The 106,724-nt window shown below is 60.7% G+C and carries 106 protein-coding genes and 1 pseudogene; 29 read left to right on the top strand and 78 right to left on the bottom strand.

From position 1 onward, the window contains the following. Positions 1–387 (bottom strand): annotated as a pseudogene (locus tag RIN49_RS19935) (collagen-like protein); the annotation flags it as partial. Positions 388–781: 394 nt separating this feature from the next. Between RIN49_RS19935 and RIN49_RS19930 the strand changes: the two are divergent. After that, a complete protein-coding gene (locus RIN49_RS19930; protein ID WP_309121898.1) occupies positions 782–1,783 on the top strand; it encodes a YheC/YheD family endospore coat-associated protein in 1,002 nt (333 codons plus the stop codon). 233 nt (positions 1,784–2,016) lie between these two features. Continuing rightward, positions 2,017–2,382 carry a helix-turn-helix domain-containing protein gene (locus RIN49_RS19925; protein WP_309121897.1) on the top strand — a complete coding sequence of 122 codons (366 nt, stop codon included), beginning with the start codon at positions 2,017–2,019 and terminating at the stop codon, positions 2,380–2,382. 138 nt (positions 2,383–2,520) lie between these two features. Here RIN49_RS19925 and sdaAA read toward each other — a convergent pair whose 3' ends face one another. The 11 genes from sdaAA to RIN49_RS19870 all read right to left on the bottom strand — a co-directional run bounded on the left by sdaAA (position 2,521) and on the right by RIN49_RS19870 (position 14,096). After that, positions 2,521–3,405 carry an L-serine ammonia-lyase, iron-sulfur-dependent, subunit alpha gene (gene sdaAA, locus RIN49_RS19920; protein ID WP_309121896.1) on the bottom strand — a complete coding sequence of 295 codons (885 nt, stop codon included), beginning with the start codon at positions 3,403–3,405 and terminating at the stop codon, positions 2,521–2,523. Beyond that, positions 3,402–4,085: an L-serine ammonia-lyase, iron-sulfur-dependent subunit beta gene (gene sdaAB / locus RIN49_RS19915; RefSeq protein WP_309121895.1), complete on the bottom strand. Its 684-nt coding sequence runs from the start codon at positions 4,083–4,085 to the stop codon at positions 3,402–3,404. The genes sdaAA and sdaAB overlap by 4 nt, the downstream gene beginning before the upstream one ends. Positions 4,086–4,176: 91 nt before the next feature. Beyond that, a complete protein-coding gene (locus tag RIN49_RS19910) occupies positions 4,177–5,238 on the bottom strand; it encodes a dihydrodipicolinate synthase family protein (protein ID WP_309121894.1) in 1,062 nt (353 codons plus the stop codon). Then, positions 5,238–6,254, bottom strand: a complete 1,017-nt coding sequence (locus tag RIN49_RS19905; protein WP_309121893.1) for an NAD-dependent epimerase/dehydratase family protein — start codon at positions 6,252–6,254, stop codon at positions 5,238–5,240. The genes RIN49_RS19910 and RIN49_RS19905 overlap by 1 nt, the downstream gene beginning before the upstream one ends. Before the next feature lie 404 nt (positions 6,255–6,658). Further along, positions 6,659–7,504 carry a Gfo/Idh/MocA family oxidoreductase gene (locus tag RIN49_RS19900; RefSeq protein WP_309121892.1) on the bottom strand — a complete coding sequence of 282 codons (846 nt, stop codon included), beginning with the start codon at positions 7,502–7,504 and terminating at the stop codon, positions 6,659–6,661. After that, on the bottom strand, positions 7,501–9,078 hold the full coding sequence (locus tag RIN49_RS19895; protein WP_309121891.1) for an FAD-dependent oxidoreductase: 1,578 nt from the start codon (positions 9,076–9,078) through the stop codon (positions 7,501–7,503). The genes RIN49_RS19900 and RIN49_RS19895 overlap by 4 nt, the downstream gene beginning before the upstream one ends. Before the next feature lie 27 nt (positions 9,079–9,105). Next, positions 9,106–9,966: a MurR/RpiR family transcriptional regulator gene (locus RIN49_RS19890; RefSeq protein ID WP_309121890.1), complete on the bottom strand. Its 861-nt coding sequence runs from the start codon at positions 9,964–9,966 to the stop codon at positions 9,106–9,108. Between the two features lie 190 nt (positions 9,967–10,156). Next, the gene (locus RIN49_RS19885) at positions 10,157–10,867 is read right to left on the bottom strand and encodes an N-acetylmannosamine-6-phosphate 2-epimerase (RefSeq protein ID WP_309121889.1); all 711 of its coding nucleotides are present in this window, start codon (positions 10,865–10,867) and stop codon (positions 10,157–10,159) included. 47 nt (positions 10,868–10,914) lie between these two features. Beyond that, positions 10,915–11,790, bottom strand: coding sequence for a carbohydrate ABC transporter permease (locus RIN49_RS19880; RefSeq protein ID WP_309121888.1), 876 nt, complete (start codon positions 11,788–11,790; stop codon positions 10,915–10,917). Further along, complete coding sequence (locus RIN49_RS19875) at positions 11,783–12,667, bottom strand: carbohydrate ABC transporter permease (RefSeq protein WP_309121887.1); 885 nt, start codon at positions 12,665–12,667, stop codon at positions 11,783–11,785. Before RIN49_RS19875 ends, RIN49_RS19880 begins: the two co-directional genes overlap by 8 nt. Positions 12,668–12,731: 64 nt before the next feature. Continuing rightward, positions 12,732–14,096, bottom strand: coding sequence for an ABC transporter substrate-binding protein (locus tag RIN49_RS19870; protein ID WP_309121886.1), 1,365 nt, complete (start codon positions 14,094–14,096; stop codon positions 12,732–12,734). Positions 14,097–14,357: 261 nt separating this feature from the next. Here RIN49_RS19870 and RIN49_RS19865 point away from each other — a divergent pair, with 261 nt between their 5' ends. Continuing rightward, complete coding sequence (locus RIN49_RS19865) at positions 14,358–15,917, top strand: DUF4127 family protein (RefSeq protein ID WP_309121885.1); 1,560 nt, start codon at positions 14,358–14,360, stop codon at positions 15,915–15,917. A 74-nt stretch (positions 15,918–15,991) separates the two neighbouring features. Here RIN49_RS19865 and RIN49_RS19860 read toward each other — a convergent pair whose 3' ends face one another. Then, a complete protein-coding gene (locus tag RIN49_RS19860; protein WP_309121884.1) occupies positions 15,992–16,537 on the bottom strand; it encodes a hypothetical protein in 546 nt (181 codons plus the stop codon). 110 nt (positions 16,538–16,647) lie between these two features. Here RIN49_RS19860 and RIN49_RS19855 point away from each other — a divergent pair, with 110 nt between their 5' ends. Further along, positions 16,648–17,235 (top strand): TetR/AcrR family transcriptional regulator, encoded by a 588-nt coding sequence (locus RIN49_RS19855; protein WP_309121883.1) that lies wholly within the window; start codon positions 16,648–16,650, stop codon positions 17,233–17,235. A gap of 41 nt (positions 17,236–17,276) precedes the next feature. Here RIN49_RS19855 and RIN49_RS19850 read toward each other — a convergent pair whose 3' ends face one another. The 3 genes from RIN49_RS19850 to RIN49_RS19840 form a co-directional block, all read right to left on the bottom strand. Further along, positions 17,277–18,629 carry a helix-turn-helix domain-containing protein gene (locus RIN49_RS19850; RefSeq protein WP_309121882.1) on the bottom strand — a complete coding sequence of 451 codons (1,353 nt, stop codon included), beginning with the start codon at positions 18,627–18,629 and terminating at the stop codon, positions 17,277–17,279. Between the two features lie 146 nt (positions 18,630–18,775). Beyond that, positions 18,776–20,071, bottom strand: coding sequence for an ABC transporter permease (locus RIN49_RS19845; protein WP_309121881.1), 1,296 nt, complete (start codon positions 20,069–20,071; stop codon positions 18,776–18,778). Beyond that, the gene (locus RIN49_RS19840; RefSeq protein ID WP_309121880.1) at positions 20,058–20,771 is read right to left on the bottom strand and encodes an ABC transporter ATP-binding protein; all 714 of its coding nucleotides are present in this window, start codon (positions 20,769–20,771) and stop codon (positions 20,058–20,060) included. The genes RIN49_RS19845 and RIN49_RS19840 overlap by 14 nt, the downstream gene beginning before the upstream one ends. Before the next feature lie 446 nt (positions 20,772–21,217). Here RIN49_RS19840 and RIN49_RS19835 point away from each other — a divergent pair, with 446 nt between their 5' ends. Next, on the top strand, positions 21,218–21,382 hold the full coding sequence (locus RIN49_RS19835) for a hypothetical protein (RefSeq protein ID WP_309121905.1): 165 nt from the start codon (positions 21,218–21,220) through the stop codon (positions 21,380–21,382). 192 nt (positions 21,383–21,574) lie between these two features. Here the strand turns inward: RIN49_RS19835 and RIN49_RS19830 are convergent, their stop codons facing one another. From RIN49_RS19830 to RIN49_RS19770, 13 genes are all read right to left on the bottom strand, one after another. Beyond that, the gene (locus tag RIN49_RS19830) at positions 21,575–22,645 is read right to left on the bottom strand and encodes a Gfo/Idh/MocA family protein (protein ID WP_309121879.1); all 1,071 of its coding nucleotides are present in this window, start codon (positions 22,643–22,645) and stop codon (positions 21,575–21,577) included. A gap of 137 nt (positions 22,646–22,782) precedes the next feature. Continuing rightward, positions 22,783–24,207, bottom strand: a complete 1,425-nt coding sequence (locus RIN49_RS19825) for a response regulator transcription factor (RefSeq protein WP_309121878.1) — start codon at positions 24,205–24,207, stop codon at positions 22,783–22,785. A 17-nt stretch (positions 24,208–24,224) separates the two neighbouring features. After that, positions 24,225–25,508 carry an extracellular solute-binding protein gene (locus RIN49_RS19820; RefSeq protein WP_309121877.1) on the bottom strand — a complete coding sequence of 428 codons (1,284 nt, stop codon included), beginning with the start codon at positions 25,506–25,508 and terminating at the stop codon, positions 24,225–24,227. Then, complete coding sequence (locus tag RIN49_RS19815) at positions 25,501–27,294, bottom strand: sensor histidine kinase (RefSeq protein ID WP_309121876.1); 1,794 nt, start codon at positions 27,292–27,294, stop codon at positions 25,501–25,503. Before RIN49_RS19815 ends, RIN49_RS19820 begins: the two co-directional genes overlap by 8 nt. 64 nt (positions 27,295–27,358) lie before the next feature. Beyond that, positions 27,359–29,191 carry a glycoside hydrolase family 66 protein gene (locus tag RIN49_RS19810; RefSeq protein ID WP_309121875.1) on the bottom strand — a complete coding sequence of 611 codons (1,833 nt, stop codon included), beginning with the start codon at positions 29,189–29,191 and terminating at the stop codon, positions 27,359–27,361. Between the two features lies 1 nt (position 29,192). Continuing rightward, positions 29,193–30,026 carry a carbohydrate ABC transporter permease gene (locus RIN49_RS19805; protein ID WP_309121874.1) on the bottom strand — a complete coding sequence of 278 codons (834 nt, stop codon included), beginning with the start codon at positions 30,024–30,026 and terminating at the stop codon, positions 29,193–29,195. Between the two features lie 20 nt (positions 30,027–30,046). Continuing rightward, on the bottom strand, positions 30,047–30,982 hold the full coding sequence (locus RIN49_RS19800) for a carbohydrate ABC transporter permease (protein WP_309121873.1): 936 nt from the start codon (positions 30,980–30,982) through the stop codon (positions 30,047–30,049). 87 nt (positions 30,983–31,069) lie between these two features. After that, entirely contained in the window at positions 31,070–32,422 is a 1,353-nt protein-coding gene (locus tag RIN49_RS19795; RefSeq protein ID WP_309121872.1) for an extracellular solute-binding protein, read from the bottom strand. Positions 32,423–32,865: 443 nt separating this feature from the next. Continuing rightward, complete coding sequence (locus RIN49_RS19790) at positions 32,866–33,579, bottom strand: 2-phosphosulfolactate phosphatase (RefSeq protein ID WP_309121871.1); 714 nt, start codon at positions 33,577–33,579, stop codon at positions 32,866–32,868. A gap of 445 nt (positions 33,580–34,024) precedes the next feature. Next, on the bottom strand, positions 34,025–35,215 hold the full coding sequence (locus RIN49_RS19785; RefSeq protein ID WP_309121870.1) for an anhydro-N-acetylmuramic acid kinase: 1,191 nt from the start codon (positions 35,213–35,215) through the stop codon (positions 34,025–34,027). Further along, entirely contained in the window at positions 35,212–36,855 is a 1,644-nt protein-coding gene (gene nagZ / locus RIN49_RS19780) for a beta-N-acetylhexosaminidase (RefSeq protein WP_309121869.1), read from the bottom strand. The genes RIN49_RS19785 and nagZ overlap by 4 nt, the downstream gene beginning before the upstream one ends. Before the next feature lie 4 nt (positions 36,856–36,859). After that, the gene (locus RIN49_RS19775) at positions 36,860–38,023 is read right to left on the bottom strand and encodes an exo-beta-N-acetylmuramidase NamZ family protein (RefSeq protein WP_309121868.1); all 1,164 of its coding nucleotides are present in this window, start codon (positions 38,021–38,023) and stop codon (positions 36,860–36,862) included. A 101-nt stretch (positions 38,024–38,124) separates the two neighbouring features. Further along, complete coding sequence (locus RIN49_RS19770) at positions 38,125–38,973, bottom strand: MurR/RpiR family transcriptional regulator (protein ID WP_309121867.1); 849 nt, start codon at positions 38,971–38,973, stop codon at positions 38,125–38,127. 208 nt (positions 38,974–39,181) lie between these two features. On the opposite strand from RIN49_RS19770, the gene RIN49_RS19765 reads away from it, so the two are divergent. Together RIN49_RS19765 and murQ are read left to right on the top strand one after the other, a co-directional pair. Next, the gene (locus RIN49_RS19765) at positions 39,182–40,153 is read left to right on the top strand and encodes a BadF/BadG/BcrA/BcrD ATPase family protein (RefSeq protein ID WP_309121866.1); all 972 of its coding nucleotides are present in this window, start codon (positions 39,182–39,184) and stop codon (positions 40,151–40,153) included. Then, entirely contained in the window at positions 40,150–41,112 is a 963-nt protein-coding gene (murQ, locus tag RIN49_RS19760) for an N-acetylmuramic acid 6-phosphate etherase (RefSeq protein ID WP_309121865.1), read from the top strand. Before RIN49_RS19765 ends, murQ begins: the two co-directional genes overlap by 4 nt. Positions 41,113–41,196: 84 nt before the next feature. On the opposite strand, the gene RIN49_RS19755 is transcribed toward murQ, so the two are convergent. The 5 genes from RIN49_RS19755 to RIN49_RS19735 all read right to left on the bottom strand — a co-directional run bounded on the left by RIN49_RS19755 (position 41,197) and on the right by RIN49_RS19735 (position 45,211). Continuing rightward, positions 41,197–41,736: a pentapeptide repeat-containing protein gene (locus RIN49_RS19755; protein ID WP_309121864.1), complete on the bottom strand. Its 540-nt coding sequence runs from the start codon at positions 41,734–41,736 to the stop codon at positions 41,197–41,199. A gap of 130 nt (positions 41,737–41,866) precedes the next feature. Then, the gene (locus RIN49_RS19750; RefSeq protein ID WP_309121863.1) at positions 41,867–42,559 is read right to left on the bottom strand and encodes a C40 family peptidase; all 693 of its coding nucleotides are present in this window, start codon (positions 42,557–42,559) and stop codon (positions 41,867–41,869) included. 107 nt (positions 42,560–42,666) lie between these two features. Beyond that, positions 42,667–44,133: a PAS domain S-box protein gene (locus RIN49_RS19745; RefSeq protein WP_309121904.1), complete on the bottom strand. Its 1,467-nt coding sequence runs from the start codon at positions 44,131–44,133 to the stop codon at positions 42,667–42,669. Positions 44,134–44,245: 112 nt separating this feature from the next. Then, complete coding sequence (locus RIN49_RS19740; protein ID WP_309121862.1) at positions 44,246–44,473, bottom strand: hypothetical protein; 228 nt, start codon at positions 44,471–44,473, stop codon at positions 44,246–44,248. A gap of 117 nt (positions 44,474–44,590) precedes the next feature. Then, positions 44,591–45,211, bottom strand: a complete 621-nt coding sequence (locus RIN49_RS19735) for a polysaccharide deacetylase family protein (RefSeq protein WP_309121861.1) — start codon at positions 45,209–45,211, stop codon at positions 44,591–44,593. Between the two features lie 311 nt (positions 45,212–45,522). On the opposite strand from RIN49_RS19735, the gene gltB reads away from it, so the two are divergent. Both gltB and RIN49_RS19725 read left to right on the top strand, forming a co-directional pair. Next, positions 45,523–50,163, top strand: a complete 4,641-nt coding sequence (gene gltB, locus RIN49_RS19730; RefSeq protein WP_309121860.1) for a glutamate synthase large subunit — start codon at positions 45,523–45,525, stop codon at positions 50,161–50,163. A gap of 24 nt (positions 50,164–50,187) precedes the next feature. Further along, the gene (locus RIN49_RS19725) at positions 50,188–51,672 is read left to right on the top strand and encodes a glutamate synthase subunit beta (protein ID WP_309121859.1); all 1,485 of its coding nucleotides are present in this window, start codon (positions 50,188–50,190) and stop codon (positions 51,670–51,672) included. Positions 51,673–51,742: 70 nt separating this feature from the next. Here RIN49_RS19725 and RIN49_RS19720 read toward each other — a convergent pair whose 3' ends face one another. Further along, positions 51,743–52,810, bottom strand: coding sequence for a Gfo/Idh/MocA family protein (locus tag RIN49_RS19720; RefSeq protein ID WP_309121858.1), 1,068 nt, complete (start codon positions 52,808–52,810; stop codon positions 51,743–51,745). 193 nt (positions 52,811–53,003) lie between these two features. On the opposite strand from RIN49_RS19720, the gene RIN49_RS19715 reads away from it, so the two are divergent. After that, complete coding sequence (locus RIN49_RS19715) at positions 53,004–53,840, top strand: helix-turn-helix domain-containing protein (protein ID WP_309121857.1); 837 nt, start codon at positions 53,004–53,006, stop codon at positions 53,838–53,840. Here the strand turns inward: RIN49_RS19715 and RIN49_RS19710 are convergent. Next, the gene (locus RIN49_RS19710) at positions 53,837–55,516 is read right to left on the bottom strand and encodes an ABC1 kinase family protein (protein WP_309121856.1); all 1,680 of its coding nucleotides are present in this window, start codon (positions 55,514–55,516) and stop codon (positions 53,837–53,839) included. The two genes, RIN49_RS19715 and RIN49_RS19710, sit on opposite strands and share 4 nt — an antisense overlap. A gap of 42 nt (positions 55,517–55,558) precedes the next feature. Continuing rightward, positions 55,559–55,912 (bottom strand): phasin family protein, encoded by a 354-nt coding sequence (locus tag RIN49_RS19705; RefSeq protein WP_309121855.1) that lies wholly within the window; start codon positions 55,910–55,912, stop codon positions 55,559–55,561. A 301-nt stretch (positions 55,913–56,213) separates the two neighbouring features. On the opposite strand from RIN49_RS19705, the gene RIN49_RS19700 reads away from it, so the two are divergent. Both RIN49_RS19700 and RIN49_RS19695 read left to right on the top strand, forming a co-directional pair. After that, a complete protein-coding gene (locus RIN49_RS19700) occupies positions 56,214–56,744 on the top strand; it encodes a C40 family peptidase (protein WP_309121854.1) in 531 nt (176 codons plus the stop codon). 264 nt (positions 56,745–57,008) lie between these two features. Beyond that, positions 57,009–58,205 (top strand): MFS transporter, encoded by a 1,197-nt coding sequence (locus RIN49_RS19695; protein WP_309121853.1) that lies wholly within the window; start codon positions 57,009–57,011, stop codon positions 58,203–58,205. 50 nt (positions 58,206–58,255) lie between these two features. Here RIN49_RS19695 and RIN49_RS19690 read toward each other — a convergent pair whose 3' ends face one another. Genes RIN49_RS19690 through RIN49_RS19680 form a run of 3 tightly spaced genes read right to left on the bottom strand, consistent with a single transcriptional unit; the run spans position 58,256 to position 59,185 of the window. Continuing rightward, on the bottom strand, positions 58,256–58,642 hold the full coding sequence (locus RIN49_RS19690) for a VOC family protein (protein WP_309121852.1): 387 nt from the start codon (positions 58,640–58,642) through the stop codon (positions 58,256–58,258). A 41-nt stretch (positions 58,643–58,683) separates the two neighbouring features. After that, positions 58,684–58,824: a hypothetical protein gene (locus RIN49_RS19685; protein WP_309121851.1), complete on the bottom strand. Its 141-nt coding sequence runs from the start codon at positions 58,822–58,824 to the stop codon at positions 58,684–58,686. A 31-nt stretch (positions 58,825–58,855) separates the two neighbouring features. Next, positions 58,856–59,185, bottom strand: coding sequence for an ArsR/SmtB family transcription factor (locus RIN49_RS19680; protein ID WP_309121903.1), 330 nt, complete (start codon positions 59,183–59,185; stop codon positions 58,856–58,858). A 55-nt stretch (positions 59,186–59,240) separates the two neighbouring features. Here RIN49_RS19680 and RIN49_RS19675 point away from each other — a divergent pair, with 55 nt between their 5' ends. After that, on the top strand, positions 59,241–59,549 hold the full coding sequence (locus tag RIN49_RS19675; RefSeq protein WP_309121850.1) for a spore coat protein: 309 nt from the start codon (positions 59,241–59,243) through the stop codon (positions 59,547–59,549). Positions 59,550–59,582: 33 nt separating this feature from the next. Further along, complete coding sequence (locus RIN49_RS19670) at positions 59,583–60,299, top strand: spermidine synthase (RefSeq protein ID WP_309121849.1); 717 nt, start codon at positions 59,583–59,585, stop codon at positions 60,297–60,299. Between the two features lie 13 nt (positions 60,300–60,312). On the opposite strand, the gene RIN49_RS19665 is transcribed toward RIN49_RS19670, so the two are convergent. The 6 genes from RIN49_RS19665 to RIN49_RS19640 all read right to left on the bottom strand — a co-directional run bounded on the left by RIN49_RS19665 (position 60,313) and on the right by RIN49_RS19640 (position 65,971). After that, a complete protein-coding gene (locus RIN49_RS19665; protein ID WP_309121848.1) occupies positions 60,313–61,791 on the bottom strand; it encodes a GyrI-like domain-containing protein in 1,479 nt (492 codons plus the stop codon). After that, complete coding sequence (locus RIN49_RS19660) at positions 61,788–63,092, bottom strand: GyrI-like domain-containing protein (protein WP_309121847.1); 1,305 nt, start codon at positions 63,090–63,092, stop codon at positions 61,788–61,790. Before RIN49_RS19660 ends, RIN49_RS19665 begins: the two co-directional genes overlap by 4 nt. After that, on the bottom strand, positions 63,076–63,873 hold the full coding sequence (locus RIN49_RS19655) for a VOC family protein (RefSeq protein WP_309121846.1): 798 nt from the start codon (positions 63,871–63,873) through the stop codon (positions 63,076–63,078). The genes RIN49_RS19660 and RIN49_RS19655 overlap by 17 nt, the downstream gene beginning before the upstream one ends. Then, positions 63,866–64,261 carry a VOC family protein gene (locus RIN49_RS19650; protein ID WP_309121845.1) on the bottom strand — a complete coding sequence of 132 codons (396 nt, stop codon included), beginning with the start codon at positions 64,259–64,261 and terminating at the stop codon, positions 63,866–63,868. Before RIN49_RS19650 ends, RIN49_RS19655 begins: the two co-directional genes overlap by 8 nt. An 83-nt stretch (positions 64,262–64,344) precedes the next feature. Beyond that, a complete protein-coding gene (locus RIN49_RS19645; RefSeq protein ID WP_309121844.1) occupies positions 64,345–65,079 on the bottom strand; it encodes an RNA polymerase sigma factor in 735 nt (244 codons plus the stop codon). 169 nt (positions 65,080–65,248) lie between these two features. After that, on the bottom strand, positions 65,249–65,971 hold the full coding sequence (locus tag RIN49_RS19640) for an SDR family NAD(P)-dependent oxidoreductase (RefSeq protein WP_309121843.1): 723 nt from the start codon (positions 65,969–65,971) through the stop codon (positions 65,249–65,251). Between the two features lie 194 nt (positions 65,972–66,165). On the opposite strand from RIN49_RS19640, the gene RIN49_RS19635 reads away from it, so the two are divergent. The 4 genes from RIN49_RS19635 (at position 66,166) to RIN49_RS19620 (ending at position 67,738) form a co-directional block, all read left to right on the top strand. After that, positions 66,166–66,507, top strand: a complete 342-nt coding sequence (locus RIN49_RS19635; protein ID WP_309121842.1) for a DUF1801 domain-containing protein — start codon at positions 66,166–66,168, stop codon at positions 66,505–66,507. Between the two features lie 103 nt (positions 66,508–66,610). Next, positions 66,611–66,973, top strand: coding sequence for a TfoX/Sxy family protein (locus RIN49_RS19630; RefSeq protein WP_309121841.1), 363 nt, complete (start codon positions 66,611–66,613; stop codon positions 66,971–66,973). A 1-nt stretch (position 66,974) separates the two neighbouring features. Continuing rightward, entirely contained in the window at positions 66,975–67,421 is a 447-nt protein-coding gene (locus RIN49_RS19625; RefSeq protein ID WP_309121840.1) for an SRPBCC family protein, read from the top strand. Positions 67,422–67,594: 173 nt separating this feature from the next. Further along, positions 67,595–67,738, top strand: coding sequence for a hypothetical protein (locus tag RIN49_RS19620; RefSeq protein ID WP_309121839.1), 144 nt, complete (start codon positions 67,595–67,597; stop codon positions 67,736–67,738). Between the two features lie 173 nt (positions 67,739–67,911). Here RIN49_RS19620 and RIN49_RS28860 read toward each other — a convergent pair whose 3' ends face one another. From RIN49_RS28860 to RIN49_RS19600, 5 genes are all read right to left on the bottom strand, one after another. Then, positions 67,912–67,995 carry a putative holin-like toxin gene (locus tag RIN49_RS28860; RefSeq protein ID WP_369127190.1) on the bottom strand — a complete coding sequence of 28 codons (84 nt, stop codon included), beginning with the start codon at positions 67,993–67,995 and terminating at the stop codon, positions 67,912–67,914. Positions 67,996–68,213: 218 nt separating this feature from the next. Continuing rightward, positions 68,214–68,633 carry a VOC family protein gene (locus RIN49_RS19615; RefSeq protein WP_309121838.1) on the bottom strand — a complete coding sequence of 140 codons (420 nt, stop codon included), beginning with the start codon at positions 68,631–68,633 and terminating at the stop codon, positions 68,214–68,216. Next, positions 68,630–68,857, bottom strand: coding sequence for a hypothetical protein (locus RIN49_RS19610; protein WP_309121837.1), 228 nt, complete (start codon positions 68,855–68,857; stop codon positions 68,630–68,632). Before RIN49_RS19610 ends, RIN49_RS19615 begins: the two co-directional genes overlap by 4 nt. Before the next feature lie 136 nt (positions 68,858–68,993). Beyond that, complete coding sequence (locus RIN49_RS19605) at positions 68,994–69,863, bottom strand: YitT family protein (RefSeq protein WP_309121836.1); 870 nt, start codon at positions 69,861–69,863, stop codon at positions 68,994–68,996. A gap of 179 nt (positions 69,864–70,042) precedes the next feature. Continuing rightward, positions 70,043–71,665, bottom strand: a complete 1,623-nt coding sequence (locus RIN49_RS19600; protein ID WP_309121835.1) for an MDR family MFS transporter — start codon at positions 71,663–71,665, stop codon at positions 70,043–70,045. Positions 71,666–71,859: 194 nt separating this feature from the next. Here RIN49_RS19600 and RIN49_RS19595 point away from each other — a divergent pair, with 194 nt between their 5' ends. Continuing rightward, positions 71,860–72,315 carry a MarR family winged helix-turn-helix transcriptional regulator gene (locus RIN49_RS19595; protein ID WP_309121834.1) on the top strand — a complete coding sequence of 152 codons (456 nt, stop codon included), beginning with the start codon at positions 71,860–71,862 and terminating at the stop codon, positions 72,313–72,315. Positions 72,316–72,386: 71 nt separating this feature from the next. Here RIN49_RS19595 and RIN49_RS19590 read toward each other — a convergent pair whose 3' ends face one another. From RIN49_RS19590 to RIN49_RS19570, 5 genes are all read right to left on the bottom strand, one after another. Further along, positions 72,387–72,929, bottom strand: coding sequence for an NADPH-dependent FMN reductase (locus RIN49_RS19590; protein ID WP_309121833.1), 543 nt, complete (start codon positions 72,927–72,929; stop codon positions 72,387–72,389). A gap of 173 nt (positions 72,930–73,102) precedes the next feature. Then, complete coding sequence (locus tag RIN49_RS19585; protein ID WP_309121832.1) at positions 73,103–73,927, bottom strand: YitT family protein; 825 nt, start codon at positions 73,925–73,927, stop codon at positions 73,103–73,105. Positions 73,928–73,953: 26 nt separating this feature from the next. Then, a complete protein-coding gene (locus RIN49_RS19580) occupies positions 73,954–74,442 on the bottom strand; it encodes a cation:proton antiporter regulatory subunit (protein ID WP_309121831.1) in 489 nt (162 codons plus the stop codon). 25 nt (positions 74,443–74,467) lie between these two features. Next, positions 74,468–75,685 (bottom strand): cation:proton antiporter, encoded by a 1,218-nt coding sequence (locus tag RIN49_RS19575; RefSeq protein ID WP_309121830.1) that lies wholly within the window; start codon positions 75,683–75,685, stop codon positions 74,468–74,470. Between the two features lie 36 nt (positions 75,686–75,721). Then, positions 75,722–75,973, bottom strand: a complete 252-nt coding sequence (locus RIN49_RS19570) for a hypothetical protein (protein WP_309121829.1) — start codon at positions 75,971–75,973, stop codon at positions 75,722–75,724. Between the two features lie 322 nt (positions 75,974–76,295). On the opposite strand from RIN49_RS19570, the gene RIN49_RS19565 reads away from it, so the two are divergent. Both RIN49_RS19565 and RIN49_RS19560 read left to right on the top strand, forming a co-directional pair. Beyond that, the gene (locus tag RIN49_RS19565) at positions 76,296–76,421 is read left to right on the top strand and encodes a hypothetical protein (RefSeq protein WP_309121828.1); all 126 of its coding nucleotides are present in this window, start codon (positions 76,296–76,298) and stop codon (positions 76,419–76,421) included. A 16-nt stretch (positions 76,422–76,437) separates the two neighbouring features. Further along, a complete protein-coding gene (locus RIN49_RS19560) occupies positions 76,438–76,725 on the top strand; it encodes a hypothetical protein (RefSeq protein WP_309121827.1) in 288 nt (95 codons plus the stop codon). Between the two features lie 114 nt (positions 76,726–76,839). Here the strand turns inward: RIN49_RS19560 and RIN49_RS19555 are convergent, their stop codons facing one another. Further along, the gene (locus RIN49_RS19555) at positions 76,840–78,966 is read right to left on the bottom strand and encodes a heavy metal translocating P-type ATPase (RefSeq protein WP_309121826.1); all 2,127 of its coding nucleotides are present in this window, start codon (positions 78,964–78,966) and stop codon (positions 76,840–76,842) included. Next, a complete protein-coding gene (locus RIN49_RS19550; RefSeq protein WP_309121825.1) occupies positions 78,956–79,336 on the bottom strand; it encodes an ArsR/SmtB family transcription factor in 381 nt (126 codons plus the stop codon). The genes RIN49_RS19555 and RIN49_RS19550 overlap by 11 nt, the downstream gene beginning before the upstream one ends. A gap of 186 nt (positions 79,337–79,522) precedes the next feature. On the opposite strand from RIN49_RS19550, the gene RIN49_RS19545 reads away from it, so the two are divergent. Continuing rightward, complete coding sequence (locus tag RIN49_RS19545) at positions 79,523–80,449, top strand: cation diffusion facilitator family transporter (RefSeq protein ID WP_375295267.1); 927 nt, start codon at positions 79,523–79,525, stop codon at positions 80,447–80,449. Further along, entirely contained in the window at positions 80,446–80,937 is a 492-nt protein-coding gene (locus RIN49_RS19540) for a PCYCGC motif-containing (lipo)protein (protein WP_309121824.1), read from the top strand. The genes RIN49_RS19545 and RIN49_RS19540 overlap by 4 nt, the downstream gene beginning before the upstream one ends. 19 nt (positions 80,938–80,956) lie before the next feature. On the opposite strand, the gene RIN49_RS19535 is transcribed toward RIN49_RS19540, so the two are convergent. The 10 genes from RIN49_RS19535 to RIN49_RS19490 all read right to left on the bottom strand — a co-directional run bounded on the left by RIN49_RS19535 (position 80,957) and on the right by RIN49_RS19490 (position 91,727). Beyond that, entirely contained in the window at positions 80,957–81,886 is a 930-nt protein-coding gene (locus RIN49_RS19535) for a helix-turn-helix transcriptional regulator (protein ID WP_309121823.1), read from the bottom strand. A gap of 69 nt (positions 81,887–81,955) precedes the next feature. Beyond that, complete coding sequence (locus tag RIN49_RS19530; RefSeq protein ID WP_309121822.1) at positions 81,956–83,071, bottom strand: winged helix DNA-binding domain-containing protein; 1,116 nt, start codon at positions 83,069–83,071, stop codon at positions 81,956–81,958. Positions 83,072–83,098: 27 nt separating this feature from the next. After that, a complete protein-coding gene (locus tag RIN49_RS19525) occupies positions 83,099–84,265 on the bottom strand; it encodes an epoxide hydrolase family protein (protein ID WP_309121821.1) in 1,167 nt (388 codons plus the stop codon). A 101-nt stretch (positions 84,266–84,366) separates the two neighbouring features. Further along, positions 84,367–85,638: a nucleotide sugar dehydrogenase gene (locus RIN49_RS19520; protein ID WP_309121820.1), complete on the bottom strand. Its 1,272-nt coding sequence runs from the start codon at positions 85,636–85,638 to the stop codon at positions 84,367–84,369. Between the two features lie 26 nt (positions 85,639–85,664). Then, positions 85,665–86,576 (bottom strand): Gfo/Idh/MocA family oxidoreductase, encoded by a 912-nt coding sequence (locus tag RIN49_RS19515; protein WP_309121819.1) that lies wholly within the window; start codon positions 86,574–86,576, stop codon positions 85,665–85,667. Positions 86,577–86,608: 32 nt separating this feature from the next. Continuing rightward, entirely contained in the window at positions 86,609–87,613 is a 1,005-nt protein-coding gene (locus tag RIN49_RS19510; protein WP_309121818.1) for a glycosyltransferase family 4 protein, read from the bottom strand. Between the two features lie 21 nt (positions 87,614–87,634). Further along, entirely contained in the window at positions 87,635–88,729 is a 1,095-nt protein-coding gene (locus RIN49_RS19505; protein ID WP_309121817.1) for a glycosyltransferase family 4 protein, read from the bottom strand. 45 nt (positions 88,730–88,774) lie between these two features. Next, positions 88,775–89,779 (bottom strand): glycosyltransferase family 4 protein, encoded by a 1,005-nt coding sequence (locus RIN49_RS19500; RefSeq protein ID WP_309121816.1) that lies wholly within the window; start codon positions 89,777–89,779, stop codon positions 88,775–88,777. A gap of 15 nt (positions 89,780–89,794) precedes the next feature. Further along, positions 89,795–90,763 carry an NAD-dependent epimerase/dehydratase family protein gene (locus RIN49_RS19495; RefSeq protein WP_309121815.1) on the bottom strand — a complete coding sequence of 323 codons (969 nt, stop codon included), beginning with the start codon at positions 90,761–90,763 and terminating at the stop codon, positions 89,795–89,797. A 13-nt stretch (positions 90,764–90,776) separates the two neighbouring features. Then, positions 90,777–91,727: an NAD(P)-binding domain-containing protein gene (locus RIN49_RS19490; RefSeq protein WP_309121814.1), complete on the bottom strand. Its 951-nt coding sequence runs from the start codon at positions 91,725–91,727 to the stop codon at positions 90,777–90,779. A 222-nt stretch (positions 91,728–91,949) separates the two neighbouring features. On the opposite strand from RIN49_RS19490, the gene RIN49_RS19485 reads away from it, so the two are divergent. The 3 genes from RIN49_RS19485 to RIN49_RS19475 are packed head-to-tail and all read left to right on the top strand — an operon-like array spanning position 91,950 to position 94,974. Further along, complete coding sequence (locus RIN49_RS19485) at positions 91,950–92,900, top strand: NAD-dependent epimerase/dehydratase family protein (RefSeq protein WP_309121813.1); 951 nt, start codon at positions 91,950–91,952, stop codon at positions 92,898–92,900. Further along, positions 92,897–93,910: a glycosyltransferase family 4 protein gene (locus RIN49_RS19480; RefSeq protein WP_309121812.1), complete on the top strand. Its 1,014-nt coding sequence runs from the start codon at positions 92,897–92,899 to the stop codon at positions 93,908–93,910. The genes RIN49_RS19485 and RIN49_RS19480 overlap by 4 nt, the downstream gene beginning before the upstream one ends. 47 nt (positions 93,911–93,957) lie before the next feature. Next, positions 93,958–94,974, top strand: coding sequence for a glycosyltransferase family protein (locus RIN49_RS19475; protein ID WP_309121811.1), 1,017 nt, complete (start codon positions 93,958–93,960; stop codon positions 94,972–94,974). Positions 94,975–95,010: 36 nt separating this feature from the next. On the opposite strand, the gene RIN49_RS19470 is transcribed toward RIN49_RS19475, so the two are convergent. Together RIN49_RS19470 and RIN49_RS19465 are read right to left on the bottom strand one after the other, a co-directional pair. After that, the gene (locus tag RIN49_RS19470) at positions 95,011–96,111 is read right to left on the bottom strand and encodes a DegT/DnrJ/EryC1/StrS family aminotransferase (protein WP_309121901.1); all 1,101 of its coding nucleotides are present in this window, start codon (positions 96,109–96,111) and stop codon (positions 95,011–95,013) included. A gap of 2 nt (positions 96,112–96,113) precedes the next feature. Beyond that, positions 96,114–96,839: an N-acetyltransferase gene (locus tag RIN49_RS19465; protein ID WP_309121810.1), complete on the bottom strand. Its 726-nt coding sequence runs from the start codon at positions 96,837–96,839 to the stop codon at positions 96,114–96,116. Positions 96,840–97,131: 292 nt separating this feature from the next. Here RIN49_RS19465 and RIN49_RS19460 point away from each other — a divergent pair, with 292 nt between their 5' ends. Beyond that, a complete protein-coding gene (locus tag RIN49_RS19460) occupies positions 97,132–97,416 on the top strand; it encodes a hypothetical protein (protein ID WP_309121809.1) in 285 nt (94 codons plus the stop codon). A gap of 99 nt (positions 97,417–97,515) precedes the next feature. Here the strand turns inward: RIN49_RS19460 and RIN49_RS19455 are convergent, their stop codons facing one another. After that, positions 97,516–97,836, bottom strand: coding sequence for a hypothetical protein (locus tag RIN49_RS19455; protein ID WP_375295266.1), 321 nt, complete (start codon positions 97,834–97,836; stop codon positions 97,516–97,518). A 239-nt stretch (positions 97,837–98,075) separates the two neighbouring features. Here RIN49_RS19455 and RIN49_RS19450 point away from each other — a divergent pair, with 239 nt between their 5' ends. Next, positions 98,076–98,828 carry a YheC/YheD family protein gene (locus tag RIN49_RS19450; protein ID WP_309121808.1) on the top strand — a complete coding sequence of 251 codons (753 nt, stop codon included), beginning with the start codon at positions 98,076–98,078 and terminating at the stop codon, positions 98,826–98,828. 42 nt (positions 98,829–98,870) lie between these two features. On the opposite strand, the gene RIN49_RS19445 is transcribed toward RIN49_RS19450, so the two are convergent. From RIN49_RS19445 to RIN49_RS19430, 4 genes are all read right to left on the bottom strand, one after another. Then, positions 98,871–100,076: an MFS transporter gene (locus RIN49_RS19445; protein ID WP_309121807.1), complete on the bottom strand. Its 1,206-nt coding sequence runs from the start codon at positions 100,074–100,076 to the stop codon at positions 98,871–98,873. 221 nt (positions 100,077–100,297) lie between these two features. Beyond that, positions 100,298–101,917 (bottom strand): hypothetical protein, encoded by a 1,620-nt coding sequence (locus RIN49_RS19440; protein ID WP_309121806.1) that lies wholly within the window; start codon positions 101,915–101,917, stop codon positions 100,298–100,300. Positions 101,918–102,055: 138 nt separating this feature from the next. Then, positions 102,056–102,406, bottom strand: coding sequence for a hypothetical protein (locus RIN49_RS19435; RefSeq protein WP_309121805.1), 351 nt, complete (start codon positions 102,404–102,406; stop codon positions 102,056–102,058). Between the two features lie 190 nt (positions 102,407–102,596). Beyond that, a complete protein-coding gene (locus RIN49_RS19430; protein ID WP_309121804.1) occupies positions 102,597–103,634 on the bottom strand; it encodes a helix-turn-helix domain-containing protein in 1,038 nt (345 codons plus the stop codon). Between the two features lie 73 nt (positions 103,635–103,707). On the opposite strand from RIN49_RS19430, the gene RIN49_RS19425 reads away from it, so the two are divergent. Next, positions 103,708–104,820: a Gfo/Idh/MocA family protein gene (locus tag RIN49_RS19425; RefSeq protein ID WP_309121803.1), complete on the top strand. Its 1,113-nt coding sequence runs from the start codon at positions 103,708–103,710 to the stop codon at positions 104,818–104,820. A gap of 43 nt (positions 104,821–104,863) precedes the next feature. Here RIN49_RS19425 and RIN49_RS19420 read toward each other — a convergent pair whose 3' ends face one another. The 3 genes from RIN49_RS19420 to RIN49_RS19410 all read right to left on the bottom strand — a co-directional run. Beyond that, positions 104,864–105,475: a flavin reductase family protein gene (locus RIN49_RS19420; RefSeq protein WP_309121802.1), complete on the bottom strand. Its 612-nt coding sequence runs from the start codon at positions 105,473–105,475 to the stop codon at positions 104,864–104,866. Continuing rightward, on the bottom strand, positions 105,472–106,080 hold the full coding sequence (locus RIN49_RS19415) for an alpha/beta hydrolase (RefSeq protein WP_309121801.1): 609 nt from the start codon (positions 106,078–106,080) through the stop codon (positions 105,472–105,474). Before RIN49_RS19415 ends, RIN49_RS19420 begins: the two co-directional genes overlap by 4 nt. Then, positions 106,077–106,724 (bottom strand): VOC family protein (locus tag RIN49_RS19410; protein WP_309121800.1); only part of this gene is annotated, 648 nt, incomplete at its 5' end. The genes RIN49_RS19415 and RIN49_RS19410, both read right to left, overlap by 4 nt.

Here is a 106,724-nt window from a genome sequence, read left to right as displayed (position 1 = left end):
AGTGCCCGCCGGCGCAGTCGCTCCTGCCGGCCCCGCAGGCCCTTCCGGTCCCGCCGGTCCCATCGGCCCTGTCGCTCCTGCCGGCCCCGCAGGCCCTTCCGGTCCCATCGGGCCCGCCGGCCCTGTCGCTCCTGCCGGCCCCGCAGGCCCTTCCGGTCCCATCGGTCCCGCCGGCCCTGTCGCTCCTGCCGGCCCCGCAGGCCCTTCCGGTCCCATCGGTCCCGCCGGCCCTGTCGCTCCCGCCGGCCCTGTCGCTCCCGCCGGCCCCTCAGGCCCTTCCGGTCCCATCGGTCCCGCCGGCCCTGTCGCTCCCGCCGGCCCCTCAGGCCCTTCCGGTCCCATCGGTCCCGCAGGACCTCGTTCCCCTACCGGCCCTTCCGGCCCCATCGGCCCGGTTTCTCCTGTCGGCCCTCTGTACCCTCGCGGACCTTCCGGCCCTTCCGGCCCGGGTTCGCCTGCCGGCCCTCTATGCCCTCTCGGCCCCCTACGCCCTCGAGGACCTTCAGGTCCCGGAGGTCCCGGCGGACAATCGCATTTCCCCATCAGCTCATCTCCCCTGTGTCAAATGTACTTCAGCATACGGAACATTTGACCAAAGAAGCACAGCAAACACCCATACAATTGTAAAATTTAGGCATAAACCCTATGTGAATGCCCCATAGCAATATGTCTATGCCCGCATTAAATATCAAAAGAAAATCGATGAAGTGGATGTGATGGAATGGAGAGTCGCCCTCTAGTAGGAATTTTAGTTACGAAGAGGAACCGCAGAAAGAAAACATTGGAGCTTTATCAAAAATATCATGACCTTAACCTAAGACTCTTCACCTTTTCCCCGGCCGATATCCAATGGAAGGAGCAGCGTATTATCGGTCTGACCCGGATGAAGGGTCGGTGGATGGAGCGCACATTCCCGTTTCCCCATGCCGTCTATAACCGGAGTTTTAACAAAAAGAAAATAACCATTCGACGACTGGAGCAGTCGATTGGCAGGAACAAATGCTTTAATACCATTAACTATTTTAATAAATGGGAACTCCACAGCCTCTTGAAACAGTCCGCTCTCCACTCCTTAGTCCCAGATACTTTTTTATTAAATCAAGAGAATATATTGGAACTTATCAATAAATATCGATTGGTGTATGTAAAACCTCTTTATGGAAGTAAAGGGACGTCCGTACATCGAGTCGAGCTCAAAGAAAACGGCGATATTCACATCTCGCTGCACAGCTTGGCCCCAAAATATATTTGCAGAAAAGAAGAAAATATACAAAAACGAATAGACGATCTTTTTGAAAGAGAAAAATACGTGGTTCAACAAGGAATTCGCATGAAACCGCTGAATAAACACGTTTTCGATATCAGGGTTCTTGTCCAAAAAGGGCGAATCGGGGAGTGGACGGTGTCCGCCGTAACCTGCAGAGTGGCTTACGAGCATTACTTTAACACGAGTATGTGTAATGCCGTTCGCGATTTCGAGAAAGTCGCTCCGCAATTTCTCTCCCCGGAAGAGACGAATAAAATCCTTCACTTCCTGCATGAGGTAAGCATTACGGCCGCGCAAGCAGCAGAAAATCGCTTGGGCTCGCTGGGAGAAATCAGCGTTGATTTTGCGATCGACGAACAAAGCAAGCTATGGATTATCGAACTAAACGGAAAACCCCAAAAAAATATATACAACGCCCCTTCGTGCGTGAAATATAAAAAACTTATTCATAAAAAACCACTGGAGTATGCGTATTATCTATCTCAACAGGAAAACGAAAAGAGCGCCGACCGCTAAAGCGCGGCGCCTCTTTATATGCAACTTATTCGTCCATTCGGATTTCGCGGCCCGTAAGGAGTGGCGTTTCTCGTGCGAAATCGCGCTCGGGTCGTTGCCGCCCTCGACGGAGACGGCGCTCGGGGGCGGCGGCGCGACGCCATGCACCGACCAGTGGACGATCGCGTTGCCTTCGAGGTAAATCGCTCGCCTCCATGCACATCCCTCCGTTCGGCGCGGAAGGGGTGCAAGGCGTGAAGAAGTATTTGAAAGACGTGCACAGCCTGGAGGAGCTTAACGCGTTCTTCGCGAGGATGCTGACGGACGCCTGCTACCATATCGCGGAGAAGTTGGACATCACCGGCGGCTACTTGTCTACGTACTTCAAAGAGAAGACGGGCATGAACTTCCTCGATGCCGTGAACGACGTGCGCATCCGGAAGGCGAGGGAGCTGCTCGACCGCGCGTCGGGGTTGAAAATCCAAGACGTCGCCGCGCGCGTCGGGTATCAGAACCTGAACTCGTTCAACCGGATGTTCAAGAAGTTCACCGGTCTGACGCCGAGCGAATACCGCCAGGAAGGCGGCGCTCGCGGCGGCGGCTCGAAGTCGGAGGAGTAGGCGGCAGGCCCCCCTGTCGGACTTTAAACGGAAAACTTCCCGTTCGCATGCGTTCGATCCGCACGACATCCCGAAAAAAACGGCCGCCGCCCTCCCGATGGAGAGCGACGGCCGTTGCCGTGGCGCGCGATCCGCGCCTTATTTACGCTTCTTCCCGTACAAATCCTTCATGATTTTCTTGCCCGTAGGCGTCTGCGCGAGGCCGCCCTTCGCCGTCTCGCGATGCTTCTCCGGCATCGACGTCCCGACCTCGAGCATGACCTGAATTACCTCGTCGGACGGGATGACGCTGCGGACGCCGGCCAGCGCCATGTCGCTCGCCGCGAGCGCCGTCACGGCGCCGAAGCCGTTGCGGACGATGCACGGAATTTCAACGAGCCCGCCGACGGGATCGCAGATGAGGCCGAGCGTGTTCTTCAGCGCGAGCCCGACGGCGTGCACCGACTGCTCCGGCGTCCCGCCGCGCAGCTCGGTGAGCGCGCCTGCGGCCATGCCGATCGCGGAGCCGACCTCGGCTTGGCAGCCGCCCTCGGCGCCCGACACGAACGAATTGTTCGCGATGACATACCCGATCGCCCCCGCGGCGAACAAGCCGCGCGTCATCTTCGCGTCGTCCCAGCCGTAACGTTCTTGCGCGGAGACGAACACGCCGGGGATGATGCCGCACGAGCCGGCCGTCGGCGTCGCGATGATGCGGCCCATCGACGCGTTCACCTCGGACACGGCCAGCGCGTACGCCATCGCCCGTCCGGCCTCGCCGCCGAGCGCGACGTCGCCCGCCTCGATGCGCGTCATGACGCGCTGGGCGTCGCGGCCCGTCAGGCCGCTGCGCGACGTCGTGTCCTCGGTGAGCCCGCGGCGCACCGCTTCCTTCATGACGGCCCAATACTCGGCCATCTTGGCGAACTCATCAATCGCGGGCCGCCCGGACTCCGCCGCTTGATCCGCGATCATGACGTCCGCGATGGTCGCGTCCTGCTCGCCGCACAGCGCGGCGAGCCCCTTCAGCGTGCGGAATCTCATGTCGCGCCCACGCCCGCTTCCAGGTCGACGAGCCGTACGTCGGACACGTCCTGCAGCCGGCCCAGCTCCGCGAGCAGCTCGCCGGCGACGGGCGTATCGACCTCGAACACCGTCATCGCTTCGCCGTTGCGGCCCTTGCGGTCGACGTCCATGTGGCCGATGTTGACCCCGGCGCGGCTGAGCACCGCCGTCATCTCCGCCAGCATGCCCGGCCGGTCCTTATGGTAGACGCACAGCGTCGGGTACATGGCGATGAACTTCACGTCGAAGCCGTCCACGGCGTGCACCTCGATATTGCCGCCGCCGATCGACGCGCCGAGGAGTTCCACGGTCCGCGTCGCGCCGCCGAGCATAATTTTCGCGGTATTCGGGTGCGCCGTAACCGCCTTGCCGGCTTTGATCGAGACCGACAGTCCCGCCGCTTCCGCATGCTGCAACGATTGCGCGATCCGCAAATCGTCGGTCGCCCAATCGAGCAAGCCGCCCACGATCGCGAGATCGGTGCCGTGTCCCCGGTACGTGTCCGCGAACGAGCCGTAAAACACGATCTCCGCGCGAGCCGGCGCCTCCCCGAGCAGCTGCCGGGCGACGCGCCCGAGGCGCGCCGCTCCGGCCGTATGAGAGCTGGACGGTCCGACCATCGACGGACCGATGATGGAAAACACATCTTTAAACCGCATGCCGTCTCTTCCTCCTGTCTCCCCGTCCGGCGCTCCCGCCCGGGGGAACGCGCCTATCGCGCCGTTACCCTCTCTCGTAACGCCTTCTCCGTTACTTCATCCATTCCAGTATATGCTGTTTCACGAAATCGTCGTCATTCAGGTGCGGGTAATCGCGGTACATCCGGTCGATTTCCTCGGCTTGCCCCGGCGACAGCTCCTCGTGCGGATTGAGGCACCAGGTGCCCTTCATCAGCCCTTGCCGGCGGAGCACTTCGTGAATGCCCGGGATGCAGCCGGCGAAGCCGTGCGCCGGATCGAAGAACGCCGCGTTCGTATCGGTCACTTGCACGTTCCGCGTCAGCCATTCCGCGGAAATCGAGCCGTTCGAGCGCACGCCCTTGATCTCCTCGAGCAGCTCGACCGCCTTCTTCGTCCATACGGCCCAATGTCCGAGCAAGCCGCCGACGATGGACTTCTCGACCGTAACGCCGTCGATGTCGAACCGGTACGTCGTCAGCAGGTCGATCACGATGTTGTCGTCGTTGCCCGTATAGAGTGCGATTTCGTCGCGGCGCTTCGAGCTGCATACCGCGCGGACGACGTCGATCGTCTGGTACCGGTTGAACGGCGCCATCTTGATCGCCACGACGCCGTCGATGTCCGCGAACGCCTTCCAGAACTCGAAGCTGAAGATGCGTCCGCCGACGGACGGCTGCAGATAGAAGCCGAACACCGGAATGCGAGCCGCGACGGCGCGCGTCCGCTCGAGAATTTGCTCCTCCGTCCAGCCTTGGAGCCCGCCCATGCTGAGCAGGCCGACGTCGTAGCCGAGACGAACCGCGACGTCCGTCTCCGCGAGCGCCTGCTCCGTCGGTCCGCAGATGCCCGCGACCTTCAAGAACGGCCGGTCGAGCTTCGCTTTCTCGATTTCTTCCGCCGCCATCCGCAGCACCGGCTCGAACAGGCCGATTTCGGGATCGCGGATTTCGAACTGCGTCGAGTGCACGCCGATGGCGATGCCGCCCGCGCCCGAAGCCATATAATAACGCGTTAACGCCCGTTGACTCTTCTCGTCCAGCTTCCGGTTCTCGTCGAGCGCCAGCGGGTGCGCCGGAATGGCGAGACCTTCATGCAGCGCCTTGAGCAGCTCCGGTGTAAGATTCTTACGCATTAATATTTCCCCTCCCGCTCTTGGAAGTGCGTCGGCTTATTCCAAGTCGAACCGCCTTGCTTCACCCAATCCGCGATCCAGTCGATCATCTGCAGCGTCGAAACCTTCGGATAGCCGAACAGCTGGAACGACTTCGAAGCGTTGTTGAGCAGCGCTTCTTCGGATTCCTTGCCGACGAACACCGGCTCCTTCTCGAGCCGCTTGCCGAACTCTTTCGCAAGCCAGCGCATCGACAGCGTCTCCGGACCCGTGACGTTCAGAATATTCGGCGGCGAGCTGCACTGCAGGAGAGATCGAATCGCGATTTCGTTCGCGTCGCCCTGCCAGATGACATTCGCATGGCCCATCGATAAATCGATCGTCTTGCCCTCGTTGACCGACTTCGCGACCTCGAGAAGCACCCCGTATCGAAGATCGATAGCGTAATTGAGTCTATAAATCGCCATCGGAATATTGTACGTGTTCGAGAAGTATTCGAACACCCGCTCCCGGCCGAGCGTCGATTGCGCGTATTCGCCGATCGGACCCGGAGGGGTCGCTTCCGTCGCGCCGCCGTGCGCCACCGGCGTGAACGGATAGATGTTGCCGGAGGAGAACACGACGATGCGGGAGTTCTTATACTTCTCCGCGACGCGGCCCGGCAGGTACGAGTTCATCGCCCACGTAAACCATTCGCGGCCGGTCGTGCCGAACTTGTTGCCCGCCATGTAGATGATATTCGGACAATCGGGCAGCGATTGCAGCGCTTCGTCGTTCAACAGATCGCAGGGGATCGTCTCGACGCCCGCGGCTTCGAGTTCCTCCCGCGTTTCCGGCGTGGAGAAGCGCGAGACTCCGATGACGCGTTTATTCACGCCGGCGGCGCGGATCGCGTTCATGGCGAGGCGGGCAAGGCTCGGTCCCATCTTGCCGGCGACCCCGAGCAGCATGATATCTCCCTCGATGTTCTTCATATCCTCGATCAGTTGCGCCGACGGCTCCGCCAGCTTCGCTTCCAGTTCTTCGATCGTTCTCATCGCGGTGTTCCCCTCTCGTGTTCCGCTATGCGGCTTTTATAGACCCATCATACCTCGTTGCGAGAATTAGAGACAAATCTTTTAATTGTCTTTAAATAGCGGTCCGAGGGCGATACGCGCAGGGCTGGCGGGATGGCGGAGAGCTCGCGCACGATGAGTAATTCCTTCGCGTCCGTTGGGCTGAGCGAAGGTCAATCCAGTAGAAGGAGCGCGGGGACAAGCTCCAGAGCCGCTATGCCCTGGTACGCACTTTTATACTTTTCCCATATGTAAAAAAGACCGCTCCAACTTGCGAAGCGATCATTCACATGAAGGTTTGCCGCTCGATCCTAGTGGGATGACTCTTCCGTGCTCGTTCGCCGCTTGCACGAACGCGTCGAGACGGTCCTCGTCGCAGCTCTCCGTTACCCCTGCGGCAAATCGACCCATCGATGGGGGACGGCAGCCGCCTTGATTCCGTACTCGATGATCGTGACGACCGCAACCGTCTCGGCCCGTTCCACCGGCGGCCGGCCGGTCCGAAAAAATTCCACTAGCTTCTCGATGAACGTCCCGAAGAAATTCGACTCCACTTTCAATATCTGCGACGTTCCGGACTCCTGTTGAACGGCCATCATGAACGGACAGTCCCCACCGAAGTGATGAATCGATGCCTGCCTTCCTCCGCCAAAGTCGATCAGGAGCGCGGGAGCGTTGGCCGTGCCGATAAACTTTACGCGCTTAGGATCGCTGCCCATGAGGGTAACGACCGGTTCGATTTGGTGAATGCCGTAATTGGCGAACCGGCCCGGACCCCAGCTGGCGACCGCTTCGATGCCATCCTTGCGTACCCCCGCAAATTCGGTTGCGTAGCGCAGAGCGGACGTAGAAAACATCGGAGTACCATGACGTTCGGCAAGCTCGAACAACCGCAACGCCGTCTCGCGATCCGGCGCGAACGTCTTGTCGATGTACGTCGGCTTCCCCAACCGTAAGGGCAGTTGGGACAAGGATTCGTGGTGTTCCGGATCATCCGGGGACAGCACGATCAAATAATCGCTTAACCGAACGACCTCCTCTATCGAATCGATCCATTGCACGTTGTGCCGTCGGCACCATTCGGTATTGCTCAATCCGTCCTCCTTGTCCGTCAAAGCGAACGCGTATGCCACTTTCACGGCTCCCCCGGAAGCTTGTTCGATCCATTCCGGATAAGCGTTGGCATGGAACTCGTCCAAAAAATAATCTATGAATCCTATTGTCTTCGTCATAACTCCATCCCCGCCGGCCAATGGATCTGGACGCCCTGCTCTTGAATCCACCTCTGGAAGCTTTGCAGATGCTTTCGATTCTCCCGTACTTCGTGCGGAGAAACCTGATTGCGAATGGAGTAAGCGGCCAAGCAGCCGACAGCTTCTCCAATATTCCATTCCGTCGGGTGGAGGCGGTAGCAGCCGTTCGTAATTTGGGTCGTGCCGATGTTTTTGCAGGCGGGAAGCAAATTCTTTATCCGTATTGGCAGCAGCGCCCCTAGCGGGATTTCGTAAGGGTATGTCGGAATATAATAGCTTCGTTGCGTTTTTGTCGTATGATGCAAGTCCAGATGATAGCTCCCTACGCCGACGCTGTCGTCATAGGTACGGATGCCTTGCTCCTTGCGGATTTCTTTGCTCACATCGTTTTCGGTAATCGTATACACGGCCTTGATTCTGCGGGATTCCCGGATATACGGGGATTTCGCCAGTCCGTCCCGGGTGCCGACGACATCGCCGCGCAGCCGCAAACCCGGATAGCCGACGCCGCCGTCAGGGCGAGGAGCCTCCGTCTGCAGCCAGTGAAGCAGCGATAGGCTGAGCTGTTTAGCGCCTTCCAGATGTTTCGCTCGTTCTTCCGGCGGCACATCGATGATCGAACCTAGGAAATAATCGTTCTGAGGCCAATTGATTAAGGAGATATCGCTTTCGTACGTTCCCTCGAAGAGCGAACGATCGATCGCCCTCCGGTACGTCCACAGCGGCATCGGATCCGCTCCGTCCGGCAGGAAGGAGAAGGTTTTCATTCGATCGGATTTATTGACGTCCTGCACATGCCAGCTCAGGAGCGGATAGCGGGAGAAGGCGGGCACATAACGAGACCAAAAATCATACTGCTCCGGCTTTTCGATCGTGAAGTCGGCGCCTTCGAGGTAATCGAGAGCAAACACGTAAGTAAAAGCTTGTATATCCTGCGGGTCGGCTCGTTCCGGCGCATGAGGCTCCGAGGTTTCGCTTCGGGCTTCCGCTCCCGTCACATACTCCGCGCCGACGAGCGGAAGCAGGTCGCCGCATTCCGTAGCATCCACATAATAACTTCCTCGCAGCACCATCCCCCGAGCGTCATCGTCGCTCTTGACGGATACCCACTCTATCCGATCGTCTGCGGCCGATGCGCTCTCCGGTCGAAAGCCATGGAACACCTCAATCCGTCCGCTGTGGATATAGGGAGCAAGCATATCCTCCAGGACTTGGAGCGCCGCCCTCGGTTCGTGGCATAAGCGGCTGACCCAGCCGTTCCCCGGGTTCAAGCGCTCGTCGCTCCTGGCCGCGTCGGTCATTGGGAAATGATCTTGATAATATCGGCGCACCCTCTTTCGAAATTCCCGGTACGTTCCCGTGCATCCGAATTCCTCGATCCACGGGTGTTCGTCCGGAGGGACCGCCTGACTCGTCAATTGCCCTCCTAACCAGTCGGTTTCCTCCGTCATCACCACGCGCATGCCCGCTTTCGCGGCCGCAAGCGCCGCCAAGCAGCCTCCCGTTCCGCCGCCTAACACGATCACGTCGGCCTTCCGTTCGATTCGCTCCATTCGAGTTCCCCCTAGACCTCATATACCTTAGTACAGCTTATCGAGTACCGACTTCGCGGTTTTTTCCAAAGCGTCGTACGTCTTCTCCTTATGCCGAAACGCAAGCCCCGTGGAGAGAATGTCCAGAATATGAATTTGCGCAAGCTTCGAAGCGAAGGCGCCGCCTTGAAGGGGGTTCTCCCTGGAAGAGCCGAGCAAAACGACGTCGGCGTATTGCGTGATCGGAGACCGGATGTGGTTCGTCAAACAGATGACGGCCGCGCCGTTGCCCTTCGCGATCCGGATCGCATCCACGAGATCCTTCGTGCTGCCCGACGCGGAGACGCCGACGACCACGTCTCCCTTCGCGGCCAGCGAGGCGTTCATTGCGATGATATGAGCGTCCGTCTCGGCCTCCACATTAAAACCTAGTCGCATAAAGCGGTATTTTGCGTCCCGAATGGTGATTCCCGAAGATCCGACGCCGAAAAAGAAAATTTTGTTCGCGTCGCTGAGCAAGGAAACGGAGCGGTGCAAGCTTTCTTCGTTTAATAGCGCGGTCGTGTTTTGAATCGTTCGCGTATTGAGATTGCTGATTTTTTGGGCGATCGTCAGCAAGCTGTCGTCCTCTTGGATGTCTCCGTGAATGCGCTCGGTCGGCGACGATACGTTTTGCACGACGGACAGCTTAAATTCTTGGTAGCCTTTAAACCCCAGCTTCCGGCAAAGCCGGATGACGGTCGTCTCGCCCACTTCCGACTTTTCGGCCAAATCGGTGATCGTGTAGAATACCGCCTCTTCCGGTTCGGCCAACACTTTATCGGCTACTTTCTGCTCTGCCTTCGTCAGCGAGGGGTACACGCTCTCGATCATCAGGAAGAGCGGACTGCTGTGGAGCGTCTTCTTCATACCCTATTCCTTCCTTCTTCTGAATTCCGGAGAAGCGAGCAACGCTTAATTATAGCACCTCCCATTTTGTATATTCCCATACTTGCGAGGCATCACCAGCAGCGTGATAAACAGGTTTCGCTCGGGTCGTGATCGGCCAGGAGCGGCGTAACCTCGGCGTGCTTGGTCTCATATGTCCGGTACGGCTGGATCAACCGGAACGCAAAATGCGGATTCGCTCCGTATCGATTTGATCTAAAAACCGCTTGGTGATTTCTCTTGGGCGGGTGATCGCCGTGCCAACGACGACGGCATATGCTCCTGCTCCGAAACAGCGCACGCATTCCTGCGGCGTCCAGATTTTCCCCTCCGCGATGACGGGAGTCCGTTTCAAATTCGCCAGTTTTTCGACCAGCTCCAGATCCGGACCGTCTTGCTGCCTGCTGTAAGGCGTATACCCGGAGAGAGTGGTCGAAACTAGCTCCACACCTAGTTCCATGGCATGAACGCCTTCATCGTAAGTGGAAACATCCGCGAGGATCGGCATTCCGGGGAAGCGGTCGCGAACGGCAGCGATCAACTGCTCGGCCGTTACGCCGTCCGGGCGTTCGAGCATGGTAGCGTCAAGGGCGACGATGTCGGCCCCGGACCGAACTACGGCATCCACCTCCGCCATCGTAGGCGTAATATAGACCGGGCAATCCGGATAACTCTTCTTATATAGCCCGATTACAGGCAAGGAGCACTTCTTCTTGATCATTGCGATGTCTTCCGGAGAATTGGCGCGAATGGCGCGGGCGCCGCCTTGCTGCGCAGCCAACGCCATTGCGGCCATGATGTCCGCCCCGTATAACGGTTCGTCCTCCAGTGCCTGACAGGAGACGATTAGTCCTTGACTTAGTTGTTTGATCAATTCGCTCATGGTCGACTCCTCTCCGGTGTTCTCTCATTAACGTTTGTCGAATTCGATTATCCCTTCACCGCACCGACCATCCCATTGATGAATTGCTTCTGGAGAGCCAGAAATACGACGATGATCGGGATGATGGAGATAATCGTACCTGCCGCGATGTAGGGGAAATTATAGGAGAAATTCCCCTGTAAATATTGGAGCGCAGGCGTCAACGGATATTTATTAGTATCGTCAAGCACGACGATCGGCCAAATAAAGCTGTTCCAGAACGCCAGGAAATCGAAAATGACTACGGTCGCAATGGATGGCTTAATGATCGGCACCATGATGTTCCAAAAAATGCGAAATTCAGATGCTCCGTCGATTCTCGCGGAATGCTCCATGTCGTTCGGAATCGTAATGAAGGATTGCCGCAGCAAGAACACATTAAACACGCTGATTGCCGCAGGCAACACGATTCCCATATACGTGTTGTAAAGCCCCATTTTCTGAATAGTGATGAAATGGACGATCATGCCCGCCGCATTCGGCAAAATCATTGTACTGACGATCGCGTAAAAGATGAAATTTCTCCCCGGAAAGTTGATTCTGGCGAGCGGATATGCGGTAACGAGGCAGGTGATCAGGTTGATCCCCACCCCTAGCGCCGTGAGCAGCACCGTATTCCAGATGTAACCCCACAGCGGCATGACTTCGAAGACGCCGACGTAGTTATCGAAAGATATCGGCCACGGAATGAGCTGCGGCGGAAATTTGTACACATTGGCATTCATCTTGAGCGATGTCGACAGCAGCCATAAGAACGGCCCGAGACAAACCAAAGCGGTCAGGAGCATCATCGGATACATGAACAACGGGAGAGCGATCTTCCTCAGCGTTCTTATCGGCTTTCGCTTCGGCGGATTCGCAAGAGGCGCGGGAAGGTTAGCCATAGTAGTTCACCCCTCCTCTTTTGCCAGTTTTGAACATGATGATGCTGAACACCATGATGATCAGGGATACGATCAAGCCGATCGCCGCGGCGTACCCGAAGTTGAAATCGATAAACGCTTTCTGATACGTGTAGACGCCCGTGACCATGGATGCGTTGGCAGGTCCGCCTTCCGTCATGACATATACCTCGTCAAATACGCGGACGGCGGCCATCATGGACATTAGCGAGCAAAGCAGCACGAACGGCCTCAGCAGCGGAATCGTCACATACCAGATCACCTTGGCTCTGCCGGCCCCGTCGATTCTCGCCGCCTCCTGCAGCTCCGAAGGAATCGATTGAAGCCCCGCCAAATAGATCATCATATAGTAGCCGAGGCCTTTCCAAACCGTGACGGCCATGATCGAATACAACGCCCAATTCGGATTCGCCAGGAAGGAAATCGGCTTCTCGACCCAACCGAGACTTTGCAGAAAATAATTCAGAATGCCGTTCCCCTGGAACACCCACTTCCACGCGATAGCCGCGGCGACCATCGACGTCACGACCGGGACGAAGTAAGACACGCGGAAAAAATGGACGAACCGCAATTGATTGTTGACCAGGATGGCCATCAAGATCGAGAGAAGCTGAATGACGGGAACGACGATGATATAAATAAGAGAATTTTTCAACGCCAGATAAAACACTTTGTCGGAAAACGCGCGCTCGAAATTCGCCAGCCCGACCCATTTCGTCGCGTCGACGACGGAGTAGTTGGTGAAAGCGAGCGGCAGACCGTAAATGATCGGGTAGAAGGTAAACAGGGCCATCAATAACAAGCCCGGCACAATCATGAAATAAGCGAACCAATATTGTCTGCGTTGCAACGACAGCATGCGCTCATCCCCCTCTCCGGTTGAAAAATCGGAGTGAGCCGAAGCTCACCCCGAATCTTCGTTCTTAAAATTCGCTGTTGATCTCGTCCAACACTTTTTGCATGTTTTCTTCGCCGATCTTGAGCGCATCTTCGGGGGACTGCTGGCCCAGCAGCATCTTGGTCCATTCGTCGGTGAACGCTTTGATCATGTCGCTTTCGCGCTTTAATCCGAACGTGAAGTCGTAGGCTCGGTTCAGCTGCGCCGCAGTCATGACCTTCGCCTTAGACTCGGGGTCGTCGCCGCTCTGCGAGAAGAACGGGTCTTCCGCCGCCACCTTCGTGGAGGGCAAGATATTTACGACCTTCGCGAACTCGAGCTGGGATTCGTCGTTAGTAATAAAGTTGGCGAAAGCAATCGATTCCTGGTGGGAGTCGCTCAGCTTCGGCACGACGACGTTCATCAGCGGCGTATGGATATTGCCGTTCTCCGTAAGCGCGGGCTGCTGAGCCACCATCGTGTTGTTGTATACGTCCGGAGCGTTATCCTTGACGCGCGTCAAAAATTGCGAACCTGTGATCAGCATCGCCATCTGACCGGCTTGGTACTGATCGATGTTATACGTATAGCCGCCCGTCAAGCCGTCCTGCGGAACGACATCCTCGTCATACAGTGATTTGACCCACTTGGCGTATTCGAGCGCTTCCGGCGTATTGACGGTGACCTTCGTCCGGTCCTCGTTCAATACCGGCACTCCTAATTCGATCAGGGAAGCCATAATGTTCGGTGTATAGACGAACGCGTATTTGCCGGTGTTCTGTTTGATTTGCTTGGCTTGCTGCACGACCTCGTCCCACGTCTTCGGAGGTTGGTTCGGATCCAGGCCGGCTTCTTCGTAAATTTGCTTGTTGTACATAAATACACTCATCGTCAAATACCAGGGGAAGGCATACAGCCCGTCATCGATCGCGCCGGATTGCAGCATATTCTCGAAGTAGATGGAGCGCTGTTCTTCCTTGGCTTCCTGATTGAGGTCGACCAAAGCGTTCTTCGCCGCCAAGGTCAAAGCCATGCCCGTATTTAAGTTCACGACGTCCGGTGCATTGCCGCCCGCGATGGAGGTCAGCAATTTATTTTCGATAGCGTTATATGGAAGATCCGTCCACTTGACCTTGATGTTTGGATTCGCCTCTTCGAACTTGGCGATCCGGCCGTTGATATAATCGTCGAAGTTGGGGCTTAAAGCGATCGTCCAAAAATCGATTTCCACGTTTTTTTTCGGCGGTTCCGTTTCGGCCGCTGCGTCTTTGCCGGGGGTTTCGGTCGCGCCTGTGTCGGGAGTCTCGGCGGTGCCGCCGCCTTCGTTGCCGGTGCTGCAGGCGGCCAAGAACGTTGTCAGAAACATGGCCATAACAAGAAGAAGTGCTGTCGTGCGGATCGATTTTTTCATTTTTTCTCCTCCGTCTTTACTTGTTATACATACCGTCCAACTATAAGCCGCAAGTCAACTGTACCTTCGAACCTCCTCCGATCGAATTCTCCCTAGCTCTAGCAGTTTAAAACATATTTTTCCAATGAATTAAGAAAATCATAGCATCGTATGAAGAAAATGTGAAGGATAAAATCTCCTTTTTTTGATAAAAAAATAAAAATATCATTTTTTTATATGAAAATGCTATAATGTTGGCATTTCTACGATCGGAGGGAATCCATGGAATCCATCGTCTATCTGCCGTTAGATGAAAGACCTTGCAATTACTACTTCCCCTTACTGCTGTCTAAAGCGACTGCAATGCCGATGTCTCCGCCGCCCCTTAATGTTCTAGGCCGGAAGAAACATCCTGCTAACGGAGAACGCATCGTTCAATGGTTGGTTGCTTCGTCGGCGAATGCGAAACGCGCAGTCGTTTCATTGGACATGCTGATTTACGGAGGGATCGTTCCTTCCCGGCTTCACTATCAAAGCTTGGAGGACTGCACAGGCAGGATCGAGGTCTTGAGGCAGATCAAACGTCACAATCCGGGCTTGGCGATTTATGCGTTTAACCTCATCATGCGGGTCCCCGCTTACGACGGGGCCGATGAAGAACCGGATTACTACGCGCAATATGGCAGGATGATTCATCTCTACGGCTGGTATCAGGATAAGAAGAGCTCTCTAGGGCTAAGTGCGGAGGAAGAACAGGCGTGGGAACAAATCCGAAGAGAACTTCCCGAGGACATTCTAGCGGATTTCACCGGACGGAGGGCGATTAACGCCTCCATGAACAAAGCCGCCATTCGACTTGTCCAGGAAGGAATTATCCATATGCTGATCATTCCGCTGGACGACAATGCGGAATACGGTTTCTCCGCCATGGAGCAGCGGGAGCTGATTCAATACGCGGAGATGTTGGACGTCGCCGACAAAGTCCATATTTATCCGGGAGCGGATGAGATCGGGTGCACCCTGTACGCCAGAGTGCTGTGCGACGCATTTCAATTTACTCCTTCCTTCTTTGTGCGGTATTCCTCGACAGAAGGCCCTTTCGTCATTCCTCGATACGAGGACCGCAGCTTGAATGAAAGCATTAAGGCGCATCTCACCGCCTCCGGAAGCTTCATGAGCGAATCCGCCGTCGACAGCGATGTCGTGCTCATGGTCAACGCTCCCCCGATCGGGGCTAAGCAGGCTGCCGAGTCCGGAACCGCATTCAGCGAGCGCCATCGTTCCTATTTCTCGGAGACGAACCCGAAGGAATTGATCCAAGCGATCGAGCGCTACGTCCAAGAGGACCGACTTGTCGCTCTGGCCGACGTTGCAGTGTCCAACGGGGCGGATCATCCTTTCATGAAGATGCTCGCCCGCGCGGGGCTGCACCGACGAATATGCGCCTACGGCGCCTGGAATACATCGGGCAATACGTTGGGGACGGTCATCGCTCACGGCGTGATTCACGCTTATTATCGGCAGGCGGGGATCGAGATGAACGCAGAACAGCGGCGGGCCAGCGACTCCTTCCTTCTCCTAAGGCTGTTGGAGGATTGGGGGTATCAGACGCTCCTGCGCAGAGAGGTGACCCATGAGCTTCTCCCGACGTTGAACGCTGACTATTTCGACATCGCCCATGTCGAGGAGCAAGTAGTCGCTTTACTTCACGACAAGCTGCGGCAGTTTGCCGATCAATATTTACGCTTGCATGAACCCGACGATTTCACGATTCGAAGGGTGTACTCGCCGTGGAGCCGCATGTTCGAGGTTGGGATCGACTTGGAGTGGAACCGGAATTAAAGCGAAGTAGCCGTAGAAAAAACCGTAAGGCCAGGCTACACAGAACGCCCTACGGTTCGTACTCGGTACTGTTCTTACGCCTTCGCCTTCGCGCGCTTCGGCCAGACGAAGTTGGAGACGCCAATCAGGAAGTCGATCCCGAGCACGAGCGTCCATAATCTTGCCGTCCCCATCAGCGCTTCCGTGCGAGCTGCGTCCCCGACGAGCCCATGCGTCAGCAGCAGCAGGCCGGCGCCGATCGCGTAGGCGACAAGGTGACGCATCCAGCCGATCATGTAATGCTTCGCATACTCCATACCGTACCGCTTGGCCGGCTTCTCCCCTTGCTTCGTCACGTAATAGCGGAACCGTTCGTCCGCCCATTGGATCATACTCTTCCCGAACGCGATGGACACCCCGATATAGACGGCGGCGATCGCATGCGCGGTCGTGGCCGTCGCCCCCGAGCGGAGGTCGAAGCCCGCGATGACGAGCAGGGCGAGATCGATGACCGGAGTCAACGCCAATAGGGCGAGGCCCAGCGTTTTCTTATGAAATACATAACGAACGATCAGTCCGAGTCCGATGACGACCCAAAAAGCGATCTCGCAAGCGACGATCGACCAAGCGATAACATTCAACGACAACAACCCTTTCCGATACGATTGTATTATTTAAATCCATGCTAACACGATTTCCTTTTCAGCACAACCGTATTATAAAAATAGGCGAAGTATGCTACAATCGGGTCATGCCGAAAATCGTGAATCATGAAGAGAAAAAAGAACAAATCGCAGCCGCCACCTGGCGGGTCGTCCTGCGGGACGGGATGAAAGGCGCGACGGTGCGCAGCATTGCGAAGGAGGCGGACATTTCGTTAGGCGCGCTGCGGCACTACTTCTCTACGCAGGACGAGCTGCTGGCTTACGCCATGCAGCTCGTGCGGGAACGCGCCAACGCTCGCATCCAGGACATCCTGGGCGAGGATTTGCCCCCGAAGACAATGGTGCGGCGCATCCTGTTCGAGCTCGTGCCGTTGAACGAGGATACCCGCGCGGAGATGGACGTGTGGCTCGCCTACGTCTTCTCGCTCGGGCGGAAGGCGGATTCGCTCGGGGTGCAGCAAGACATGTATTCGGGCATTCGCAAAGTGATCGAGTATCTCGAGCATCGCCGATTGCTGCGCGAGGACTTGGACAAGGAGCTGACCGCGGAGACGTTGTATTCGTTAGTCGACGGCCTCGCGATGCACGCGTTCCTCGAGCCGCGCCGCTTGACGAAGGAACGGATCGCCGCCGTGTTGACGTCGTACCTGGATTCCATTTGCATCGATGAGTAAGCGGGAAAACGCCGCTGCGGAACTTTTGTCCGCAACGGCGTTTATTCTTGCTTCACGCGGTCCGCGAGGAAAGCCAAGCGGAACCGTTGACGCGGCCGGCCGCGTCCTACCTTCTCCATCCCCGTCACCTCGATCAGCCCCGCGTCGGTCCAATCGAGCAGCAGCCGATGCGTGCTCCGCACGGTCACGCCGAGCATCTGCGCCAGCTCCAGCACGTTGAATTCCAATCGCCCGAGGCGCGCGGCCGCGGCCATGAGCCGCGTCACGTACATGCGCGTCATGCCGGCCTGCTCCGCCTGCTCGAGCAGCGCCGGATCCGTCAGCGACAGATCGTATTCGACCGGATCAGCCATCGCGAGCGGCCCGATCAAGGTTCGATCCTCGCGCACGATGAAGCACGAGTTGCCGCCGGCTTGCTTGCTGTTGCCGAGCGCGAGCCGGGCATGCGTCCCCGCTTCGTTGGCGGACTGCCCGAAGCCGATGCCGATGCTGAGCGACAGCCCGAGCGTATGGTAGACATCCCTCGCGAGCGGGATCGACTTGTACCCGCCCGTCTCCCGCTCGAAGATGCCCCGCGTCGTGAAGAACAAATATTCGTCTGCGCCGAGATGCGTCAAGTAGCCGTTCAGCGACTCGACGTAATCGAGGAGCGTGCGGTGAATGTCCAGCTTCAGCCGCTGCACGTCGTGCTCCGAAGCGCGCTGCCTGACGAGCCGTCCGAACTCGTCGACGTTGATAAGCCCGACGACGATCTGCGACTCCTTGCTGCGTCGCGTCTCGGTCGACAGCAGCGCCCGCTCCAGCGCGACCGTAATGTCCTGATCGAGCGGAACGACCCACTCGTTCGGGACGCCGAGCGCCGTCAAGCGATCCGCCACCGCCTTCACGCCCGTCAACGCCGCCGTGCCCGATTCGCGGTGCTTGTCCGCGTGGAACGCGACCAGCGTCTCCGTCGCGCCGTACGCGGAGCCTTCGTACGATTCGATCGCGCTCGGGCGCAGCCCCAAGTCCAAGTCGCGGAACGTCCGCTCCACGATCGTCTTCGGGAGGAAGTCTACGGAGAAGCCGCTTTCCAAGCCGTGAAATCGCTGCAGCCGTACCAAGGCGCGATATAAGCCCGCGCCGGTCGGCGGCAAGTAGTGAATCGGCACGGTCGAGTCGACCGGCAGCACTTGCCCCTTGCGGACCGGCTCCACTCCGGCCATCAGGATCACTTCGACCTCGTCCTTCACGGACGCGATCCGCTCCGCGGTTTCCTCCGGATGGTCGAAGACGACCGGAATCGGGCGCATCGAAGGAAACGAGCGTATGACCCGCTTCATCGACTCCACGATTTCCTCCGGTCCGAGCAACGCGATCGCGATGCCGCGCGTTCGCTTGGGCTCGCCTCCCATGTCGTTCCGCCTCCTCGTCTTCCGTCTTTCTTTCCATATACTATAATTCGACGGGGAGGCAGAAGTCTACGCCTTGTCTTATTTCCTCGTTATTTCCCAAGAAATATTCACATCGGCAATCATTAACGTTCGAACATTCGGCGCCATCACAAATCTCTCCGAAGCGCCCGCAGCACGTCGATCCGCGTCGCCCGTCTTGCGGGACCGGCCCCCGACAGCATCGCCACGGCCAGCGAGACGAAGCAGGCGAACGCCGTCAAAGACGCTGGAATCAGCGAGAAAACGAACCCCTCCGGCAGCGTCTCTTCCATGAACGTCTCGATGACGATCGGCATCGCCGCGTTGACGCCGATCGAGATTCCATATGCCACGACCGTGCCGATGACGGCGCCCAGGATGCCGATCCAGCCGCTCTCGAGAAGGAACAGCCGGCGGATCGTCGAAGGGTGCGCGCCGATCGCCTTCATGATGCCGATATCCTGCGCCCGCTCCGTCACCGCCATCGTCATCGTGTTGTAGATGCCGATGGATGCAATGAGGACGGCAATCGTGCCGACGAAGCCGAGGCCGATTTTCATAATGAAGAACATAACGTTCACCTGTTTGAGCTCGTTCGCGATCGAGTGGTTGTAATATCCCGCTTCGCGGATCGTCTCCGCAATCCCCTTCACGCGTTCGGCCGATTCGGCGATCACTTGAACAGACTGGTACGGACGCGGCTCCGTGATCGGGGTGACCCAACCCAACTCTTCCTCGCTCAACTTGGGATCGAGCACCCCCGCGAGACGCGTTCCAGCGATCCTCTCGATTTCGTCTAGCAGCCCGATTCCCATGTAAATGGAACGGTCGGCCTCCCACTCCTTCGTCGGCGCCGCTTTCACGCCGACGATGTTCGCGGTCAGCGGCGTGAGAACTTCCCGTTCCCCCTCGTACTGAAGCACCTGCAGCTCCATCGTCTTCCCGATCCATTCCTCGGGACTCGTCTCCTTAAGGCTATAGCCGATGACGACCTCGTTCGCGGCCAACGGCAGACGGCCCGCATGCAGCTTGAAGCCGGCTTTCTCCTCTTGCGCGAAATCGACCGCGATCGACTGCACGCCTTCCTCCGACAGATCCGTCCCTTCCACTTTCGGCATCAACGATTGCTGCAGGTAGTGGCGGAACGTTACGGCCTCGACGTGCTCGACCGAGCTGAGATAGTCCATGTCCGCGTCGGTCAGCGGTTCGTTGCCGACGTCCTCCTTGCCCCACACCTCGATCGCCGTCACCAATCGGTCGTTGACGATCTCGTCCACGATGCTTTTATGCAAGCCGAACCCGACCGATGCTAGCACGATCAGGAATGCGCAGCCCATGGCGGTCGCGAGTACGGTCATGAAGAGCCGGGATTTGTTCTTCCTGGCGTTCTGGCGCACGAACGCGAGTTGATCAGTAAACTTCATGGATCATCGGCGCCTCCTTCCCTTGCGGCTGCAATCGTCCGTCCTGCAGCAGCAGTCTGCGGTGCGCGATGCGCGCGACTTGCTCGTCGTGCGTAATCATGACGAACGTCGTCCCTCGCTCGCGGTTCAGCTGGCGGATGAGGGCGAGCAGATTCGCTTCGTTTTCGCTGTCCAGACTGCCCGTAGGCTCGTCCGCCATCACGAGCGGCGGATCGAGCGCGAGCGCCCGCGCCACGGATACGCGCTGCTGCTGTCCGCCGGACAGCTCCCCGGGGTAATGGCCCGCGCAATCGGCGATGCCGAAGCGGTCCATCAGCTCGAACGCCCGCTTGCGTCGCCGATCGGGAGCGATGCCCTTCAAAGTGAGCGGCAGCTCGACGTTCTCGAACGCCGTCATCGTCGGGATGAGCTGGAAGCTTTGAAACATGAAGCCGTACCGCTCCAATCGGAACCGCGACCATGCCCCCTCGTCGAACTTGGTTACGTCTTGGCCGAGCACGCGCAGCTCCCCCGACGTCGGGCGCAAATACCCCGACAAGATGTGCAGCAGCGTCGACTTGCCGGATCCGCTTCGACCGACGATCGCGACGATTTCTCCTTGCTCGATCGTAAGTTCGATATCGTGAAGCACCGGAACGCGGCGTTCGGCGCCTCGTTTGCCGATTAGAAATTGGTGATGTAAACCGCTCGCTTCGATCATTCGTCATTTGCCTCCTCTTCTTCGCGGTTGGTGTCCCGCGTCGTATCCCCATCATAGAAGACAACTCTTAACCGAACGATAACGAAAGATAAATATTTTCTTAAGTTTCCTCGCCTCCGTGGATGATTTGCCGGGATCCTGCGCGACGCTGTGGATAAATCGGTATGTGAATATGTTGATGGATCGGGAAAACAATACAGGGAGGCACTCCCTCCATTCGGATGTGGACACTGTGAACAAGCCTGTGGATAATGTGGATTGAAGTTGAGGAAACCGCGCTGTTTCAGGTGGTTTTCCGCGAAGGTGGCTGTGAATATCCCATTCTGTGGATATGTTGATGAATGCATTCTACGTTACCCACACCCCGCATGTTGAGGCATCAACAACTTGTGGGTAACCTTGTGGATATCGTGGGTAACTTCGAAGAAATCGGAGGGGGAATCGGTTTGAAAGTGATCATTACGTTTCAAGAAGCGGTGGAAAGAGGGCTGTGGGAGCAGATGAAGCCTTGGTTCGGCCGCGACGACGAAGACGAGGAAGGGCTGTGGCCGAGCGAAGAATTTATATTGACGGAGGCGCAGGCGCAGGAGTTGGGCTTGCTGCGGACGTAGCGGGTCGTCCTGTGTATACATTCGGGTCCGCCTCCGCGGACACGCTTTTTCCGTATCGTAGATATTTTTCTAAATTAGAAAAAAATCGACGATAAGAAAAACAGACCTCCCCCCTCTACCCTGCCAACTGCGCATCCGTGCATGCCAACAAAGAAAGGCCGCCCTTCAAACGCGAAGAGCGGCCCGAACAGCTTAGGGTCGATACGGCAGCGACACGACGGCTCTACGCCGCTCCGAGGCCAAGATCGCCTCCATCACCTCTTGGTTGACGTACCCGTCCTCGACGCTCGTCACCAAATCGCTATGCTCCCCGCGCAGCAGCTTCATGAATTCGTCCCACTGGTCTACGCCGCCCTCGGCGGACACCGGCAGTTCCTCGCGCACCGCCTCCGGCTCCTCCAGCGTCTTATGAATCCACGTGACCGTCCGAGCGTTCTCCGAGCTGACGAACAGCGTACCGAAGTCGCCGTAAATATACGCTTCATGCTGGTTCCCGGAGCCGAGCGCGTTGCGCGTCGTCTGGAATACGGCGGGCACGCCGCCCGCAAGCGACGCGTGGAAGCACGCGAAGTCGTCCACCTCGACGGGCGCGAACGCGCCGGTGACCGGATGCGTCCGCTCCGGAATGAGCGTCGCCAGCCGCCCGGACACCTCCTCGAACTCGCCGATGAGGAACCGCGCCGTGTCGATCATATGCGACCCGAGGTCGCCCAGCGTCCCCGTGCCGGTCACCGCCTTGTCGAACCGCCACACGAGCGGCGTCCCGACGGCCGCGGACCCCCAGCTCTGCAGGTACTGGATGAACACATGCCGAATCGGTCCGAGCTTCCCGGATCGCACAAGCTCCCGCGCCAGCCGGAATTGCGGCTGATACCGGTACGAGAAGCCGATCATGTTCGGCACCGGCCGCTCCCGGTACATAGCTATCAGTTGCACCGCTTCCTCGAACGTCCGCGTGAACGGCTTCTCCGCCATGAACGGCTTCCCCGCCTCGAGGCACGCGCGGATCACCCCCGCATGCGTATCGTTCGGCGTCACGCAGACGACGGCGTCCACCGCCGGATCCGCCACGAGCGCCCGGTAATCCGCGTAGATCCGCTCCTCCGGCACGCCGCCGGCCTCCGCCGCGAACGCTCGCGCCCCTTCCGCGGACACGTCGCATACCGCCGTCACCGCGGCGTCCGGAAAGCGCCGAATGCTCCGCAAGTGCGCGCGCGCCATGCCGCCTAATCCGATAAAGCCGAAACCGATCGTCTTCGTCATAGAATACAACCTCCCTAGCGTATAGGTTCCACCGGCACCGGCGCATGACCGTAATGAACGTCGGGTACGACTCGTAGCCGGGACGGAAGTAGAATACCTCCCGAAAATGAACCCGCCCGAAGCCGCCCTCTCGCCGCTCACGGCGACTCGCGGAATTCCCCCGGCGAAACCGACGTCATCTTCTTGAACAGCTTGCTGAAATATTTCACGTCGTTGAAGCCGGCGCTTTCCGCCACCTCGTAGATGCGCAGGTCGGTCGTCTTCAGCAGCTCCTTCGCCTTGCGGATCCGCAGATCGATGACGTAATCGATGAAATTTTGATTCGTATGCTTCTTGAACAGCAGGCAGAAGTAGTTTTTGCTAAGATGGACGCGATCCGCGACCTGCTGCAGCGTCAGCGGCCCCGCATAGTGCGACTGGATGTACTCCACCGCCTGCTCCATCAACGCCTCATGTCCCGATGCGCGCGGGGACGCAGCTTCGAAGGCGCGCTCGGCTTCGGCGATCGACAGCTCGAGCAACCCGCGAAGCTCGGCCGCCGTCTCGGCCTTCTTGAGCCGCTCGCACCGCTCGAGCAGCGTCGTTACGTCCATCCGCGTCCCGCACCGGGACGACAGCGTCTCGACGGCCTGCCGCTTCATGACGTCCTCGTCGCCGAGTTCGACGACGCCGCTCCCCGCCTCGTCCGCCGACAGCAGCAGCCCCTTGCCGAGGAAAAACCGCTTCCCCGCCGCGCGCCGGCTGCTCTCGTAAGCCGCGCGCAGCATCGGCGCGCCGGTCCCGTGCGCGTAGCCGAGCGTCAGGCCGACGCCGGCCGACGACTCCAGCTCGCCCTTCAGGCGCGACAGCCGCGAAGCGTCCGCCGTTCCGGGTAGGAAGAACGACCAATCGTTCTCCGAAGCCTGAAAGCCGATCCCCTCCGGCTCCATCGCGAGGAACCGCTCCTCCAGCTCCTCGTACAGCATCGCCTTGTGCAGGTAGCCGAACTGCTCCTCGATGCGCTCCACGTCGTCCGCGCGCAAGCACACCGCCGTAAACCCGCCGCCCTCGCCGAGCCACGGCGGTGCGGCGGCCGGCGAGAGCGGCGCCTCCGGATGCAGCAGATGGCGCCGCAGCTCCTGCTCGCGCAGCCGGCGCTCGGCGTCCTTCGCGGACGCGAACGCCGCTCCCGCCCCGGCGCGCTCCGCCTCGAGCCGCTCGATGCAGCGCAGGACGAGCAGCCGCAGCTCCTCCGGCTCGAGCGTCGGCTTCAGAATGTAATCCGTCACGCCGAGCCGCAGCCCCTCGCGCACGTATTCGAAGTCGTTGTAGCTGCTGACGAGTACGATTTTCATCGCCGGTCGGCAAGCGAGCGCCCGTCTCGCGAGCTCGAGACCGTCCATGACCGGCATCTTGATGTCGGTGATCAGCAGATCGACCCGCTGCGACTCGATGCATTGCAGCGCTTGCCGCCCGTTCGCGAAGTCGCCGACGACGTTCACGTTCAGCCGATGCCAATCGATCGACGCCTTAATGCCGAACCGGATGACCGGCTCGTCGTCCACGATGACCGCCGTATACATGCTCGACCCCTCCTTGCTTACCGTAGCAGCTCGTCGATGCGGATCGCCGCCTCGCGCAGCGTCGCCCGCACGTCCGCTTCTTCTTCGAATGCGCGGATCATGTACTCCTCGAATACCGCCTCTACCGCATCCGTATTCGCGATCAACGGGCGATAGAAGGCGTTCGCCAGCCCTTCGATATACGCCTGTTTGAACTCTCGGCCCTCCTCGAATTCGGGCGAACCGAGCACCTCCAAATTCGTCGGGATGAGCCCCATCTCGGCGACGAACCGCTGCGCCTCCGGCGACACCATCCATGCGAGGAACGTCCAGGCCGCCTCCGGATGCTTCGTCCCCTTCGAGATGACGAGATTTTCCCCGCCGATAACCGAGCCGAACCCGTCCGACACCGGGAACGGCGCCGGCAGCAGCCGCTCCTCGACCTTCGCCCGATCCCCGGAATTGAGCTTAATGGTGAAAAACCACGGCCCCTCGTCGATCATGACGTACCCCTCGCCGAAAATCGCGTCCCACAGGTCCACGCGGCCGTAGATCAAATTCGGATTCATCACGCCCTTCAAATACAGCTCCTTCAACCGCGTCGCCGCGGCGACGGTCGCGTCGCTGTCGAGATATCCGGTCGCCCGCGTATACTCGTCGTTCATGAGCCGCCCGCCCAATCCGTACAAATACGGCAGGCTGCCCCACAACGAAAACTCCGCCATGCCGATCTTCAGCCCGTGCGCCTCCGCCGCGTCGAGAAGCTCCGATAGACTCGAAGGCGGCGACGCCGCGGAAAACCCCGCGCGCTCCAGCAGCTCCCGGTTGTATACCGCCGCCTTCGTATTCACGTTCAGCGGCAGCCCGTAATAGTCGCCGTCGTACGCGTTCGTCTCCATCGCCGCCTCGTGCAGCGACTCCCGAATCGCATCGAAGCCGGGCAGCCCGCCGATCGGCTTCGCCAGCCCCAGCTGCACGTACTCCGGCGTCCAGGCGATGTCCATCCGGATCACGTCGGGCGGCTTGTTCGAGGACGCTCTCGCGAGCAGCACCGACTTCAACTGCGCGTTATACGGCTGCCGCACCGATTCGATGCGGATGTTCGGATGCGCCGCCTCGAACATCGGCACGACGCGCTCCTCGAACACGCGGGTTTCCACGTCGCTGTACGTGTGCCAGAACACGAGCGTCTCGATCCCGCCGCCGGCGTCGATCAGCCGCGCCGGCTCGCCCGGCTCGATCATGCGCGCGTTCGAGCACGCGGCGGACGCCAACAATCCCAACGCCGCGAGCAGCGACAACCAAACGCGCCCCTTACGCATCGCCGACCGCCTCCTCGCGCGGCACGAGCACGAGCGTCGCGGCCGTCCCGCCCCCTTGCAGCTCCCGCAGCTCGAACGTCGACCGCGGCGAATAATAAAGCCGCATGCTCTCGTACACATGCTTGATGCCGATGCCGACCTCGCCGCCGATCGCCGCCGCCTCCATGTTCGCGAGCCGTGCGGCCGTCTCGCGCTCCAGCCCTCGGCCGTTGTCGCGCACGACGATGCGCACGGCGTCGCCGTCCCGCGATACGTCGACGTCGATCAGCCCGTTCGTCCCCTGCGGCACGATGCCGTGGAAGATCGAATTTTCCACGATCGGCTGGAGCAGCATGCGCGGAAGCACGAACGTTCGCAGCGACGGCTCGACGGACACGCGCAGCTCGAAGCGCAAATCGTACCGGATTTCCAAAATGACGAGAAACTTCTCGATAATGTCGAGCTCTTCCTCGACCGTAATGAAGTTGCCCTTCTTGCCCATGTTCGCCTCCAGCAGCCGGATGAGCGCCGAGATGCCTTGATCGGCCCGCTCCGTCTGCTTGAACTTCACGAGCCAGCGAATGTTCGACAGCGTGTTGAACAAGAAGTGCGGGTTGATCCGGTGCATGACCGCCCGGAGCTCCGCCTCCTGCTTCTCCGCCTGCTCCTTCCGCACCTCGTTCACCAAAGCCTCGATGCGTTGAATCATGCCGTTGAACTGCTTGCTCAGCATGCCGACCTCGTCCGCTGTGACGATGCGCGTCCGCGCGCGCAAATCGCCGCCCGCGACCTGCTTCATCTGCTCCGCCAGCGATTGGATCGGACGCGTGATTCGCCGCGCCATGAGCAGCGCCACGACGATCGCGAGCAGCCCGAAGAAGAAGGACGAGTACACGATGCGCCGCTGCAGCGCGGCGAGCTGCCCCGTGATTTCCTCCACCGGCACGATGCCGACCATCGTCCAGCCGCCCACGAGCGGCTGCTTCACCCCGTAGTGCGCCACGCCCTGCATGGCGAATTCGAATTCCGCCTCGCGGCCCGTCACGATATTCTCGTACAGCTCGCGGTTCGGCACCGTCTCGCCGATCCGCGACAGATCCGGGTCGATGACGACGCGCCCTTCCGCGTCGGCGACGAAGAACCGCCCCGTCCGCCCCAGCTCGAGATGCGCGAGAATGTCGACGAGCGCCTTCCCGTCCAAGCTGACGGAGACGAGGCCGATCTGCTCCATATCGTCGAAGCGCTTGAGCACCCGCACGACCGGCAGGACGAGCGCCGTATTGTCGCCCCCGCCGCTGAATTGGTCGTATTGCAGCGGCAGCCAGACGTATTCGCCGTCCTTGTATCGCGCTTCCTTGACCCAGTCGAGTTCGTCCAGGTCGTATTGCAGCAGCTTCGCCGGGTTGAACGTGCCGCTGCCCCAGCTCTCGCCTTCCTCCTGAATGATGTAGATGATCTTCACGAACGAGCTCGAGTAAATAATGTTGTTGATCGTCGTCTCAACGTATTCGTCCAACTCGCTCCCCGGCGGCAGCCCCTGCGCCGTCCGTCCCTCCAACACCGCCTGCTGAATGCGCGTATCGCTGTAGATTTGGTCCGAGATGTCGCTCGCGACGAGGAACGCGGACAACAGCGAATCGGCCGCCCGCTCGGCCACCTGCAGCGTCGATTGCCGTACGTTCGTCTTGATCAGCGAAGAAGCGAAATACGAGATGAACACGCTGCCGAGCGTCGCCGGAATGAGGATGACGACGAAGAAGGCGGTCAACATCTTGGTAGCGATCTTATTCGAAAATGGCACCTTCACCGCGCCGCGCCCCCCAACGGTTGTAACCCCTTACATCGTGATATGATTATATCACGAAACAGGGTCACCGCTTCCCATATTCGACGACGGCCATCGTCCAATATTCGAGTCTCGGAAGCGAGAACGTCACCCGGTCGCCTTCTTGAACGAAGTCGACGGACGCCGGCGCGCCTCCGTGCCGATCCGGGGACGCCGTCCAGACGCGCGCGACGTTCCCGGCGGCCGTCATCGTCGCCGGGACGCCTTCCATTGGCCGCGGCGCCGGCATCGTCCCGTCGGCGTCGTTCCACGCCGTCGACGTCGCCGACGCGAAGTTGACGAAGTGGACGATGTCGGCGTCCCCTTGCCGCTTCGCGAGCGCCCAGACCGCTCCCGCCTCCGGCTCCGCCGACACGCGCGCGGCCGAAGACGTCACGCCCGCGTCCTCGAGCTCCTCCGCCCCGTCCCGCAGCACGTTCTGATATGCGACCAGGAAGTCGTAGTACGCCGTCAGCCGCGCCTCCAGTTCCGCCGACACGGATAAATTCCGATTCGGGAAATATTCCTTCGCGAGCAAGCTCTCCCCCGCCTCGAGATGCGCGCCGCCGCTCGCGAAGATGACGGCGTCCAGCAGCAGGACGCCCGGCAGGTTGAATGCGCCCGCCCCGTCCGCGAGGTCGTAGTTGACATAGGCGGCGAGCACCGTGGGGAGGCGGTTTTCGGAGAGCGAAGCGTTTTCGTCGATGATGGCCTTCAGATGCTTATACTCCGGGTGACTCCCCCACACTTCCGTGTAGAGAAATTCCACCGGCGCCTTCGCGATGAGGCGCTGCCCGAACTGCGACACCGCGTTCATGACGAGCTCGACGCCGAGCGCGTCCTTCGCCTCCCGCAGCATGTCGCCGTAGGCGAGCATCAGGTTCCGCTTCTCTCCGTCGGCCGTGTACAGCGTCCCTCGGTCGCCGAGCTGATCCACGTGCCAGCCGTCGAACGGCAGCGCCTCGAACGCCTTACGCTCCTCCTCGAACAAGTACGCGAGCCACTTCGGGTTCGACGGATCCATGATGTAGAGGTCGCTTGCCCAAGCATCCGGCAGCTCGTGGCGGTCCGGCGTCGTCGCGAGCGGGTCGCGGTACAGCCTCCAGGCTTCCTTGGCGCCGTCGCGCTCCGCATCCGCGTACGCGCCGAACAACAGATTGTAGTTCATCGCCTTCATGCCGCGTTCGTGCGCCAGATCGATGTAACCGCGGACCGTGTCGAAGCTCACCTCCCGATTCGCGATATCGGGCCACGTCGCCGCGACGCCCCCGGCGCCGTCCGTCTTCAGCGGCCGGTGATGCTTCCACTGCCAATCGTAAAATTGCAGTCCGTTCAGATGCAGCCGATTCAACCGGTCGACGACGTCCTTCCGCGCCTCGGCGGTCATCCGCGGGAAGTCGGCGAGGTACCCGTACCTCGGAAACTTCGACCAATGCGAGGAGACGTCCACCGCGATCGTCGCGTGGTCGAGCAGCTTCCCCTTCTCGCGCACGTACACTTCCGCCATGTAGCCTGTATAATCGCGCTCCGGCGGCGTCCACGTCCACGTCACGACGTCGTCGTTCGTCACGTCGACGACGAGCCGGTCCACGGCGTCGCCCAGATGCGACAGCCGGACGACGAGCTCGCCGTCCGCGACCGTGCGCGCCAGCTCCGCGCGGAAGGCGACCGGGCGGCCCGGTTCGTAGCGCGCGCGGTCCGTAGACAGCGCCGCGATATATTCGCCCGGCGGCCCCGACACGTCGTCCGGCGTCGGCGCCGCCTCGTTCCGACAGGACGTCAACGTCAACATCAACGTCGTCATCAACGTAAACGTAAACATCAACATCAACGTCTTCGTGCCGAAGGCGGGCGAAGCAGATCCTATGCCTCGAACCATGCTATCCCTTGATCCCCCCCTCGTTGAATCCGGACTGGACGAACCGCTTCTGGAACGCCATGTAGATGGCGATCACCGGCAGCAGCGCGATCGTGGACGCCGCGAAAATTTGCCCGTAGTTCGTCGCGTACTTGTCGTTGAACATCATGATCGCGATCGGCAGCGTGCGCAGCGACTCGCTCTTGATGACGGTCAGCGCCAAGAAATACTCCTCCCATGTGCCTTGGAATATAAAGATGGCCAGCGTCCCCATGGCGGGCAGCGACTGCGGCAGGTAGATGTTCCAATAGATGCGCCAGCTGCCGCCGCCGTCGATGAGGACGGATTCCTCGAGTTCTTTCGGAATATTCTCGAAGAAGCCCCGCAGGAAAAACATGTTCCCGACGACGCCCGTCGCGATGTACACCATCGTCAATCCGGCGTACGTATTGACGAGGCCGAGCCCTTGCAGCGTGATGAACTGCGGGATGATATTGATGACCGCCGGAATCATCATCGACAGCAGGAACAACCGGAACAGCGCCTCCTTCCCGGGGAAAGGAAAGCGCGCGAAGGCGTACGCGCACAGCGAGCTGACGAACAACGCGCCGGCCATCGAGACGGCCGTGACGAACGCGCTGTTCAGGAAGTAACGCGAGAAATTGTTTTTGCTCCAGACGATCGCGTAGTTTTTCAGATTCGGCGTCACGGCGAACACCTCGTCCGGCCGCGGCAGCGAGAACGTCGCCGTGAAGAAGCTGGTCCACACCATGTAGACGAGCGGAAAGACGAACGCCGCCGCGCCGGCGAACAGGAGGACGTACACAAGCGCCTTGACGTAGATCGGGGTATGCATGCCGCTGACTCCTCCTTTCGCTAGAACAGCCGTTGTTTGCCGAATTTGGCCATCTGCGAGAACGTCAGCGCGAACACCATGAGCCCCATCAGGAAGCCCATCGCCGCCGCCTCGCCGATCTTGAAATGATTGAACGCTTCCATATAAATCAAGCTTGGAATGACCTGCGTCTGGTTCATCGGCCCGCCTTGCGTAATGAAATACACCTGCGGGAAAAAGCCGAACGCGCCGTTGATCAGATTAATGACGACGAACAACGTCACCGGCCGCAGCACGGGCACCGTCACGCGCCAAAATTTCTGAACCGCGGTCGCGCCGTCGATGTCCGCCGCCTCGTACAGATCCTTCGGCACGCCTTGCAGCGCCGCCAGGTAGATGACCATGCCCCAGCCGACCGTCTTCCAGATGTGGAACAACCAAATCATAATCATCGCGGACCAATAGTGGCTCTTCCAAGCGACGGCTTCCGGCAAAATGCCCAGCGTCTTGTGAAGCAGGAAGTTGACGAGCCCGCCGTCTCCGTCCGCGAACAAATATTTGAACAGCAGCGCCACGACGACCCACGACGTGACGATCGGCAAGTAATACACCGTGCGGAAGGCGATCTTCTGCTTCACGAATTTCGCGTTGATCAGCACTGCGAAGAAGATCGCCAGAAACCAGTTGATCGGCACCGTCGCCAGCACGTTCAGGAACGTATTGCGAACGGCGATGAGAAATTTCTTGTTCGGATCGCGGAACACCTCGGCGTAATTTTCGAACCCGATCCAGGCGTTCTTCGCGTTCGGCATGATGCTGAAATCCTGGAAGCTCACCAGAATGTTCTTCACCATCGGGTACAACACGAAGACGAACGTGCCCGCGAACCCGAGCGCGACGTACGGCAGCACCGTAAGCCACTGCTTCGCGCCGACGCGCCAGCGGGATCTCGGACGTTTCTTTTCGACGACGATCATGCGCTTCCCGCCTCCCCTTCTTCTCCGAGATGAAGCCGGCTTCGCCGGAACCCTTGCCGGGCGCCGGCGAAGCCGCGTGTCGTAGCGTTATTGCAGCAAGGCTTCGATCTGCTTCGCCGCGTCGTTCAGCGCGTCCGCCGCGCTCATCTCGCCCCGAATCGCCTTCTCCGCCGCCAGGTTGAAGATCGTCTCCATCTCGCCCCATTGCGGGATCGGCGTGCGCGGCAGCGCCGTGTTCAGCTGCTCGACGTACTCCTCGATGAACGGGATGCTCTGCGGATCGATGTTTCCGGCCGCCGTCTTGTTCGTCGGAATGAGCCCCGTCGTCGCCATGATCGATTGCGGTTCTTCCGTCAGCATCCATTGCATGAACGCCCACGCTTCCTCCGGATGCTTCGAGTTCGCGAAGATGACGAGATCCTCGCCGCCGATGACCGAATGCGACCCGGCCGGACCGGCCGGGATAAGCGCCCGCACCGTCTCCTCCATCGGCTTGAACGGGCTGTCGGCTTCGTTCATCAAGATGCTGTAGAACCACGGGCCGTCGTCGACCATCAAATATTCGCCGGTTTTCAGGCCGTCCCACGCGCCCGGCTCTCCTCCCATGAGCGGCGGAATGATCAGGCCTTCTTGCTGCCAATCGGCGATCGTCTGCAGCGCGGCGATGCTCTCGGGGCTGTTGAGATAACCATCGACGGCCGAGTAGTCGTCGTTCGTCAGCGAGCCGCCGAGGCTCCAGAAGTACGGCAGCAGCCCCCAGCTGTGCATGCCGCTGACGCCGAGCCCGAATTTGCCTTGGGCCTTCAGCGTCTTCGCCGCTGCGACGAGCTCGTCGATCGTCTGCGGCGGCTCGGAGAGGCCCGCTTGCTGTAACGTCGCTTTATTGTAGATGGCGACCTTCGTGTTCGTATTGAGCGGCACGCCGTAATAGCCGCCGTCGTAATAGTTCGTCGCGAGCGCGCCGTCGAAGACGCTGGATTGGATGACCTCGAACCCGGGCTTCTCGTCGAGCCGCATCAGGGCGCCCTGGTGCGCCATCTCCGGCACCCAGACGATGTCCATGCGCATCAGGTCCGGCGCCGCGTCGCCCGCGACCGCCGCCAGCACCTGCTGCTTCAGCCCTTCGTACGGCATGCGCGTCAGCTTCAGCTCGATGTTCGGATGCTTCTCCTCGAACAACGGCTTAATTTGCTCCGCGAGCACCTTCTCCTCTTGGTCGCTGTACGTGTGCCAGTACTCGATCGTCACGCGTTCCTGCGACGTCGAACCGCCTCCGCCGCTAGGCTCCGTCGTCGCCGATCCGCCTCCGCTCCCGCTGCCTCCGGCGCTGCCTGCGTCGCCTCCGCTCGTCGTGCCGCCCCCGCCGCCGCTGCAGGCGGTCATGACGACCGCGAGCAGGACCGCCAATCCGCCGATGCCGAACCGCTTCTTCTTATGCATCGTTCCTTCCCCCAGACCTGTTCGGAATATGCTTACACCGTTCATTATCCGAATTTCGGAGGCGTCCGGAAACCGCTTACATTATGCGGATGGTGTCCTATTCTCCGAATCGGAATCGGCCGAGGTCGTCCTTGGTGGAACATCTTCCGATCGATCGGAAGATGTTCCACTATACACCAAAGAGCCGCACCGATCGGTCTGAATGACCGAGGCGCGACTCTTCTGGGAGGGATCGCCGAGGGCGTGCAGTCGGAGCAACTCCGACGGTCGGGCTCGCGTGTGCGATCAACGCGTAACAAAACAGCGCGTCGCTGTTCGCCCCCGCTTCGACAAGGGGCGCTCCCCCTTGAGCGGTTCGCTCCGCATTCGACAACGTTCGCGCGCGTCGAAAAGCCCCCGTCCGTTCGGACGAAGGCTTTCTCGTAACAAAATTATTTTGGGAGCTATGGGGCTACCTCGATTTTCCGAAGCTGCTTCAGGCCCTCTTCGAACGGCTCGACCTTCAAGACGAACGAGAAGCGGTCGAGGTCGAGGCATTTTTCGAAATCGGATTTCGGGGCGGACCGTTCCGAGACTTCTCCCACGAGATCCATGAAGCTGCCTGTGCGGCCTTCGCCTTCGCGCAAGTGGCGGACGATGCCCTCGAAGTCGTTCGGTTCGCCTTCCAGTTCGTTCTTGATATACTCGGCGCACAGAGTGTCCTCGTCCGCGGGCGACTTCGCGCCCAGCCCCATGCACACGAGCGAGACCCGCTCCGGCTTGCGTTGCCGGATGTAGCGCACGATCGCTCCCGCGTTCACGAAGCTGCCGGTGACGACCTCGTCGGCGCCTCCCGCGTTCGCGATGCCCTGCGTGCCCGCGCTCGTCGTATGCACGACCGTAAGTCCCGTGAAATCGGCCCGCTCCGCATGCGTCGGCGAATTGCCGAAGTCGAAGCCGGGCTGGATGACGCCGCCGCGCTCGCCCATAAGAATATAGGACGAATTGTCGCGCTTCAACCGATAGGCGGTCTCGATGTCGCCGACCGGCACGATCCGGAAGGCGCCGCGTTCGGTCACGTAGCAAGCCGTCGAGAATGCGCGGAACACGTCGATGACGACCGTCAGCCCTCTCGCTTGCTTCGCGCCTTCGATCAGCTGCAAGATGTTGATTTCCATCGGTTCGGCTCTCTCCCTCGCTTGACGTAGTGTACCGCCTATTATGAAGGATCGGTTTTGTCCCGGTCAACGCCTAATGCGCAGGCCGGCCCGCGGCGGGCGCGGGTAGCGGTACATGGCCGAGGGGGAAGAGGCGGTCCGCGGCGGTTGTGGTTGAAGATCGCACAAGGCGGAGGCAGATGCACAAGTGCAGGTATTTCTCGAGAAAACGGCGCCCGGACTCCGATTACCTGCGGAAGTGCAGCTAATTCGGGCTGAACCCCTCGTAGAGCGACCAAATAGATGTACATATGCAGGAAAAGCGCCGCAGCGGGTGCCGGCGAGAGCAATTAACTGTACTTGTGCAGGCGATCGGTGCCGACCGCCTTCTCCCTCCCGACGGAATCGACAATAACCAAAAACGACCGTCGCCCTCCCGAGGAGAACGACAGTCGTCGACGATGCACTACCAAGGGAGCGCGAGCTTGCCCATGACGGTCGGACGGCTCGCGCCGGTCGCGGACGGCAGGTTGTTCGCGACGCCGCACAAGAAGTCGTTGCCGAGCATCGCGAAGATGATCGCTTCCTTGGCGTCGGCGTCGAAGCCGAGCGCGCGCGAATTCATGACGCGCTGCTCGGGAAGCAGCTCCGCCAGCATCCGGAGCAGCGTCCGGTTATGCGCGCCGCCGCCGGTGACGATGACTTCGCCGATCTCGCAGCGAGGGAAGACGTCCCGGCGGTATGCGTGCGCGATCGTGCGCGCCGTGAACGCCGTCGCCGTCGCGACGATGTCCGCGTCGCTCAGCCCCCTCGCGCGCGCCGCCTCGAGGAACGCTTCCGTATACGCCTTGCCGAACACCTCGCGGCCGGTCGACTTGGGCGGCGGCAGGTCGAAGTACGGATGGCGCATCAGCTCGTCGACGAGCGACTCGTCGGGGCGGCCCGAAGCCGCCCATGCGCCGCCGTCGTCGTACGTTCGCGCGCCGTTCGACAGCCGGAAGACGGCTTGGTCGATGACCATGTTGCCGGGGCCGGTGTCGAACGCGAAGACGTCCTCCGGGCGCGCCGCGGCCGGAAGCGCGGCGCAGTTGCCGATGCCGCCGACGTTCTGCAGCAGGCGGCCCGCCGTCTCGCTTCGAAACAAGAGGAAGTCGCCGTACGGCGCGAGCGGCGCCCCTTGGCCGCCGACCGCCATGTCCGCCGGGCGGAAGTCGCCGACGACGAGCGCCCCGGTGCGCTTCGCGAGCACCGACAGATCGCCGATCTGCAGCGTCGACCGCGGCAGGAAGGGCTCGCCCGGCGTATCGGACGGGATGTGCCAGACGGTCTGGCCGTGCGACGCGATCAAGTCGATGTCGCCCATCGACAGCCCGGCGCCGGCGACCGCGTCGATCGCGACGTCCGCGAAGAGACTCGCGAGCTTGAAGTTCATGCCGCATACGGCGGCGACGTCGGAGCGCTCCACGGTGCACAGATCCTTCAGCCGCTCGCGCGTCTCGTCGTCGTACGGGCGGCTCTCGTAGCGTACGAGCTCCATGTTCGTCGCGAGCCCGCAGCCCGACAGCCGGACGACCGCCGCGTCGACGCCGTCGAGCGACGTGCCGGACATCAGGCCGACGACGAGCCGGGACGGCTTCGCCGCGTAAGCGCCGATCATCGGCGTTCCCCTCGCCACCCGGCCGGGTAGGCGTCGCCGAGCGATACCGGCAGCGCGCCGCGGAACGGCATCCGGCCGAGCAGCGCCTTCGCCGCGCTCATGAGCGACAGCGGTCGGTTCTCGTAGACGGCGACGTACCCGTCGACGTCCGGGAACAAGGCGAGGTCGTACGGATTGCGCAGCGCCACGACGACGAGCGGCAGGCCCGTCGTCTGCAGCTCGCGCACGAGGCGCGCCTGCGCGGGATGGAAGGCGGCGTTATAGACGCCTACGACGAGCTGCGCCCAGCCGCCTTCGCGGGCGAGCGACGCCAGCGCGGCGATGCGCTCCTCCGAAGGCGCGGAGTCGACGATTTCGTCGCGGCAATCGAGCCCGAGCGACGCCAGCGCGGCGCCGAGACCGGCGGACGCGCGAACCGCCTCGTCCGCGATCGTCTGCGCGACCGCCCCGACGGTGACGACGAGCGTCCGCGCGTCCTGCAGCGGCAGCGCGCCGCGCTCGTTGCGCACGAGCGTGACGCTGCGCTCGCTGATGTCGCGGGCGACGGCGAGATGCGCCTCGCTCCCCACTTCGGCGAGGGACGCCGCCGACGCCGCCGACCCGGCCAGCACGCCGCGCGCCGCCTTCAGCCGCAGCGACCGCCGCGCGGCCGCTTCGATGCGCTCCGGCGGGATGCGCCCGTCGGCTACCGCGGCTTCGATCGCCGCCAGCGCGCCGCGCTGCAGCTCGAGCGTGTGGCTGACGAGCACCTGATCGGCGCCGGCCGCGACGGTGAGCGCCGCCGCTTCGCATGTGCCGTAATGGTCCGCGATCGCCTTCATCTCCATGCAATCCGTCGTGATGACGCCGTCGAAGCCGAGCTCCTCGCGGAGCAGACCCGTCAGCACCGCCGGCGAGAGCGTCGCGGGCAGCCCGCTCGGCTCGATCGCGGGGAAGCGGACGTGAGCGGTCATGATCAAGTCCACGCCGGCTTCGATCGCCCGCCGGAACGGCGGCAGCTCGACCCGGTCGAGCCGCTCCCGGTCATGTCCGACGAGAGGCAGATCGAGATGCGAATCGACGCTCGTATCCCCATGCCCCGGGAAGTGCTTCGCCGTCGCCGCCACCCCGGACGCCGAATACCCGCGGATCGCCTCGGCGCCGAACGCGGCGACGCGCTCCGGCGACTCGCCGTACGAGCGGACGCCGATGACCGGATTCGCCGGATTGTTGTTCACGTCGAGCACCGGGGCGTAGTTCATATTGATGCCGAGCGCGCGCAGCTCCCGGCCGGCGACGAGCGCCGCCTCGTACGCGAGCGACGGGTCCTCCGTCGCGCCGAGCGCCATATTGCCGGGCATGAGCGCCACGCCCTCCGTCAGCCGCGCGACCATGCCGCCTTCCTGGTCGATCGAAATCCACAGCGGCGGCACGCCCGCTTCCGCCGCGGCGCGCTGGAGCGAGGCGGTCAGCCGCGCCACCTGCGCCGGGGACTCGACGTTGCGCGCGAACAGAATGACGCCGCCGATTCTCCCTTCCGTAATGAGCGACCGCAGCTCCTCCGGAACGTCCGTCCCGTGGAAGCCGACAAGCAGCATCTGACCGATCTTGTCCCGCAGCGTCATCCGCGCGAGCAGCGTCTCCTCGTTCACTCGCCTCATCCCCCTAATATCGTAAATACGGCTTTCTGCGTTCCGTCCAAGCGGCCGCGCCGCGCGACCAAGCTTCCAGCACGCGCGCAAGGCCGTCCGCGCTCGAGATCGAGAGGCGCACGTCCTCTCCGCCGGCCAGCGAGTCGATGAACGGACGCATCCCTTCCTTGAACGGCGGCAGCCACGCGAAGTCGTCCGGGTACAGCCGGGCCACGGCGTGCAGCAGCGTAAGGCCCGTCCGCACCGCCTCGTACCGCGCCGGCTCCGTCACGAACAGCCGCACCCCGCCGCACAGCGCGCCGGCATGCTTCGAGAACGTCGGCGTCGCATAGCTCGGATGGAAGCGGACGCCCGGCAAGCCGTACCCGTTCATCTCGTCCGCGAGCCGTCGGCCGTCGAGCCACGGCGCGCCGATCCACTCGAACGGCCGCGTCGTGCCGCGCCCCTCGGACAAGCGCGTCCCTTCGAAAAAGCAAGTGCCCGCATACACGCGGGCCGAGTCGATCGTCGGAATGTTAGGCGACGGCAGCACCCACGGCAGTCCCGTCTCCGGATACTCCATCGCGCGCGTCCACCCTTCCATCGGCACGAGATCGACGTCGCAGCCGATGCCGAGCGCGTCGTTCGCCATCAGCGCCGTCTCGCCGATCGTCAGCCCCGTGCGGACCGGCATCGACCAGGCGCCGACCATCGACTCGAAGCCCGGCTCGAGCAGGCCGCCCTCGACGCGCTCCCCGCCGAGCGGATTCGGGCGGTCGAGCACGAGCAACGGCTTCCCGTGCGCCGCGCACGCGCGTAGCACGTACACCAGCGTCGAGCCGTACGTGTAAAACCGCATTCCTAAGTCCTGGATGTCGAACAGCAGCACGTCGACATCTTCCAACGTCGACGCATCCGGCGCCTTGCGCGGGCCGTACAGGCTATAGACCGGCACGCCGGTCGCCGCGTCGACGCCGTCCTCGAACCGGTCGCCCGCTTGCTTTTCCCCGTATAATCCGTGTTCGCAAGCGAATAACGCGGTCAAGCGCGCCCCGGGCACGCCCGCGCAGACGTCGATCGCCGTCCGGAAATCCGCCGTAATGCCGGTCGGATTCGTCACGAGGCCGATCCGCTTCCCGGCGAGCCGCGGATCGCCCTCCCGCGCCAGCCGCTCCAATCCCGTTATGACTCGTTGCATGCCGCTTCCTCCTCTCGTCCGTCCATTCCGGCGCCGAGCCGCTATGACTTGTACGCATGACCCGGCTCCGGATCGGATACGGACGTCTTCTTCTACCGCCCTTATCGCTGCCGAATCGCGCGTCGGCTCTCTTCCAAATACGTGACGGCCGAATCGTAATTCCGACTGGCGACGCCGATGTACAAAATATCGACGACGTTCAGTTGGGAAATCCGGGACGCCATCGCCCCGCTTCGGATTTCCGTCTCGGTGGAAGAGGTGAACAGCGGAATGTCCGCCGTTCGGCTGACCGTGTTGTCGCCGTACTTCGTAATGCTGATCGTCGTGCTGCCATGCTCCTTCGCGATCGTCAGCGCCCGGATGATTTCGCTCGTCTCGCCCGAGTACGAGATGCCTACCGCGGCGTCGTCCGCCGTCATCGTCACCGCGGAGGTCAGTTGTACATGAGGGTCCGGAAACGATAAACTGGTCTTATTGATGCGAAGGAACTTCTGCTGCGCGTCCATCGCGATCAGGTTCGACGCGCCGACGCCGAAGAAGAAGATGCGCTTCGCCCCGTTCAGCGCCGCCACGGCTCGTTCCACCGCCGCCGCGTCCACGATCTTGACCGTGTCGCGAATCGACTGGATGTTGTTGTTCGAGACGCTCTCGATGATCGATTGAATCGAATCGTTCGGTTGTATGTCCGAATAGCCTGTCGCGGAAGACTCGTGCTTGCGCTCCTGAAGGTCGCCCGCGACCTTCAGCTTCAATTCTTGGTAGCTCTTCACGCCCAGCGACTTGCACAGACGCACGATCGCCGCTTGACTCGAGCCGCTGTTCGCGGCGAGCTGCGCCACGGACTGCTCGATCATGTCCTGAGGGTGCTCCAATATGTAGGCAGCCACCTTGCGCTCGGACGGATTCACTTGGTCGATCACTTCTCTAATTCGCACTAATCCGCCGTTCAAGCTCTTCACCCCCTCGAAATTTCGGTGCCCCTCGGAAGCCTGTCATGGATGTCTCATTTCTAATGATACCGCTTTCGAAAACATTTGTTGACCCCATTATAGAATTGGTGAAAATTAATTTCAAGATAAGATTTAGACATGAAATTTTATTTTACAATCCGATCCTCCATGACTTATACTCAAGGAAAATGTTACGGAGGATGTTAACATGGCGTATACGCTCGGCATCGACGGCGGCGGCACGAAGACGGAGCTCGCCGCGATTTCGGAGGACGGCACGCTGCTGTACCGAACGGCGGGCGCTTCTACGAATCCGCACGCGGTCACGACGGAGGCCGCGATCCGGGAGCTTCTGGCATTGTTGGAAGCGGCCTTCGCCGACGGTCGGCTCGCCGGGCGCGAGCTGACCGGCGTCTGCCTCGGCTTGTCCGGCGTCGACCTGCCCGTCGAACGGAGCCCGTTCGAGACCGCGCTCGGCGGCTTCCTGCGAGAGCGCCTTGGCCGGGACGTCCCGTTCGCGCTGCTGTCCGAGGCAGAGATTTCGCTGATGGCCGCGGTCGGACAGCCTTACGGGCTTCTCGCCGTGTCCGGCACCGGGTCGATCGTCTACGCGGTCGAGCCGGACGGCACCCGGCACCGCGCCGGCGGCTGGGGTCATCTGCTGGGCGACGAGGGCAGCGGCTACGCCATCGGCGTTCGCGCGTTGAAAGCGGCCATGGCGTCCTACGACGGCACGATCCCGCCTACGGCGATCGCACCGAAGCTGCTTGCGTCGCTCTCGCTTCGGGAGCTTCCGGAGTTGAAATCCTATATCTATCAGCCGTCCATCGCCAAAGCCGACATCGCCGCGTTCGCGAGACTCGCGATCGACGCTTGCGAAGCCGGCGACGCGGCGGCCGTCGAGATCGTCCGCACCGAAGCCGAAGCGCTCGCCGCCACCGCGGCCGGGCTGCTCGACCGGCTCCCCGCGTTCGCCGCGGAACGGGTCGCGTACGCCGGCTCCGTCTTCCGCTCGTCGGCGGCGTTCCGCGACGCCTTCGCCCGCGCGCTTCGCGCGCGCCACCCCGGCGTTCGCTTCGAGGAGCCGGCCGAGGGCGAGCCGCGGACGCCCGCCGAAGGCGCCGCGCTGCTCGCGCGGTCGCGCTATTCATCCAGCCATGTGAGGGGGACGCCATCATGAATTCCGCTCCAGCTTCCGCTTCGTCGCGCGAGGTGTTGGACCGTCTCGTGACGGAACAAGTGAACGACCATACGAAGACGCTCGACCAGCTCGATTCGGAGCGCATCATGCTGCTCATTAACGACGAAGACCGGCGCGTCGCCGACGGCGTGCGGGCGATCATCCCGCAGATCGCCGCGTGCGCCGATTGGGTCGTCGACGCGTTCCGCCGCGGCGGACGGCTGTTCTACGTCGGCGCCGGCACGAGCGGCCGCATCGGCATTCTCGACGCTTCGGAATGCCCGCCGACGTACGGCACCGACCCGTCGCTCGTGCAGGGCATCATCGCCGGCGGCTTCCGAGCCGTCAAGGATCCGGTGGAAGGCGCCGAAGACAGCGCAGAGACCGGCGCCGCGGACATCGACGCGCACGGCGTCGCCGCGGCGGACGTCGTCGTCGGCATCGCGGCCAGCGGCCGAACGCCGTACGTGCTCGGCGCGATGCGGCGCGCGAAGGAGCTCGGCGCTCGCGTCGTGGCGCTGTGCAACAACGCCGATACGCCGATGGCGGAGATCGCCGACCTGAAGCTGGAGGCGGTCGTAGGCCCGGAGGCGATTCACGGCTCGACGCGCATGAAGGCGGGCACGGCGCAGAAGATGATCCTCAATCTGATCACGACCACCGCGTTCGTCCGCTCGGGCAAGGTGTACGGCAATCTGATGGTCGATCTGAATCCGTCCAACGAGAAGCTCGTCCACCGCGCCAAGCGGATCGTCGCTCTCGCGACCGGCGCCGGCGACGACCGCGTCGAAGCCGCTTTCGAAGCCGCGGACCGGCACGTGAAGACGGCGATCGTCATGATTCTCGCGAACGTCGGCGCGGACCGCGCGAAGGCGCTGCTGCAGCAGGCCGACGGCTTCGTCCAGCGGGCGCTGGACCTGCAGCGCGGCGTAAAAAAAGAGGCTACCCCCCCGGTATAGGGGGGGTAAGCCTCTTTTTTCGTGGCGTGCACTTGCGTGCGGAGGAGTTCTCCGCCTAAACCGCCTCAAGCCGATGCCGCATCCTCACATCGGGACGTCCCGGGTCGCGCCCGCCATCTTCGCGCCGGTGAAGTTGAGCGCGCCCGTATTGACGCCCCGCAAATCCGCTTCGCGGAAATCCGCGTGCATCATCGACGCTCCCGCGAATTTCGCGCCGCGCAAGTTCGCGCCGCGGAAGTCGACCCCTTGCAGGTCGGACTTGGAGAAGTCCGCGCCTTCCAAATTCGCGCCGCGGAACGAGGTCCGAACGAGGTAAGCGCGGACGAAGTTCGCCCCCGGCAGCGCCGCATCCTCGAAGCTGCTGTCCGTCACCGTCGCATCCTGGAACGACGCGCCGGGAAGCCGGCAGTGTTGGAAGCCGATTTCGAGCAGCACCGACTTCGTGAAGACGGGGTTCGGCAGCTCGAGGTCGGCGAAGTTCATCTTCGAGATGTTGATCCGGGTTCCGCCCGGCTCGCCGAACAGCCAGCTTAAATGCCGGCTGAGCGCGTTCGTCAGGCGGAAGCCTTCCGCGGAATAAGGGGCGGTCTTTGAATTGTCGTGCGAATCTCCGGTTCGTTCCATACTGTCACACCTTGTTGTGTCGAATAATGTCGCAATTTGCAGTATCGTTATTGTACTCGATCGAGCGAAATTGCGAAACGTTATTTCGCGCGTCTCGCTCATTCCAAAATCAGGGCCGCCCCGACGCCCGTTATTTTCGGATTTGCTCCAGCACGGAACCCCCTAGGACGAACCGGTATTCGAAGTGGCTTCCCGTCAGCGCGTCGATCCGAACGCCGCCCGTCTGCGCCGACGCCGTATGCACCATCCGGTCGTTGCCGATGTAGATGCCGACGTGCGCGATCGTATCGTCCGCGCCGGCGTACGCGTCCGGAGCGACGCCCCGGTACGCGCGGAAGAACAACAGATCCCCGGGCTTCGCCTGGGCCAACGTCGCATACGAACGAGCGGAAAATTGCCGCACGTACTGCGCTTGCGACCGCGAATCGGGCGGCAGGTCCATGCCCAGCGCGAACAAATACGCCCAGCGCGTGAAGTCCGAACAGTCGAAGGTGGACGGCTCGTTCCGGTCGGAGCCGTATTCGTACGGCGTGCCGAAATACGACGTCGCCGTCGAGACGACGTTCGACGCCGCGACGCCGGCGCGATCGGCGAGCCCCGGCGACGGCCATACTTGGCGCAAGCCGGATGCGCTCAACGCCTGGAAGCCCGTCGGCTCCACGCCGAGGTCGCCCTGCCGGAATTCCTTGTCGTGCTCCAGCAGTCCCGGATCGTCCGCCCGATCGTCTGCGCCGACGATCGTGCCTCGTCCGTCCCCCGAGCAGCCCGCCAGCAGCGCCGTCGCGAGCAGCGTCGACAGCGTCGTTTTCCCAAACCTAAGCATAAAAAAGCATCCTCCCCCTCATCTAGTGGGAATAGGATGCTCCGAAACCCGGATTTCCTTCCATTACCTGACGAATGCCTGACGAAACCGACGCGTCGCCGACGAACCTAGTCAGGCATCGCCGGGAACGACAGAATAAATCGGGTGCCGCGCCCCGGCACGCTGTCCACCTTGATGTCCGCTTCCATCGCTCTCAAGATGCTGAATGCGACCATCGTGCCGAGTCCCGTTCCTTTGGCCTTGGTCGTATAATAGGGCGTCCCCAATTGCTTAAGTTGTTCTTCGTCCATCCCCTTGCCCGAGTCCTCGATGGTCAATACGGGGCGGCCGTCGACCCGCTGCAGCCGAATCGTAAGCTTTCCGCCGGCCGGCGTCGCTTCGATCCCGTTTTTCATGACGTTAATCAGCGCTTGATGCAGTCGATTGCCCTCGCCTCGCACGAACAGCGCCTCCGCGGACGGAAGGACCTCTACCACGATGTTTTCCATGCTGGCGAACGGCAGGATCACCTGCACGATGCGCTGCAGTTCCCCGTTCAACTCCAGCGGCTCGGCATGCTCGAGCGCCGGCTTCGCGAACGTCAAGTAGTCCGTAATGATACGCTCCGCCCGGTCGAGCTCCTCTAGACTCAAGTCGAAGTATTGCCGACGCTTCTCTTCGCCCAGCGCCGTATCTTTCAACATTTGCAAGAACCCGCGGGTGACGGTCAGCGGGTTGCGAACCTCGTGCGAGATGCTGGCCGCCAGCTGGCTGACCGTCTTCAGATGTTCCAGCTCTCGGAGCTCTTGCTCGACGGCCTGTTCGAGCTCGATCCGCTTGAGCTGTTCCTCTAGGAACTTCCGCTTCGTAATATCTCGGAGATGAACCGCCCAATAGCGGACGCGTCCGATCCGGTCGCGAACCGGCGTCAGCGTCAGCAGCATCTGATATTCCTTGCCTTGATCGGTCACGCGAATCGTCTCCATCGTCGCCCCTTCGTCGCCGCCTCCGGCGAATACGCGCGTAACGAAGTCGTTCATTTGCGTCACGAGATACGGCGGAATCGAGGGACACTGCAAAATATGGAACCCCTCGAGTTGATCCTTCCGCCAGCCCAGCAATTTGGAAAACGAGCCGTTCGCCAACGCGATCGTCGCGTTCTGATCCAATACCAAGATCGGATCGCTGTGGCTTTCGATGAACGAGGCGCCGATGACGTCGAGAGCGGATCCCTTCCGGGGCTCATCGTCCCGCGTCTCCGCCGGCGTCATATAGACCGAAACGCCGATCGTTCGCCCTTCGTCCACGTGCGGCGCCATTCGGACGCGCATCGCCTGGGAGCCGCCGCCGCGGCCGGGAACGACGCCCATTTCGAACGCTCGCGCTTCTCCTCGTTCGACCGCTTGTTGGAAATAATAATGGAACATTTCGAACTCCCCGGAGCGCAGCGCATGCCGGTACTGCGGCCTCTGGACCCTCCGATGCTCCTCGCCAAGCAGCTCGCGCGCCGTCGGGTTGGCATACGCGATATATCCTTCCGCGTCCATAACGATCACAGCATCCGGATGCCGCTCGAATAGTACCTCATAGCTCACGTTCAAGGACGTTCCCTCCGACAAGTCATTCATTGTGTGGTTAGGAAATTATACCACACGGCAAATAGGGACGCCTCTTCGCGGCGCCCCTATTTTCTAAGTTATCCGTAGGTTACTGCAGCTGAACCCGGTCTTCGCGGATCAATTCGTGAATCGCCTTCAGCGGAATGCCCGCGTTCCGATGAATGTCCAGAATCGTCGCGGACGGGTGCCGCAAGACATAATGTTTAATCCGCCGCACCTCCTCCGCGCGCGAAGCCGCGCACGCCGGACAAAACGGGTGTCCCGGCTTCCTCAAGATCAGCTTGCCGCAGCCTTTGCAATTTTCCACATTCAACATCCGACATGCCGCCTCTCGTTCCGAAAATGCAGCGAAGGCCCGCTTCGCTCGTTACGATAGTCGTTCGTCGCGCGCTGTCGATTTGCGGGGGTACAAGCCGGAAAAGTCTCCCATCGTTCACTCTCTCAACTCCGCCGCGCCGCGCACGAGCTCGCCGAACGTCACCGGCTCAAGTCCCAGCGCGACGACTTCGGGCAACAAGCGGCGTACCGCCTCGACGGTCTGGGAACGGTCGCCGCCGCCGTCGTGGAGCAAGATGACGCTGCCCGGCCGAAGAACCGGACGGATCGTATCGACGATAAATTCCACGCCCGGCGGGTCCCAATCCCTTGAGTTCAAGTTCGTTCCCCCGGCCGACACATACCCTCTCGCCCGTACCAGCGCTTCGACCTCCTCGTTGGCGTCAAGGTACGGCGCCCGGAACGAAGCGGGCTTCGCCCCGGCGATCGCCTCGATCAGCGCATCCGTCCGCTCCAGCTCTTCCCGCCGTTCGGCCTCGCCGACCCGAGAAAGAGACGGGTGCGAGTACGTATGGTTGCCAAGCTCGTGCCCCTCGGCGTGGAGCGCCTTCGCCACTTCGGGATACTGCTCGAGCGCCCTTCCGACGACGAAAAACGTGGCCGAACCGCCGTACTCCCGGAACAGCGCCGCGACCTGCGGCGTGTATACGGGATCCGGCCCGTCGTCGAACGTAAATGCAATTTGCTTGCATCGCGTCTCCACCTGGTGAATCATCATTCGTCCCAGCCCCTTGCTTGTTGTAATTGGTTACAGCCATTGTTCGTTTATGTCAGAAAACTCGGAGTTTTCCCAACATTCAGTATTGTGCGTTCCTCGAACGAATGATAGAATCGTGACTATATTTAAACGTTACATTTCCTGACATTGTAAGCGCTTCACCTTAGATTGTGTTCTCCCTACGGAAGACATACAGGTGGGATGTCTGTCCGTGGAGCCATATTTTACCGTAACCCCAATATAAATGTACATAGACAACATGCCGAGACTCGCATCCACCCACCGAAACCAGTAAAGAAAGGTTGGCAGCGATGAAGGATCACGGGCTACCCCCAAAACAGGGCCTCTACGACCCTCGCAACGAGCATGACGCATGCGGTATCGGTTTCGTGGCGAACATCAAAGGCGCTCCCTCCCACGAGATCGTCCGGCAGGCGCTAAGCGTGCTCTGCAACCTCGACCATCGAGGCGGCCAAGGCAGCGAAACGAACACCGGGGACGGAGCCGGCATCTTGCTCCAAATCCCGCACCGTTATTTCATGAAAGCATGTCTCGGCCTCGGATTCGAGCTCCCCTCCCCCGGCGCGTACGGCGTCGGCATGACGTTCCTGCCGAAGGACGCCGCGACGCGCGCGGCATGCGAGCGGCTCGTCGAAGACATCGTTCGCGAAGAAGGTCAGATCGTCCTCGGCTGGCGCACCGTGCCCGTCGATAACGGAACGCTCGGCGATCGCGCGAAGGCGGCGGAGCCCGTCGTCCGGCAGCTGTTCGTCGCAAGCTCCGGCTCCGGACCCGGCGGCGACGACCTCGCGTTCGAACGGAAGCTGTTCGTGATCCGCAAGCGCGCCGAACGGGCGTTGGAGACGGTCGCAGCGCAAGACCCCCGCTACTTCTCGAGCTTTTCGAGCCGCACCATCGTGTACAAGGGCATGCTGACGCCTGAACAGGTAGACGCCTATTACCTTGAACTGCAAGATCCTTCCTGCGAGAGCGCGCTGGCGCTCGTCCACTCGCGATTCAGCACGAATACGTTCCCGAGCTGGGAACGCGCCCACCCGTACCGCTACTTAATCCATAACGGCGAAATCAACACGCTTCGAGGCAACATCAATTGGATGCGCGCGCGCGAATCGCTGCTCGCGTCCGAATGGTTCGGCGACGATATCCGCAAGATTCTCCCCATCGTCGATACGGACGGCTCCGATTCGCAAATTTTCGATAATGTGCTCGAGTTTCTCATGCTCTCCGGACGATCGCTGCCGCATGCGGCGATGATGATGATTCCGGAGCCTTGGTCGAAGCATGAATCGATGAGTCCGGAAAAGAAGGCGTTCTATGAATATCATAGCTGCTTGATGGAACCGTGGGACGGCCCGGCCGCGATCGCGTTCACCGACGGACGGATGATCGGCGCCGTGCTCGACCGCAACGGACTCCGCCCTTCCCGCTACTACGTCACCACGGACGACTTGATCGTGCTCGCGTCGGAGGTCGGCGTCCTGCCGCTGCCGCCCGAGAAGATCGCGCGCAAGGCTCGGCTTCAGCCGGGTCGCATGCTGCTCGTGGACACGACGGAAGGCCGCATCGTCTCGGACGAGGAGATCAAGGCGCGCATCGTGAACGAGAAGCCGTACCGAGCTTGGCTCGATCAGCACTTGATCAGCCTGGAAGATTTGCCGGAGACGCCTTCGGAGGCGGCGCGGGAATCCGCGGCGGGCATCGCGACGCTCGAGCTGCCGGGCGCGGCGGTCGCCGAACTGCGCCGGCGCCAGCAGGCGTTCGGTTACAGCTTCGAGACGCTGCGCAAGTTTTTGGAGCCGATGGCGACGCACGGCATCGACCCGATCGGCTCCATGGGCTACGACGCCCCGCTCGCCGTCCTCTCGGAGCGGCCGCAGCTGCTCTACCACTATTTCAAGCAGCTGTTCGCGCAGGTGACGAATCCGCCGATCGACGCGAACTTCGAGGAGATCATAACGGCGCAGGGCACGACGCTCGGACCGGAGCGCAATCTGATCGCGCCGGAGCCGGAGAGCTGCCGGCACATTCGCCTGAAGACGCCGTTCCTGACGAACGCCGAACTGGCGAAGCTGCGCTATATCCGGCGCGAAGGATTCCGCTCGTCCACCGTGCCGATCCTGTTTCCCGCCGCAAGCGGCGCCGAAGGGCTCGAGCGGGCGATGGAGACGCTGTTCGCGGCCGTCGACCGCGAGATCGCCGCGGGCGCGAATCTCATTCTGCTGTCCGATCGCGGCGTAAGCGCGGACCTTGCGCCGATCCCCGCGCTGCTCGCCGTGGCGGGGACGCATCATCACCTCATCCGCCGAGGGACGCGCACGAGCGTGAGTCTCGTGCTCGAATCGGGGGAACCGCGGGAGGTGCACCATTTCGCGGTGCTGCTCGGCTTCGGCGCGGAGGCGATCAATCCGTACCTCGCGTTCGAGACGCTTCTAGCGATGATCGAGGAAGGGCAGCTGAGGGGCGTCGACCGGACCAAAGCCGCATACAACTACGTGAAAGCCGCCACCAAGGGCGTCGTGAAGGTGCTCGCCAAGATGGGCATCTCGACGATACAAAGCTATCGCGGCGCGCAAATTTTCGAATGCATCGGCCTGAACGCGGCGTTCGTTGAGAAGTATTTCACCTGGACGACGTCTCGCATCGAGGGCATCGGCATCGAAGAAGTCGCGAAGGAGACGCTGCTGCGGCATGAGCGGGCGTTTTCCAAACGGCACGGAGGCGACGCCACCCTCGACCCCGGCGGCGACCTGCAGTGGCGCAAGGATGGCGAAGAACATCTGTACAGCCCGGAGACGATCCACGCGCTCCAGTCCGCCGTTCGCACCGGCAACTACCAGACGTATAAACAATTCGCGAAATTCATCGCGCGCGACAGCGAAATGCAGTTCCACCTTCGCGGCCTGCTGCAATTCAAGAGCGGTCGGCAGCCGGTGCCGATCGAGGAGGTCGAGCCGGCGGAGGCGATTTTCAAGCGGTTCAAGACGGGCGCCATGTCGTACGGCTCCATTAGCCAGGAGGCTCACGAAACGCTCGCGATCGCCATGAACCGCATCGGGGGCAAGAGCAACACGGGCGAAGGCGGCGAGCACCCGAACCGCTTTATGCCCGATCCGAACGGCGATCTTCGCCGCAGCGCGATCAAGCAGGTCGCCTCGGGCCGCTTCGGCGTCACGAGCAATTACCTGGTGAACGCCGACGAAATTCAGATCAAGATGGCGCAGGGCGCGAAGCCGGGCGAGGGCGGGCAGCTGCCGGGCAGCAAGGTGTACCCGTGGGTCGCCGAGGTGCGCGGCGTGACGCCGGGCGTCGGCCTCATCTCCCCGCCGCCGCACCATGACATCTATTCGATCGAGGATCTCGCCGAGCTCATTCACGACCTGAAGAACGCCAACCCGCGAGCGCGCATCAGCGTGAAGCTCGTCTCCGAGGTCGGCGTCGGCACGATCGCCGCCGGCGTCGCCAAGGGCAAAGCCGACGTCGTGCTGATCAGCGGCTACGAAGGCGGCACGGGCGCCTCGCCGCAGACGAGTATCCGGCACGCCGGCTTGCCTTGGGAGCTCGGCCTCGCGGAGACGCACCAGACGCTCGTGCTGAACGACCTTCGCAGCCGCATCACGGTCGAGACGGACGGCAAGCTGATGACCGGCCGCGACGTCGTCGTCGCCGCCCTGCTCGGCGCCGAAGAGTTCGGCTTCGCCACGACGCCGCTCATCGCGCTCGGCTGCGTCATGATGCGCGTGTGCCATCTCGACACGTGCCCGGTCGGCGTCGCGACGCAAAATCCGGAGCTTCGCGCCAAATTCGCCGGCGACCCGGAGCATGTCGTCAACTTGATGAAGTTCATCGCGGAGGATACGCGCGAATGGATGGCGTCGCTCGGCTTCCGGACGATCGAAGAGATGGTCGGCCGCACGGACGCCCTCGAGACGAAGCAGGCGATCGCGCATTGGAAGGCGAAGGGCGTCGACCTCAGTCCCCTGCTCCACCGGCCCGACATGCCGGATTCCGTGGGGCGCTACTGCTCCATTAAGCAGGATCACGGTCTAACTCGCTCCATCGACGTCGTCAAGCTGCTCGACATTTGCGAGCCCGCGCTCGAACGCAAGGAGAACGTCCACGCGGTGCTGCCGATCCGCAATACGAACCGCGTCGTCGGCACGATTCTCGGCAGCGAAGTGACGCGGCGGTACGGCGCCGAGGGGCTGCCGCACGACACGATCCGCATCCATTTCGACGGGTCCGCGGGCCAGAGCTTCGGCGCCTTCGTACCGAAGGGCATCACGCTGTCGCTCGAGGGCGACGCGAACGACTATGTCGGCAAGGGGCTCTCCGGCGGCAAGATCGTCGTGTTCCCTCCGGAACAGGCGGCGTTCGTTCCCGAGGAGAACATCATCATCGGCAACGTTGCGTTCTACGGCGCGACGAGCGGCGAAGCGTACATCCGCGGCATCGCCGGCGAACGGTTCGCCGTGCGCAACAGCGGCGTCCACGCCGTCGTCGAAGGCGTCGGCGATCACGGCTGCGAGTATATGACCGGCGGACGCGTCGTCGTGCTCGGCCCCACGGGCCGCAACTTCGCCGCGGGCATGTCGGGCGGCATCGCGTACGTGTACGACCCTCAAGGCGCGCTCCGGAGCCGCGTCAACGCGGAGATGGTGCTGTTCGAGAAAATCGAGGAGCACTATGAAGTGAACGAAGTGAAGACGATGATCCGCAACCACGTGAAATTCACCGACAGCGACGTCGGTCGGCGCATCCTAGATCGCTGGGAGGAAGCCGTGCTCGACTTCGTGAAGATCATTCCGAAGGACTACAAGCGGATGTTCGAGGCGATCGAACGCGGCAAGAAAGCGGGTCTCGCGAACGACCAAGCGATCCTTGCGGCGTTCGAAGAAAATATGCGCGACGTCTCCCGCGTCGGCGGCAACTAATCCAGGGGAGGAGGAACGAGACTTATGGGCAAACCGACAGGATTTATGGAATACCGCCGCGAGACGGCGGCGGAGGAAGCGCCGCTCCTTCGCATCTCTCACTTTCGCGAGTTCGCCGCGCCGATCGGGGAGGAGAAGCTCCGCGATCAAGGGGCCCGCTGCATGGATTGCGGCATCCCGTTCTGCCATACCGGCAAGCTGATCGCCGGCATGGCCGCGGGCTGTCCGGTCAATAACCTGATCCCGGAATGGAACGATCTCGTCTACCGGGGCCAATGGCGCGAGGCGCTGGACCGGCTCCACCGGACGAACAACTTCCCGGAATTCACGGGCCGCGTATGTCCCGCTCCCTGCGAAGGCTCGTGCACGGTCGGATTGAACGATGCGCCGGTCGCCATCAAGTCGATCGAGAAGGCGATCGTCGAACGCGGCTTCGCCGAAGGGTGGATTACCCCGCAGCCCCCGGAGACGCGCACCGGCAAGAAAGTCGCCGTCGTCGGCTCCGGCCCGTCCGGCCTCGCCTGCGCCGCGCAGCTGAACAAGGCCGGTCATACCGTGACCGTCTACGAGCGGGCCGACCGCCCCGGCGGCCTGCTCATGTACGGCATCCCGAACATGAAGCTGGATAAGAAATACGTTCAGCGCCGGATCGATCTGATGAAAGCGGAAGGGATTACGTTCGTGACGGGCTGCGAGATCGGCAAGGACGTGCCGGCGTCGCGGCTGCGCGACGAGTACGACGCGATCGTCCTGTGCGGCGGCGCGACGAAGGCGCGCGATCTCGGCATCGAGGGGCGCGAACTGAAGGGCGTCCACCTCGCGATGGAGTTCTTGCACAAAAATACGAAGAGCTTGCTCGATTCGGAGCACGCCGACGGCGCCTACCTGTCCGCCGAAGGCAAGCACGTCATCGTCATCGGCGGCGGCGACACCGGCACCGACTGCGTCGGCACGTCGATGCGCCACGGCGCGAAGAGCGTCACGCAGTTCGAGATCATGCCGAAGCCGCCCGAGAAGCGCGCCGCGAACAATCCTTGGCCGGAATGGCCGAAGGTGTACAAGATGGACTACGGGCAGGAGGAAGCCGCCGCCGCGTTCGGCGACGACCCGCGCCGGTACCTGATCAACACCAAGAAGTTCGTCGGCGACGAAGACGGCCGGGTGAAAGAGCTTCATACCGTGCAGATCGAGTGGAAAAAGGACGACGCCGGCCGCTTCGTTCCCGTCGAGGTGCCGGGCAGCGACAAGGTGTACCCGGCCGATCTCGTGCTGCTCGCGATGGGCTTCCTCGGCCCGGAGTCGACCGTGCTCGAGCAGCTCGGCGTCGAGCGCGACGAGCGTTCGAACGCCAAGGCGGCGTATGGCGCCTACGCGACGAATGTCGAAGGCGTGTTCGCCGCCGGCGACATGCGCCGCGGCCAGAGCCTCGTCGTCTGGGCGATCAACGAAGGCCGCGAGGCCGCGCGCGAATGCGACCGCTGGCTGATGGGCTCCACGCAGCTGCCGTAAGCAAGCGATAGGCGCAAACCGAAAAAAAAGCTGCTCCGCGCCATCGGCGTCCGGAGCAGCTTTTTCCATACTACAACCGTACTTCGCGTCCCATCTCGGCCGACTCGTAAATCGCGGACAAAATCTTGATCATGTCGACCCCATGCTCCGGACGAATGATCGGCTCCGCGCGCCCCATCAAGCAATCGACGAAATGCTTGATATGCTCCGCATGCGGCTGCACGCGCTCGGCGCCCTTGATGACCGGCACCGTGTCCGTCAGCTGGCCGGCTGCTTCCGAGAAAATCTTCAGCTCGCCGTTCTTCAGGCTCGCGCCCGATTTCGTGCCGCGCAGCTCGACGAAGTTCATCTCTTCCCCGACGTTCGACGCCCAGCTGAATTCGATCTGCAGCGATGCGCCGTTCTCGAACCGAATGAAGCCGATCGCGAGATCCTCGACGTCGAACGTGCCGTCGTCCTTCTTCTCGCCGAACGAGCTGTGCGCGGAATCGGAAATGTCGTCGTTCGCGAACTTCGTGTACGTCGCCCCGGTGACCGCCACCGGCTTCGGGTTGTTCATCAGCCACATCGCGACGTCGATGAAGTGCACGCCGAGGTCGATCAGCGGACCGCCGCCCGACAGCTCCTTCGTCGTGAACCAACCGCCCTTGCCCGGAATGCCCCGGCGCCGCACCCATCCGCAGCGTCCCGTGTAAATTTCGCCCATCAGCCCCTCGTCGATGAACCGCTTCAGGAACTGCGACGACGGGTTGAACCGGTTGTTCCGCATGACCATGAGCAGCTTGCCGCTCGCCGCGGCCGCGTCCGCCATCTTCTGCGCTTCCTCGGGATTGACCGCGTCCGGCTTCTCGCAGAACACATGCTTCCCGGCCTGCAGCGCGGCGATCGCGATCTCGGAGTGGAACAAATTCGGCGTGCAAATATCGATCATATCGATATCGTCCCGCTTCAGCAGCTCCCGATAATCCGCGTAGACCGCCTCGACGCCCATAGTTGTCGCGACCTGCTGCGCCCGTTCCAGGTTGATGTCGCATACCGCGACGACTTCGACTTCCGGATGCTCCATCCATGCGTTCCGATGTACCGCTTTAAAGATGCCTCCCGCGCCTACGACGCCCAACCGCAACTTGCCGCTCATGTGATCGATCCCTCTTTCGTTTGACTTATTATCGCGAAGAACGCCCAGGCTGCGCCTCGCATTCTTCCGGATCCCGCTAGACCCAAGTATAAATAAGAGCGCTTGGCGAAGAGAATGTCCGATTCGCCGATTGTTGACCGATCTTGCAATTGTTATGATGAAGGAAAGCTCATGAAAAGAGGGGGCCGCCGCCATGGACGTCGTCGGCGCGCGCACGATCGCGCTCGGGTACTCGCGGCATGCGAAGCCGTTCTACAGCCAGGGAATCCAAAACCAACCCCATCTCCTGCTTCGGCTGCAGGTGACGGGGACGTGTTCGGCCGTGTTGTGCGGCACGAAGCATACCATCGAGCCGGGGGACCTGATCGTCTCGAAGCCGGGAGATTCGTACCGGCTCGAGATCGACGCGGGGCCGGACGAGACCGGGGAGAAGCGCATCGACAGCGCGGATTTCTATTTGGTATGCGACGGACCGTGGATCGACGCCTGGCTGGCGCGAACCGACTTCCCCGCCAAGGCGCGCATCGAAGCGAACGAAGAAATCTTGTCGCTCTGGCGGCGGCTCGTCTACGAGAAGCGCAATTTGCGAGACGATAACGAGGAGCTGACGGAAGCGCTGTTGAAGGCGCTGTGCCTCACGCTGGAGCGCGCCGTCCGGAACCGGCGGATCGGCGCTTCGGGCGATGCCGCTTACGTGCCGTACCAGATCAAGCGGTACCTCGAACGGCATGCCACAGAGCCGCTGACGCTCGCTTCGATCGCGAAGCGCCACGGCGTGAGCGTCTCGACCGCGTCTCATCTGTTCAAGCGCACGTTCGGCCAGTCGATCATGAAGTACGCGCTGGAGGTACGGCTCGCCGCCGCCTCCGAACGCATCCTGCTGAGCGACCTGCCGCTCGAGGCGATCGCGGAAGCGTCGGGCTTCCGCAGCTACCCGTATTTCTGCCGAGCGTTCCGCTCCCGCTTCCATGTCCCGCCTAGCGCGTACCGGGCGCTATCGCTCGCGCGAACGGGACCCGATCGGCTCTAAAACCGCCCCGACTTAAATATGGCGAACAGCAGCCACGCCAGCATCGCCATCGCGATGCCGAAGCCGATAATGATCGCGGGCACATTGAGGAGCAGCCCCGGCTGACTGCTGAGCGACGACCCGACGATCAGGCCGGCCATCACGATGCTGATCGCCAGCATGACGACGCTGAAGGAGAGCCGATTGCTGATGCGGTCGAGCTTGCGCAGGAAGACGTCCAGCTCCGGCACGCTGATTTCGAGCCGCGCCTGCCCGTTCTTCACCACGTTCATCAGTTCGTTCGCCTGCTTCGGCAGCTTCGCGAGCAGGTCCCCGTATTCGGACGCGTCCCGCCAAACGGCGGCGGCGACCCGCTTCGGGCGGAAGCGCTCCCGCAGGAGCCGCAGCCCGAACGGCTCGGCTAGGCTGACGATGCTGATGTCGGGATCGAGCGCGACGACGACGCCCTCCACCGTAAGCAGCGCCTTGCCGAGCAGCAGGAAATCCGTCGGAATCCGGATGTTGTGCCGGCGGGCCGTGTCGAGCAGATCGTTCACCGCTTCGCCGAGGCTCATCTCGCTGAACGGGACGCCGTAATACTTGGTCCGCAAATCCTCGACGTCCCGGCGCAGCTCGTCCATCGGGACGTCGTCCGAAACCAGCCCCATGCGGAGCACCGCCTTGAGAATGCCTTCGGTGCTCTGTCGCATGAGCGCGATAATGAGATCCGAGAAGCTCTCCTTCATGCTCTCCGTCATCCGCCCGACCATGCCGAAGTCGATGAACGCCACCGCGCCGTCCGGCATGGCGAGCAGGTTGCCCGGATGCGGGTCCGCGTGGAAGAAGCCTTCGACGAACATCTGTCGAAATAGCGCGTGTAAGATCCGCTCCGCCAGCGCCTTCCGGTCCACCCCTTCCCGTACGAGCCGTTCCCGTTCGCTTACCTTGACGCCCTCCAAATACTCCATAACGAGGACGCGCTTGGACGTCTGCTTCCAGTGAATGACCGGCACGCGCACCTTCGGATCTCCCTTGAACTGCCTCGCGACTTGGTCCGTATTCCGGCCCTCGATCTGATAATCGAGCTCTTGCAGCAGCGCACGGCTGAGCTCGGCTATCATGCCTTGCAGCTGGTACCGTCTCGCCCATTCGAACCGAGCTTCCGCGATCGTTGCGAGATTGCGCAAGATTTCCAGATCGGTGCGGATCGCCGGGGCGATGCCGGGGCGCTGGATTTTGACGGCGACCCGTTCCCCCGTACGAAGCGTGCCGAGATGCACTTGGCCGATCGACGCCGCGGCGATCGGCTGCGGATCGAACGAGGCGAAGAGGTCCGCGATTCGGCCGCCCAGCTCCGCGGCGACGATCTCTTCGACGACCGCGTACGGGAACGGCTCGACTTGATCCTGCAGCTTCGACAGCTCTGCCACGATGTCCCCCGGCAGCATGTCGGACCGCGTGCTCGCGATCTGCCCGAGCTTCACGAACGTCGGCCCCAGCTCTTGAATGACGTACCGAAGCCGCTCGCCGACCGATTTGCGCTCGACCTCCCGGACCCCGCGAAACAGCCGGGCCGGCAGCGACAGCGCGTGGAACAGCTCCGTCCCTTCCACGATGAAGCCGAAGCCGTGGCGAATGAGCGCCGCCGCGATTTCCCGGTACCGGTTCATATGGCGAATTTGCCTGCCGATCAACATGCCGCCACCCTCTCGTTCCGACGCTTGTCTACCCCGTTCGCCCTATGGCGCAGGCGGTGCCGGCGGCGCGGACGTCCCCGTCGCTCCGGACGTCGCCTCCGGCGGAAGCATCGCTTCCATCGCGGACAATCGGCGCTCCAGCCGCTCCACGTCTTCCTTCGTCGCCACCCGCAGCTCCGCAAGCATGCCGTGCAGTTGCTCCTTCACGACCCGCTTCAGCTCTGCTTGCTGCTCCTCGCCTCGCTGGACGAGCCGCGCGACGAGCTCCTTCGATTCCGAAGGACCGACGTCGCCCGTTCGGACGAGGTCGTCCACGTACTTTTCGATTCGTTCCTTGCTCGTCACCGTAATGCCGACGCCGAGGGAAATCGCTCTCTTTAACAGATCGTTCATCATGCGGAACCGTCCTTTCGTCCGTATTTTTTCTTAGACTGCCCCCCTTTCCCCGAATTCATGTCTTCCACTTCCGTTGGCGAATGCTTCCTGCGTTTCCTCCAACTCTCTCTTCCGAGACTGCAACCTTTTTGTTACTGTAGAAATGTAGCCAAAACTTCCATACGAATTTGATAGATCGGAAGTATTGCGGGGATGCTGCTATAAAATTGCGAATCGCGATTCTCGATCCTATAGATCAATGATTTGTTAGCAACGCTCCAGCCCTCGCAGGCACACTACAGCTACCTAGGAGGAAGTACCCATGAAAATGAAGAAAGCGCTTACTATCCTTGCGGCCGCATCTATCGTTCTAGGTGCTCTTCCCTCGTTGCCGAGCGAGGCGGATGCATCCCCGGCCGTCGCGAAATCCGTGATTAACAACGGCCTCGATTATCTTGGAACCCCTTACGAATTCGGCTCGAACCGCAGCAATACGCGGACGTTCGATTGCTCGGACTTCACGCGGCAGGCGTTCCGCGAAGGGGCGCGGATTACCCTTCCTAGCGACTCTAGAGGACAAGCGGAATTCGTGAAGAACGTCGGAGAGACGACGAAGCGCTGGCAGAATCTCAAGAAGGGCGACTTAATGTTCTTCATGTCATACCGCGGCTCGGACGCGGACGATTACCGCGATCTCGACAGCGACGACAAGCGGATCACGCACGTCGGCATCTACATGGGCGACGGCAAAATTTTGCACACGTACTCGGACGACGAGGGCGTAACGGTCAGCAAGATCGACGGTACGCATTGGGAGCGCCGGTTCCTCTTCGGCGGAAGCGCGGTCCGATAGAAGACTCGTTCGCCTCGACTCTGCACGCGGAGTCGAGGCCTTTTTGGAAGCGCGCGCATTAAGGATTTGATCTTAGCGGCGCGGTACCTTACGATGGAAATACATAATGAATCTCCTTGCCGGAAGGGAGTCGAACCCGACATGACGCTCGCCAGACCTCCTTGTTAATCCGCCGTCGTTCACTGCAGGCCGCGTCCGCCGCCGTCGTACCCATTCGTTAGCTTACAGCGATCCGATGGTTACGAAGGGAGCATACGCAACCGCATGAACGCAATGAACAACGTATGGAAGCTGTACGGGGCGCGCTTCTTTCAGAGCCTGATCCCCGCTTACGTCATCGAGCGGCTGTTCTGGGAACAACGCGGCATGACGATCGAGCATGTGGTCTACACCGAAATCTTGTACGCCGTCACGATCGTTCTGTTGGAGGTGCCCACCGGGATTCTGGCGGACCGATTCGGACGGAAGAAGCTTGTAGTGCTCGCAGCCGCGCTGGGATGCGCGGAATTTTTGATTTTGCTGTATGCGCAGACGTTCTGGCACTTCGCGGCGGTGGTCGTCTTGGCCGGCATCGCCTCCGCCGCGAGCAGCGGCTCGGAGAACGCGCTGCTATACGATTCGTTACGCCGCCACGGCCGGGAACGGCAGTTCGAGCAGAAGCTCGGCCGGCTGAACGGAATCGACTTCGGCGCGGCCATTCTCGCCGCGCTGAGCGGCGGATGGCTCGCCGGCCGATTCGATCTCGAGCTCAATTATTGGTTGTCCTTGATCGGCGCCGTCGCCGGTCTCGGCTTCGCGCTGTCGCTCGCCGAACCGCCCGTCTCGGCCGAGGAGAAGGGCGAAGCGATCCCGATTCGCCGATACGTCGCGGAAGCATGGCGCTTCTTCCGCAGCCGCGGCGACGTGCGGCTCGTGCTTGTCGCCGCGATGGTCGTCGGGGCTTCGTTCGACTACGTCGACGAGTTCTGGCAGCTGTACCTCGACCGGTTCGGGGTGCCGCTCGCGTGGTTCGGCCCGTTCTCGGCGGCGCTGTTGGCGCTTCAACTGCCGGGCAGCCTGCTCGCCGACTCGCTGCGGCGCCGCGTCCCTACCCGCGGGCTGCTCGCCGCCATCGTCGCCGTATTCGCCCTCGGTCTCGGCTTCGTCGCGGCCGGTCCCGGGCTCGCCGGAGCGGCGGCGCTGCTAGCCGTCTGCTTCGCCTCCGGCGTCGTCGACCCGCTCGCGACTGGCTATCTGCATCATCGGATCGACGGAACGATGCGGGCGACGATCGACTCGTTCCAGTCGCTGGCCGGGAACGGCGTCGCGATGGTCGTCGGCCTCGGCTTCGGCTGGTGCTCCGCCCGTTGGGACGTCTTCGGCGGGTACGGCTTCATCGCCGTCCTCTGCGCCGCGTTCCTGCTGTACTTCTTGCCGGCTTCCAGGCGCATTCAAGAAAGCGGACGTTTCGCCGCGGAATAACGGAAGAGGCGGGCTGGGATTCGCTCCCTGCCCGCCTCTGTTTACGTTCCTTATTTTTTCTCCATGACGGCGAAGTAGTTTTCCTCGTCGTCCGCGAAGTTAAACACTCTTCCGCCGGTCGGCATCTCGACGAGGTCGCCGACTTTGACGTTCTTGTTCTTCAAGTCGGCATATAGACGGTCCAAGTCGTCCGAGAAGAACAGTAAGGAAGGCGTACCCAGGTTCAGCCCCGGGGAAAACTTCGCGACGAATTCCTTGTTATGGAGAACGATGCTCGATCCTGCGCCGTTCGCGGGAGCGACCTCGATCGACCGCATGCCGATTTCCTCGATGACGACCTCGTCGATCACCTGAAACCCCAATTTTTCCGTAAAGAAGTCCCGCGACTGATCCTGGTTGTTTACATACAACATAATTTGGCCGACCTTGTTAATCATAAAGATTCTCTCCCTTTAGGTTCGAAATATGGAATATATCCTTACGTTCCGCCTTGCGCTTCGCTCGAAATCATCCGGTGGACGCCGAATTTGTCCACGACTTCGCCGCCCAGCGCCTCGATGTAGAACGACGCTTGCGCCTGTGCGTCCTCGCATTGTAAATAAGGGGTTACCGCTGCCATTCCCGTTCTTCCTTCCCTCCGCTTGGAATCGTCATTCGTCTTCGCGCGTCGCATCCATGCCTTGCAGCACGCGCAAGTACCTCTCCAAATGATCGAGCCGCCGGTTCGTTACGTGACGGAACGTCTTCAGCCACGCGTCCAGCGCCTGGAACGGTTCGAGCCGCAGGCTGTACATCCTCCGGTTGGCGACCGCTCGCATCTCGACGATGCCGGCATCGGCGAGAACCCGGAGATGCTTCGATACTTGCGGCTGCCGCAGCCCCAGTCGATCCGCGATCTCCCCCACGGAGAGGGGACCGCTACCCAACAGTTCGACAATGTGCAATCGATTCGGCTCGGCAAGAGCGCTCCATGTGTTCATGGCTTTAATATAACCCACCGGGAATATTCCTGTCAAGGAATAATCAGAAGAGACTTTGAAAACCTGCGCGGTTGCGATATCGGAGACGACGCTCCCCGAGGTGCGAGGCATTCTGAAGAAGCAGCTCGACGAAGCGACGCTGACGCACGAATCGATCACGGCGTACATGATAAAGAAGGGATATTACCGCCCGTTCGGGTTGTCGAGCATAACGAAAGGGCGGAAACCGATGCACGGTTTCCGCCCCTTCGTCGTGCCTCCGTTACCCGCGCCCGGCTCCGCCGCTCGCCGAAACTGTAAGGCTTGTCACTCCCGATCCGTAATGGTATATATGTTCTGTTCGGTCCGCCCTCTTGGGCGATGAGTCCCTATAAGCTGCGTTGGAGGCATTCGAGTCGTGCATGTGATATGGAACAGGGCATCCCCTCACCAGGCTCTTACCGTCTACGAGACGACGGAATTGTACGGCGAGCGGGGAAGGTTTCGAGTGATGGCGTTCTCGGAGACGGCCGTGCAAGGGGCGATCGATCTGTCCGATCCCGATCGAATCGTGCTGGAGTATCCCCGGGCGATGCTGCACGTAATGGAGTGTACGGATCCTGCATTCGAGGACGTCTTCCTGATCGGTCACGGCGTCGGGACGATGCCCGGTCGTCTGCAGGGGAAGCGTCTTCGCATCGCGGAGCTAGATGCGGACGTGGCCGGGCTGAGCGCGTCGCACTTCGGCTATCGCGGCGTACGGCCGGCCATCGGCGACGGGCGGCTCCTCCTAGAAGGCGAGGCGCCGCAGTCGCTCGACTTCGTCGTCGTGGACGCCTTCACCGAAGACGGCGTGCCGGATCGGCTCGTCGACGCGGACTTCTTCCGGCTGGCGCGGGAGAAGCTCGACGATCGCGGCGCGGCGCTGTTCAACGTGACCGTGCGCGGGGAACGGGACCGCCGCGCGTCGTCCGTATTCGCGGCGCTGCGCGCCGAATTCGCCTACGCGAAAGCGTTCGTCCTGCCGTCCGCGAACGCGGCGGATGCGCGCAACGCGATTCTCGTCGGCGGCTCGTCCCCGATTCGGTATCAGGCGCGGCGGATGGCCGGCTTCGTCGAGGTTGAACGTCTCTAGTGCGCCGACGCAATTAGCTTTGCTTCGACCGATAAGCCGCCAGCAGCGCGTCGACCGGGATGCCGTCGATGCGCATCCCTTCGATTCGGCAGCCGTCCAGGGAGACGTCCCGCAGATCGCAGTTTTCGAAGCGCGCTTCGCTCAGATCGCTGTCGCGGAACGTCACCGGCTCGACGTTCACCCAGCCGTCGGTGCCCGGCTCTTCGTCGAGACGGCTCGCCGTCGCGTCCGGACGGCGAATGTTTTCGAAGACGGCGCCGCCCATCTGAATCATGTTGATGCGCACGTCGGCGAAATAAATATGCTCCCATTCGGACCCCACGAAGTTGACGTGCCGCAGGCTCGCCTCCCGCATGTCGATGCCGTGCAGGGACGCTCCCCGGAAGCTGACCATCCGCACGCTCTCGCCGCGCAAATCTTGCAGCGTGTGCCCGCCCTTCTCGTCGACCACGATCTTCTCCGTCAGCCGCGAATCCCGCACCCTCGGACGCAACGGGAAATGAAGCTCGAACACCGACTCCTCCCGATCCGTCCCCAGAAACCTCTCGTCGTGCCGTTCATACTCGAAGTCGTCGATCGCGTCGTAAGCCGTCTGCCGAGGGAACCAGTGACCGTGGAAGAAATCCCACACCCGCCCGAAGCCGTCCGCCTTCCCGCGATACGTCACGGCGAGGAACTCGCCGGCCGGGATCGTCCGCTCCGTCATGCCTTCCGGCAGCGGCGCTTCGGAATCGGGCTCGATCTCCGCGCCCGCGAAATATCGGAAATCTTGCCCGGGCCCGAACGGCGGCTCGTATACGTACAGCCCGATCGTTGCGTAGGGTCGCTTGCGATCCCGAATTTCGCCTAGCCGCGGCATGACGCGCTGCCAGAAGCGAGGAATTTCGACCTCCGGCCGCATCGCCTTCCGATCGACGACGGACATCTCCAGTCCGACGATGCGTCGGTCCGGTCCTTTGCGCACCTCCGCGCCGATCACGCCGGGGAAGGCGGGATGCCCCTCCTTCTTGAGCCCCTTGATCGGCGCGTAGATGTCGTAATCGAACGTGTCGATGACGTTCGCCGGAATATGGAACGGATTGACCGGTTCGAGCCGATTCCGTTCGTAGCCGAGCGAGCCTTCCTCGACGTCCCGCTCGTACGGTCCCGTTCGGAACCACTCCCCCAGGGCGGCGTACGTCGCTTGCATCATCGCCGCGTCGCCCTGTACGCGAACTCTCGCGAACGTCTTCTCCGGAATCGTCAACGTCTCCAAGCCGCTCGGCAGCCCGTCGAACGAAGCGACCGCCACCCCTACCCAGAGCGTCGTGACCTCCGTCGCCCACTGCCACTCCGGAATAAACACGTACCCGTTCGCTCGATCCGTCGCGGCGGGATGGTCGGTGAGCAGCGCCTCGAGCTTCTTCCACGCTCGCCGCACCTCGGTTCCGTCGCGCGGCACTCGGATCGCGGCCGCCTTCAGCTCCGGTCTCGTTACGATGTCGACGTTCATTCGCGCTCCCCCGTTCCCTTCCCCTTCATGTGCGCGACGACGATGCGATTGCCGTCCGGATCGATCAGCGCGAACTCGCTGAGGTCCGGGAAGTGGACGGGGGCGCCCGCCGACTCGAAGCCTTGCTCCCGCGCGTAGGCCAGCGCCGCTTCGAAGTCGTCCGTCTCGAAATAGCAAATTTCCGTGAACGACTCTCCGTTCGCATGGCGGTTTCCGTCCAACAGCAAGGCCGCGCCCCGCGTGACGGGTATCGAGTAGATCGTCCGCTCCGCTTGCCCTTCGTCGAACGGAACCCCCAACAGCTCGGCATACCAGCGGGCCGTCGCCCGCATGTCCTTCACGTCGACGAACGCGCCGCCGATGCGCGGCCGGATCGGGCCGCTCGCCGCCGACGCCGAAGGGGCTTCCTCTCCCGCGGTCCAGCAAACCATCTGCGCGTTGCCCTCCGGATCGGCGAAGTTGAAGTACGCCATCGTCCCGTGCCGTTCCGGCTCGAAGAACGGCGTCCCCCGCTCCTTCACGTACTTGTACGCCTCGTCGATGTCCTTCGCCGGGAACATGATGCGGGGCATCATCGACTCCCGCCAGCTCGGGTCTTGCCGATGGTACGCGTCGCTGTCGAGGACGAGCCCCGTATCGCCGAGATCGAACCAATACACCGGACCGCCGTTCAGCCGTTCTTCGAGGACGGGAAGTCCGAGCAGACGGCTGTACCAGTCCGCGGCTCGGCGCAAATCGGTCACGTGAATGAAAACGCTGGCGACGCGATTTTCCAAAGGGAGCTCCTTCGCGGGCCGGATCGGAAACCAGATGTCCATGACCGAGGCCGGATCGTCGTTCCCCCGATATCGCTCGTCGTAATATTCGTATTCCACGCCGCCGCCGTAGACGTAACCGGAGTTCGGCAGCCATTCCTTCCAGAAATAGTCGAACGTCGCGCCGAGCTCGTCGATGACGCCCTGCCGGGTGACGACGCAGTACAGCCCTCCCGGCACCGCGTGCGCCGTCATTCCTTCCGGCACCCGATCCGCCCGGGATACGCCGACCCCCGCGATGTAATCGAACGGCGCGCCCGGCACGCCGTCGGCGTCGAAGACGCACAGCCCGTACGCGCCGCCGACGACATGCCCGATTTCCGGCACCCGCTCGTTGAACCGCGGCCACAGCTTCGCGATGTCATTCCCGGAAGGCGGCATTCCCCGCGAGGGGTCGAACCGAATTTTCTCCCCTACGACCGTGAATGCGTCCTTCCATACGATCTTCGCTTCCAATACCCCGACGGCGTTACCCAATGCGAACACGCTCCTTCTCCGATATTCGGATCCTGATTCCCTCCGGCGATCTCGCGTGAAAGCGGGATACGCCGTCTTGCTCCGCGCAGCGATCCGCGGTCGCGCCGATGGCGGCCAGCGCGCGGTACGTCTCGTGAATGTTCGCCGTCCGCAGCGAGAAGTACGGCCGGTCGCGCACGCCCTCCCGCGCGCGCCGGAACGTCGGCTCGTCCATGCGGATCATCGTGACGATCGTCTCGCCGTCGCCGACCTTCAGATCGGCCCCGTCCCCCCAATGGTGGTACAGCGAGAAGCCGAGCGCTTCGGTATACCAGCGAACGGACGCCTCCAAGTCCCGCACCGGCAGGAACACCGCCAGCACCCGATGGAACATCGGAGCCGGCGCGCCTTCCGGAGGCGTAAAATACAGGGAGGACGCCTTCTCGTGGCAGATGCCGACCACGTTCCCGTCTCCGTCGGCCATCTCGCATACGTTCATGTGCGGCGTACGCATGACCTCCGTCGTCGGCAGACCCCGGCCGCCGAGCCAGTCCCGATGCAAGTCTTCCCAATGGGTGTAGAAGTTAAAGCATGGGACGTGGCCCTCCGAGTGCAGCGAAGGCAGAGGGCGGAACGGCTCGCCGGGTTCGGGCTCCGTCAGCGTCAGCAGCGTCTCGCCCCGATGCACCTGCAGGTCGATCTCCCGGCTTCCCCTTCTCGCGACGCGAAACTCGAATTCCCGTTCGTACCGTTCGGCCGCCTTCGACGCATCGCGCGCGGGCAGGATGACGCGATCGATCCGATCAAACATCGTAAGACGCCTCCTCCCGACTCGGATTCATCTGCAACGCGCCCCATAAGTTGCCTTCGGGATCGTACCACTTCAGCACCCAGAACATGCCTTCGTCCCGGTACGCTTGAATCGGCGCGCCGCACGCCTCGAGCCGATCGCGCAGCTCGTGAATGCGATCGGTGCGGTATAACAGCACCGGGAAGTCCGTGCCGTTCACCGCGAACTTGGCCGCCGTCTCGTCCTCCGTCTCCCACAGCATGAGCATCGGCCCTTCGGGCAGCGTCAAGAACGCGATCCGATCGCCGTCGCGTCCTTGCAGCCGGAACCCTAACCGCTCGACGTACCAGGGAATCGCCCGATCCATGCGACGCACCGGAATTTGAACGTGTTCCAACGATTGAAGCATCGAAATCCACCTCCGATTCATATAACGACGCCGAACCCCGAAACCATACAATCTCGAATAGAAAAAGTTTCATGCCTCCCGATTCAGTCGCAGCCGACCATGACCGAGATGCCGTCTCGGTCTCGAATCGTAAAGTACAGCCGGCCTTCCCGCACGCGAACGTCCGTCATCCGGGAGCCGCTCTCGCGAATGCGGAGGTAAGCGTCGTAAATCAGATGCGGATCGTGCCGGCGGAACGCTTCGGCCGCCGCCTCGAGCAGGCCCGCGGGGGCGCCGGCGACGCCGGCTTCCTGCGGCGGCCGTTCGCTCCCTCCGAGGTCCGCGAGCTCCCGAAGCCGCCGTCGCGCCCGGGACAACGTCACTTGGACGGCGCCTTCGGCCATGTCGATGCGCGCGCCCGCCTCGCCGGCGGTCCATCCGAAGACGTCGCACAGCAGCAGCGCGACGAACGGCTTCGGAGGCAGCAGCCGCATCAGCCGCTCCAACAGCTCCCGCGTCGCCGCCGGGTCCGGCGCTTCCGCCGCGGCGGGCTCCCGTCCAAGCGCCTCCAATGGCACGGCCGGCCGGCGGGCCCGGCTGCGGCAGCGATCGATCCATACGTTGCGGGCCGCGCGATAGACGTAGGCCTTGGTCAACGGCCGAGCCGGCTGCGCTCTCCACCGGTCGATCGTCTTCAAGGTCGCTTCCTGCGCCAGATCGTCGGCCTCCCAATCGTCGCCGCATAACGAACGGCAGTATGCGCGCAGCTCGGGACCGATTCGGGCTAACAACGCGAGCGCGTCATGCTCCCCGGGCGAATCGGGGATCGAAGTCGTCATATGACGGAACACCCTCTGCGATTTGGAAATATTTTCGTTTAATGCGAATGTATATTCGCCTTTCCTTCCTGCGATTCCTGCCGGTCGCGAAAAATATTTTCGAACGCAAATAAGCCGACCGGGTCGCCCGGTCGGCTTGCGTCCTTTTCCATATAAGGATTCTAATCCACTACCAGGGTACCGTTCTCCCCGTGTCCGCTTCCAAGTACAACGGCAGCTCGTGAATCTCGTGTCCTCGCTCGTCGATTCGCCGCACGATGTTCGCGGCGCTCTCCTCCGGCGTATACGTCGCTTCCGAGGTGAACGTGCCGCTCATCATCGATTTCACCCAGCCCGGGTGGAACAGCATCACGCGTCCGCCCTCTTTGCGAATGCCGTTGTGCACGATCGTCGAACCCATGTTCAGCGCCGCCTTCGCCATGCAATAGCCGAACCACGCGTCCCGGTAGCTCTGCGCGATGCTGCCCGCCTCGGAGGAGACGTTCGCGATCAGCTTGCCGCCGTTCATAACCGGTTCGAGAAGCGCGTTCGTCATCCGAATCGCCCCGACGGCCGTAATATTGTAATTGCGCTGCACCTCGTCGAAGTCGATGTCGTCCCGGATCGTCTTCGTCGTGTCGCCCAGAATGGCCGCGTTGTTCAGCAGCAGGTCCAGTCGATCCGTCCGCGATCCGACGAACGCCGCGGCCTCCTTCACGCTGCGATCGTCGCCGATATCGACGTAAAAATCATGGAGCCGTCCCGGATATCGGTCGCGAAGCTCCGCGATCGCCTCGTTCCCCTGGACGATGCCGCCGGCGAACACCGTATCTCCTCGTTCCAAATACAGCTTCGTCAACGCCAGCCCGACGCCCCGGTCCGTTCCCGTGATGCAGATGCGCTTCCCCTTCATCCTGTCGTCCTCCGCTTCTCGATCGATTGGAGTCGTTCCACTCCCTTTCGTTCGCCGGCCGCGGCCCGTTTCCCTGCTCGAAGGAGGGAAGCGGTTCGAGGGATTCGTATAAATATTCCTTTACAGGAATATTCCGAATGTGGTATAGCTATAAACAAAGGAAAAAGTCCCCAAAACCGAAAGGAATTTTGCTTATGAACCCCGAAGTAACCGCCTTTATCGATGCCATCGCCGCGCCGTGGCAAGTCGAAGTCTGCCGCCGCCTCCGCGCGATGGTGTTCGAGACCGTCGCCGACGTGGAAGAACGCATGCAATACAAGAAACCTCATTATTTGAAAAACGGGAAGTACGCCGCGGTCATCACGCCGTCGAAGGACGCCGTCAGCTTCATGATTTTCAACGCCGCCGAACTCGACCTGCCCGCCAAGCAATTCGAAGGCCCCCCGGAACGGAAATGGCTCAAGATCCGCGAAGGCCAATCCCCGGATTACGACATGTTGTCCAAGCTGCTCGCGCAAGCGTCCGGCGGACTCTAACCAAAGAACCCTTCCCGCGAGCGGATCGCTCCGCGCGGCGAAGGGTTCGTTTTCTTCGCTCCATCGCGCGCACGGACCATCGTAGAGGAAAGGAGTCGTTCCCATGACGAAATCAAAGCTTACCGAGGAATCCAAAGCCTTCTTCGCGTCGGTTGCGCCCGTCGATCCGCGCGTGACGATCAAGCCGATGTTCGGTGCGTTAGGGGGCTTTCTTAAGGGAAACATGTTTATAGGCTTATATGGGGACAATGTGTTCGTCCGCCTTCCCGAGCCGCGGCGGCAGCAGGCGCTCGAGGCCGGAGCGACGCCGTTCGCCCCGATGGGCGGCCGAGCGATGAAGGAGTACGTCTCGCTTCCGGCGTCTTGGCGGGAACAACCGGAGAAGGTCGAGGCGCTGATCGCGGAATCGCTCGTTTGGGCGGAGACGCTGCCCGAGAAGCTCCCGGGGAAGAGGAAGGGGAACTAAGATGAACGTTGACGTGTCGACAAGCATCGTCATCCGCCGTCCGCGCGAGGCCGTCTCGGCTTACGCGGCGGACCCGGACAACGCGCCGGCGTGGTACGCGAACATCGACTCCGCGGTTTGGAAGACGCCGAAGTCGCTCGGCATCGGGTCTCGGATCGCATTCGAGGCGAAGTTCTTAGGCAAGCCGCTCGCCTATATTTATGAAATTACGGAATACGTCCCCGGAGAGAGATTGGTCATGAAGACGGCCGAAGGCCCGTTCCCCATGGAGACGACCTACACTTGGGAATCCGTCGACGGGAACGCGACACTCATGACTTTGCGCAACCGAGGCGTCCCCTCCGGCTTCTCCAAGCTGTTCGCCCCGATGATGTCGACTCTGATGCGAAGAGCGAACGAGAAGGACCTGAAGAAGATTACAGCGATTCTGGAATCGCGTTCGGAGTAGGAGCGAAATGAAAACTCCCCCGGCGGATTCAATCATTCCACGGCGACGGGCATCCGTCCGGCCACATGCGCAAAACGGAACATACTCCCGCGCGGAACCGCACGGATTCGGCCTATATCGGCAATAAATCGTATATGTCATATCCGAAGACGGCGTATTCGGTTGCATCGGCCTTGCCCAAGCAAGCTAAGCAAGCCGGCGGCGCGATGCTCCGCCTGATCGAGCCCGCCGGAGCCCCCGCTTTCCCGCGCTTTCCGCGCCGCAAAGAAGACCTGCCGGAGCCCCCGAAGGTCGACGAATCCGATCGCATTGTCTGATCCCGTACCTTGCCTTCTTGCATGAATGTGGTATCATAATCCATATAATAACTGTAATGGCCGCAGATGCAGCGAACATCTGCGGCCATGCAACAGGTTGCCCTTCAAGGCGATCGACTCAGATTGGCGAAGCGCAGAAGTAGACCTCCCGGCCGACCAAGCTCAAGGGAGGTCTACTTCTTTTTATCGAAGGACAGCATCGCGACGACTAACGACCCGAATGCGATCATCAGACTTAACGCCTCGTACACTGTCATGGCATCACCTCCTTGTCCGGAGATGAGCCGACCGCCCTTGAGAGCCGATTTCCTATTGCACCCATATTGTACCATATATGAATCGAGGATAGCCAAAAGCGAACGCCTCCCTCGAAAGCGTTACCCCCATTTAACCGACGACGAAATTTCCTGCATGATGGCCGTCTCTTCGTTCGACGCGTCGGCGATTTGCTTCGCGCCCGCCGCAAAGCGAGCGATTATTCGAACTCCCACTGCGGGTTCCAGACGACTTCCCATACGTGCTCGTCCGGATCTTGGAAATACCCCGCATAGCCGCCCCAGAACGTGTCATGGGCGGGAACGGGAATCGCGGCGCCCGCGCGCCTCGCCTGCTCCATGACGGCATCCACTTCTTCTCGGCTGCTCACGTTATGGCCGAGCGTGAATTCCGTCGGGCTCGGCGCGGACCGGGGCAGCTTCGTGTCGTGGGCGATGTCCCGGCGCTGCCAGATCGCGAGCCGTACGCCGGACTGCAAGTCGAAAAAGGCGACGGCGCCGTGCTCGAATTCCGTCCCTACGATCCCCTCCGTAGGCAGCCCCAACCCGTCTCTATAAAAACGCAAGGATCTCTCCAGATCGTCGACGCCGAGCGTAATGACCGTAATTCGCGGCTTCACTTCGATTCCTCCTTTGCATTCAAACCGAGCTTGCTGACCGAGCTCGTGAATTGCTCGACCATCTTGTCGTACGGCGTCGTCACGAAGCTGACCGTAAAGTTATGTTTCTCCTGAAGCTCGGCGATGTTCTCGCGAATCGCGACGACGTCGGGATGATCGCCCTCGAACTTGATGTCCCTCCAAGCCGTGACTTTGACTTCCCGGCCGCCCAGGTCGAAGTCCATCGTGAATTCGTCGGACGTCCCGGCCGCCGCGTCCTCCGCGGGCTCCTCGGCCGGCTCTTCCTCGATCGCTTCTTGCTCGGCGGGTTCTTCCGCCGGCGCCGGCTGCGGAGGTTCCCCTTGTCGAATCCGTTTTTTTCTAGTGAATATCGTGCTTCTTGAAGTTTCCGCCTTTCACTTCGGCGACGTCGTATACCGCGATAAAGGAATTCGGGTCGACCTCTTGAATAATTTCCTTCATCTTACTTTCCTCCAACCGGTTAATCACGCAAGTAATTTCTTTGAACTGCTCGTTCGAATATCCGCCTTCCACGAGACTATATGTAGCGCTGCGCCCTAAGCGGTCGCGAATGGTCTCTACCATGATTTCGGGATGTCTGGTAATAATTTTGAACGTCTTCGCCCCGCTTAACCCCTCCTCGACGATATGAATCACTTTGGAGGCAATGAAATAAGCGATCCCCGACAATATAGCCCCTTGAAGACCAAAGACGGTCGAGACGACGACGAACACGAACATATTCAGGAATAAGATCAGGTCGCTGGTACCGAAAGGCAATTTTCTGGATAGCAGCACGGCTAACATATCAATGCCATCCAATGCCCCGCCGTTCCGTAAGGCCAGACCCATGCCGAAGCCGATAATGATACCGCCGACAACGGTTACTAGCAACGTGTCCCCTTCGACGATGGGCGAAATGTGATGCATGACAGCCGTGCCGACGGCCAGCGAGGCGATTCCGAGCACGGAATACACCGCAAAGCTTTTTCCGATTTGCTTATATCCTAAAAAAATAAACGGAATATTAAATACCGCGATTAAAAGCCCAAGCGGCAGTCCGATCAGCTGCGACCCGACGATGCTTAGACCGGTAATGCCGCCGTCGGATACGTTGTTCGGAATTAATACGGCTTCAAGTCCGTATGCGGTAATCAATGCACCGACGATCACAGCAAGTCCTCGCAACGCCTTTTTGAAAACACCAGATGGTTTTTGTCTTGTTTGCATATATTGCTCCTCATTTCGTATCTCGTAGTCCTTGTCCGACCCATGCTTAATCAAGGAACTTACTCTTCATCCTTCCCATTTCCATTTACGCGAAACAGCCTGCGATTTCGACGGGCGACGGCAGCCGATCGCGTGACCGGCTGCCGTCGTGATGAAACTTATCGTATTCGACCTCCGCTTTACTCCTGCGCCGCAAGCTTCCTTCCTTCTTGCGCCGCCGGCGCTTCGGCGGCTTCAGGACCCTTCTGCGCCGAACGCAGCGGGATTTCTTTCAAGAAGACGACGAGCACAAGCGCCACGACCAACAAGGCCCCGCCGGACATGAACACGGTGGACAACGTGTCGGCCAAGACGGCGCGCAGCATCGCGGTCAACCGCTCGAACAACGGCTGCATCTCCGCCGGCAGGGAGGCCATAATCGATTGCAGCTTCGGCTGATCGAGCAAGATTTGCGGATTGAGGAACGGCGTTACGCTCTCGGCCGTCTGCGGATCGAGCTTCGTCAAGTCCACTCCGTCCTGCGACGCCATCGCCCCCTTCAAGTTTCGCGCGAGGGCGGTGTTCATGACGGAGCCCAACACCGCGATGCCGATCGTGCCGCCCAAATTCCGGAACAAGGTGGCGGACGCCGTCGCGACGCCGAGCTGCGCCATCGGGACCGCGTTCTGCACGACGAGCGTGAACACCGGCATACATAAGCCGAGACCGAGGCCGAAGACGCACATGCTGAGCACGGCCATCGCGATATTGTCCATAAACATCATGAGCCCCATGCCGGCGATCATCAAGCACACGCCGCCGACGGCGTACAGCTTATACTTGCCCGTCTTCGACATCCAACGGCCGACGAGCGCGCTCATGACGATCATCATGATCGTCATCGGCATGTTGACGAAGCCGGATTGCGTCGGCGTGAACCCTTCGACGCCCTGCACGAAGAAGGGAATATACACCATCGCGCCCATCATGCCCGCGTTCATCAGGAAGCCGATTCCGTTGGAGACGTTCACGATGCCGTTCTTAAATAAAGATAACGGCATGACGGGATTTTCCGCTTTCCGCTCGATGAAGACGAGAATGACGGCGAAGACGATCGCCGCGGCGAACAAGCCGAGAATCTCGAACGAATCCCAATCGTATTTCGTCCCCGCCCAGGAGAAGCCGAGCAGCAGCGCAACGATACTTAACGAAAGCACGAGCGACCCCGCGTAATCGATCGATACGCTCTTCACATCCGTCTTCTTCGGGAACATGCGCCAGATCATCGCGAAAGCGACGAAGCCGAGCGGCAGGAATACCCAGAACAGCCAATGCCAATCCATATGGTCGATCATGACGCCGCCCAAGGTCGGTCCGATGACGCTGGACAGTCCGAAGATGCCCATCATCAATCCGGTCCACTTCGCCCGCTCGCGAGGCGCGAACAAGTCGCCTACGGCCATCGTCGTGACGGCCATCAGCACCCCGCCGCCTAAGCCTTGGACGCCGCGGAACGCGATCATCTGGAAAATATTCGTCGATAAGCCCGTCAAGAACGCCCCGATCATGAACACCACGATTCCGAACAGCAGGAACGGCTTCCGTCCGTAGAGGTCCGAGAGCTTCCCGACCAGAATCGTCGCGACCGTAGAGACGAGCATGTAAATCATAATGACCCAAGAATAATATTCCATGCCTCCGAGCATGGCGATGATTCTAGGCATAGCGGTGCTGACGAGCGTCTGGTTAATGGCGGCGAAAAACATCGAAGCCATCAACGCGATCATAATCGTCACTTTTTGTTTTTGCGTCAGGTGCTCCATTCCGATACCTCTTTTCCTCTCTATGTCCAAATTACTTAGGTAGGCAACCTATGTATTATCATAGAGGTTCGGTTCGGAGATAGCAACAACTATTTCCCCTTTCGGCGCCGCGGCGTCGGTCATTGACCTTTTCATCCGCTTTCATTATCATTAGTCTCATCCTGCGGAACATGTATCGGCGGTGAGACGAAACAGTGTATTCAGCTTCTCATGACGAAATTACTTCATTAATCAACGCATTCTCCAACATATCCAAGGCGGACTGGCGGAAGACGACCCGTTGGGGCGTGAAAGCGAGCGAGCTTCGGGTCCTCCTGCTCATTAAAGAACGGACCGATCAAGGCGAGCCGAAGACGACGGTGTCCGAGCTGAGCAAGATGCTTCAGGTGACCTCGCCGACCGTGACGCAGATCGTCAACGGCTTGATCAAGAGCGGATATATCCAGCGTTCCGCGCACCCGCAAGATCGAAGAAGCTCGGAAATTACGTTAACGGATACAGGGGTTGGGCTCGCCGAGAAAGCGATGAAGGATATAAGGGCCACCTTCGGCGGATTGGTCGACCACTTGGGCAAGGAGCAGAGCGAGCAGTTGGTCCGACTGCTGAACCGATCGTACGCTTACCTCAGGCGCGGAAATACCGATCAATAACGAATAGGAAAGCCCCGGACTTCGCGCTTTGCGACGCGAAACCGGGGCTTTCCTATTATGGTTCTAGAAAATTAGCGAAGCGTCTTCAACGCGCCGCTCCAAGCGACGACTTCGCTCAACATCGCGTTGACGTTGTCGTTGTGCAGCGCGGCCGGCTTAAACACGCTGTAATTCTCGAAGTCCGTGAACAAATTCAACGTCGGATGCGTCCGAACGTCGGCCACCTTCAACTCGCCGAGAATGCCCCGCAGATGCTCGGCGGCGCGCGCGCCGCCGGTCGATCCGTAGCTCACGATGCCCGCGGCTTTGTCGTTCCACTCCTGGCGCGCGAGATCGAGCGCGTTCTTCAGCGCCCCCGAGATGCTGTGATTGTATTCCGATACGATGAAGACGAATCCGTCCAAGCTCGCCAGCTTCTCGGACCATGCCTTGATGCCCGGCTCGCTGCCGTCGGTCGTTCCGAGGAAGGGCAGCCGGTACTCTGCGATATCGACGATCTCATACTCCGCGTCCCCCCGCTGATCCGCGATCCCCTTCACCCATTGACCGACTTGAGGACTGACGCGCCCTTGTCTCGTACTGCCGAGGATGATGCCGATTTTTACGTTTGCCATTATTACTGTTCCTCCTTTTGCGATGTCTCTATTCGAGAATCATTGATTACCACATGACTAATTGTATATCTGTTACTTTTAGTAATCAAGTGAATTTTATTCTGTATCCTTACGAGCATAAAAAGACCCGCTCCGAAGAGCGGGCCTTGAACGTCTCGCCGAACGACGAACGCTTATACGATCGTCTCTCTGGCATGCTCGAGGTTGCCGATCATCTGCACCTCGTTGTCGAGCTCCCGCAGCAGACGCCGAACCCGCGCCGCGTCCGAGCGATGCACGACGCACATCGCCGAATACTCCTCGTCCGTCGGAATCCACTGCACATAAAACGCGGATTTCGTAGCCCGCTGCATCGACGGGAGGTTCCGGCTTCGCACCAGAATGCGACGATACGGCGACATGCCGGAAAATCCGACCTCCACCATCAAATACGCCAGCGCGTGCGCGAGGACCGAATAGATCGCTTGCTCCGCCCCGAAGATCAGCCCCGCCGCCGCCAAGATCGACAGGTTGGAGACGAATACGACCATATCGGCGTTCCGCAGAGACGGCAGCCGCTTGACGGCCGTCTCCGCTTCGTCGAACCGTCCGCCCTGGCGCAAAATCATGCCGATGCCGAGACCGAGGCAGACGCCGCCCCCGAGCGCCCCCGGGAGCGGTTCTTCGACCAGGGCGGACACGGGGTGCAGTACATACGCGAACGCCACGACGCCGACGAGCGGCAGCGCGATCGCAAGCGGACCGCGCGCGACGTATTTCCACCGATATAAAACGAACGGGAGATTCAAGCAGAACAGCCATAGACTGATCTTCATTTCCGTGACGTGAGACGCCAGTACCGAAACGCCCGCAATGCCCCCGGGGGCGACGTTGTTCGGCCGCAAGAACAGCTCCAGCCCCGCGGCGATCAGGAAACATCCGACGACGGCGGCGAAGATCGAGGCCGCCAGACGCAACGGGTTCCGCTTCCGTCTCATCCCGCTACGCCAAGGGAGCATGCCATCCCTCCTCTTCGTTCCTCCCGCTATCCGTTCATCAATAAATCCTTCAGCAGCTTGATTTGCTTCCGCTCGCCCGCCATGACGACCGTCGTCTCGGCTTCCAGACGATCGTCCGGTCCCGGATTGATCTTCTGCTTCTGCTTCTCGACGACGGCAAGAATCGTAGCGCCCGTCCGCTGGCGCACCTGCAGCTCGGCGATCGACTTGCCGACGCTCTTATAGTGCGATTCCACCTTGCTCCACTCGATGACGAGCCCCTCCAGCGATACCTCGATCGTCTCCAGCGCTTTCGGCTTGTAGTTCATCCCGCCGATGATGGCCGCGATCTGTCTCGCTTCCTCGTCCTCCAGCGTCACTTGCGAGATCGTCTCTTCCGGATCGTCGTCTTCGAAGTGGTAAATCTCTCGCCTTCCGTCGTCATGGATCACGATTACGATTTTATCTCCAGATCTGGTCTCTACCTGGAACTTCTTACCGATCCCCGGCAGATCCGATTCCCGAATCGTACTCATCTTCAACACATCCTCCGTTTCCAACTCAGCCTAAGTTTTTAACTTTCTCTTGCGGCTTGCGCCATCGGAACAATTTGTTTAAGCCATTATATATAGGCTTCGATTCTTTTGCCAACAAAGGCCCGACGATCGCCAGGATTAAAACGTACAATGCGGAAAACGGCTTCAACAGCGGCATCAATCCGGCGGAGAGGCCCAGATTGGCCACGATAATCGTAAATTCCCCGCGAGCCATGACGGTCAGTCCGATGTTGGTCGACGCCTTGTGGGAAAGACCGGCCTTCCGGCCCGCGATCATGCCGGCCACCATATTCGCCGCTATCGTCAGCAAGACGGCCCCGATCGCGAGCCATGCGGCGTCGCCCAGGGTAAGCGGATCGATCCCGAGGCCGAAGCTGAAGAAGAAGATCGCGCCGAAGAAATCGCGGAACGGAACGACGAGATGCTCGATCCGCTTGCTGTGCTCCGTCTCCGACAGCGCGAGGCCGAACAGCAGCGCCCCGATCGCCTCCGCGACGTGCAGCTTCTCGGAGAAACCGGCGATGAAGAACAACGAGGCGAATACGACGATGATGAAGATTTCGTTCGACGAAATATTTAACAGCTTATTGAGCAGGGGCGCGCCTTTCCTCGCGATAATGAAGAATAAGAGCATATATCCGATGGAGATTCCCACGGACATCAGAACGCCGCCGACGGACGTCGCTCCTCCGAGCAGCAAGCCCGACATGATCGACAGGAAGACCGCAAGGAACAGGTCGTCGAACAGGATCATTCCCAGAATCAATTCGGTCTCCGCGTTGCCCGTGCGTCGCAGATCGACGAGCACCTTGGCCACGATCGCCGTGGACGACACGGACAGCATCCCGGCGATGATCAGCGTCTCGTAGAGCGGAAAGTCGGTCAGGAACCCGTACGCGAGCCCGATGACGAAATTGAGCGCGACGTATACGGTTCCCCCGAAGACGATGTTCCGCCCGGACTTGACCAGCTTGGACACGGAAAATTCGAGTCCGATATAAAATAACAAGAAGAGCACCCCGATGCGTCCGAGGAACGAGATGACTTCTTGGCTGTGGATGAAGGTGAAATCCAAGATGCCGAGCTTCGGCGCATGCGGGCCGACGACCATTCCAAGGATGATTAAAAAAGGAATAATGGAAAACTTCAGCTTGCCGGCAAGCAGCGATGCGATCGCTACGAGCAGCATGGCCGTGCCGACTTCAAAGATCATATGGTCCATACAATGTTAATTCCTCCTTCTTTATCCGAGAGCGAGTCACTTCCGTCGCTTGTCGAAGGAGACGTCCACGTAAGTCGAGGTAAACTTGATCGGGCGCAGCAGAACGATCTTCCGAAGCAAGAAGATCTCGGGATGATATAGATAAAGAATCATGCGATAGCCGATTGCTATCGACGCAAGGGATAAGACGAAAAACAGGAAATACATCAGAGGAGCCGACAGCATCTTCTGCCGTACGGGGAGGTGCTTATCGACGACATGCGCATCGATCGGATGCCCATGCTCCAATTCCGCGGACTTTTGAAGATACGCTTCCTGTAACATGAACGGGGTTAGAGGCGCAAATACGAATATAATTAAAAATAATATCATCTGAAGGGAACGTAGCAATGGTTTCATTCGGACAGCCATTCCATCCCCTCATTTTCATAAGTATGGTCAATTATAAGATCGCCTTATAATTGTATCATAGAATGAACGCAGGGCTCAATTGCATACGAGTGCATATTTATGACATTTTTGCATCGCGAAGGGCTTTATCACCTCCCTCGCTCTCCCGTCATATGATGATAACGATTCATTATCCACAACATCCAGTAGGTGATCGCGGATGAGCGATGAGGAGAAGAAAAGGATCATTACGATCATTGTCATTGCCGTCGTCATCTATTCCCTTGTCATGGGCATCGGCGCGGACGAAAACGACGGAGACGTCATCGATACGGTCATCGTGTAGCCAAGGTGGGGAGGTCATGCGCAAACGCGGGAACGGAAATGGAAACGGCAAAGGGTACGGAAACGGGAAGAAGAAGCCCTCCGATCCGCAGCTTACGCCGCAGCAGCTCGCGGTCGTCATCGGGCTGCTTTCCAATTCATTGGAAGTCATCTCCGTCTTGATCGACAAAGACCTAACCGTTGAGATCGTTCTTCAAGGCTCCATTCGGAAGCGGACGAAGGCAGATCAGATCGCGGCCGAGCTCGGCGAGATCAGCGTCGCCGAATTGCTCGACGCCATCCTCCGAAACAATATACGGAGATAGCGACGGACAAGTCTAGGATGCCGCATCGGCAAAAAAACGAACCGTCGAAGGGAGGAACGGGCTTGTTCCTTGCCCTCGGCGGCTCGTTGGTTTATCGCGGCGCCCTCGCTTCCCTCAGGTACGCTCCTCCGCCTTCTCCTTCATGCGAAGCAGCCGCAAGCTATTGAGCGTGACGATCAGCGTAGCGCCCATATCCGCAAAGACGGCCATCCACAGCGTCAGCCACCCGGGTACGATAAGCAGCAGCGCCGCCAGCTTGATCGCCAGCGAGAAGGCGATATTCTGCCGAATGACGGCCAATGTCTTACGGCCTAGGCGCATCGTATACGGGATCATGCGCAAGTCGTCCCCCATCAGAACGATATCGGCCGTCTCCAGCGCCGTATCCGTACCGGCCCCGCCCATGGCGATGCCGACCGTGGAGGCCGCGAGCGCCGGCGCGTCGTTCACTCCGTCGCCCACCATGGCGACGCGGCCGTACTTCGCGCGAAGCGACTTGACCGCGTCCAGCTTCTGCTGCGGCAGCAGCTCCGCCGCGACCTCAGCGATGCCGAGCCGTCGGCCGATCGAGGCGGCTGCGGCTCTATTGTCCCCGGTGAGCATCGCCGTCTCGCGCAGTCCAAGCTCGTGCAGCTCCCGTATCGCGGCGCCGCCGGACGGACGGAGTTCGTCGGCGACCGCGATCGCCGCCTCGATCCGCTCGGCCGTTCCGAGCGCCATAACCGTCTTTCCTTCCCCCTGGAGATCGGCGATACGCTTCGCGACGACCGGCTCCAGGGAGCCATGCAGCTCGGCGAACAAGCTCGGACTTCCGAAGTAATACGACCGACCGCCGATTTCCCCGCTCACGCCCTTGCCGGTCAGCGACCGGAACGACGACGCCTCGCTCCCGAGTCCAACGCCCTCTTCCTCCGCCTTCCGCAGGATCGCAGACGCGAGCGGGTGCCCGGAGCGCTTCTCCAACGCGGCGGCGACGGCGAGCGCCTCCGTCTCGGACAATCGGCCGAAGACGAGCAGATCCGTCACCCGAGGTTTGCCTTCCGTTAGCGTACCGGTCTTATCGAAGGCGACCGCGACGATCCGTCCCGCCTCCTCCAGATGGATGCCGCCCTTGATCAGCACGCCGCGCCGCGCCGCGTGGCCGATCGCCGTCACGATCGAGATCGGCGTAGAGATGACCAGCGCGCACGGGCAGCCGACGACGAGCAGCGCCAAGCCGCGATACGCCCACTCCCCCCAATCGCCCCCGATCGCCAAGGGAGGCGCGACCGCGGTAAGCAGAGCGGCGAGCAAAATCGCAGGCGTGTAAATCTTCGCGAACCGGTCGACGAACGCTTGCGACGGCGCGCGCTCGGCCTGCGCCTCCTCCACCAAGTGTATGATCTTCGAGATCGTCGTATCCTCGGCGGTCTTGGTGACCCGAACCTCCAACAGCCCCTCTTCGTTCAGCGTGCCCGCGTACACCTCGTCGCCCGCCTTCTTCGACGCGGGCATCGACTCGCCCGTGATGGCCGCTTGATTCACGGTCGAGACGCCTTTCGAGACGACGCCGTCCATCGCGAGCTTCTGTCCGGGCTTCACGATCATCGTATCCCCGACGCGAATATCCTCGACCGGTACCGACAGCTCCGCGCCGTTTCGGCGAATCAACGCTTCCTTCGGCGCGAGATTCATAAGGGATCTAATGGACCGCCGGGCGTTGTCCATCGAGAATCGTTCCAACGCTTCGCTGATCGCGAACAAGATGACCACCGTCGCGCCTTCGCCCCACTCCCCGATCGCGGCCGCGCCGAGGACCGCGATCGTCATGAGCGTATTCATCTCGAATTGCAGGCGGAACAAATTGCGCAGTCCGTTGCGAAACAGCCCGTATCCTCCGACGAGGATGGCGGCGCCGTAAGCGACGACCGAGGGCAAGCTCCCCTCGCCGGCCTGCTCTCCTAGAAGCCAACCGACGGCCAGGAGCGCGGCGGAGGCAAGAACGCGGCCGTGTTTGCTCCAGAACGGCTCCCGCCTCGCTTCGACGCGCGCCTTCTCCGGCGCCACCCTCAAGCTGTCGAACGATCCCGCCCGCTCGAGCTCCTCGATCGTCGCGCTCCCGACGACAGTCAGCTTCGCGGCGCCGAAGTTCACCTGCGCGTCTCGGACGCCGGGGAGCGCTTTGACGTTCCGTTCGAAGCGGCCCGCGCAGTTCGTACATGTGAAACCTTGCACGCGATATACGGTCTTGTCATTTTCCAACGCTCATCATCTCCCGCGTATGCGTCGACGCCAGCTCGACGAGCCGGCGCACCTCCGCGTCGTGCAGCGAATAGAAGGCCAGCTTCCCTTCCTTGCGGTACTTCACCACGTTCAACCGCCCCAACGTCCGCAGATGATGCGAGGCCGTCGCGAGCGAAGAGCCGGTTACGTTCGCCACGTCGCAGACGCACAGCTCCTCTTCCTGGCTCAGCGCGTACACGACCTTCAGCCGCGTCTCGTCGGCGATCGCCTTGAACAGACTCGCCATCCTGGATATATCTTGTTCCTTTAGCAAGCTTTGTACCCGCCGGACCTTCGCCTCGTCGTAGCAGTACAACTCGCACGTGTCTTTCACAGGTTCGCGTTTCACCCGGACTCGCCATCCTCACTCTAATATTGATTTGATTATATCCTATGTTACTCCGGATTTTTCGTTCGGTCAAACGCGGATTTGATTATCGACCTTCTTTGACCCCGGGCAACTTTGTTGTTTGTCCCCTGCTTTCTGCGCGCGGGTCAACACTGTTTCTCTAGACCCACCCGAGGAGGGCGAAGTATGATGGGAAGACAATTTTTTTCGAACGGGTGGGAGCGGACGACGGTGGATACATCATACAGGGATACACGGACCGGGGAGAAGGGCGTCTGGCTCAGCATCTTCGCCTATGCCATCCTCTCGGCCTGCAAGCTGCTGATCGGATGTACCGCGGGCTCGGAAGCGCTGGCTGCGGACGGCTGGAACAATGTGACCGACATCGCGGCCTCCGTCGCGGTGTTGATCGGGCTGCGCATCTCCCGGAAGCCCGCAGATCAGGATCACCGGTACGGCCATTACCGCGCCGAGACGGTCGCCGCGCTGATCGCGTCGTTCTTGATGGCGGCCGTCGGGCTCCAGGTGTTGTTCGATGCGGCGGCGAAGCTCGGACGGCCCGCGCAGGCGGCGCCGGATCCGTTGGCGGCTTGGACGGCGCTCGCGTGCGCGGTTGTGATGTACGCGGTGTTTCTATATAATCGACGCATCGCCGAACGGATCAACAGCCAGGCCGTGCGGGCGGCGGCGCAGGACAACCGCTCCGACGCGTTCGTCAGCGTCGGCGCCTTCGTCGGCATCCTCGGCGCCCAATACGGCATGCCGTGGCTGGACCCGTTCGCGGCGATCGTCGTCGGCGCGCTCATAGGCAAGACCGCGTGGGACATCTTCCGGGATGCGACGCATTCGCTCACGGACGGCTTCGACGACGAGAAGCTCCAAGAAATCAAGAAGACGATCGGCTCCACGAAAGGCGTGAAGGGGATCGTCGACTTGAAGGCGCGCGCGCTCGGCAACCAGACGTATGTAGACGTGACGGTGACGGTCAATCCGCATCTGTCCGTCATCGAGAGCCATGCGATCACAGAGCGGATCGAAGCGAAAATCAACGAGAAACACGACGTATCCAACGTCCATATTCATATCGAACCTATGTTGGAGGATGAGCGATGAATTGGAAGAAATCCGCCGCGCTGCCGATCTTGGCTTCGCTGGCGATCGCCGGCTGCTCGGGCGGCGCGGCATCGGACGAGCATGCGCACGACTCCCGTCATACCGCCGACGGAGACTTGCAGGAAGCGACTGCGTCCTTCGAGACGCTCCCTGCTTTCTTGGACGGACAGCCGCAGGCGATTCGGAACGCGTATCTGATCGCCGGCCACAGCATCGACGTACTTGCATCGATACCTTGCTACTGCGGCTGCGGCGAGAGCGCCGGGCACCGCAGCAACCTGAACTGCTTCATCGCCGAGGCGAAAGAAGACGGCGCCGTCGTCTGGGACGACCACGGCACGCGCTGCGCCGTCTGCATCGAGATCGCCGTGGAAGCGGCCGTCCTGAAGAAGGAAGGGCTCTCTTTGAAGGAAATTCGCGAGACGATCGACGCGAAGTACGGCGATGCCGGCTATCCGGCCCCGACGCCTACGCCGATGCCGATGTAGACCGGCCCGGACCGGCTCTTCAATCGATGCCCACTTGATAGAGGCGAGCTAAGGCTCGAACATGCCGCCGCAGCTCCGCAATCAGCTCCGGCGGCCCCAAGACCTCCACGTCGCCGCTGTAGCTCAGAATCTTCTGCACGGCGCGTTCCATCGAAGAAAAGCGGGCGGCGACCGACACGGTCCCGTCCGCATTCGTATCGATTCGGTCGTACCCGAATTCGTCCTTCACCCTTGCCTTCGCTTCCGGAGCGAAGCGCAACACCGCGCCGACCCTGGCGAAGTCGGCTTGGCTCATGAACCGATCCTCTACGTCCTTCAGCGTAATGTCTCTTCGAAGGAACGTCTGCGGCTGCCGCCGAATGTCCGACATGCGGGACAAGCGAAACACCCGAACATCCCGCCGAGCAAGGCAGAAGCCGTAGAGGTACCACGCGAACCCCTTAAGAAACAGCCCCATCGGCTCGATCGTGCGCTCCGTCTCCGCCCCCTTCTGATCCGTATACGCGAATCGGACGAGATGCAGCGCTTTAATGGTCTCGTGAAGCTCGGCGATCTTCTCCCTATCGTTCGGAGCCGGAGTCAGATCGATATCCAGAGAGGCTCGCTCCGAAGCCTTCGCGCCCTCGGACATGAGCGCGCCGATGCGATCCAGCAGCCCTCCGGGGAAGGAGCCTTCCGCGACCGAACGTACGCCGCGAAGCGCGGCATAGATCGAGGAGAAGTCGTCGAGCGAGAGCACTTGCTTCTCCAACCGATATCCCGGCATAATCTCGTATCCGCCGTCGGAGCCCGCGAACGACACGATCGGAATGCCCGCTTGGTTGATCGATTCCATATCCCTGTAGATGGTGCGCAGCGACACCTCGAACCGCTTCGCCAGCTCCGTCGCGCTCACTCGCGGTTGATTCAATAAGGTCATCGTAATCGCGAGCAACCGATCCAACTTCACCTCAAGCGCCCCTTCCCTACGGCAATAAACTTTCCTATCGTGTTCTATACCGCGCCCTCGAAGTCCTGCTCAAGTCGGAAGTTGCGCAAAGTCGACCTCCCGCCCCTCCGCCTCGGCGGCGGCGAAGGCCAAAAGCCGCTCTCCCTCTTCCGCCAACGCGTTTCGTTCCTTCGCAGACAGCTCGCGGAACGGCTCGACCAGCAGTCTAGCCTTCCGACGCTCCCGCTCGATGCGCCAAATCCCGGCGACGAAGCCGTCGACCAGAACGGCGGCGCGGACGATCCCGTTCTTCGTCATGACCCGACCGCGGGCCGATTCGCCGACAATTCGGCTCCGGTCCGCGTAGGACAACAGCATGTTATCGAATTCTCCCAAGTAGCGGACCGGGGCATCGACCTCATCCTCCGGACGCGGCGCATCCGGAAGGTCGAACAGCTCGCGCCCCGCCCCGTCCCGGAACGTCGCGAGTTTGGGACGAAGTCGCTCCAACACCTCGTTCAGGCGAGTCAGCCCCGACCATGCCTGGACGTCTTGCGCCGTCGCCGGGCCGAAGGCGGCCAGGTACCGCAGAATGATCCCCTCCGGCGTCAACTCCGGCGTCAACTCCGCCGGTACGACGCCGCTCAGCCAAGCCTCGGCCGGCGTATGCGTCGCCAGCCCGCTCTCTCCCCAGAGGCCTCGCGGGGGCGGCTGGACGAGCGGAACCCGATTCCGGACGGCGGCGGCGAGCGCGTTCGGATCGCGGTCCGGCCATCGCGCGCCTAGGCGCGCCCCCAGCTCGCTCCAGGTCAGCGGTTCGGCTTCCAGCATCGATCGGCCCGCGGCGGCGAGCGCATCCAGATCGACGCCGGCAAGCCGCTTCCCGAAGGCCCCCTTCAAGCTTTGTTCCATGATCGGTCGGAGCGGAGCTCGGAGGCCCAGCCCGTCGCTCGCGGACACGAGATGAAGCGTCGCGCGCATCAAGGCGATGCGTACGACCTTGCGCTCCAGCAGCAGCGAAGACAGTTCCTCATGTCGGAAGCGCTCCAGCCGGGACCACAATCCGAAATAAGGAGCAATCGGAGACTGCGCCTGCAAGCCGGCGAGATGCTCTACAGCCTCGAAGGCGGTCATCTCGGCGCGCCGCAACAGCAGCTGCCTTGCGAGCGCAGCTCTGTTCAATGCCCGCGGGGACATCTCGTTCATGTCTCAAGCCTCCGATCGGAAGAGTCGTTATCGAAACCGGCGGAAGAACGTCCGCAAATCCTGGGCGAGCAGGTCCGGAGCGTCCATGGCGGCGAAATGACCGCCGCGCTCGAACTCCGACCAGTGCACGATGGCGGGGTTGTCGCGTTGCGCGAAGCGGCGCATCGACTGGAAGTCGTGCGGGAATACGGCGACTCCCGTCGGCGTCCGGTTCGGCTCGCGGCTCGCCGCCCCCGAGCCGTGCGCATCCTCGTAATACCAGCGAGCCGTCGATTCGGCCGTGTTCGTTAACCAATATAACGTTACGTTCGTCAGGAAGTCATCCCGGTCGACGGCATCGACCGTATCGCCGAACCCGTTGAACAGCTCCGCGTTCCAGGCGAGCTGACCTGCCGGAGAGTCCGAGAGGCCGTAAGCGAGCGTCAACGGACGGGTTTGCTGAATCGCGCTAAACCCGGCGCGCTCGGTGAAATTCGCGAGCGCTTGCAGCCGCTTCTTATCGTCTTCCGACAAGTCCGCCATCTCCGCGGGATCGCCGGACGGGAACGAGAACAACTGCAGGACGTGGATGCCGAGCAAGCCTTCGGGCCGCTGTACGCCCATCGCCCGCGTCACTAAGGAGCCGGCGTCCCCGCCATGAGCGCCGTAGGACGCGTACCCGAGCCGCTTCATCAGCGTATCCCACGCCTTGGCGACGCGTTCCGTGTTCCAGCCCGCCTCCCGCGTCGGACCGGAGAACCCGAAGCCGGGGATGGAAGGAATGACGAGGTGGAACGCATCCTCCGGGTCGCCGCCGTACGCCCGCGGATTCGTGAGCGGTTCGATCAGCTTCAAAAACTCCAAGTTCGTCGCAGGCCACCCATGGGTCAGGAGCAGAGGCATCGCTTCGGGCTCCGGCGACCGTACATGAAAGAAGTGTACGTTCGCGCCGTCGATCGTCGTCGCGAATTGCGGAAGCTCGTTCAGGCGAGCTTCGTGTTCTCTCCAGCGATACGACCGTCTCCAATGCGCTGCAAGCTCCTTCGCATGCTCCAGGGAGACGCCGTACTTCCAATTCGCGCCGCTTACCGGATCGGGCCACCGGGTGCGATCCAGCCGCTCGTTCAAATCGTCCAACGCGGCTTGCGGGATCGAGATGCGGAACGGTCGAACTTCGGCGCTAGTCGGATCGGCTGCAGGGGGATTCATCGTCATTGGGAATATCTCCTTATCGATTGTTTTCTTTACATCCTCATCATAAGACGAGAACCCTGACAACGGATTGTCAGGGTTCTCGGCGAAGCATTCGAATTTATTTATAAATACTTCACGTGGCTCGCAGGTCCGAGGGCGCCGGTCGCGCGCCGCGTGTCGAAGACGAGCCGCGCATGGGCCACGATCGATGCGATCGGAAGGTTCGAGTGGTCCATCAGCAGTACTGCGCAATCCGCGGATCGCAGCGCGTCCGGCGTGAGCTCGACGCTGTCGTATCGCCGTCCGCCGACCGAAACGGAAGGAACCAGCGGATCGTGATACGTCACGCGCGCCCCGCGCTCGGCCAGAATCTCCATGACGCGAAGGGGGCTGGACTCCCGCAGATCGTTCACATCCTTCTTATAAGCGACTCCGATCAAGAGCAACGATTTCCCCTCGAGCCGGGCGTCCGGGAGCAGGCGCTCGACCCGATCCGCGATATAACCGGGCATCGAATCGTTCACCGCCTTCGCCGCGCGAATGAACGCCAGGTCGACCCCGATCTCGTCCGCCTTCCACTGCAAATACAAAGGGTCGACCGGAATGCAATGGCCGCCGACGCCCGGACCCGGCGCGAAAGGCAAATTCCCGTAGGGCTTGCTATTTACCGCTTCGAGCACTTCCCAAACGTCGATCCCCATCTTCTCGCAACATTTCGCGACCTCGTTCACGAAGGAAATATTGACGAATCGTTGGCTGTTCTCCAGCACCTTCGCCATCTCCGCCGCGCGCGGAGAAGAGACGGGGATCACCTTCCGGTACACCGGCGAATATAGCGCTTTAGCCAGCCGCAGGCAAGCCTCGGTCGCCCCGCTGACGATCTTCGGCATCTCGCTGAGGCCGAAGCTTCGATCTCCCGGATTGATCCGCTCCGGCGAGTACGCCAGATAGAAATCCTTCCCGAGCCGCTTCCCTTGGCTTTCGAGAATCGGAAGCAGCACCTCCTCCGTCGTCCCGGGGTACGTCGAGCTTTCCAACACGATCAGCTGGCCGGCGAGCGGCAGCTGCGCGAGGTGCCGGCCGGCGAGCTCCACGTATTTCAGATCGGGCGTCCCGTCCTCGCGGATCGGCGTCGGCACGCAGATCAGGATCGCTTCGACCGCCGTCAATCCGCCGTAATCGCTCGCCGCCTCGAAGCGCCCCCCCGTCATCAACGACTGCACCTCGGCGTCGCTCAAGTCGGAAATATAGCTGATTCCGTCCTGCAAGTTTCGAATTTTCGCCGGATCCAGATCGACGCCCGTCACGCGCAAGCCGTGGTCCACCAACAGTTTCGAAAGCGGCAGCCCCACATATCCAAGGCCGATCACGCCCGCGGCGCGAAATCGCATCATCGTTATCTCCTCCTTTATTCTTCCGTTTAAGAAACCGACACTTTGCGAATGATCCGGTTGGCCAGGGCGAGCGCGTCGAGCCCGTCTTCCCCGGTCACGTCCGGAGATCGACGACGGGCGACCGCATCGAGGAAATGAAGCAGCTCCAGCCGCAGCGGCTCGCCGTCCGGTACGTCGATCCATCGGGATTCGCCGGGTTCGCTCAAGGACGACACCCGAATTCGCTGCGTCAACAGATCGGCGACGATGACCGACCGCCTCGTCACGACCCGAATCGTCCGCACCTTCTCGTCGGTGAGATAGCTGGCCGTCAGCTGAACGACCGCGCCGTCTTCCAGCCGGAGCAGCGCGGACGCATGCTGGGTATATCGATCCTGCCGGCGGCCCGCCGCGTGCAGATGGCGAATCCGCGTCCCCAGCAGATGATGCACGATATAGATGTCGTGAATCATCGCGTCGCTCACGACGTCCGAGCGGGCCATGCGCGGCTCGAGCGGACGCAGACGTTGGAGCTCCATGCCGACGATCTCTTCGCCCGCCAGCAGCTTCTTCAACGCTTGCACCGTCGGATTGAACAATTCGATATGTCCCGTTTGGAGCACGACGCCGTTCGTGCGGGACTGCTCGATCAACGCCTTCGCCTGCCCCACGGTTTCCGTTATCGGCTTCTCCATTAAGACGTGGACGTTCCGACGGACGCACGCCATGCCGACCCGGTAATGCGCCGGCGTCGGTACGGCGACCGATACGGCGTCGACCTGCGCAAGCAGCTCCGGCAGCGTGCGGAATGCCTCGCCTCCGTATTGCGCCGCGACGGCGGCGGCCCGCTCTTCGTCCCTGTCGTACACGCCTACGAACCGGCAGCGCTCCGCTAACGAGGCATACACTCGGGCATGGTTTCTTCCCATAGAACCCGTTCCGATCACCCCTACTCTCAAGATGGTTCCTCTCCTCTCCTTCCGCTCCGCCGTCACAGCCGCCGGTACAACGCCTCAAGCTGCCGCGCGATCCGGAGCGAATCATGATGCTTCTCGATATAAGCCCGTCCCTGTCGACCCAGCTCGAGCCGCCGCTTCGGACTGGCGATCAACTCCCGCAAGACGTCGTAGACGGTCCGCGGATCGGCGTTCGCGATCGGCAGCCCCTCCGGATACGTCTCGGCCAGCCCGTCGCGGATGTAACAGACGACGGGTTTGCCCAAGGCCATGCCCTCCAAGCTGAGAATGCCGAAGGAGCCGATGCGCAGCTGGTCGACGACGATATCCGCTTCTCCGTAGAGGCGAATCGCCTCTTCGTGCGGCGCTCTCCTCAGCAGCCGGTACCGAACGGGAACCCCTCCGCGTTCCAGCCGCCACATCGCGTTGCTGACGTACATGGTTCCCTTGACGATCGGGTGGGACGGCGCGTGCACGACGAGCGGCGCTTCGACGTCGATCGAAGGATAGCGCGGTTCGAACCGTTCCAAGCGAATCGCTTGGCGGATCACATGGACCTCTTTATAGAAATCTTGCACGTACGGCAGCAGCTCGTAATCCGCCACGATCGCATGGTCGATCCGCGCGGACAGCTTCCGCAAGTCGGCTTCGATCCGACGCTCGTCGCGCGTCTTCACCTCCACGTAAGGATTGCCGAAGTCGCGAGCGAGCGAGAGCCGCCGAACGTCCGACCCGCGGTGCTGCATCACCACCTTCTTCCCCAGCGCCTTCAGCAGCTCCAGGTCGCCGTGATCCGGGAAGAACGTTAAGCCGCAGTGGAAGTGAAACACGTCGAATTCCGCCGCCGCCCGGCGGAAAAATTCCCGTCGGACGGCCTCCCTTCCGGAGGGCGGAACGTCCTGCAGATGAAGGCAAAGATCCGCCTGGAATCGGAAATTCGACCGCTCGAAGTGGCAGGCCGTTGCCTCCACGCCGATGTCTCGCAAGGCGGCGCAGAGCGTGACCATCTGTCCTCCGTAAGGCAAATGCAGCACTTTCACCGTGCACTCACCCCTGCATCGCTACAACTGTTTATAGACATCGATCAGCATGCGAGCGACCTTCTCGTAGTTATGGTTCTGTTCGACGTAGCGACGCCCCGCCGCCCCCAGACGTCCCCACTCGTTCGGCTGACGCAATAAGTCCCGCAATACTTCGTAGATCGTGTCGGGATTCGCGCCGACGATCGGAAGCCCGGGCGGGAACGAGTCGCGAAGGTCTTCCCGGATATGACAAATCACGGGCTTCCCCATCGCCATCGCCTCCATGCTTAAATTCGCGTACGTCCCGACCGTCAACTGGTCGATGACGATCGTCGCCTTCTGGTACAGCTGCTTCGCCTGTTCGTGCGGCATCTTTTCCACCAATTGAAACTGGAATTTATGCCCTTCCTTCTGCAGTCGCTCCACGGCGTTCAATACGAATTCCGTCCCCTTCACTCTTCGGTGCGACGGCGCATGAACGACGAGCGGCATCGCGTTCGGGGACGGATACTCGGGCTTGAACTGCTTCGCGTCGATGGCATAAGGAACGATGTGAACGCGTTTGTAATAGGGCTCCACATGCGGCAGCAATTCGTGATCGTTAATAATGACGTGGTCGACGCAAGCCGTCAGCAGCTTCATGTTCGCACGGATTCGCTCTTCCGGCCAAGCCTCCCGGCTCTGGACGTAGGGATTGTTAAAGCTTCGGGCCACCGAAAGAATTCTCGCTTCGTCGCCGCAATGGTGAACGACCAGCTTCTTCCCGCGCGCCGCCATCGCCTTCAAATCTCTTTTGTCTCCGGTGAAGGTAGCGCCGAACCGGAAATGGAAGATGTCGTATGTCTCCAGCGCCTCTTCCAAGAAGGCGTCCCGAATCGCCATCCTTAGAACCATGGGATGCTGATTCAAATTCAAACAAATATCGGAAAGGTACGAGTACTGATCTTGGTATAAACTGCAGGCGGCCGCGTGAACGCCGCCCGCCCGCAGCGCGCGCGCCAACGTACCGATCCCGATGCCGTGGGGAGAGATCAACACTTTGTCCTTGACGGCGTTCGACGGCTGCGACGGCCGTTCGATCGGCTGCATCCGTACGTAATTTCTGAGAATCGCTTGCCTAGTGATCAAATTCATAGGTTCGGCCGTCCCTCCTTTCATTCGATTTCATCGTTCCGGCCGCTACAGCTGTCGGTAAATGCGAAGCAGCATCTCCGCGACCTTCCGATAGTTGTGCGTGTCCTCGACGTACCGCCGCCCCTGCATGCCCAAAGCTCTCCAATCGGAAGGCCGCTGCAGCAAGTCCTTGAGAACCTGGTAGATCGTATCCGGATTCGCGCTGACGATCGGCAGCGAGGGCGGGAACGTTCGGCGAAGATCTTCGCGAATATAACAGATGACGGGTTTGCCCATGGCCATGACTTCCATGCTTAAGTTGGCGTACGTACCGATCCGAAGCTGGTCGACGGCGATCGTGCATTGCCGGTACCATTCCATGACTTGATGATGCGGTATGTTTTCCAGCAGCTTGAATCGGAATCGAACGCCTTCCCGCTTCAATCGCTCTACCGCGGCGATCACGTAGTCCGTCCCCTTGATTTCCCGATGAGACGGAGCGTGAACGACCAACGGCTCCGCGACCGGGGAAGGATAGACCGGCGCGATCCGCTGCGCATCGATCGCGTACGGAACGACATGAACATGCTTGTAGTAAGACTTCACGTATGGCACTAATTCGTGGTCGTTCACGATCGCATGGTCGATGTAGGTCGATAGAAGCTTCAGATTGGCATGGATCCGTTCTTCCGGCCAAGTCTCTTTCACGACGACATGAGGGTTGTCGAAGCTTCGGGCGACGGACAACAGACGCGCGTCGGATCCGTTGTGGTGGACGACCATCTTTTTCCCTAAACCCTTAAGAATCTTTAGATCGCTCTTGTCTTGAAACAACGTCTCTCCGAAGTGAAAGTGGAAAATATCGTATGTCCTCTTCGCTTCGTCGAAGAACGCTCTCCGAATCGCTTCTCTCTCTCGGTAAGGATGTTCGTTCAACTTCAAACAAACATCCGACAAGTAAGCGTAAATATCGTTGCTGAAGCTGCAGGCCGTCGCGTCCGCGCCCTGCTCGCGAAGCGCCTGCGCCAACGTTCCGATGCCGATCCCGTGAGGGGAAAGCAACACCTTCATGCGTAACCAGCCCCCTTACGCGTTCCCGCGAAAAAATTCGGCGGTTCTTAGAATGCCTTCCTCCAGGCCGACCTTCGCCTCGAACCCAAGGAGGGTCCTCGCCTTATCCACATTGGGAATTCTCAGCTCGATATCCGCCGAGTCCGCTTCGACGAATTCGATCTTCGAGTTGGACTGCAGCACTCGGATGATCGTGTTCGCCAGCCCGTAGATCGTCATGACCGTCCGTTGGTTGCCGATATTGAACGATTGGCCGACCGCCGCTTCCTGAGTCATCGCGCACAGAATGCCGTCCACCATGTCGTCGATATAACACCATGCCCGGATCTGCGTCCCGTCGCCATGAATCTGCAGCGTCCGGTCTTGCAGCGCGCGCAGGACGAAGGCGCGGATCGCCCCTTCCCCTACCTGCCCGGGGCCGTATACGTTGAAGGGACGGACGGTCACCGTCGGGAGACCCGTTTCTTTGTAGAAAGCATAAGCCAGATGCTCGACGGATAATTTGCTGACGGCGTACGTCCATCTCGCTTCCCCTACCGCTCCCATGACCGCCGGACTCGTCTCGTCCGACCGGAACGCCACCTGACCGAACACCTCGCTCGTGCTGAAGCACACGACCCGCTTGCAGTTCCGAAGCGCGGCGGCGGCCTCGAGCACATGGCACGAGCCGACCATATTCACCTTCATCGTCGTCACCGGACTCTTAAGAACCGAGGCGATCCCCGCGATCGCCGCCGCATGAATCACGTACGTCGAATCCTGCTCCTGCATCGATCTAGCGAGCAAATCCGCGTCGAGAATGTCGCCCTGCACGACGGTGAGGTTCGGATGGTTCGCGTACGGCTTTCCCCGAATCGCGTCCCGCGAGAAATTATCGTATACGACGACCTTGTTCCGTTCGATTAACCGGCCGATCAGCGTCGACCCGATAAACCCCGCGCCGCCGGTTATAAACACTCGTTCTCCCTGAATCCGTTCCGTCATCCTATAACCACTCCTAACGATATTTAAGAATTCCGCCCTTCCCGTCGGCGATGCCGACGATCGTCCCAAGGTCGGCGATCGTTTCGACGACGATATCGCCGCGGCTTCCGATAATCCCGCCGGCGACGTACGTCTTCCCGTTGTCGACGAACGTCCCCGCGACGGACGTCAAGAATCGTTCCGTCGAGAGGATGCTGTCGACGACGAACGGCAGCGCGATTCTCACATCCAATCGGAAGAGGCTCAACCCCGCGGACTTGGCCGCCGCGATCGCGTCTTCCGTCAGCGTTCCGACGCCGCCGTCTACGATTAACGCATTCGAGTTGAGCGCGGAAATCATCGCCCCCGTAATCGCCGGAATCCCTTGGGTAAACCCGATCAGTACGTCGGCATGGCGAGCCGCCTCGGCCGGATCGGATGCGCTGTACACCGTTCCGGACGTATACCGGGTTTTCATCGCGTTGATCGCGGACGCCAGCAGATCGCCGTTCCGATCCCTGCGGTTGATATAAACATCCGCCCCTCGTTCGACGAGTTTGACGGCTACCTTGGAACCTATATTCCCCGCACCGATAATCGCGACTTTCTTCCCCGCGAGATCGCCGACGATTTCGCTGACCAAGAGATCGCAGGCATGGGCCGTGATATCGTTGCCTTTATACGTTTTCACCTTGCTCGTCTTCACGCATGCTTTCGCTTCCGCCAGAAAGTCGAACGGCGGATCCGTCTTCGCTTCTACGTCTACGAAGAGGTAATCGACTTTCCCGTCCGCATACGTGCAAATCTCTTTGAAAACCTCAAGGTCCCTAGTTATAAAACTGCTGCCTACGAACCGATCCGACTCTTTCGTAGGTCCGATCGCGAACGGCGGATTGTTCCGATTCGCGGTCGAACCGACGATCGCAAGCGATAGTTTCCCGCTCGCCTTCGCCATAGCCGCGCAGCGATCGATCCTCTCTCTCATGGGCATCACCTCGCATTCTCTTGTCCGGCAGACTGGAATAGTCTATGTAAGCAAAACTATGGAAGCCATGGTTGTTTATACCGAACCCTATAAATTAGACGCTTATAGCAATCTTTGAAACCCGGCCTATTTTCCATGAAATGAGTAAAAGACTATATCTCCCGCCTTCCTCGTTGAATACCAATAGTAAAAATCAGATCAGGGGCAAAGGAGTGTTTTCAGTTGATCGAACGTTTCCCCTATAAGACGGCGCTCGTTACCGGAGGAGCCGGATTCATCGGCAGCCATCTGGTGGAACAATTGTTGGAGATGAATGTGAAGGTCGTCTGTCTCGACAATTTCTCGGGAGGAAAATGGGAGAATCTCGGCGGCGTGAAGGATCATCCGCTTCTTACGGTCGCGAAGGCCGACGTAACGGATTTCGAAGGGATCGTCGATTGGTTTCAAGGCGTCGAGGTCGTATTCCACGAAGCCGTGTCCAAGAACACCGTGTGCATGAAGAATCCCCGATTGGATTTAAAGACGAACGCGGAGGGGACCTTCAACGTGCTGGAGGCTTCGCGCTTGCATGGGGTGAAGAAGATCGTCCATGCTTCGACCGGATCGGTGTACGGGGAGCCCGTATACGTCCCCGAGGACGAAAAACATCCGACCGAGCCGGTGTCGTTCTACGGGACCAGTAAGCTAGCCGCCGAAAAGTACTGCCAAGTGTTTCGGCGCTTATACGGCATGAACATATCGATTCTCCGCTACTTCCACGTATACGGCCCGAGGCAGGAAGATAACGACTTCGGCGGCGTCGTCTCGATCTTCATTCGAAGGGTGTTGAACGACCAATCCCCCATCGTATACGGCGACGGCAGTCAGGTCAGATCGTTCACGTACGTGAGGGACGTGGTCAAAGCGAATTTGCTCGCGGCGAGCCATCCGCAGTCCGACGGAGAAATATACAACTGCGCGTCGGGCTTGAAAATAACGATCCAAGAGCTGGCGGAGCTCATTTTGCGCCTATTGCAAAGAGAAGATCTGCCGATCGCGTATGCCGACTGGAAGCCCGGCGATATTAAACATTTCGATATCGACAACGCGAAGATCAAAGGAATCGGCATGTCGTTCGATTGGGACTTCGAGCGCGGCGTAGCCGAAACGATCGCGCGGCGGCCGAAGGCATGAGTTCGTGGAGGGTCTTGCACCTTCCCTATGGAATCGGCATCGGCGTATTGAGCCAGGCGCTTCGGGCCCGAGGCGTCGATGCCGTCTCTTGCAGTTTGCGATCCCACCGCTATGCCTACATGGCGGACCTTCGCATGCATGTGGACGAATATTCGTACAGAGCCGGAAAACAGGTACGCGAAGCGTTCTTTCGGGAAGCGTTGGAGACATACGACCTCTTCCACTTTCATTTCGGGGAGACGTTCTTCCCCGACAAGCGCGACCTGAAAATCATTAGGGACCGCGGCAAGAAGATGATCGTCCACCATCGCGGCTCGGAAGCGCGCATGCTGTCCGTCGCGAGAAGCTTCGGCAATCCGCATGTCCGAGTCAAGCCGACGTGGCCCGAGATGAAGATTCGCGCGAATCTGAGACGGCTCTCCGCTTATATCGAGCATGCCATCGTTCCGGATCGCGAATTGCTGCCCTACGTCGCGCCTTATTATAAGAAGGTTCATATCGTCCCCTACGCCATCGATACCGAACGGTACATTCCCGATTACCCGTCGCCCGACTCCCCGCCGCTCGTCGTGCACGCTCCGTCCCATCGGGAGATTAAGGGCACCGATCATATCTTGTCCTCCGTAAGCCGCTTGCGTAGGGAAGGCTACAAATTCGATTTCAAGCTCATCGAACGGATGCCTCATCTCGAAGCCCAACGGTTGTATAGGCAAGCCACGATCGTCATCGATCAGCTTCGGATCGGATCGTATGCGAATTTAAGCATCGAAGCGATGGCGATGGGGAAGCCCGTCATTTGTTATATCCGCGAAGATCTCCGCGATACGTTCCCTCCGGATCTCCCGATCGTGAGCGCCGACCCGGATACGATCTACGAAGCGCTGAGAGATCTTCTTCGCCGTCCCGAGCGTTGGGCGGAGCTCGGGAGGCGCGGGAGGCGTTATGTGGAGCGGCATCATAGCCTGGAGCGGGTCTCCGGCATGTTAATCGATATTTATCGTCAATTGTAAGGCGCGAAACCGGCCGGAAGACGACGGGAAGAATAGGGGGATGTCCGGTGAGAGTGCTTCACCTGCCGTATGGAATCGGGATCGGCATAGCGGCCCGCGCGCTTCGCGCCCAAGGCGTGGACGCGACCTCTTGCAGTTTTCACTCCGCCGGGTATTACGACTATCTGGCGGATATCCGTTTGAACCTGGATCGGTATCCTCCGTCCGAAAGCGTCGAGATTCGCAAGGCGTTCTTCAAGGAAGCCGTCGATCGGTACGATGTGTTCCACTTCCACTTCGGGGAGACGTTCCTCCCCGATAAGAGCGATCTCAAGATCCTTGCCCGGATGGGGAAAACCATGGTCGCGGAGCACCGCGGCTCCGACGTCCGCATCGGTTCGGTCGCCAGAAGCTTTAACAATCCTTACGTTCGCGTAAAGAAAATTTGGCCGGAACCGCTCATCCGCCGCAACCTTCGAGTTCTCGCCTCTTCGATCGAGCATGCCGTCGTTCCGGACCGCGAGCTGCTGCCTTATGTCGAAGGGTATTACAAACACGTCCATATCGTTCCTCGCGCGATCGAGACGGGACGGATCCAACCCTTCTATCCGCCCCCTCAACCGGAACCGCTGGTCGTTCATGCCCCGTCGAACCGGGAGGTCAAGGGTACGGCGTATCTCTTATCCGCGGTAGAACGGTTGCGGAAGGAAGGCGTGCCGTTCCGCTTCCGTCTGATCGAGAAGCTTCCCCATGAGCAGGCGATGCGGTTGTATCGGGAATCCGCCGTCGTCGTCGATCAGCTCTTGATCGGCTCCTACGCCAATCTGAGCATGGAGGCGATGGCGATGGGGAAGCCGGTAATCTGTTATATTCGCGACGATCTGCTCGACACGTATCCGCCCGGCCTTCCGATCGTGAACGCCAATCCGGAGACGATCTACGACGTTTTGAAACGCCTGCTGATGCAGCCGGAACGGTGGAGCCGGCTCGGAATGGACGGCCGCCGCTATGTGGAACGTCATCATGCCCTCGAGAATACGGCTTCGCGCTTGTTGAATGTGTACCATGCGATATCGGGAACATAAAGGGACCGCAGCTCGCGCCTCGAGCTGCGGTCCTTTTCAGTCCATGAATTTTCGAATGTGCGATACGATATATTGCTGCTGTTCGGCCGTCAATTCCGGGTACATGGGCAACGCCAAGGCGCGCTCGGAGGCCGCTTCGGCGACGGGCAAGTCGCCTCTCTTATATCCGAGACTCGCGAACGCTTCCTGCAGATGCAGCGGACAAGGATAGTAATGCCCCGTGGCCACGCCGACCCCGTTCAAATAAGTCGACAGCTCATCCCGTTTCGAAACCTCGATCGTATAGATATGATACACGTGGCTCGCCGAGGGCGTCGCGTAAGGGACTTTAACCCCCGTCTCCCGCAGCCGCTCGGTATACCAATCCGCCTTCTCCCGCCGCAGCCGATTCCATTCCCGAAGCTTCGTCAGCTTTACGCGCAGGATCGCCGCCTGAAGCTCGTCAAGCCGGCTGTTATAACCGACCGTCTCATGGAAATACCTCCGAGTGCTCCCATGGTTCGCCAGCACGCGCACGTTCCTGGCGATCTCTTCGTCGTTCGTCAGAACGATCCCGCCGTCGCCGTACCCGCCCAAGTTTTTCGTCGGGAAGAACGAGACGCAGCCGATATGTCCGAGGCCGCCGACCGGCTTCCCGCGATATTCGGCGCCCAACGCTTGGCAGGCGTCCTCGATGACGTACAGCCGATGCCGCCGGGCGATCGCGAGGAACGCGTCCATGTCCGCCGGCTGACCGAAGATGTGCACGGGGATGATCGCCTTCGTTCTGGAGGTGATCTTGGCTTCCGCCTTCTCCGGAGACAGATTGTAAGTGTCGGGATCGATATCCGCGAACACCGGAAGCGCGCCGACTCTAGCGATGGCCTCCGCCGTCGCGAAGAACGTATAAGGAGACGTGATGACTTCGTCGCCCGGGCCTACGCCGCACGCCTCCAACGCGAGAATGAGCGCGTCGGTTCCGTTCGCGACGGACACCGAGGTCTTGGCGTTCGCGAACTCGGCCGTCTCCTGTTCGAAGCGCTGCACCTCCGAACCGGAAACGTAGATCCCGCTCTCCAAGACGGCGTGGATCGCGCTCCGGATTTCTTGTCTTAACGAAACGTATTGCGCCCGCAAATCGATTAAAGGAATGTTCATGTTCATGATTGCCCCCCCTTCGGCGTTCCGCTCCGATTCGCGGGCAGCGGCTTCGCGGGTACGCCGACGACCGTGACGTGATCGGGCACGTCCTGCGTGACGACGGAACCGGCGCCGACGACCGCCCCTCGGCCGATCGCGATCCCAGGCAGCAGCGTCGCGTTATTCCCGATGCTGGCCCCTTCCTTAATATGGGGACCCGCCAGTTGATAGGGCTGTCTCCCCATATATTTATCGTTGGACGTGGACACCTCCGGCCCGATAAAGACGTCGTCTTCGATGATCATATCGGCGGTAATATAAGCCCCCGTTTGGATGAGGCAGCGGCTGCCGATGCGCGTACGGCATTCGACGGTCGCGCTTCTCCCTACGACGGTAGAACTCCCGATGCGCGTTCCTTCGCGGATGCTCGCCAAGTCTCCGACCATCGCGCCTTCCTCTAATACCGTCCCGGCGTAGACGACGGCGCCGTTGCCGATCCGGCAGCCGTTCCCGATCACTAGCCCTTCTTGCTTTGAAACCTTGTGCGTAACTCTAGCATTGTTGTATGGCTGGCATCCAAGCACCGCATTGCAGCCGACCGTGACGTCATGACCGATCACGGTTCCGGCCAGTACCACGGAATGATGTCCGATGCGGACGTTCTCGCCGAGAATCACGCCCTCTTCGATGACGACATGCCGGCCGATTCTTGCCGATACGGGGATCCGGAAGCTCTCATCGACCATGTGTTCATCTCACGCTCCCTTTTCATAGAATGAGGAAAACTCGATTTCCTGCTTATCACTATATGAGAAAGACGCGAATGAGTGGCGGTTCCTGTCCAGTACGATTCACCCATTATCAATATAGTTCCATTGGCGGAATTTATTGACAAGTATGCATTCTACCTATCACCATATGAATTCTTTTTCATAACGTAACAGCAAGCGTAACTCGGAAGGGGGTGAATCCCGGCAAGCCGTCTAACGAGAGATAGCGCGAGAATCTCAATTTTTTTGAAAGTAGAGGAGTGGGACTATGGCTAAACAACCGGCATACGTGTTGGTCACGGTAGACCCGACGTCGCCGAATCAGACGGTGATCGGGTACGATGCAAGCTTCCAAGATCCTGCATTTTCCCCGATCGGCTACGGGGGAGCGGACGTATTGGGCGCTCTCGCCCAAGGGGGCTTCGAAATTCAAGAAATAGTGGCGGGGGATGACTACGTTCAGTACATCCTTTTCAACAAGAAGTTCAAGGATAAAGAACGCGAAGCTTTAACGGAAGCCTATGAGAACCTTCCGTTCGAACCTGTCACGTAAAGATCCGATGGAACGCGAAAAGAACCACTGCGCATGCAGTGGTTCTTTTCTGCCGACGAATGCAAGAGAGCGCCCCGACGGCGCCCTCGAAACCATTCCTTACGACGGTTTCCCCTTAGACGCCTCGTGCTCCTTCTTCGCCGCCTCCAACATCTGCTTCCAGTCGCGGAAATCCGTCTCCCGGGCGATATAACGGTCGAAGAGCTCGCCTTCGATGTTCTTGATTTCCTCGTGCGTTCTAGCCTGGAAGTTCCCCTTCGCAAGGAACGCTTCGAAGCTCTCGAAGCTCGAATGACCGCGCAGAAACTTCTCGTTGAACAACTGCTCCAACGAGACGAAATTCGGATCCTCCTGCGGCGCGTTCTCTCCCTTTAACTCCTTCAGCAGATCTTCCATCGACAACGGTTTGTTTCTTCTCAACGAACCACGCTCCTCTTTCTATTAGGAATGCCCATGAACGCATGAACCATACCTTGTATGGTACGCCATTTGGCCGAAGAAGTACAATTTCGCCTGCACCGCCCGACCGAAGGGGCCCGTCCCCGTCTCCCCTACCCGCCTATTTCGTAACGCGAAGGCAGCCGTCCATACTATCCTCCTCGGAGTCCATATACTGCCATCAAGTCTTCCCTCGGGTCCGAGGGATCGGGAGGCGGATTATGGCCAAGCGCGGAAGAAGCAAGAGTAAGTGGAACAAGTATCGCATCGTAAGAAGTGTAAGCTCCTTACGTTCGCATATCCCTAAGTCGAAGCCGTACAGCAAGGTGAATCTTAAGCGCCTGTTGGCGAGATACGGCCGGGTCATCGTGAAGCCGGTCCACGGTTCGGGCGGCAAAGGCGTGATGCGCGTGCGCGGCTCGTCCTCCGGCCGGATCGAAATTCGGTATAAGCGAAAGAAGAAGACGTATTCGAGCCGCTCGGCGGCGAATCGGTACATTCGCAGGAAATCGAAGGGCAAGGGACTGCTCGTGCAGCGGTACATCCGTTTAGCCCGAGTCCAAGGCCGCCCCTTCGACCTGCGCGTGATGGTGCAGCGGAAGAAAACGTCCTCGTCCCGTTGGAAAATAACCGGCCGCTTGGCGAAGGTCGCGGGCAAAGGCTACATCATTACGAATGTCCGGCGAAGCCATGGCAAAGTGACGAAGGTAACGTCCGCCCTGCGCCGCTCGAATTTGAAAGGCAACACCGCCGCGAGGCGGCGTCGCATCCTGAAGGAGGTCGATCGCATATCTTTGGTCAGCGCGAAGGTACTTAGCCGGCACTACCGTTACATCCACACCGTCGGCATGGACATCGGCATCGACCGCGACGGGAAGGTGTGGCTGATCGAAGCGAATTTCACCCCCTCCCTCTCCTTGTTCCGGAAGCTGAGCGAGAAGGCGTATCGAAAGATCGTGAATTACCGAAAATAACATCGAAGAAGCCCCGAACGGTAAAGTTCGGGGCTCGATGGTTTACGCTTGTTCCCTATTGCGATAAAACTTGGCGTAGATCAAGACGCCGATCAGCACGACGACGATGCCCGACCAGAAAAACCAGGTCTGCACGCCGAAGCGATCGACGACCGGTCCGGCCAGCAGCAGCCCGATCGGCGAAGACAGCAGTCCGATGCTCGTGACGATCGACAGCACGCGGCCCAGCTTCTCGGGCTCGAACGACTTCTGGATCATCGCCATGTACGGCCCGTTGAAGAGAGGCGCCGCCGCGCCCATGAAGAACGAAAGAACCGCGAAGGCGACGAACGCCTCGTTTCCGATCGCTCCGCTTCCGACGCAGGTCAGCCCGATTACGACTAAGCTGAGGCTCATATACGTCGTGTCCTTCCACTTCGAGGCGAAGGCGGACAACAACGCGCCGCCCAAGATCATGCCGACGCCGAAGACGGCTTCGATGACGCTCGCGCTGTATCCTCCGCGGCCGAAGTGCGACAGCGTCATGAGCGGAAACAGCATGGCGAGGGGCATGAACACGACGCTGAACACGGCCATGGCGATCGAGAGGAAGACGATCGGCTTCGCCGCGACGAACGACTCCCAGCCGAGCTTGAATTCCTTCCGGAACGATGGCGACTGGACGGCCTCCGGCTTCGGCTGCTCGATTCTGACGAACAACAGCATCAGATTCGCGAGCAAGGCGCCGGCCACGTCCAAGAGCAGCACGGTGCCGAGCGACGTCGCCGAATATACCGCGATGCCGAGCGCCGGCCCGAGCACGCTGGAGGAAGAGAACACCAGCTGATGCCAGCCCGCCACGCGCGTTAACTGCTCCCCCGGCGCGATCAGCGGGATCGCCGCTTGGAACGCCGGCGCATGGAAGGACGACGCCGTCGAACGGATCAGCAGGATCGCATACACGACCCATAAGCTCGGTTCCCCCCATAAGTAATACGCGCCTAACAGCAAACTCGAGAGGGCGATGACGGAGTCGGCGACGATCATCGTCCGCTTGCGGTTCCAGCGGTCAAGCCAGACGCCGATGAACGGACCTAACACCGCTTGCGGCAGAAATCCCGCCAGTCCGGCGATCATCAGCACCGCGGCCGAACCCGTGGTTTCCGTAAGGTGCCAGATGATCGAGAATTGAACCATGAACGAAGTTAATATCGAAAAGATTTGTCCGCTGAAGATGAACGCGAACGATTTCTTCCATTGCGATTGCATAGGGTAGGTTCTCCTTTGGTTTCATTCGGATTCGATTGGGATAGGAACGGACGAAAATCGCAGCTCAAATAAACCCGCACATTCTTCTTTCTTGAAAAATGATCGAGCCGATTCGCCGCGCTTCTAGCCTTACCTCAATCGAATGGAATGCGTCACTCGGAGCACCTCCTACATCCAATACAATCTATCATAACAAGAACGAACGCGGCGGGCAACGGGAGCTAGAGCGACTCCCGCTTCTTCCGCCACTGCTTCTCGAGCGCCGCGGACTGCTCGATCAGGCGCCGGACGTATGTCTCGTAGCTGCCGGCGGGCTCCCCTTCCGGCGCGTTCGTCCCGAGCGCCGCTTGGATGCGCCCCAGCATCGCGATGACGGCATCGGCTTGCTCCGCGTCGGCGACCGCCCGCTCGACATCCACCGCTCTGGCGGGAAACAGGGGCACGTTCCACCGCGTCGCCTCCGCGACCGTCTCCTCGATCCGCTCGAACATCGCTCGGACGCTCCCGCGCTCCGCGGCCGGATACCCGGCGTAGTATTCGTCCAGGATATCCTCCAGCGGTTCTCCCCACAGCGCCCTGGCGAAGACGAAGCTGTTGAAGCCGTGCGCCCAAATCCACGGATAATCGAGCGGGCCCTTGTAAGGTACGATCAAGTCGACCAATCCGTCGACGCCCAGCCTCGCGTAAAAATCGACGTCCTCCGCGATGCGTCTAGGCAGCGCGGGGAACAGCGAGGACATCATGAAGTGATCGCTGTAATATTCGAAGATCGTCGTCCTGCGCCCTTGTCCGCGCACCGCCGCCGTCCATTCCTCCAGCGCCTTCCTTGCCCGATGCTCGTTCTCGTGCGGAGACGCCTCATACCCGTATCGGTAATCTCGTCCCCAATAAGCGAAGAGCACGTCCGCGCCGTCGGAAGGAGCGATGCCGTCCGGTTCGAGCATATCCCAAGACAGGCCCGCATTGTAAGCGATGTGCTCGACGTCCGCCTCGATCCCCGCCGCCCGGAGATGCGCCTTCAATCGCTCCGTGAACCGGATATACGAGGACAGGAAGCCCGCGCCGCTGTTGTCCGCCACATCCTCCGGCCATAGCGAGAGCGTCGTCAAATTCGGGACGTCCTTGCAATACGCCGCGATCTGATCGAAGAACGCCGGAAACCAAGTCTCGTCTTTATAATTGAACTGCTTCTTGGCCGTATACGGATGATCGCCTTGGATAGCCCGGAAGCTCGCCGAGCGATCGGTGAAAAACTTCATGCTATGGCCGCCGAGCGTGACGCGAAGGCCCCGCTTCGCGATCTCCGGAGCGATCTCGTCCCGAACCGCGTCCCAGAGCATGAACGTGAAGAAGATTTCGTTCTGTCCGTTCTTGGCCAGCCAATCGATCAGGAGCTTTACATACGCCGGGTCGTTGTAGTTTTCCACGACGAAGCCCCTGCGTTCGAAGCGAGGAGAATAGAAGCGCCCGAAGACGCCCGTCGCGGCGGCGCGCATCGGCGCCTCCTCGTCGAAGACGATGTCGGTCCCCGGATAGGCGCGCCGCAGCCCCCACGCTTCTCTAGCATATTGATACAAGGCGAACAACGTCGCCCGTTCGTTCTTCCCGGCGAGGACGAGTCGGCCCGCCCCTTCCGCGATGATATAGTCGTCGGAACCGGTCGACGCTCTCATCTTCTCCCTGATGTCGGGAGAGAGACGTTCCGCATCGTGCCCTGCTAGGTCGGACCACGTGCAGAGGACGAGCTCCTCTCCTTCGGATCGCGGCTGCAGAGCGGATAGTCTGTTCCATTCCTCGCGCGCGAACGCTAGGACGGGGTGTTCGGTTTGCGTTCGATTCATGCCGAAAGCTCCTCTTCGTTGTATGATTCTACCATTATACCATTCGTCCGAAGGAGAGGAAGCCATGCGGGAAGCTATGCGAAAGAACCCGTCGGCATGGTTGCCGACGGGCTGTCTTCGCTGATCCTAAGGGTTCTCTTACCGGTTGTTGCCGATCCCCATGCCTCGGTTGTTCCCGATGCCCATGCCGCCCGATCCGAGATCGTCGCTGGACCCCGACACGCCCGTGCCGTTCGCGCCGACGTCCCGGCCGCCTTCGACCCCGTAATTCCGGTAGCCGTTGGTCCCGTTGAGCGGGGTAACCATGCCGCGATCCATGCCGTTATTCATGACGCCGTCGCGATTCATGAGTCCGCCGTTACGGTTCTGCGAATAGCCGTTCACATTGTTGACTCTGGTGGTCCCATCGTCTCCGGCTTGCCCGCATGCCGTTAACAACGAGCTAGACAAACAAGCGACGCCGACCAATGCCAATAGCTTACGGTTCATGGAGATCCCCCTATGGATTAGTTTATCAGACAACCATAGGTTCCCCTCTCGGCGTGCGAGCTATGTTGGAAATACGTGGGCAACTTGACTTATCCACAATGTTAACAACAGGGTGTGACTAACCAGAACATCCCCGCCCGGTCGCCTTTTCCCGCTTATGAACATATCCACATCGGACTTTGTCCACATGCTAAAAGTCCTCCGACCGGGCCTTCACGCTTCTGGCGTACTCCGACGGACTCGCGCCCGTCAGCTTCTTGAAGACGTTGGAAAAGTATTGGGGCGTCGCGAAGCCGAGCCGTTCCGCGACCTCCGAGAAGCTGCACGCCTCCTCGCGGATGATCTTCTTCGCTCGTTCCATCTTCATTAAGCTGAAATACCGCATGACCGATTGTCCGGTTTGCTCCTTGAACACTTCCTTCAGACGCGCCTTCGTTACATGCATCGCTTGGCTGATCTCCCCGAGGGTCAGCGGTTCGTCGATGCGCCGCTCCATGAACCCGATGACCGCCTGTACCAAGGAGCGGTATTCCTTATCCCTAGGCAGCGAGCGCAGCGCGGTTTGCGCGGTGCCTCTCGCGTTGTTGCACAGCAGCTGCAGCAGGAACGACTCCAGATAGTGCAGAAGCCGCTGCTCGCACCCGAGCGGAGCATCCTCCCTGCGAATCAACGGATACGTGAACGGGAATCGGAAGCCGGCCTTCCCCTCCCGGACGATCCCCGAGAGCAAGTCCCGCTCCTTGTCGTCGAGGCGGAACACCGCTCGTTCGAAAGCGGCCATGGCAGGGGAATCGCTGCAGAAGGAGACGACGACGATATTCGGAGCCGTCCCCCCGCTCGCGTAGAAGCTGTGGAATTCCCCAGGCTTATGAAAGATAATCGTTCCGGGCGTCAGCCGGCATTGCGCGTCGTCCGCGGTCACCGTTACCTCGCCGTGATCGACGTACACCATCTCCCAGAAATCGTGGAATTCGCCTTCGAAACGGTAGTTTTTCGCAAACTCGAAATAAAACAACGTCACCAGCTCGTCGATGACGATCGTGCGTTCCAGCCGCACTCTACCCTCGAGATACTGCTTGAAATATGGCTTATTGATCCCGTCCACCGGACATCGGGCCTCCTTCAGACCGTTCATCCTCACCCGAATGCGCTTGTCGATTTCATTGTATTCGATTGCGACGCGTCCGTCGACGAGCCGATTTTGCAAGAAAAACGGCTGATTCGACAAGACCCGGCGAGCTCCGATTTTTTATAATGGAGGCACATAGAAATTTTCCACATCGACATGGAGGATGTTACGAATGAAGATCGGCGTAATCGGCTACGGCAGTCGAATCAAGGACGTAATTCGCGTGATGCGGAAGTTGAACCCGGACATCGTCATCGCAGGCATCGTGGATCCCAGATATGCGGCGGGCGACGCGACGGACGGCTCCGACGCCCCCCCGACGTTCTCGTCCGTGGACGAGCTGGTTCGGACGATCGGACCGGACGGTCTCATGATCGGAACTCGGTGCTCCTTACACACGCAGTATGCGCTCGAAGCGCTCCCGACCGGCATTCCGCTTTACTTGGAGAAGCCGGTCTCGACCACCATGGAGGATTGGCGGCGCCTGAAGGAGGCCTCCCTCGCGTACGCGACGCCGGTCGTCGTGTCTCACCCGCTGCGGTTGACGACGATCGTGCAGCAGGTGAAGGACATCGTCGACTCGGGGACGATCGGTACCGTAGAGCACATCCAGGCGGTCAACAACGTACCGTATGGCGGAGTATACTACCACAGCTGGTACCGGGACGAGGCGGAGACGGGAGGACTGTTCCTTCAGAAAGCGACGCATGACTTCGACTATCTGAACTATGTAGCGGGCCGCAAAGCCGTAGCCGTGACGGCCATGACCTCGAAGCAAGTATTCAAGGGGAACAAGCCGGCGGGGCTGAAGTGCATGGAATGCGAGGAAAACCGGACTTGCGCCGAGAGCACGGTCGGCACGGCCGAAGAGGAGAAGTGGCCGTACTGCGCCTTCGCCGAGGACACCGGCAACGAGGATTCCGGCAGCGCCCTCATTCGATATGAAGGCGGAATGCATGCCTCTTACACGCAGAACTTCTTCGCCCGTCGGAAGGCCGCCTCCCGCGGCGCAAGATTTCTAGGGTACAAGGGCACGGTCGAGTTCGATTTCACGACCGGCCTGATTCAAGTGTTCCATCACCATAAGGCCCGCGTCGACCGTTATGAATTCGAGCACGGCGAAGGCCACTTCGGCGGCGACGAGCGGCTGGCGGCCAACTTTTTGGACATCATCCTTACCGGTGCGGCGTCCCTAAGCACCTTGGAAGACGGACTGATCAGCGCCCGGATGTGCTTGCTCGCAAGGCAGTCCGCGGAGACGCAGACGTTCCAGACGATCGACTGAAAAACAGGGCCCCGTCCGAATCGACGGGGCCCTTCTTGATATATTATTGCGGACGCTCCAGCGTAAACGACTTGCCGAGCGCGGCATACTCGTTCCCCGCCAAGCGACTGACCGGCTGCAGCCGATCCGCGAGAATATACCCGCCTTGGTACACCTCTTCCGCGAGGTGAAACCGGACGACGCGCCCGATCAACAGATCGCATGCCGGCTCCGCGTCGGTTCCCCCAAGCTCCAGCGCCTTCTCCAAGACGCACTCCATCCGAATCTTCGCTTCTCGGACGCCGGGAACGGCGATCGCCTCGCTGGCCACGGGCGTCAAGGCGGCATACGTCACTTCGCTCTCGTCCGAAGGGAGGCCGGCGGCCGTCCGGTTGACCGCTTCGACGTTCGTCTCGTCTACGATATGAACGACGAACGCTCCGGCGCCGATCGCATTGCGAGCCGTATCCTTCCTGGTACCCGATTTCCGCTGAACGGATACGGAGATCATGGGAGGCGCGCTCGATACGATCGAGAAGTAACTGAAGGGCGCGGCGTTCAACACGCCTATGTCGGATACCGTCGTGACGAACGCGATCGGCCGGGGAATAATGCTGCCGATCAACAACTTATAATTGTCTCGGGCCGTTCGCTGCGCCGGATCGATAGAGATCATGCGAATACGCTCCGATACCAGTCGCCCGCCGCCTTCGCTTCCGTCCCGGTCAGCCGATGTCCGGCATATTCCCAGTGGACGGCCACCGCGGCTCCGGCCTCTTCCAACAGGGCCGTAAGCTCCTCCGTCTCCTGCGGCGTGCAGATCGGGTCGTTCCGTCCCGCTCCGATGAAGATCGGCGTCCCCGACAAGTCCGGCAGCGCCACGCCCCGCCGAGGCACCATCGGATGGTGCAATATCGCGCCTCTTAGGGAACCCTCGATATGGAACAATAAGCTGCCGGCGATGTTCGCGCCGTTAGAGTAACCGATGGCGACCACGTTGTTCCGGTCGAACCCGTACTCGCCCGCGGCCGCGTCGACGAACTCATGCAGCTCCTGCGTTCTGGCGAGAAGATCCGCTTCGTCGAACACGCCTTCGGCCAGTCTTCGGAAAAACCGCGGCATGCCGTTCTCCGACACATTGCCCCGCACGCTCAAGACGGAAGCGGAAGCGTCGATTTCGCTGGCGAGGGGCAGTAAATCCTGCTCGGTGCCGCCCGTGCCGTGCAGCAGCAGCAGCGTCGGAGCGGAGGGGTCGCTCCCCTTCCGATAGAGATGCTTCATTCCGCATCCTCCTTCAACACGCGAACCTCGAACGGAGTCAGGCCTTGCACGATCTGCTCGCGATGCGGCTCGAACCAATCCGGAAGCATCAGCTTCTCGCCCAACGTCTCGAACGGTTCGTCTCGTTCGAATCCTGGCGGGTCCGTCGCGATCTCGAACAAGATTTCCCCTTCTTCGCGGAAGTAGATCGCGGTGAAATATTGGCGGTCCACGATCGGCGTCGGCTGAAATCCTTGCTCGGCGACGTGGCTTCTCCACTGCTCTTGATCCGGCACATCCTTAGCCCGCCATGCGATGTGGTGAACCGTGCCGGCGCCGCCATGACCTCGGCCCATAACGACGGCGTTGACGTCCACCAGATTGCCAAGCTCTCCGGGCGCTTGGAAACGAACCAGCCCTTGATCCTCGCCGACGCGCTCGAGACCCATGACATGCTGCAGCGTATGCATCGTCTTCTCGGGGGCCATGCTGTAGAGCACGGCGCCGCCGAAGCCTTTGATCGCATGCTCCGTCGAGACGCCGCCGAACGACCAACGGCTCTGCGACCCGGCTTCGCGGGCGACGATCTCCAGCTGGAGACCGTCCCGGTCCTTGAAGCGAAGATACGTCTCGCCGAACCGTTCGTGCCGATCGAACGGAATCGC

Origin of the sequence: Paenibacillus sp., from assembly GCF_031177825.1 — a bacterium.
Lineage (GTDB): Bacteria > Bacillota > Bacilli > Paenibacillales > YIM-B00363 > Paenibacillus_AE.
Note: the sequence above shows the minus strand (reverse complement) of the source record. Positions and strands in the feature narration are given on the sequence as shown.

What these genes read in the sequence shown, in the direction of transcription:
- RIN49_RS19420 (WP_309121802.1), bottom strand. Translation starts at nt 105,475, where the DNA reads ATGATCTCTATCGATCCGGCGCAGCGAACGGCCCGAGACAATTATAAG.
- RIN49_RS19870 (WP_309121886.1), bottom strand. Translation starts at nt 14,096, where the DNA reads ATGAAAAAATCGATCCGCACGACAGCACTTCTTCTTGTTATGGCCATG.
- RIN49_RS19890 (WP_309121890.1), bottom strand. Translation starts at nt 9,966, where the DNA reads ATGAAGAAGACGCTCCACAGCAGTCCGCTCTTCCTGATGATCGAGAGC.
- RIN49_RS19850 (WP_309121882.1), bottom strand. Translation starts at nt 18,629, where the DNA reads ATGGGAGGCGAGCCCAAGCGAACGCGCGGCATCGCGATCGCGTTGCTC.
- RIN49_RS19735 (WP_309121861.1), bottom strand. Translation starts at nt 45,211, where the DNA reads ATGATGATTCACCAGGTGGAGACGCGATGCAAGCAAATTGCATTTACG.
- RIN49_RS19765 (WP_309121866.1), top strand. Translation starts at nt 39,182, where the DNA reads ATGGCGTATACGCTCGGCATCGACGGCGGCGGCACGAAGACGGAGCTC.
- gltB (WP_309121860.1), top strand. Translation starts at nt 45,523, where the DNA reads ATGAAGGATCACGGGCTACCCCCAAAACAGGGCCTCTACGACCCTCGC.
- murQ (WP_309121865.1), top strand. Translation starts at nt 40,150, where the DNA reads ATGAATTCCGCTCCAGCTTCCGCTTCGTCGCGCGAGGTGTTGGACCGT.
- RIN49_RS19600 (WP_309121835.1), bottom strand. Translation starts at nt 71,665, where the DNA reads ATGGAGCACCTGACGCAAAAACAAAAAGTGACGATTATGATCGCGTTG.
- RIN49_RS19540 (WP_309121824.1), top strand. Translation starts at nt 80,446, where the DNA reads ATGAATTGGAAGAAATCCGCCGCGCTGCCGATCTTGGCTTCGCTGGCG.
- RIN49_RS19705 (WP_309121855.1), bottom strand. Translation starts at nt 55,912, where the DNA reads ATGATGAACGATCTGTTAAAGAGAGCGATTTCCCTCGGCGTCGGCATT.
- RIN49_RS19725 (WP_309121859.1), top strand. Translation starts at nt 50,188, where the DNA reads ATGGGCAAACCGACAGGATTTATGGAATACCGCCGCGAGACGGCGGCG.
- RIN49_RS19470 (WP_309121901.1), bottom strand. Translation starts at nt 96,111, where the DNA reads ATGAACATTCCTTTAATCGATTTGCGGGCGCAATACGTTTCGTTAAGA.
- RIN49_RS19505 (WP_309121817.1), bottom strand. Translation starts at nt 88,729, where the DNA reads ATGAATTTGATCACTAGGCAAGCGATTCTCAGAAATTACGTACGGATG.
- RIN49_RS19885 (WP_309121889.1), bottom strand. Translation starts at nt 10,867, where the DNA reads ATGAGCGAATTGATCAAACAACTAAGTCAAGGACTAATCGTCTCCTGT.
- RIN49_RS19520 (WP_309121820.1), bottom strand. Translation starts at nt 85,638, where the DNA reads ATGATGCGATTTCGCGCCGCGGGCGTGATCGGCCTTGGATATGTGGGG.
- RIN49_RS19700 (WP_309121854.1), top strand. Translation starts at nt 56,214, where the DNA reads ATGAAAATGAAGAAAGCGCTTACTATCCTTGCGGCCGCATCTATCGTT.
- RIN49_RS19530 (WP_309121822.1), bottom strand. Translation starts at nt 83,071, where the DNA reads ATGAACGAGATGTCCCCGCGGGCATTGAACAGAGCTGCGCTCGCAAGG.
- RIN49_RS19490 (WP_309121814.1), bottom strand. Translation starts at nt 91,727, where the DNA reads ATGAGAGAGAGGATCGATCGCTGCGCGGCTATGGCGAAGGCGAGCGGG.
- RIN49_RS19460 (WP_309121809.1), top strand. Translation starts at nt 97,132, where the DNA reads ATGGCTAAACAACCGGCATACGTGTTGGTCACGGTAGACCCGACGTCG.
- RIN49_RS19465 (WP_309121810.1), bottom strand. Translation starts at nt 96,839, where the DNA reads ATGGTCGATGAGAGCTTCCGGATCCCCGTATCGGCAAGAATCGGCCGG.
- RIN49_RS19855 (WP_309121883.1), top strand. Translation starts at nt 16,648, where the DNA reads ATGCCGAAAATCGTGAATCATGAAGAGAAAAAAGAACAAATCGCAGCC.
- RIN49_RS19635 (WP_309121842.1), top strand. Translation starts at nt 66,166, where the DNA reads ATGAACCCCGAAGTAACCGCCTTTATCGATGCCATCGCCGCGCCGTGG.
- sdaAA (WP_309121896.1), bottom strand. Translation starts at nt 3,405, where the DNA reads ATGAGATTCCGCACGCTGAAGGGGCTCGCCGCGCTGTGCGGCGAGCAG.
- RIN49_RS19565 (WP_309121828.1), top strand. Translation starts at nt 76,296, where the DNA reads ATGAGCGATGAGGAGAAGAAAAGGATCATTACGATCATTGTCATTGCC.
- RIN49_RS19750 (WP_309121863.1), bottom strand. Translation starts at nt 42,559, where the DNA reads ATGCTTAGGTTTGGGAAAACGACGCTGTCGACGCTGCTCGCGACGGCG.
- RIN49_RS19805 (WP_309121874.1), bottom strand. Translation starts at nt 30,026, where the DNA reads ATGCATACCCCGATCTACGTCAAGGCGCTTGTGTACGTCCTCCTGTTC.
- RIN49_RS19480 (WP_309121812.1), top strand. Translation starts at nt 92,897, where the DNA reads ATGAGTTCGTGGAGGGTCTTGCACCTTCCCTATGGAATCGGCATCGGC.
- RIN49_RS19900 (WP_309121892.1), bottom strand. Translation starts at nt 7,504, where the DNA reads ATGACGAAGACAATAGGATTCATAGATTATTTTTTGGACGAGTTCCAT.
- RIN49_RS19650 (WP_309121845.1), bottom strand. Translation starts at nt 64,261, where the DNA reads ATGCTTCAATCGTTGGAACACGTTCAAATTCCGGTGCGTCGCATGGAT.
- RIN49_RS19910 (WP_309121894.1), bottom strand. Translation starts at nt 5,238, where the DNA reads ATGCGTAAGAATCTTACACCGGAGCTGCTCAAGGCGCTGCATGAAGGT.
- RIN49_RS19590 (WP_309121833.1), bottom strand. Translation starts at nt 72,929, where the DNA reads ATGGCAAACGTAAAAATCGGCATCATCCTCGGCAGTACGAGACAAGGG.
- RIN49_RS19545 (WP_375295267.1), top strand. Translation starts at nt 79,523, where the DNA reads ATGATGGGAAGACAATTTTTTTCGAACGGGTGGGAGCGGACGACGGTG.
- RIN49_RS19665 (WP_309121848.1), bottom strand. Translation starts at nt 61,791, where the DNA reads ATGAACGTCGACATCGTAACGAGACCGGAGCTGAAGGCGGCCGCGATC.
- RIN49_RS19605 (WP_309121836.1), bottom strand. Translation starts at nt 69,863, where the DNA reads ATGCAAACAAGACAAAAACCATCTGGTGTTTTCAAAAAGGCGTTGCGA.
- RIN49_RS19425 (WP_309121803.1), top strand. Translation starts at nt 103,708, where the DNA reads ATGAAGATCGGCGTAATCGGCTACGGCAGTCGAATCAAGGACGTAATT.
- RIN49_RS19585 (WP_309121832.1), bottom strand. Translation starts at nt 73,927, where the DNA reads ATGCTCCCTTGGCGTAGCGGGATGAGACGGAAGCGGAACCCGTTGCGT.
- RIN49_RS19880 (WP_309121888.1), bottom strand. Translation starts at nt 11,790, where the DNA reads ATGGCTAACCTTCCCGCGCCTCTTGCGAATCCGCCGAAGCGAAAGCCG.
- RIN49_RS28860 (WP_369127190.1), bottom strand. Translation starts at nt 67,995, where the DNA reads ATGACAGTGTACGAGGCGTTAAGTCTGATGATCGCATTCGGGTCGTTA.
- RIN49_RS19775 (WP_309121868.1), bottom strand. Translation starts at nt 38,023, where the DNA reads ATGCAACGAGTCATAACGGGATTGGAGCGGCTGGCGCGGGAGGGCGAT.
- RIN49_RS19610 (WP_309121837.1), bottom strand. Translation starts at nt 68,857, where the DNA reads ATGGACTTCGACCTGGGCGGCCGGGAAGTCAAAGTCACGGCTTGGAGG.
- sdaAB (WP_309121895.1), bottom strand. Translation starts at nt 4,085, where the DNA reads ATGCGGTTTAAAGATGTGTTTTCCATCATCGGTCCGTCGATGGTCGGA.
- RIN49_RS19435 (WP_309121805.1), bottom strand. Translation starts at nt 102,406, where the DNA reads ATGAACCGTAAGCTATTGGCATTGGTCGGCGTCGCTTGTTTGTCTAGC.
- RIN49_RS19640 (WP_309121843.1), bottom strand. Translation starts at nt 65,971, where the DNA reads ATGAAGGGGAAGCGCATCTGCATCACGGGAACGGACCGGGGCGTCGGG.
- RIN49_RS19500 (WP_309121816.1), bottom strand. Translation starts at nt 89,779, where the DNA reads ATGAAGGTGTTGCTTTCCCCTCACGGGATCGGCATCGGAACGTTGGCG.
- RIN49_RS19790 (WP_309121871.1), bottom strand. Translation starts at nt 33,579, where the DNA reads ATGGAAATCAACATCTTGCAGCTGATCGAAGGCGCGAAGCAAGCGAGA.
- RIN49_RS19905 (WP_309121893.1), bottom strand. Translation starts at nt 6,254, where the DNA reads ATGAGAACGATCGAAGAACTGGAAGCGAAGCTGGCGGAGCCGTCGGCG.
- RIN49_RS19580 (WP_309121831.1), bottom strand. Translation starts at nt 74,442, where the DNA reads ATGAGTACGATTCGGGAATCGGATCTGCCGGGGATCGGTAAGAAGTTC.
- RIN49_RS19685 (WP_309121851.1), bottom strand. Translation starts at nt 58,824, where the DNA reads ATGGCAGCGGTAACCCCTTATTTACAATGCGAGGACGCACAGGCGCAA.
- RIN49_RS19740 (WP_309121862.1), bottom strand. Translation starts at nt 44,473, where the DNA reads ATGTTGAATGTGGAAAATTGCAAAGGCTGCGGCAAGCTGATCTTGAGG.
- RIN49_RS19415 (WP_309121801.1), bottom strand. Translation starts at nt 106,080, where the DNA reads ATGAAGCATCTCTATCGGAAGGGGAGCGACCCCTCCGCTCCGACGCTG.
- RIN49_RS19710 (WP_309121856.1), bottom strand. Translation starts at nt 55,516, where the DNA reads ATGTTGATCGGCAGGCAAATTCGCCATATGAACCGGTACCGGGAAATC.
- RIN49_RS19495 (WP_309121815.1), bottom strand. Translation starts at nt 90,763, where the DNA reads ATGACGGAACGGATTCAGGGAGAACGAGTGTTTATAACCGGCGGCGCG.
- nagZ (WP_309121869.1), bottom strand. Translation starts at nt 36,855, where the DNA reads ATGAGGCGAGTGAACGAGGAGACGCTGCTCGCGCGGATGACGCTGCGG.
- RIN49_RS19695 (WP_309121853.1), top strand. Translation starts at nt 57,009, where the DNA reads ATGAACGCAATGAACAACGTATGGAAGCTGTACGGGGCGCGCTTCTTT.
- RIN49_RS19800 (WP_309121873.1), bottom strand. Translation starts at nt 30,982, where the DNA reads ATGATCGTCGTCGAAAAGAAACGTCCGAGATCCCGCTGGCGCGTCGGC.
- RIN49_RS19810 (WP_309121875.1), bottom strand. Translation starts at nt 29,191, where the DNA reads ATGGTTCGAGGCATAGGATCTGCTTCGCCCGCCTTCGGCACGAAGACG.
- RIN49_RS19785 (WP_309121870.1), bottom strand. Translation starts at nt 35,215, where the DNA reads ATGATCGGCGCTTACGCGGCGAAGCCGTCCCGGCTCGTCGTCGGCCTG.
- RIN49_RS19525 (WP_309121821.1), bottom strand. Translation starts at nt 84,265, where the DNA reads ATGACGATGAATCCCCCTGCAGCCGATCCGACTAGCGCCGAAGTTCGA.
- RIN49_RS19875 (WP_309121887.1), bottom strand. Translation starts at nt 12,667, where the DNA reads ATGCTGTCGTTGCAACGCAGACAATATTGGTTCGCTTATTTCATGATT.
- RIN49_RS19680 (WP_309121903.1), bottom strand. Translation starts at nt 59,185, where the DNA reads ATGAACACATGGAGCGCTCTTGCCGAGCCGAATCGATTGCACATTGTC.
- RIN49_RS19825 (WP_309121878.1), bottom strand. Translation starts at nt 24,207, where the DNA reads ATGTATACGGCGGTCATCGTGGACGACGAGCCGGTCATCCGGTTCGGC.
- RIN49_RS19450 (WP_309121808.1), top strand. Translation starts at nt 98,076, where the DNA reads ATGGCCAAGCGCGGAAGAAGCAAGAGTAAGTGGAACAAGTATCGCATC.
- RIN49_RS19820 (WP_309121877.1), bottom strand. Translation starts at nt 25,508, where the DNA reads ATGCGTAAGGGGCGCGTTTGGTTGTCGCTGCTCGCGGCGTTGGGATTG.
- RIN49_RS19840 (WP_309121880.1), bottom strand. Translation starts at nt 20,771, where the DNA reads ATGATCGAAGCGAGCGGTTTACATCACCAATTTCTAATCGGCAAACGA.
- RIN49_RS19625 (WP_309121840.1), top strand. Translation starts at nt 66,975, where the DNA reads ATGAACGTTGACGTGTCGACAAGCATCGTCATCCGCCGTCCGCGCGAG.
- RIN49_RS19865 (WP_309121885.1), top strand. Translation starts at nt 14,358, where the DNA reads ATGGAATCCATCGTCTATCTGCCGTTAGATGAAAGACCTTGCAATTAC.
- RIN49_RS19445 (WP_309121807.1), bottom strand. Translation starts at nt 100,076, where the DNA reads ATGCAATCGCAATGGAAGAAATCGTTCGCGTTCATCTTCAGCGGACAA.
- RIN49_RS19575 (WP_309121830.1), bottom strand. Translation starts at nt 75,685, where the DNA reads ATGGACCATATGATCTTTGAAGTCGGCACGGCCATGCTGCTCGTAGCG.
- RIN49_RS19830 (WP_309121879.1), bottom strand. Translation starts at nt 22,645, where the DNA reads ATGACGAAGACGATCGGTTTCGGCTTTATCGGATTAGGCGGCATGGCG.
- RIN49_RS19895 (WP_309121891.1), bottom strand. Translation starts at nt 9,078, where the DNA reads ATGGAGCGAATCGAACGGAAGGCCGACGTGATCGTGTTAGGCGGCGGA.
- RIN49_RS19645 (WP_309121844.1), bottom strand. Translation starts at nt 65,079, where the DNA reads ATGACGACTTCGATCCCCGATTCGCCCGGGGAGCATGACGCGCTCGCG.
- RIN49_RS19630 (WP_309121841.1), top strand. Translation starts at nt 66,611, where the DNA reads ATGACGAAATCAAAGCTTACCGAGGAATCCAAAGCCTTCTTCGCGTCG.
- RIN49_RS19715 (WP_309121857.1), top strand. Translation starts at nt 53,004, where the DNA reads ATGGACGTCGTCGGCGCGCGCACGATCGCGCTCGGGTACTCGCGGCAT.
- RIN49_RS19795 (WP_309121872.1), bottom strand. Translation starts at nt 32,422, where the DNA reads ATGCATAAGAAGAAGCGGTTCGGCATCGGCGGATTGGCGGTCCTGCTC.
- RIN49_RS19560 (WP_309121827.1), top strand. Translation starts at nt 76,438, where the DNA reads ATGCGCAAACGCGGGAACGGAAATGGAAACGGCAAAGGGTACGGAAAC.
- RIN49_RS19845 (WP_309121881.1), bottom strand. Translation starts at nt 20,071, where the DNA reads ATGAAGTTTACTGATCAACTCGCGTTCGTGCGCCAGAACGCCAGGAAG.
- RIN49_RS19720 (WP_309121858.1), bottom strand. Translation starts at nt 52,810, where the DNA reads ATGAGCGGCAAGTTGCGGTTGGGCGTCGTAGGCGCGGGAGGCATCTTT.
- RIN49_RS19690 (WP_309121852.1), bottom strand. Translation starts at nt 58,642, where the DNA reads ATGATTAACAAGGTCGGCCAAATTATGTTGTATGTAAACAACCAGGAT.
- RIN49_RS19440 (WP_309121806.1), bottom strand. Translation starts at nt 101,917, where the DNA reads ATGAATCGAACGCAAACCGAACACCCCGTCCTAGCGTTCGCGCGCGAG.
- RIN49_RS19655 (WP_309121846.1), bottom strand. Translation starts at nt 63,873, where the DNA reads ATGTTTGATCGGATCGATCGCGTCATCCTGCCCGCGCGCGATGCGTCG.
- RIN49_RS19755 (WP_309121864.1), bottom strand. Translation starts at nt 41,736, where the DNA reads ATGGAACGAACCGGAGATTCGCACGACAATTCAAAGACCGCCCCTTAT.